We start from the raw sequence: 113,698 nt of genomic DNA on the forward strand, positions 1-113,698 counted from the left end.
TTCTTACTGACGTTGCTGATCATCGGCCAGGCTTGGCGGCTGCGCGCGCCGCCGGGGCTGCTTGCGCGCATGGCGGGCTATGCCGTGCTTGATCTTTTCGTCGGCTTGCTGCCCGTGGGCGGCGACATCGTGGACTTCGCGCTGCGCGCCAATAGTCGCAACTGTGCGCTGCTGGAGGGCTATCTGGACGAGTTGGAGGGGCAGCCGCCGCGTCCGGGGTGGCAGCGCTGGCTTGTGCTCGGTGCGCTGGTGGCGGGGCTGCTCGCTGCGTTGTGGTTGGCGTGGGTCGTTGGTAGCGCGTTGGTGGGGGCGCTTTTTGGTGCCTGAGGTGGGGCGACAAAACGGCCTCTTAAGGCGATATAAGCCATGACAGGAAACATCATTGGCCCCGTTCTGCTTGCGGGTTCCGCGCTCGAAACGGGTTCGCTACCGTAGGACGGGTGCGGGAGGCGCGGGTTACTTTGGTTCCGGCCAAAGTAACCAAAGCCATGGGCGAGTCCGACCGAATGCCCGGTGGGCATTCGCAGCGGACGAGCGCCCGGACATGGAGGTCCGGGCTGGGTCACTTAGCGAGGCAGGAGCCGAGCTTAGTGACAGCGGCGGTTCGGGCAGTAACGCTTGTGCCGGATAGCTCCTGTGCTTCGAAGCGCAAAGATCGCCGCAGTCACTAGGCTCGGTCATCCGGACCTCGCCAAGTGACCCGGCCGGAGCCATCCTTGACCCCGGCGTGATGCGCGCTGCGACTCGCCACTGGCAAGTCGGTCGCGCATCACCCCTCAAAGGGCACGTTCTAAACGGCTCGTCGCTTCGCGACATCGCCGAGTCTCGGTCAGAACCCTCTATGCAATCTTCGGTTCGAGTTCGTCGCGTGCTCAGCTACTCTTCCAACTCGATCTCGGGGTTGAACAGCCGCATGAAGCCGGCGAAGCCGAGGCGGCCGCCCTCGACGTAGTCGAAATCCGTGGCGATGGCCAGCGCCGGGTTGCGCAGGCCGGCAAGCATGCGCTTGAAGACGAGGCTGTCCACGCGTACGTGGATGTCGGCGTCGGCGCTCACGCCCTCGGCCAGTTCGGAGACACCGCGGCGTACCGTCAAGGTGCGCGCCGTGTCGAGATCGGGGAACTCGAAAGCTACCGACTGCTCGACCTCCCAGGCCGCCGGGCCGTCCAGTGCCACGGCCATGCCGTCGAAGAAGATCGACAGCGGCATGGCGCGCAGCATCTCGTCGCGCGGCGTCAGTACGCGTTCGGGCACGGTTACCGTGCCTTCCAGCTCGGCGGCCGTGGTCAGGTAGTAGTGGCGAGCGCCGGGGTTGTGCTCGCTGGCCGCCAGCGCGCGCAGCGCGTCGATGCGCAGCTTCCGGGCCCGCTCGTGGTCGGGTCGCAGGCGCAGAAAATGGTCGCTCAGCTCCAGCAACCACTGGTGCTCGCTGTCCGCGGCGGCTTGTTCCAGCGCCTCCAGCAGCGCTCCTTCGCCGCCGGCGAGCGCCGCCATGCGCTGCGCGCGTTCGCCGGGGGCGGTAGGTTGCAGCTGCGAGGGGTTGCCGTCGTACCAGCCGAGCTCGCCCTGGAAGACGGCGCGCGCCGACCAGCTTGGTTTGCCGTAGAAAGTCTGTAGATAGGGGGATTCGGCCAGATGCGGCGGTAGCGTGAGGCGTTCGGCGATCTCGTCGGGCGTGGCGCCGGCGTTCATCAGGCGGATGGTCTGGTCGTAGACGTAGCGGATGCCGTCGCGGTATTCGGTGAGCCGCTGGTCGACTTCCTCGGCGCCGGAGATGGGGCGACCGTGGCTGGGCACCAGATGCTCGGCGCCCAGCGCGCGCATGCGGTCGAGGCTGTCCGCCCACTGCTTGGGGTCGCGGTAGCTCGTGCCGCGGATGGTGTAGAGATTCGGGAAGGCCTTGTAGAAGTTGTCGGCGGGCAGCAGCACGCGCTTGTCGGGCAGCCAGACGAAGATCTGGTCCTCTGTCTCGCCCGGGGCATGCTCCATCACCAGCTTGACGCCGGCGACCTCGACCTCCAGGCGGTGGTCGAAGGTCTGCGTCGGGCGCAGCACCTGCAGCGTGCTGTCCTCGCCGACGGCGACGAAGGCACCGAGACCAACATTGGTGCGCTGCTCGTCGGGTAGCGGGTTGCCGTACATGCGCATCGAGCGGTGCGTGATGATCGGCTGCAGTACGCCGGAGATCTTGTCGGCGGCGGCGATCAGCGAGTCGTGCGCGAAGATCTCCAGATCCCGATCGTCCGGGTCGACGAAGGCCGCGCCGCCATGGATGTGGTCCGGGTGCGAGTGCGTGTAGACCAGGGCCTTGACCGGCTTGTCGGTGATGGCGCGGAAGCGCTCGGCGATGCGCTCGGCGGCTTCCAGGGATTCCATGACGTCGACGACGATGGCCGCGTCCTCGCCCTCGATGAGGATGGAGTTGGCGATGCCGAAGCCGATGGCCACATACACGCCCTCGGTGACCTCGACCACGTCCTCGCGGAATTCCTCGCCGTGCTCCGTCAGCGCCTCCGGTGTGGGCGTCGGCGGTGGTTCGGGCGGTTCGCCGCCGCAGGCGGCCGCCAGCAGGGCAGCTATCAGGACGGTCGTGAATTGGCGCATGTGTGGTCTCCCCCCAGGGTTTCTTATGGTCCTTTTCTGATCAGCATACGGCGAGTTCGTAGGAAGTGCCGGTGCCCCGGTTCCGCGCCTTGTTACCTCTGCGCTTTCGGGCGTGCCCATTGCGACGGCGCTGGGAGCGCCCGGACAGGAGGGTTCGTGCTGGGGCGTGGTTATAGCGAAGAGGTAGAGCCATGGATGGTGGGCAACCGCATCCCATGCGTCGCGCCAAGATCGCCGCCGTCACTAGGCTCGGTCATCCGGACCTCGTCGCAGATGTGCCGGTCGGGTTCCCGCTCGCGCGGGGCCCCTCCTCCTCGGCCCCTGCTCCAAGTGACCCGGGCTGGGCCTTCCTTTGGCCCAGCCGTAATTCGCGCTGCGACTTGCCACCGGCAAGTCGCAGCGCGAATTACCCCTCAAAGGGCACAGGTCGTTCTGACTCGTCGCTTCGCGACTTCGCTGAAGCCAACTGCGCCAATCTGCGCTTCCAGGCGTTCCCGTATCTGGGGCGCACCAAGGCGTAAGGTCTCGCCCGGCTGGACATGCTTGACAGCAGCCGCGCATCGGCGTCGAATACTGTTCATACATAAGGGGTATCCACTTAGCTCCACCTACGCTTGAGCTGTTTTCGACTGAGTCGAAACGACGCTTTCATAGGTCAATGGAGCGGTTTCCAGCGCTTGCTGCATCAAGCGATAGAAGAGCATTCCTCGTGAACCTGACTTTCGGCGATTGAACCGAAAGGCGAATTCGTCGAGGTAGGCGTCAAGGTGGCGAGGTTGCACAGCGCCATGATGAGTTCCCATCAACCAGCGCTGGAGCAGTGCCGCCACGCGGTGAACGCCGGCGAGCGAGACGTGCGCTGGCACATCAGCGCCGAGCATCACAGACCGACGATGGTCATAACCAAGACTGGCAAGTGACCGGTAGGCGGCAGACCCGTCGGTCTTGACGATCGAGCCAGGCGCTACGGCGCCTTTGATGAACGGCTCAACGTGCTCGGCAGAGTCTCTCTCCAGCCTTTGTAGCCGAATGCGACCAAAGCCTTTCGGCTCGATGATCTCCACCGCTACGGCAACGAATGCATGGCCGGTCCGGCTCTTTTTGCCTTTAATTGAACGACCTACCGTTCGGTCCGTGATTGCCACGTAGGTCTCATCGACCTCGACCGTTCCCTGAAGCTTGTCACGGCCACTACGCACCATGGCGCGTCGGAATCGATGCAGCATCGTCCATGCGGTCTGATAACTGCCTAGACCCAGCACGCGCTGCAGCCCCAAGGCGCTGACGCCTTGCTTCTGATTCGTGATGTACCACGCAGCTGCCAACCAGACCTGTAGTGGCGTGCGCGTTTTCTCGAAGATCGTGCCGGCCGTGACGGTGCATTGATAGCGGCAAGCCCTGCACACGAGCCGAGACCGGCTGACGCGATAGGGCTCGGCATGCTCCTGACAGCTCGGGCAGACGAAGCCCTCTGGCCAGCGGACCTTCTCCAGGTACTCGATACAGGCCTGCTCTGTCGCGAACCACGCATGGAATTCGCGCCAGTTGCCGGGATAGTCCTTGCTTGCTTCGGGCATTTGTGTACAGTACCACTACTGGGGTTATGTACAGTGCTCGAAATTGTGGAGCTAAGCGGATACCCCATTCATACATACAGCATCCTCCGTCATGCTCACCAAGCGTCAGTCCGAAATCCTGGATTACATTCGCCGCCGTCTGGCCGAGGAGGGCGCGCCGCCGACGCGCGCCGACATCCAGCAGGCTTTCGGCTTCGCCTCGCCGAATGCCGCGGAGAGCCATCTGCGCGCACTGGCGCGCAAGGGCGCCATCGAGCTGGTGCCGGGGGCTTCGCGCGGCATCCGCTTGCCGGCTGTCGAACCGTCGGTGACCGGCCTGCCGCTGATCGGCCGTGTCGCCGCCGGCGCGCCGCTGCTGGCCGTGGAGCACATCGAGCGGCACGTCGCGGTCGGGCCCGACCTCTTCTCGCCGGCGCCGGATTATCTGCTGCGCGTGGCTGGCGAATCCATGCGCGACGTCGGCATTCTCGATGGCGATCTGCTGGCCGTGCGCCGCAGCAATGAGGCGCGCAACGGTCAGATCGTGGTCGCGCGCATCGAGGACGAGGTTACCGTCAAGCGCTTCCGCCGCGATGGTCAGCATGTACAGCTCATTGCCGAGAATCCCGATTTCGCGCCCATCGTTATCGATCTTGCGCAACAGCCGCTGGCGATCGAGGGCCTGGCTGTGGGCGTGCTGCGGCAGCTGGACGCCGCATGAGCGCGGCACCGGAATCCCTGCGCGCGCTGCAGGCGCGCGGTCAGCTCTGGCGCGGTGGCGACAAGGCGCGCGTGCGCGCCCAGGCCACCGGACACGCGGGGCTGGACGCTCTGCTGCCCGGCGGCGGCTGGCCGGTGGGCGCGCTCAGCGAAATCCTGTTGTCCGGGCCTGGATGCGGCGAGCTGAAGCTGGTCACCCCCTGGCTGGCGCGCCTGACGCAGGCCGGTGGGCGCGCTGCACTGGTCTGTCCGCCGCTGCTGCCCTACGCCCCGGCGCTGGCGCAGGCGGGAATCGCGCTGTCGCGCCTGCTGGTCATCAGCCCCGAGGATTATGGCGCTGCGCAGTGGGCCGCCGAGCAGATGCTGCGCTCGGGTGGCTTCAGCGCCGTGCTCGCCTGGCCGGGACGGATGGCGCCGCAGGATCTGCGCCGTCTGCAACTGGCTGCTGAGGCGGGCGATGCCTGCGGCCTGCTTTATCGCGACCGGCGTGCGCTTGCCGAGGCCTCGCCGGCGGCGCTGCGGCTGGAGCTGCAGGGAAGCGCGGCGGATTTCTCGGTCACCATCCACAAATGCCGCGGTGGCGCCATCGGCGCGCAGTGGCGCTGCGCGGCCTGAATCCGTGCTCTGGCTCAGTCTTAGCCCCCGACGGCTCGCTCTCGACGCGCTGGCGCTTGAGAATCCGGAAGGCTTGGCAGTCTGCGCGCGCAAGGGCAGCCGGCGCTGGGTCGTGGCGAGCCGCGAGGCGGTGTTTCCCGGTGCCGAAGCTGCTTCCGTGCTCGCCGCCCGGCCCGAATTGCGGTTGATCGAGCCCGAGCCGCGTGCCGAGACGCAGGCCATGGAGGACCTGGCCGCTCTGGCGCATGGTCTGGGCGATCCGGTGTATCTGCATCAGGAGACGCCCACCCCCGAGCTGCCGGCGGGCCGTGCCTGGGTGTGCGTGGAGATTGGTAATAGCCTGCGTTTCTTCGGCGGCGTCGAGGCGCTTCTGGATGAAGCGCGCGGGCGGCTGGAAGGCCAAGCGCTGGACTGTGCGCTGGGTGTGGCGACGACGCCGGAGGCTGCCGCGCTGGTCGCGCGCTGCGAAGATGGCCGGGTATTGCGGCGTCGGGAGGAGTTGTCCGACTGGTTGCGTGACGTGCCGCTGCACGCTCTGCCATTGCCGCCGAAGGTGCGCGACGGCCTGCGCGCCTCGGGCATCAGCAATGCCGGGGCACTGCTGGCGCTGCCGCTGGATCAGCTGGCACGCCGCTTCGGGGCGCAGACCACGACCTGGATCGAGCGGCTTACTGGTCGCGCGCCGGATCCGAAGCGCGCGCACCGTCTGAGCCCGCGCTTTGTCCGCCATCTGCGTTTCGACGGCGATGTGCACCGCGTAGAGGGCCTCGGCTTCGCGCTGCAGCGGCTGTTCCGTGCGCTGGCGCTGGATCTGCGTGCGCGTGATACCGGCGCACGCTCGGTGTCCGTCCGGCTGCATCACGACGACCACCCCGACACCGAGCTGAGCATCGCACTCAGCGCGCCGGCCTGCGACGCTGGCTACTGGCTGTTGATGGCGCGCGAGCGCATGGCCGCGCTTCGGTTGGTGGCAGCGGTCAATGGTGTCACGCTGCATTGCGACGACTTCGCGGTGCCGGAAGCCCCGCAGCTCGATCTTTTCGACAGCAGCCGTGCCAGTGCCGACGCCTGGCGCGAAACGGTAGAACGGCTCATCGCCCGTCTCGGCGTCGAGGCCGTATGGCGCCTGGGCGTGGCCGCCGACCATCGCCCCGAGCGCGCCTGGAAGCGGCTGCCGGCGGGTGCCAACGATGAAGCCGGCGCACCAATGTCCGATGGCGAGCGGCCCATGTGGCTCTTCGACCCGCCGCGGCCGCTGCAGCAGCTGCCGGCCATCGAGGGTGCGCCAGAGCGCATCGAAAGCGGCTGGTGGGACGGCGCCGACGCGGCACGCGACTACTACGCCGCCCGTGGCCCGGACGGCAGCTGCCTGTGGATCTTCCGGGACCGTGCCGACCGCGGCTGGTATCTGCAGGGGTTATGGGCGTGATGCACGCCGTGGATCGTGCAGATGGCGTGGATTTTGCCTCCGGATGGCGTTGAAGCAGTCAGCGCGAACCCTAAGCAGAAAATTCGTGCCGGGCCGTGAAATCTGTGGCTCCGTTTTTGGCCGGGTGCGCTGAGATGGCTCCCACCTACGTCGAGCTGCACTGCCTGAGCGCCTTCTCCTTTCAGCGCGGTGCCTCGACGCCGCCTGAGCTGGTCGAGCGGGCGCAGGCACTGGGCTACACGGCGCTGGCGCTGACCGACGAATGCTCGCTGGCCGGCGTCGTGCGCGCCTGGGAGGCTGCGAAGCAGTGCGATCTGCGCTTGATCGTGGGTTCCGAGATCGTTCTCGAAGACGGCCTGTGCGTGGTGCTGCTGGTGCCGGATCAGGCTGCTTACAGCGATCTCTGCCGGCTGATTACGCGCGGGCGCCGCGCCAGCACCAAGGGCAGTTATCGGCTGAGCCGTGCGGATCTGGCTGAGCACGCCGGCCATCTGCTGACGCTGTGGCTGCCGCGCGGGGTCGAGGCCGACGAGGAAGATGCGCGTTGGCTGCAGGCGCATTTCGGGCAGCGGCTGTGGATCGCCGTGCATCAGTGGCGCGACGCCGGGGACGCGCCCCGGCGTGCCACAGCCGAGCGCTTGGCACGCGCGCACGGCCTGCGCATCACGGCCGCCGGTGGCGCGCTCATGCACCGCCGCAGTCGCCGCGCCATTGCCGACGTCATGAAGGCGCTGCGCCTGCGCAGGCCGCTGGCCGAGTGCGGCGCTGCGCTGGCCGTCAACGGCGAGGCACATCTGCGGCCACGCGAGGCGCTGGCGCAGCTCTACACCTTCGAGGAAATGGCCGAGAGCACGGCCATCGCCGCGCGCTGCGACTTCCGGCTCGGTGATCTGCGCTACAGCTACCCGGAAGAGCTGGTGCCGGAAGGCCTTACTGCCGCCGCGCATCTGCGCGCGCTCACCGAGGCCGGGCTGCGCCGGCGCTGGCCGGAAGGCGCGCCCGATGATGTCCGCGCCACGGCCGAGCGCGAGCTGGCGATCGTCATCGAGCTCGGCTACGAGCATTTCTTTCTCACCGTCGAGGATCTGGTGCGCTTCGCCGAGCGGCGCGGGATCCTCTGCCAGGGGCGCGGCTCGGCGGCGAATTCGGTGATCTGCTACGCGCTGGGCATCACCGCGGTCGACCCGCGCCGCGCGAGCATGCTCTTCGAGCGTTTCGTGTCCAAGGAGCGCGACGAGCCGCCGGACATCGACGTCGACTTCGAGCACCAGCGACGCGAGGAGGTCATCCAGTACGTCTACGCCAAGTATGGCCGGGAACGGGCGGCGCTGGCGGCCACCGTCATCCACTACCAGCCGAAGAGCGCGCTGCGCGATGCCGGTTTCGCCCTGGGCATCGCCCCGGAGCTGATCGAGCGCGCCAGCCGCGCCATGCGCTGGCACGACCGCAGCCAGTCCCTGGCCGACCGGCTGCGCGCGCTGGGCGTGGACCCCGACGACGCTGCGCTGCAGCGCTGGCTGGGTGTCGCCGAGCAGCTGATCGGCCTGCCGCGACATCTGTCGCAGCACGTCGGCGGCTTCGTCATCGCCGATCAGCCGCTGCATCAGCTGGTCCCGGTGGAGAACGCGGCCATGGTCGACCGCACGATCATCGAATGGGACAAGGACGACCTGGAGGCGCTGGGCCTGCTCAAGGTGGATGTGCTGGCGCTGGGCATGCTCAGCGCCATCCGCCGCGCGCTGGACCTGGTTGGCGCGCGCCACGGTCGGGCCTTCGCGCTGGCCGATATCCCGCCCGAGGATCCGGCGACCTACGCCATGATCCAGTGCGCCGAGACGGTCGGCGTCTTCCAGATCGAGTCGCGCGCGCAGATGAGCATGCTGCCGCGATTGCGGCCGGCGAACTACTACGACCTGGTCATCCAGATCTCCATCGTGCGGCCCGGACCGATCCAGGGCGGTATGGTGCATCCCTATCTCAAGCGCCGGAAGGGCGAAGAGAAGGTCGCGTATCCCAGCAAGGAGCTGGAAGAGGTGCTCGGACGCACGCTGGGTGTCCCGCTCTTCCAGGAGCAGGTCATGCAGATCGCTATCGTCGCGGCCGGCTTCACGGCGGGCGAAGCTGATCAGGTGCGCCGCTCGATGGCGGCCTGGAAGCGGCGTGGCGGGCTGCAGCATTTCCGCGAGCGCCTCATGGCCGGCATGCGCGCCAAGGGCTACGAGGAGAGCTTCGCCGAGGCCATCTATCAGCAGATTCTCGGTTTCGGGGACTACGGCTTCCCCGAGTCACACGCGGCCAGCTTCGCGCTGCTGGCTTACGCCTCGGCCTGGCTGAAATGCCACGAGCCGGCGGCCTTCTTCTGTGCGCTGCTCAACAGCCAGCCGATGGGCTTCTACGGCCCGGCCCAGCTCGTGACCGAGGCGCGTCGCAGCGGCGTCGAGGTGCGGCCGGCGGATGTCACGCTCAGCCTGCCTGCCTCCTCGCTGGAGGCAGGCGCGGCCGGGCCGGCGTTGCGGCTGGGGCTGGGCATGGTCAAGGGGCTGTCGGAAGGCGCCATGCAGCGCATTGCCGCCGCCCGCGACGCGCAGCCCTTCAGCGATGTCGCCGACCTCGTGCAGCGCGCTGCCCTGGAGGCGCGCGACCGTGAGGCGCTGGCGCGCGCCGACGCGCTGGCGGCGCTGGCCGGGGACCGGCATCGCGCGCATTGGCAGGCGGCCGGCGCGCAGCGGTTGCCCGGTCTTCTCGCCGGCTTTGCTGCCGCCGAGCCGTCGCTGCGGTTGTCCGAGCCGCAGGAAGGTGAAGAGATCCTCGCAGATTACAATAGCCTCGGCCTGACGTTGCGCCGGCATCCGGTAGCCTTGCTGCGGCCGCGTCTGAGCCGTCTCGGCGTTTGTCCTCCGGAGCGTTTCGCCCAGCTCGACGACGGCGCGGCGCTGCGCGTGGCCGGGCTGATCGTGAACCGCCAGCGGCCCGGCACGGCCAAGGGCACTGTCTTCATGACGCTGGAGGACGAAGCCCACAGCTACAACCTCATCGTCTGGGGCGACACCTTCCGCCGCTTCCAGGCCGAGGCCATGGGCAACTTCGTCATCGTGCGCGGCATGTTGCAGCGCGCTGAGGGCGTCACCCACGTGGTCGCCCACCACTTCGAGGACCGCAGCGACTGGCTGGGCGCGCTCGCTGTGGCCTCGCGCGATTTCCATTGACCGAAAGGCACGACATACGGCCTTCGATCGGCGAGAATCCTCCGACGCAAGTCCCGAGAAATAGATCATGAAGCTATCGGTCGTGATAACGACCTACAACTCGCCCCTGTGGCTCGAGAAGGTGCTCTGGGGCTACAGCGCTCAGCAGCACCGCGATTTCGAGATCGTCATTGGCGATGACGGCTCCACGGAGGAGACCGCCCAGCTGATCCAGCGCATGGCCGCTGAAACCGGGTTGTCCATCAAGCACGTCTGGCAGCGCGACGACGGCTTCCGCAAGTGCCGAATTCTCAACAAGGCCGTGCTCGCCGCAGACAGCGGCTATCTCGTCTTCACCGACGGCGACTGTATTCCGCGCGCCGATTTTCTGGCCGAGCACGTGCGCAATGCCGAGCCCGGTTATTTCCTCTCGGGCAGCTACTGCAAGCTGCCCATGAGCACGAGTGAAGCCATTACCAAGGACGACATCCTCAATGGCCGCTGCTTCGACATCGATTGGCTGCGCACCCACGGCCTGCCGCGCAACCGCAAGAACCTGAAGCTCGCCGCGCCGCCCAAGCGCGCCGGTCTGCTCAACCGGCTGACCACGGCGCGCTGCAACTTCAAGGGCTCCAACGGCTCGGCCTGGAAGGCTGACGTGCTGAAGGTCAACGGTTTCGACGAAGGCATGGCCTGGGGTGGGCTGGATCGCGAGTTCGGTGTGCGCTTGCGCAATGCCTCCATCAAGCCGCGCCATGTGCGCTATAACGCCATTTGCGTGCACCTTGACCACAGCCGTGGCTACCGAGACGAAGCCACGGTGCGTGCCAACAAGCAGTGGCGTATCGAAGTAGCGAGCAGCGGGCGGATCAAGACCGATCGGGGCATTCAACAGTTGCTCGACGGTGGCTACCGGGTTGCGACGTGATGCCCGCCACTTAGAAAACGAACAGGACCCCCTCACATGAGCAACGATTCCTCTGCCAAGCGCCTCCGCCGTTTTCGTACCGGTGGTGCAGCGCTGTTTCTCGGCAGCGTGCCGGTCATCTGGCTGGTGGGGCCGGCGGCCGCTTACACCCTCGGCGTGATCGGCGTGGCCGCCTATCTCTACGCGCGCGATCGCGTCACGCGAGAGCAGTACCGCACCTTGCGCTCCCAGAATGAGGCAGCACTCGATGCGCGCCGGATCATCGACCACGGCGCCTTTCCTTTGCCGCGCGCGGGCGGCTGGGCGGCATCTTCCGATCTGCTAGCGCTGCTCGGCGAGCTGACGCTGGCTAGGCGCCCTGCGCACATCGTCGAACTCGGCAGCGGCTTGTCTACAGTCTTCCTAGCCGAGCTGCTGCGCCGGCACGGGCACGGCCGCATCACCAGCATCGACCATGATGCACAGTACGCCGAGCAGACGCGCGAACGCTTGCGAGCCCGCGGGCTGGACGACCTCGTGACCGTGGTCTGCGCGCCCATACGCGAGCAGGAGATCGAGGGCGCTCGCTACCCGTGGTATGACTGCGAGCAACTCGAGGACGTGGACTGTATCGATCTACTGCTGGTTGACGGTCCGATCGGATCGTCGGCGCGTAGTTGCCGCTATCCGGCATTGCCGGTATTCAAAGGCCGATTGTCGGCTGATGCCGTTATCGTGGTCGACGACGCCGATCGCGACGATGAGCGCGCTATGGTTGCTGCCTGGTCCGCTGACTACGGAATGGATCTGGAATGGCATGCGCTCGATGGCGGTGCCGCGGTCCTCACTCTCCGCCGCTGAGTTGGTTTGCGCCACAGACTATGGCGCAAGCCAGAGTTCAAAGTTGTTCGGCTTGTCGCGCCAGCCCTGGCTGTTTAGCAGATGGCACCTATGGGCGAGCAACGAGCAAGCCTCAACGGTGTCGCCGGTGCCGGCACCAACCCACTTCCATGCCTTCGGTCACTCAGCTTCCGTTCGACCACATCGCGCGTGCGCTCGATTCTCTGTCGTGCAGAATCATGAATTAGCAAAGCTAGAAGGTCATGGGCAAGTACTTCGTCGTGGTTGCGTACGCCCTTGTAGAAGCTTCCCGCAGCAGATACTACAAGCGAAGCGCTAACCACACGTTTCGCTACAGACGGATGGAACACGGAGCACGCCGGCAAATGGATCTATTCAAGGAACGCCTTCAGAAGCATGATGCCAAGAACAATCGCACCATTGAAGCAATGCTGCGCGCGCAGCTATTGCAGCAGCAAGCGCTGGTGAGCAACGTACCCGGCATAGGCAATGACCAGGCACACACCATTGTTGTTTCCCTGACGTCTTTCGATCGGCGCATCGGTAATGTATATCTCACCATAGAAAGCTTGTTCCAGCAGTGGGTTCAGCCGGATGTGATTGCACTCTGGCTGTCCCGGGAGCAGTTTCCGAACGGGGAGCTGCCAGAGAGCTTGATTCGGCAGCAGCGGCGCGGATTGCAAGTCTTCTTCGTTGAGGATGTCGGGCCCTATACGAAATACTTCTACGCTTTCGAAAAGTTTCGCGATAGCCTCATCGTTACTGTAGATGACGACACCCTTTATCCTCCGGACATGATCGATCAACTTTACAGGGCTTATAAACGTAATCCTGATCGCATTTACTGTCACCGCGCGCACAGGATGACGCTCGATAAGAAAGGTGCGCTACTCCCATATAACGACTGGCAGCTTGATTGGAAATGGCAAGATCACAGCGGTGAGCCATCGCCGCTGGTGTTTCCGACAGGCGTTGGTGGTGTACTTTATTTTCCTGGCTCCCTGCATCCCGATGCCTTCGCGAAGGAGAAATTTCAGTCTCTATGCCCCAAGGCAGATGATGTTTGGCTAAAAGCCATGAGCCTGTTACAGGGGACACCATGCGCACGCCTGGCCGATGGGCGCGAGTGGGGGCAGCGGTTTTTCACGATCGGAGGCTCGCAGTCCGTGACGTTGGAAGCGGAGAATTGGCGCAAATGCGGCGGCAACGATTCCAAGATTCGCCGCGTGTTCGCGGAATACGAGCTTTACGAGCGGCTGAAATGAGCTGAAATGGCTCGCCGTCTGGAAAAAATTGGCCCTTTTTCCATCAATGTTCCGCGGAAGCGATTTCCGGCGCTTAGGCGGCTTGGCTTATCGACCCCTGAGTTTTAGTTCAAGCCGATTAGCGAGCTTTAATAGGCTTGACCCTTGCAGTGGATAAATCGTCCAGGGCTTTTCGACTGACCGTCCTGCGCTTAAGGTCAGATAATCCTCTGCGATGGGCAAGGCTCGTTCGGCGTCGCGGGAACGGAATGCGTTGTTGGCTTGCTCGGAAAGAATCTCAATGGGGTAGAGGCCGCACTTGCGTCGTCGCTCTGCGTGCTTCAACGCGATGGTTTTGATCTTGCCGCGATAGGCGGGGACATTAGGTAGCCACGCAACGAAAGGATCTCGCATGAATCCCATCTTCCCAAAGAGTTTGGCGGCTTGTTCGTCGTTGTCCCGTTCCCGCGATGCAAAACGCCATTGCGCATCGTGAAGCCGCTGCGTGTGGCAGATCGAAACAGCGGAGAAGTGGACGCCGACACTTTGCTTGCCCCTTGCGCGATAGTAGCAAGAACGATCGGCGTTGAATGTCGTTATGGATTCGTTCCTCTGCCGGTTGATGGCTAAAAGGAAAGCGCTCTGCAGGAACGCTGCCTTCGAGTCATTAGCGAAGAAACTGTGAATATTTCCGAGATCGGTGTCGTCGAGTGGCCGCACCAGCTGCGTGTCGTCCTGGACTAGGCAAAGCAAGTTGTCTGCTGCTGCGCTGTCCAGCGCCGCCTGCATATTGCCGTATAAGCCGCCGCATTTGTGAGTGGCTTTGCTGTCTGCCGCTGCCTGGCGAACTTCGTGCCGGCGGGCAATTTCGTCGAGAATCACGCGCGTTTCCGGGTCATCGCTGTCGTCGTCGAAGACCGTGATGGCGGGTTCATTCACGCAGCGCTCGATAGACGCGATGCAGTTTCGAAGGAAATGACCACGGTTGTAGGAGAAGACGCAAAAATGCATGGCGTTGACCCTTGTCTTCCGGATGGCTTTATCGAATTGTGCCGCGCTCTGGGCTGTCAACGGCTCTGCAACTGACGAATCCTCTTACGCAGCTTGCTGAAGCTGCCCTGCCGGTACCTGCCTTTCTCCATATGTCGGATGCGATAGATACCGGGTACCTCGATCGCTGTGCCCTGGGTGCCGAGCAGCCAGCGGAAGGCGCGGTCCTCGCGGGCCTTGCAGAAATGGTCGGCGGGTGTCTGGTAGAGGCGCAGCGTCGGGCAGTAGCCGCAGGCGCGGGCGACGTCGCCGTGGGTGATCTGCATCGGGCCGGTGGCGCGCGTGATGCGGCGTACCGTGAAGTCGCTGTCGTCGATATCGACGATGGCGGGCGCCGCCCTTCCGCGCTGCAGCACCTCGTCGTCCTCGGTGAGCAATGGTGTTGCACGCTCTTCGCGCGGGTGAAGCAGGGCATCGCGGCGCCCCTGCAGGACCTCGGCCAGGGTGTCCAGGCAGCCGGCGCGGAACATCACGTCGCAGTCGGTGAACCAGATCCAGTCGGCCGTCGTCGCGCGTGCCGCCAGATTGCGGCCGATGCCGCGGCGGAAGAGACGTTCCTTGGCCAGCGGCTGCCAGTTCCAGCTGACGCCGGGCACGACCTGGCCACCGAAGAAGTCGAGCAGCTTCTGCGTGGCCGTGTCCTCGGGCGCGTAGTAAACGGTCACCGTCACGCGCAGCCTGGCGGGCGGGAAGCGCACCAGCGAGCTGAGCTGATAGGCCAGAAAGCGGCTGTAGTTCCAGCAGTGGCTGACGATCTCCAGCGACAGTTCGCCGCTGCGCGCCGTGCGTTCGGACGCCGGCGGTGGCGGCGGTGCGAACAGGCGCGCCGGCAGCCAGCCCCCGGCGGCCAGGCGCAACAGGGTGTCGCCGGCATGCCGTGCGAGCCATCCGCCCTCAATATCACTGCGCGCTTTCTGGGTTTCTGTCATCGCTGTTGCGGCTGATTGCCGTTTATCCGACTGCTGGAATCCGGCGCAAACTCTACCGTGAAAGCGGGCTGCGCCATCGCCCGAGGCTCAGGCATGCGGGGCTGTCAGGGAGGCTTCGAGGACCTCGGCGATGCGTTCCGCAGCGCGCTCGGTGCCGGCCGGGTCGGCAAGCCCGTCGTTGAGGCGCGACCACTCCGGATGCGCCCGGGCGCGCAGTACGGCGCGCCGGAGCGCCTCGCTCGGCCAGCCCAGGGTCGCGTCCGCTGCGATGGCGCTCTGGCTGGCGTGGCCGCGCCGCAGCAGCGCGGCGAGCAGCCATGCCTGCCGGGCGGCGAGCACGCCCAGCGTGGCGGCATCCACGGCGAGGCGCTGGCGCCCGCGCAGCCGGTCGATCCAGTCGCGGCCGAGGTCGTCGCCGATTCCCGCCAGCGCGCCGACTCCGGCGCCGATGAGGGTGGCCGCCCCCAGGCTCAGTCCGCCGGTTATCGCGTCCACGCCGAAGCCGGCCGCGCCGCCGGCGGCGGCCGCCGAGCCACCGCGGATACCGAGCGTGCGCGCCGTTTCCGGATCGAAGAGGTCGAGTTGCCAGCGGCCCTCGCTCAGCGGCAGCGCCGGCGGCTGATAGGCCCCCAGCTCGAAGGCGAAGCTTTCCAGCAGGTTGTCGATGCAGGCCTGCTCGGCCCGGCGCAGTTGCTCGTGCATCTCCGCGCGCTGCGCCTCGGGCGCTGCATCGCGCGGGCAGCTGCGGCGCATGCCGGCGGCGTCCACCAGCAGCCGACCGATGGCGCGGCAGGCATTGCGCCGCTGCTGCTGCCTCGCCTCCCGCCGTTGCGCGATCAGCTCGCGGATGCGCGGTCGGTGCCGTTCCAGGAGGGTCGCCAGCGTCTCGAAGACGCGCGTCTCCGCGGCCAGGTCGAAGACCACCGTGTCGAAGTCCACGACCAGATGCAGGCCGCTGCGCGCGAGTTGCTCGCGCCAGGCGGCGGGCTCGGCGTCGGCGGCCGCGACGAAATTGAGCACCGGCAGGATCGGCTTGCCGCAATCGGCGAGCAGGCGCAGCTCGGCGCGATGCTTGGCGAGCACCGGCTCACGCGCGTCGATGACGTAGAGCGCGGCGTCGACCTTGCGCATCTGGCGCAGGACCTTGGCCTCCTGCTCGAAGCGCCCGTGGTCGTGGTCGCCGGCCACGAAGGCGTCGATGCGCGCCACCGGATCGTCCGCCGCGCTGGCGGTCGGTGCGAGATGCGCGCTCAGGTCGATGGCGTCCTCCAGCCCGGGCGTGTCGTAGCAGCGCAGCACCGGCCGGTCGTCGGCGAGCAGATCGATGGCCTCGACCGCGCGCGTCGTCGCCGGCCGGTCCGATACCGCGCCGAAGCGGCTGTCGCGCGCCAGCGTGCGCAGCAGCGAGGTCTTGCCGGTGTTGGTGTGACCCACCACGGCGAGATGCAGGGGCTCGACGCGGCCCGGCATCATCATCCCTTCTCCGCCGCGGTGTATCCGATTCCGGTGGCCTCGCGCACGGCCATGCCGAGCCCGGCCGCGAGCGTCTGCCAGTCGCGCGCGCGCTGCGCGCTCGCCGGGCCGGCGAGCAGCAGCAATCCCGGGGCATCCGCCGCCTGCAGCAAGGACTCGATGGCGTGCCGGTTGCCGCGATCGGGCGTAGCCGCGGCGCGCACCACAACCGCCAGACCGCGAACCGTGTCGGCGCGCAGCCGCGCCTGCGCCTGTTCGCGGCTGTCGCCGTCATCGACGCCGCCCAGCCAGATCCATTCCGCCGGGAGATCGTCAGCGGTGCAATCCGTTTCCAGCGCCAGCGCGTGCAGCGGTCCTTCCGGAACCGCGGCGGCGGGCTCGGGCGCGACGGCAGTCGTGTCGGCCTGCGGCGCGGCATCGACGATACGCGCGGCGCCGTGGACCGGCATCAGGCGGGCGCGCAGCCGCGCGTAGCCGGGCTGGGCGAGGTCCTCGCTGCTGCGCCGGAGCGTGTGGCGCGCCAGCGCCAGACAAGCCGCGAGCGCCAGCGCGCGCGGCACCACGCCGTAGGCGATCACCGCAACCAGCAGCCACGCGGCCCAGGCTTCGTGCGCGGCCGTCGGCATGGGCGCGCGCAGCGGCAGCGAGTCGGCGCCGGGAACCCCCAGCAGCGCCGGCGCCAGCGACAGGGCCTGTGCCCACTGGCGCAGCGCCTCGCCGCTCAGCAGCGTTGTCTCCCAGCTCAGCGCGTAGCTCCGCACGCTCAGCAGCACCAGCAGCACGACGGTCGCGGCTAGGGCATAGCCCAGCCAGGCGGCGTGCGCCAGGCTGCCGGTCACCCAGCGACCGCTGGCGCCGAAGAGCAGCAGGCGCAGGCTGGCGGCCGTCGGCGCGGTTGCGTTGTCGCCGGCGATGCGCGCGCCGAGACCGCGCAACAGCAGTGCCAGGCCGCTTCGGCGCGCGAGCGGAAGCAGTAGCAGCCACAGCAGCAGGGTCAGCAGATTCGGGCCGACCACCAGCGCCAGCGCCAGCGGCAGGCTTACCGGCTCGGCGTTGCCGAGCGCGGCGCCCGCGGCCAGAGCGCCGGCCAGGCCGAGCAGCAGCGTCGCTGCCAGACCCACGAGTGCCAGAATGCCCAGGCCGCGCCGAATGCCCTCGCGCAACGCGGGGCTGTCGGGCAGGCGGCGGGCGCGCAGCGCGATGCGTGCCTGCAGGTCGCCGCCGCCGGCGCGCGCGGCCGCGTCGGCTTCCGGTGTCTCAGCCGGAGACCCGGCCGCTTCCTCGCGCGATCGGACCATCTCCATGAGCAGGCGGTGGAAGGGGCGGATGCGGCGGCGCCGGGCGAACATGTGGCGACTATACAAAAGGGGATCGCGCCGGCCGCGTGGTGTCGGGCGTAACGCGGCGGTCATCTTCTTCCGCGCGGCAGCGGTTAGGCTTAAGTAGGGGTCGACGCGCACCCCACAACACGCGATGATTTCCGCTTCCTACCCGCCCCGCCAAGGAGCGCGCATGCCTGCTCTCAAGATCAACGGTCAATCGCACGAGGTGGCGGTCGACGCGGATACGCCGCTGCTCTGGGTTCTGCGCGACGAGCTCGATCTCACCGGTACCAAGTACGGCTGCGGCATCGCCCAGTGCGGCGCCTGCACGGTGCACGTCGGCGGCGAGCCGATGCGTTCCTGTTCGGTGCCCTTCAGCGTCGCGGAGAGCCAGGAGGTCACCACCATCGAGGGCCTCGCCTCCGACGCCGCGACCGCGGTGCAGGAAGCCTGGATCGCGCTCGACGTTGTGCAGTGCGGTTACTGCCAGTCCGGTCAGATCATGGCTGCCGCGGCGCTGCTGGCAAGCAACCCCGAGCCCAGCGACGAGGACATCGATAGCGCCATGGCCGGCAATATCTGCCGCTGCGCCACCTATCAACGCATCCGTGCCGCGATCCACCGCGCGGCCGAGCAGCTTTCCGCCTGAGGCGCGCCATGCACTTCCCGCATCCCGAGCTTGTTCGCACGACCGAAGACGCGACGCCGGCGGGCCTCGACCGCCGCGGTTTTCTCCAGGGTGCCGGCGCCGCCGGCCTCGTGCTCGGCCTGCATCTCGCGGCCGGCGGCCGGGCGCGCGCAGCCGGCGAATCCGCCACCGCCGAACGCTTCGCGCCCAATGCCTTCGTGCGCATCGCTCCCGACGACAGCGTCACCCTGATCGTCAAGCATCACGAGATGGGGCAGGGCGTGACCACGGGCCTGAGCACCATCCTCGCCGAGGAGCTCGACGCCGATCTGACACGTGTCAATGCCGAGTACGCGCCCTCCGACGCCGAGCGCTACGGTAATCTCGTCATGGGCGGCATGCAGGGCACGGGTGGCTCCACGGCCATCGCCAACTCCTGGATGCAGATGCGCGAGGCCGGTGCCACCGCCCGCGCCATGCTGGTCGCGGCCGCCGCCGAGCGCTGGGGCGTGCCGGCGGACGGGATCACGGTCAGCAAGGGCGTGCTTAGCGCCGGCGAGCGCTCGGCCACCTTCGGCGAGCTGGCCGAGGCGGCGGCGAAGCAGGAAGTGCCGGAGGACGTGGCGCTCAAGGATCCGTCGCGCTTCGTCTATATCGGCAAGCAGGACGTTCACCGCCTCGACTCCAAGGGCAAGACCGACGGCACCGCGACCTACGGCATCGACGTCAGGCTGCCGGGGCTGCTGACCGCGGTCATCGCGCGGCCGCCGGCCTTCGGCGCCACGCTCAAGGGTTTCGATGCCGAGAAGGCCAGGCAGGTGAAAGGCGTCGAGGCCGTGCTGGAGATTCCCGAGGGCGTCGCCGTCGTCGCCACCGGCATGTGGCCGGCGATCAAGGGGCGCAAGGCGTTGGAGGTCGAGTGGGATCTCTCCGCGGCCGGCCCGGCGTCGAGCGAGGCGCTCTACGAGGAATACGAGAAGCTTGCTGACGGAGCCGGCACCGAGGTCGTCGCATCGCAGGACACAGAGCCCGGCCTGGTCGGCGCCACCAAGGCCATCGAGGCGAGCTACCGTTTTCCCTATCTGGCCCATGCCTCGATGGAGCCGATGAACTGCGTGGCCTGGCTCCACGACGGCAGGCTCGAGACCTGGGGTGGTCACCAGTTCCCGTCGATCGACCACCCCCTGGCGGCCAAGGCAGCCGGGCTCGACGCTTCGAAAGTCGAGCTGCACTCGTTGATCTCCGGTGGCAGCTTCGGCCGGCGCGCGAACGGCTGGGCGGACTTCACGGTCGAGGCCGTGCACATTGTCCGCGCTCTCAAGGAGGAGCATGACCGCGAGGATCCGGTGCGCGTGCAGTGGACGCGCGAGGACGATACCCGCGCCGGCCTCTACCGGCCCCTCTACGTCCACCGCGCCCGCATTGGCCTCGACGCGGATGGCGGCGTTGTCGGCTGGCGGCACCGTATCGTCGGGCAGTCGATCATGGCCGCGACCGAGGCCATGAGCGGCATGATCCACAACGGTGTCGACGACACCTCGGTGGAGGGGGTCTCGCCGACGCCCTACGCCATTCCGGCGTTCTCGGTGGGGCTGCACTCGCCCGAGCAGCCGGTGCGGCCGCTGTGGTGGCGCTCGGTGGGCCACACGCACACGGCCTATGTCATGGAAACGCTGATGGACGAGCTCGCCGAGGCGGCCGGCAAGGACCCGGTCGCCTTCCGGCTCGGGATGCTGGAGGCCTCGCCGCGCATGGCGGGCGTGCTGCGACTGGCAGCCGACAAGGGCGGCTGGGGCGAGACGCCACCGGAAGGCCGCGCGCGCGGCATCGCCGTGCACAAGAGCTTCAGCAGCTACGTCGCGCAGGTCGCCGAAGTCAGCCTGGTCGATGGCATGCCCAAGGTGCACCGGGTCACGGTCGCCGTGGACTGCGGCGTCGCCGTCAATCCCGACCAGATCGCTGCGCAGATGGAGGGCGGCGTCGGCTTCGCGCTGGCCGCGGCGCTCCACGGCGAGATCACCATCAAGGACGGCAAGGCGCAGGAAGGCAACTTCGATCGCTACCAGGTTCTGCGCATGCCCGAGATGCCGCAGGTGGACGTGCACATCCTGCCTTCGCAGGAGGCGCCCACCGGTGTCGGCGAGCCCGGCGTGCCGCCGCTGGCGCCGGCGGTGGCCAATGCCATCTATCGATTGACCGGCACACGCGTGCGCCAGCTGCCCTTCGCGCGCCACGAGCTGCAAGCGGCCTGATGCCGGATTCGCTGCAGTTCGCCGAGGCGCAGCTCCCGGCGACCTGGCCGGACTGGCCCGACTACGGCCTGGTCGACGACCTGCTGCCGACGCTGGAGCGCTGGCTTGCGCAGGGCCGGCGCTTCGCCCTCGCCACGCTGGTGCATGTCGAGGGCGGCTCACCGCGCCCGTTGGGCTCGGAGATGGCGGTGGATGAGGCCGGCGAGTGCGCCGGCTACGTCTCCGGCGGCTGCGTCGAGCCCGAGGTCGCGCGCCAGGCGCTGGGCACGCTCGCCGATGGCCAGCCCCGCTATCTCGATTTCGGCGCCGGCAGCCCGATGCTGGACATCCAGCTTGCCTGCGGCGGCCGCATCGGCATTGCCGTGCGCGCCCTCGACGACGCGCCGGCGCATGTAGCCCGCCTGCGCGCGGCGCGCGACGCCCGCGAGGCGCACACCACGCGTATCGAATGGGATGCCGGCGGCTATCGCGGCGCGCTGGACAAGCAGTATCTGCCGCCGACGCGCCTGATCGTCGCGGGCGGCGACCCGGTCAGCCTGGCGCTGGCGCGGCTGGCCGACGCCCTCGGCTTCGAGGTGGTGCTGTTGCGTCCGCGCGGCCCCGAGCACCCGCCGGCCGGCATCGCGCTGCACGACTACGACCGCCGGCCGATCGAGGAGGCGCTGGCAGGGCTGGCGCTGGACGCCTGGTGCGCGGTGTACACGCTCAGCCACGACGCGGATATCGATCACGCCGTGCTCGAGCGCGCGCTGCGCTCGCCCGCCTTCTGCGTCGGCGCCCTCGGCAGCCGGCGCAAGGCCGGCATGCGGCAGGAGCGCCTGCGCGCTGCCGGCATCGAGGAGGCGCGGTTGGCGCGGCTGCACACGCCGGCCGGGCTGCCCATCGGCGGTTCGACCCCGCAGCAGATCGCGCTGTCCATCATCGCGCAGGTCGTCGCCGAGCGTGAGCGGGCGTGAACGCTGCGCGGTGGTGGTGCTTGCCGCCGGCCGCTCACGCCGTTTTCGCGGCGGCAACAAGCTGCTCGCCGGCTTCGGAGGGCGGCCGCTGATCCTGTCGGCGGTGGACGCCGCGCTGCGCTCGCGCGGTGCGCCGGTCATCGTTGTCACCGGGCACGCGTGCGCGTCGCTGCATCGCGTGCTGCGGAGCCGTCAGCGCGGCCGCCTGCGTCTGGTGCACAACCGTCGGCACCGCAGCGGTATGGCGAGCTCGCTGCGTCGCGGTCTCGCGGCCGTGCCCGAAAGCTGTTCCGGCGCCGTGATCCTGCCGGGCGACATGCCGGCAGTGCGCGCACGCGATATCGACAGCCTCATCGCTGCCTTGCAGCCGGGCGACGAGGCCGTCGTGCCCGTCGCCGGCGGACGCCGCGCCAATCCGGTGTTGATCGCCCGCGCGCTCTTCCCTGCCATGCAGCGCCTGGCCGGCGACCGCGGCGGGCGCGGCCTGCTGGCCGATCGCCCCGCGGTGCGCGAGACCCCCGGCCGGAGCGCGACGCTGGTCGACGTCGACACGCGCGCGCAGTATCGGCGGCTGGCGGCCCGAGGCGGCTGTCATGATGGCGCCCATTCTTCCTGAGCGGTGAGGCGGCGCGGCATGCAGCACTGGATCTATCTGTCCCTGGCCATCGTCAGCGAGGTCATCGCCACCTCGGCGTTGCGCGGCACGGAGGGCTTCACGCGTCTGTGGCCGTCGCTGGTGGTGATTGTCGGCTACGGCGCCTCCTTCTACTTCCTGTCGCTGACCTTGCGCGTGATCCCGGTGGGCGTGGCCTATGCCATCTGGTGCGGCGCCGGCATGGCGCTGATCGCGCTCATTGGCTGGCTGGTGCTGCAGCAGCCGCTGGACGGGCCCGCCATCACCGGCATTCTCTTCATCGCGGTCGGCGTGACCGTCATCATTCGCTACTCGGGAACGCTGCCCACCTGAGTACCCGCCGGCAGCCGTGGCAGTGTCTATGCGGCACCCGGCACATTCGCGCGCTTGCGCCACTGCACGAGCACGATGCCGACGGCGGTCACCGCGAGCGCGATCACATCGGTGATGCGCAGGATATCGCCGAAGGCCAGCCAAGCCATCAGCATCGTTACAGGCGGGCCGAAATAGAACAGGCTGGCCACACGTGTTGCGTCCGTGCGTGCGATCAGCATCCACATCAGCGCGTAGGCACCAAGCGATACGGGCACCGTCACCCACGCCAGCGCGGCGATGTAGACGGGCGTCCACTCGGTGGAAAAGCCTTCCAGCAGCAGCGCCAGGGGCAGAAGCACCAGGGCCGATGCGACACTCTGGTACAGCAGCAGCGTATCCATAGGCAATGCCGCACCAGCTGTTGTGCTCAGGCGCTGGGCAAGGCTGGCGACCGTGATGGCGGCTACCGACCCTAGCGGCAGTAGATAGCCCCAGAGCGGCGCGGCATCGTCCGCCTGCAGCCGGGCCATGACCGCGATCGACACGCCGGCGAATCCGATGAGCAGACCGCACCACTGGCGGAGGCTGGTGCCTTCTCCCGTGACCGGGCCCGACAGCGCGCCGGTCAGCAGCGGCTGCGTGGCCACGATCAGCGCGACGATGCCGGCGGGTACCTCGGCGGCGATGGCGCCCAGCGCGAAGCCCAGCCAGCCCGCGTGCGCGAGTGCGCCGGTCCACCCTGCCTGCCACGCTGCTGCCGCACCCGGCCATAGCGGTCGCGAGCGCCAGACCATCCAGCCCAGGAGCAAGGCACCGAGCGCCAGATAGCGCCAGGAAAGCAGGGTAAGCGGGCCGGAGAAATCCAGGCCGTATTCGGCACCGATGAAACCCGAATTCCACAACAGGACGAAGGCTATTGACAGCGCAAGGGTAGGGGCTGCGCTCTGGGGCATCAGGGGCTCCTGTGACCGGCTGGCCGGTATCGCCGGTTTGGTCGGAAGACGGGAGCGTTACACATTCTCGCGCGCTCCCGGTGGCTCCAAGAGGATGCTAGAAGCAAGCCTATCCCTGTCCGGCTTCGCCAGTATTGGATGTCTAGGCACTAGGAATCCCACTGTTGGCACCGATCGGTGTTATCCGTCTCGAGGCCTCTGTCCGGCCGGCAGGCAGCCGGCGTCATAGCCAAATGCCTCGAAATCGGTGCGGTAAATTTGGGCTATGCGCTTCACCAACGACGGTGTGTAGTAGCGCAAGAGCTTGGCATCGGCGCCCGTGGCATTGGCAAAGAAGCCCGACGTCAGTGCTACATCCGAACTTAGGCCCTGAAGGCTGCGGAGCACCTCCGCCCAATCCTCGGCATATCGCTCCACCTTCCCGACGAAGTCGAAGCGCTCAACGGGGATCAGCAGCAGAGCGGTCTGCGGTGCCCAGTGCGCATTGCGATAGAGCCCTCCCTGTTCCAGATAGTTAACGAAGCCCTCGAAACTGCTCTCGTGATTGCGGGCTTTTGCTCTGCGCTCGACCTTGTCGAGATAGGCCGACAGTGTTCGCGAAAAGGGATTGCGGACTATCGCAAACTTGAAGAGCTGGTCGAAGCGGTAGATCTCTTCGCGCGACAGGCTGGCCGGTGACTGGAACAGCGTCTTCGCCGCCTTCGATGGCACCGGATGCCCGCATTTGAGCTGCGCCAGCGCCGTCATCACCGACGAGTTGGCCGCCTTGGGAACGCGGTTGTAGAAGAAGCCCATTTCGAGTTCGACGCAACCGCGATCGTTGGCGCTGCGGATTGACACCGGGCTGGTGAAGGGGTAGCGCTTATAGAATGGATTTAGTCGCTGCGTCGCGCGATTGATGACGATGCGCTTGAAACGGCTCGGCATAGGCACCCTCTTGCTAGTGTCGCGGGCATAACCATGTGGTCGGCCCGTGATTCCCTGACGCGGCTGCGCTAGCGCGCGGCGCTTCCTGGAGTATGACGCAGCCTGCGCTCGCTGAGCGAGCCACCCCTTCTTGAGACGGGGGTATCCACGGCTCGCCAAGGAAGCGGAACGGCAGCCAGTAGAATACGGGCATGTCCGAATTCGACCCGCGCCTGCTTACCCGCGATCTCAACGAGGCCCAGCGCGAGGCCGTGACGGCACCGCCTGCACATCGGCTCGTGCTGGCCGGGGCCGGATCGGGCAAGACGCGCGTGCTCACCCACCGCATCGCCTGGCTGGTAGCGGCCGAGGGCGTGTCGCCGCACTCGGTGCTGGCGGTGACCTTCACCAACAAGGCCGCCGCCGAGATGCGCGGGCGCATCGAGGAACTGCTCGACATCCCGGTGCGCACGCTCTGGGTGGGCACCTTCCACGGCATCGCCCACCGCATGCTGCGCCTGCACTGGAAGGACGCCGGGCTAGCGCAGAATTTCCAGATCCTCGACGCCGACGACCAGCAGCGCCAGGTCAAGCGCGTGCTGCGCAGCCTCGACATGCCCGAGGATCGCTGGCCGCCGAAGACGGTCACCGGCTGGATCAACAAGCAGAAGGAAGACGCGCTGCGTCCCGAGGACCTCGGCGACAGCGGCGACATGGCCGATCGCATGCTGGTGCGCGCCTACAGCGCCTACCAGCGCGTCTGCGAGGACAATGGCCTGGTCGACTTCGCCGAGCTGCTGCTGCGCGCCTTCGAGCTGCTGCGCGACAACGCCGAATTGCGCGCCCATTACCACCAGCGCTTCCGCCATATCCTGGTCGACGAGTTCCAGGACACCAACACCCTGCAGTACCGCTGGCTGAAGCTGGTGGCCGGCGAGCGCGGCATCGTCTTCTGCGTCGGCGACGATGATCAGTCGGTCTACTCCTGGCGCGGCGCCAAGGTCGAGAACATGACCAAGCTGCAGCGCGACTTCTCCGATCTGGAGGTGCTGCGCCTGGAGCAGAACTACCGCTCCACCGGCGTCATCCTCAACGCCGCCAACGCGCTGATTGCCCACAACGCCGAGCGCATGGGCAAGAACCTCTGGACCGATGCCGGCGAGGGCGAGCCCATCCAGATCTACACCGCCTTCAACGACCTCGACGAGGGCGACTTCGTCGTCGGCCGCATCGCCTCGGAATCTGCCAAGGGCCGGGCCTACACCGAGATGGCGATCCTCTACCGCACCTCCGCGCAGTCGCGCGTGCTGGAGGAACGCCTCGTCCAACAGCGCATTCCCTACCGCATCTACGGCGGTCTGCGCTTTTTCGAGCGCATGGAAATCCGCGACACCCTGGCCTGGATGCGGCTGCTGTCCAATCGCGACGACGATCCCGCCTTCGAGCGCGCCATCGCCACGCCGCCGCGCGGCGTCGGCGCGACCTCCATGGAGAAGCTGCGCGCCGCCGCGCGCGACTCTGGCACCAGCCTGTGGAAGGCTTCCGAGCAGGCCGAGAGCGCGCTCGGTCGCACCGCTTCCAAGCTGCGCGCCTTCACGCAGCTGATCGAACAGCTCGCCGGCGAGGCGGCCACCACGCCGCTGTCGAAGATGATCGAGCGCGTCATCGATATGGCCGGCTTGCGCGAGCATTACCGCAAGGAAAAGGGTGAGGCCGGCGCTGCGAGGCTGGAGAACCTCGACGAATTGATCTCGGCGGCCAAGGGCTTCGAGGGCGAAGACGTCATGCTCGAGGACATGGATCCGCTGACGGCCTTCCTGACCCACGCGGCGCTGGAGTCCGGCGAGCAGCAGGCTGGCGAGGGCACGGACTGTGTGCACCTGATGACGCTGCACGCGGCCAAGGGGCTGGAGTTCCCGGTGGTTTATCTGGTCGGTGTCGAGGAAGGGCTCTTCCCGCACCAGCGCGCCGTCAACGAAGGCGGTCTCGAGGAAGAGCGCCGGCTGTGCTACGTCGGGGTCACCCGTGCGCGCGAGCAGCTGACGATTACGCATGCTGAGGCGCGTCGCATCCACGGTGTGCCGCAACTCTGCGCGCCCAGTCGTTTCCTGCGCGAGCTGCCGGCCGAGTGCACGCAGGAGCTGCGCCCGCGTGCCGGCATTCGTCAGCCGCGCCTGGCCGGACGTTTCGCCGACAGCCAGCCCGCGTCCTGGGAGCCGTCGCGGCCGGTCGTTTCCGACGCACCGCCGTCCTCCAGCGGGCTCTATCTGGGCGCGCGCGTGCGCCATGCCCGCTTCGGCGAGGGCACCGTCACCGCCTTCGATGGCGAAGGCGATCGCGCCCGCGTCGAAGTGGCTTTTGCCGACGGCGGCAGCAAATGGCTGATCGCCTCGATGGCGAAGCTGGAGCCGGTGTGAGCCGACGCGCCGCCGCGTGAGCGCGCTCTGGCTGCTACTGGTGGTCGCGCTGGTCGTCGCCGAGATCGGGTGGCTGGTCTGGCGCGGCCGCCGGCGCGGGCCGAGCGAAGTGCAGCGCCGACAATGGCTGGATGCCGATCTACCCTGGCGCGCCTGGCTGAGCGCGGAGCAAGGGCCGCGCCACCTGGCGCACACGGCACGGCTGGCGCGGCGCGTGCACTTCCACGGTTGCGCGGGACAGACGCTGGATTCGCGCATGATCAACACCGTTTGTGGCCTCGCCGCGCTGCTGACGCTGCGCGCGCGCGAGCCGCTACCGACGCTGCGCGCGGTGCTGATCTATCCCGGCCCCTTCTGGGTGCCCATGGATCATCCCGACGAGGCCGGGCTGGTGACCGACGAGGAGGTGCTGCACAGCGGCTTGTCCGAGGAGAACGGACGCGTGCTGCTGTCCTGGGACGACGTTCAGCAGGCGCTGATCGGAGCAGAGCACAACGTCGCGGTACACGAATTTGCCCATCAGCTCGACGCCATGAGTGGCGGCGAAGGTGCCCCGGTGGGAGCGCCCGCCCAGGCCTGGGCCGACGTCATGCAGCGCGCCTGGGCGGCTTTCGAGCAGGCGCCCTCGCCGGTGATCGACGACTACGCCCTGGAAGGCCCGGCCGAGTTCTTTCCGGTGGCGGTAGAGGCCTTCTTCCAGCGGCCAAGCGCCATGCGCGCCGCGCACCCCGAGCTATTCGCTCTGCTGACCGACTACTTCGCGCTGCAGCCGCGGCCGCTGTTCTTCGAGCCTTCTGCTCACGGAGCGTAGCGGCCCGCGAACGTCCCTTCGCGAGCCGGAGAACCAGCCCGAGAAGGGGCACATGTCCGCTTGGTTAGCGCCTATAGATCGTTGCCATTAACACTGCCATCGAGCAGCTCGGTGGTGGTGGTATTCCCACCACTCCCATCGCTGGCCATCTGGCGGATGAGCACACCCGAGCCCACTCCGAACCAGGAGACGTTGCTCTCGTCGCTGTTGCCGTTGCCGGTGACGATCTCCTCGACGCGGCAGGTCACGAAGGTCCCCGCCGGCACGGTGATGGATTCGCGCCCGGTGTAGGTGCGCGTCCGTACCACCTCGGACTCGGTAGCGGGCGCCGGGAAGGGGCTGCCGGGTACTTCGGTCTCGGTGGTGACGGTGTACTCGGCGATGTTGCTCTCGCCGGGGTCGAGGTCGAATCGGACTTCCCAGAAGGGGTCGAAGTCGACGACGGTTGTCACGCTGCCCACCGGCGACTGGGCCTCTGAGGTCACCTGGTACGTGCGCTGCACGCCGCTCGTTGCATCGAGGGTATAGAGCTGAACGGTGCTGCTGTTGGTGGCGCCCTGCTCCTCGGTTACGGCTTCGAGAACGGGCGTGCCGTTGAAGCTGGTTTCCCGGTTGACAAGGATGTCGGTGGTGAATTCCAGCGAGCCGCTGCCGGAAGTGCTGCGATAGCGCAGCATCTGGCGGGTGCCGACGACGGCGAAGTCGGGGTTCAGGCAATCCAGAAGCGCGCCACCGCCGGTGTCGGTATCGCCGCCGCCCTCATCCTCGTCGCCACCGCTGCCCGTGTCGTCGTCACCTTCGCCTTCGTCGGGCGGTGGCGCATCGTCGTCGTCTTCTTCGCCCGCAGGTGGGGCGTTGTCCCCACCATCATCCTCGCCCTCGCCCTCGCCCTCGCCCTCGCCCTCGCCCTCGCCCTCGCCTGGCTCCTCATCCTCGTCCACGGGAGGGGTGTTGTCGCCAGGCGCGCTGTCCTGCGTGGCGCCGCCTGCCGCGGTTCCGCGCGTGGCGGTTCCGTCGCAGCCGTAGAGGCCAAGGGCCAGGAGGATGCAAAGTAGCGGAAGCTTGTTCATTGGGGGGCTCGAATCGACTGACGCGGGCGAAGAAGCGCCCATGGTGAATATTGGCAATCCGGCTTTCACCGCCGAAACGCCGCCAGCCCCAAAGTTATCCCGCCTGCAGCGTTCTGCCTCCCCCCTGAACGCGGGGGCGGCGTCGGTCGAGGGCGGCCGGTCGCAGGCTGATCCGCAGCCAGCACGCGTCGGCGCTGCCGTCCCATGCGATATCGGCGTCGAGATCGGCCGCACGCGCTTCCATCGAGCGCATCCCCCTGCCTCTATGCCATTGATCAGGTGGTGCGCCAACACCGTCGTTGCGTACAAGAATGTGCAGCCGCTCGCCGTCAAAACGCCAGGACAGAACCAGCAGGGTCAGTCGCGCGTGGCGCACGGCATTGGTCACGGCCTCACGCAGGATGCGCGCAAGATTCGTGGCCTCGCGCGCGGACAGCGCGACGTCTTCGACGATGCCGGCATCGTCGTGCTGCAGTGCGAAGCCGTGCGCCTCTGCCCGTGACTGCAGCTCCCACCGACACGCTTCGCAGAGCGCGTGCAGCGTGCTGGGGCCGGCTTCCAGTGCCTGCAGGATGTCGCGCACATCCTGCAAGGCGGCGCGCGCAACGCTGCGGCTGTCTTCGTTGCCGGAGTGCGCGATGATCAGCAGCTTGCTGCCCAGGTCGTCGTGCAGGTCGCGCATGATGCGCTGGCGCTCGTCCTCGATGCCCGTTTCGCGGGCGACAATGGCGTTGCCGCTGTGCACTGCCAGAGATAGCAGCGCTTCGGCGAGGCGGACGTCCTCGCGCGAGAACAGTCGGGTGCCGTGGCGCGGATAGGCCGCGCGCAGCGCCGGAAAGTGCTGCGACCCTGGCAGCTCGAGGGCTTGGCCGTGATCGCGGATCGTGACATGCGGCACAGGCGTCTCGGCCTCGGTAACCACTAGCGGCTCGAAACTCTCCGTGACGACGTGCTGCCACATCGCCGGCAACTCGTGGCGGCCGTGCGTGGCGGCGGCGTGGATCACGAAACGGCGCAGCAATGCGTCGGCGCTTGCACTGCCAACCGGTCGCACGCGTCGCCAGAGCCACTGGCGCGCTGGGAAGTAGAGCCAGCCCACCATGGCTACGGCCGCCAGTGTGGCCGTCACGCCTGCCATCGGCAGCGTAAGAAGCAGCAGCACATCAAGCGCGACGATTGCGGCGCCTCCGAGAAACCAGAGCAGCGCGTTGAGCCACCAGCGCTCGATGTCGAAGAGCCGGTAGCGCGTGATGGCAGCGGCAATGCCGACATAGACGAAGAGGAAGACCCCCAGCATCAGGCTCTGTGCCGCCAGCGGCGGATGGCCGAAGAGCGGTGGCGCCAGCACCAGGGTGGCGAAGAGCAGCGTTCCGCTGAACACCGACAGGAAGAACCAGAGCAGGGCGGCGCGCGCCACCGGCTCGCCTCGGTGGCCGCGCCACTGCAGCCAGGCCAGAGGAAAGCAGGGCACGAAGAGCATGAAGACGGTTGTCTGTGGCCCGACCAGTCCCTTGGGGCCGAGTTGCAGCAGGTGCGCCGCGAACATGGCCAGCGCGATACCCAGCGCGCCGCGGAAGATCGGTGCCCGGCCCAGTGGCCTCGGGTAGTGCCAGAGAAGCCCGAGCAAAGCGGCGGCGAATACGATGGTGCCGAAAGCGTTGAGCATATTGAGCGCGAAGAAGCGCTCGGAGGGCAAGGCAAGCTCGCGTGTGCTGTAGACCGCTGCGCTCAGGGCCGCAAGTGCGTAGCAGGCCCCCGTTAGTGCATACAGCCGGGTGGCCGTATCGGCCGGTCGAAATGCCCAGACCGCGCCACCCAGCAACCAGCCGGTGAGCCCGAAGGCAAGCTGCATCCAGAAGGCTACGGGCAGCTGCCATAAGCCTCGCGCTACCGTCGGAATCGTTAGCGTGCTGCCATCGCCAAGTAGCACCGTCAGCGCGTCGCCTGCGAGCATCGCGGCAAGGTGGTCCTGCTGCGCGAGAAAGTCGTTGTAGGCGGTGTAGCCGGCGAGGGTGTCGGGCTCTTCGATCAGCAGGCTGGCGTGTGCGGGCAGCGGCTCGCCGTCGTTCGTGAGGAAGGCGATGACCCGCTGACCGGTGTGGTCGGCCAGCAGGGTAGCTGAGGCGTCGCGCGGCGCGGCCAGCCGGAGCTCCACGCCGTCTGCGACGATCTGCAACGCTGGCACCTGCACGTCGCGCGCCAGCAGCGTAGCCGTGATCGTGGCCGCCAGCCCGATCAGCGCGACAAGGGTGAGCATGTACTGGGGTGGCCAGGCGCTGGCGCGCGCGGCCGGCGTGGCAGAGTCGTTGACGCTGGTCATGCCGGAAGCACGGGGGGGCAGAAGTCGCGAGCATACCCCCGAACGCGGGGTGGCCTGTCGCCACGGCGACCGTGAAGCTAGGGACACACTGCGGCGTGGACAGCCCAAGGCGCCTGCCGCATGCTTTCAGACCCGTCGCCAGAAGGCTGCCATGACGTCAATTCGCCGAGTCCTGATCCTCGATGATGTCGCGCAGACGCGGGAATGGTTGGCCGCAATCATCGCGGAGGCTTTCTCGGGCGCGGAGGTCGCCTTCGCGGACAGCGTGGCGCAGGCGTACCAGCGACTGGACGCATCCGCCTTTGATCTGGCGCTAATTGATCTCGGTCTCGCCGACGGTTCCGGGACCGAGGTGCTGTCGCGCGCTCAGACGCTGCCGGAGCCGCCGCTGTGCGTGGTGACCACCATCTTCGACGATGACCGGCATCTGTTCTCGGCGCTCCGAGCTGGCGCGCAGGGTTATCTGCTGAAGGACCGCCCGCCGCAGGAGCTGGCTGGTGCGCTGTCGGGTATCGTCACCGGGCAGCCGCCGCTTTCGCCTGCCATCGCCCGCCGCTTGCTGGCGCACTTCGCGCCCGCTTCGCAGGAGGTCGTATCGCTGACGCCGCGTGAGCGCGACGTGCTGTTGTTGGTGGCCAAGGGCTATACGGTGGCCGAGACCGCGCGCAGCCTAGAACTCCGACCCAGCACCGTGGCGGGCTACGTCAAACAGGTCTACCGCAAGCTCCAGGTCAGCAACCGTGCCGAGGCCGCTTTGGCGGCTCAACGGCAGGGCCTGGTCTAGGGTCAGGCGACGCGCGGTAGCGAAGTGGTGCCGGGCGCTTCCGGTGCCGGGCTGCGCCAATCCTCGGGCGAAAGGGGGGCCAGGTCCCAGGCCGCGCGTGCGGCATCGCAGCGTGGATTGTGCGCGCCGGTGCCGTCCTCGTAGGAGGCCGGGAAGTCGCGGCAGACGCTGGAACGGCGCGGATGGATGGTGCAGCGTACGCTCTGACCGATATCGCCCATCAGCGCCACACAGCGTGGCGTGCTGCCCTCCGCGCCGAGCATCACGCGCAGATGCGGCGTCAGCTTGCGCGTCATGCTCACGGGTACGCCGTTCGGCGTGGCGTCGTCGGCTTCGGACCAGTAGAAGGAAGCGCGGAAATGCGCGCAGCAGGCGCCGCAGCGCAGGCAGGGGTGTTCGTTGGCCATCGGCAATGCGAAGAAACCGGCCCATCGCCGGCGGCATCCTTATAGGGTCAGCGCGACCGGAAAGCAAGGCTTTCGTACCCGCCCGGGCGCCTTAAGCCAGCGTGGTGAGGAACTCCCCGGCGGTGGTCGGCTTGGAGAACATCGGGAAGTCGTAACGGATGGCGTTGTCGTGCTCTTCCAGCGAGGTCGCTGCCGCGCAGTCGGTCAGCGTGATGACCTCGAAGCCATGCTCATAGGCCGTGCGCATGGTCGACTCCACGCAGCAATTGGTCAGGAAGCCGCCGAGAACGACGGTGCCGATGCCCTTGCTGCGCAGCATGAAGTCGATATTCGTGCTGGCGAAGGTATCCAGCCCACGCTTGCCTTCCACGACGATGTCGCCGGCCTGCGGTGCGAGCTGGTCGACGATCTCGGCGCCCCAGCCACCCTTGACGAAAGCCTTGCCTTCGACGACGCCCTGCAGCACCCCGTAGGGATGCGCGGTGATCTCGTTGTAGCCCGGCGCGAAGCTGATCGGCGCGTGCATCACCGTGATGCCGGCCTTCCGCGCGCGTTCGGCGACCTCCCTGCTCTTGTCGAGCATGCCGGTACTGTCCATGACGCCCTTGACGGCATCGTGCAGTACGCCGCCTGCGCTGGTGAAGTCGTTCTGATACTCGATCAGCACAAGGGCGGTTGTTTTCGGGTCAATGGCCATGGCGGTCTCCTCGCAGCACAGGTGGAAGCTGCACCCTACTACTTGTCAGACAAGCAGACAAGCCGTAGGCTGAGGCCCATGAGCAAGCCTTCCGAATCGCTGCTGGGTCCGGTCGGGCGCGAGCCGCTGAGCGTGCTCGTTGCCGGTCGAATCCGCGATGCCATCGTTGCGGGCGAACTGGCCGACGGCGCACCGCTACCCGGAGAGAAGACGCTGGGCGAGCGCTTCGGCGTCGGGCGTTCGACCGTGCGCGAGGCATTGCGCATCCTGCAGGCGCAGGGACTGGTCAGCGGCGGCGACCGCGTCTCCACGCGCACGCCCATCGTCAACGGTGCCGGGGCCGTCTCCAGCGCGGCTTTTGCGCTGGAGAACGTGCTGCGCCTCGGTCAGGTGCCGTTGCCGGATCTTGTGGGCATGCGGCTGCTGATCGAGACGGCGGCCATTGCCGAGGCGGCGCCGAAGCTGGATGCGGCAACCCAAGGCCGCGCCGAGGACGCCATCGCCGAGATGGAGGCTGCCGGGGACGATGTCGAGCGTTTCATCGACGCCGATGTCGCCTTCCACGCCGCCCTCATCGATGCCGCCGGCAATGCCGCCTATGTGCTGGTCAACAATGTGCTGCGCGGCACGATGGCCGGGCATCTGCGTGCGGCGCTGGAGCGTGAGCCGGAGCGCGCCGCGGTCATGCAGCGGCTGAATGGCGAGCACCGCGCCATCCTGGAGGCGGCAGCCGCAGGTGATGGGGCGCTCGCCGCGCGGCGCATGGGCGCGCATATCCGCGATTTCTACGAAGCCCGGGTCGAGCCGTGAGCCCGCTGCAGGCCCGGCTCGCCGAGGCCGTTCCGGCCGCCGAGCTGAGCACCGACGCCGACATCATCCGCGCTCACGCCCGAGACCAGGCGGGGCTTTGCGATGCTGGTGCCGCTGTGGCGCTGGTGCGGGCGCGCTCGGTGGACACGGTCATCGCCACGCTGCGCGTCGCTACGGCAACGCGCACGCCGGTCGTCACTCGCGGCGCCGGCACCGGCCTGTCCGGCGGTGCCAACGCCAGCGAAGGCTGCATCCTGCTGGCACTGCATCGCCTCGACCGCATTCTCGAGCTGGATCCGGCGCAGGGCATCGCCCGCGTCGAGCCGGGTGTGCTCAATGGTGCGCTCGATGCAAGGGCGCGTGAGCACGGTCTCGTCTATGCGCCCGACCCAGCCAGCCGCGACATCTCCAGCATCGGCGGCAATGTCGCCACCAATGCCGGCGGCGCCTGCTGTCTCAAGTACGGCGTTACCGGCGATCACGTCGTGGCGCTGGAGGCCGTGCTGGCCGACGGCACGCGCATCCACGCCGGTGCCGGCACGCGCAAGAATGTTGCTGGCCTGGACCTCAAGCGCCTGCTCATCGGCTCGGAAGGCACGCTGGCGGTGATCGTCGGCGTTACCGTTCGCCTGCTGCCGCAGCCGCAGCCGGCCGGGACCCTTATTGCCTTCTTCGGGGATCTCGAGCGTGCCGGTCAGGCCATCGTCGCGCTGCAGGCGCGGCAGAACCTGTCGCGGCTGGAAGTCATGGACCAGGCTACGGTGGCGGCCGTGGAGGCGATGACGCACATGGAGCTGGATACCAGCACCGCCGCCATGATCATCGCCCAGGCCGACAGCCCCGACAGCGAAGCCATCCTTGCCGAGGCCGAGCGCCTCTGCGAAGCGCACGACGCGGCGATGGTGGCCACGACGCTCGATGAGCACGAGGGGCGCATGTTCATGCAGGCGCGCAGCGCCGCGTTGCCGGCGCTGGAAAAGCAGGGGCACTGCCTGCTCGACGACGTCGCAGTGCCGATCCCGAAGATCCCAGAACTACTGGCGTTGTGCGCGGCCGCTGCGCAGCGTCACGGCATCACGGTTGCCACCTTCGGTCACGGCGGTGACGGCAATCTGCACCCCACCATCGTCTACGACGGTCAGGACTCTGCGTCCGTGGGCCGGGCGCGGCAGGCTTTCGACGACATCGTTGCGGGCGCGCTGGCCCTGGGTGGCAGCATCACCGGTGAGCACGGCGTCGGCACCCTCAAGCGTGCCTATCTAACGGCCATGGCGGGCGAGCGGGAGGTGACGCTCATGCGCGGCATCAAGGGGGTTTTCGATCCCATGGGTATCCTCAATCCCGGCAAGGGTTACTGAGCGCAGTCCTGATTCGTCGCGCCGAAAGTTGTTCGTCGGCGCGGCAGCCATCGAGACGGCACGGCTCGAGCAGGCGCATTAACTCTGGATTGCTTTGGTGGCGGATTCTCCGCGGCGTTTGTCTCTACTGCTGAACCGATTGCGCGGCCGCAATCGTTAAGGCCCTACTCTCGTGGTCCGTGTTGGGCGCGATATGCGCATGCTCACCTTCAAACGTTGGGATTGGCGCGCTCGCACAGCCATGGCCGGCTGCGCATCGATCTCCCCACGCGCTGTCGGCTCAGCCAGCCCGCTTCGGCGCGGTGAAACGGGGCGCCGGTTCGTTACCGGGCCAATCGGCGGCGGCGTCCTCCAGTACCTCGCAGGCATGGCGGTAGCCCGTCTCTATCGTTTCATCCAGTTTGCTCCAGTCGAACATGCCGACACCGGAGACGGGCATGCGCAGGAAGAGGTCGGCCTGGCTCGCATTCTCCTCCAGCCGCAGATCGCTGGTCATGCTGGTCATGCGCATGAGGATGTCCGACAGCGCCGGACCCTTGCCGCGGTGCTTGGCTTTCAGTAACGCCTCCGGCTCCGGGCCTTCGACGCCGGGCAGCGCGAGCTCGCCCGGGGCGCCGACGTCGCAGGCGATGACCGGCCCACGGTCCAGCGCCTGCATGGCGTCCACCGGCACGCTGTTGACCACCGCGCCATCGGCGAGCAGTTCGCCGCGATAGACCACCGGCGGTGCGATGCCCGGTACGGCCATGCTGGTGCCGATCCAGGTGGCCAGCTCGCCGTCGCGGTGCACCTGCGGCTGACCGCGGGTGAGATTGGTGGAGACGCAGTAGAAGGGCAGTGCCAGCTCCTCGATGCGCGTGTCGCCGAAGACCTGCTTGAGCTTCTTCAGGAACTTGCGGCCTCGGATCAATGAGACGCGCGGCCACACCCAGTCGTTGAGATGATTCTTCGCGACGAAGACTTCATGGCAGCAGTCGCGGATGGCCCGCGGATCCATGCCGCGGGCGTGCAGTGCGGCGATGAAGGCGCCCATGCTGGTGCCGCCGACCAGATCGACCGGTAGCCCGGCCTCGGCCAGTGCGCGCAGCAGGCCGATGTGCGCGAAGCCGCGCGCGCCGCCGCCACCCAGCACCAACCCCACGGCGCGCCCGGCCACCAGCCGCGCCAGCCGATCCATCGCCGTGGCGTCGCCGGGACGGCAGTGGTGCAGGAAGCTGGCCCGGCTCTGCGCCAGTAGACGCACGGCACGACCATCGGCGCTGCAGTCGATCAGCTCGCGCACGGCGGGGCTGGCGGCGGTTTCCAGCGCCTGCAGCGTGTCGGGCAGCAGCTTGCCTTCGCCGGCCACCAGCAGAATCCGGTCGGCCTGGCGCGCCGCGCGCAGCGTCCAGGGGTCCGGCACGCCGTCGGCGCAGTAGACGAGATGCGCGGAGTCGGTCTCGATCTCATGCAGCCAGCCGACCAGCCGGGCGTTGGCCTCGCGCGCGTCGAAGCGCGTCTGTGCCGCACCTGCCCCGAGGTCCTGGTCGACGGATCGTCGGTTGAGCAGGGGGACGCTGCCGTCGAGCACGCCGCCCAGCGCCCCGGCCAGATGGCCGGCGAGGCCTGTGGCGTCGGCGTCCTCGGTGAGCGGCATGACCGCCACTGCGCGCGTGCGGCTGGTGCGCCGGTTGCGGGTCGGTGCACGTAACCGCTGCACGATGTGTCGCAGCAGTGCGCGCTCGGCCTCGTCGTTGTCGGCCATGACGCGCCGGATGGCCGGCGCGCCGATGCGCAGCAGCAGGGTGTCGCGCATGGCGACGGCGGTGGCCATGCGCGGCTCGCCGGTGAGCGCGCCGATTTCGCCGACGACGTCACCGGCGGCCACCTCTTGCGGTACGTCGCCGGCGATCTCGATGCGCAGGCGGCCCAGCGTGACGAGGTAGAGCGCGTCGGCTGGCTCCTCGGCCTCGAAGAGCGTTTCACCGCCACGCAGGCCCAGCGATTCAGCCTGCGCGGCGAGCTGATCGATGGCAGCGTCCGGCAGTCGTCCCAGCAGTGGCGAGGCGGCGATATGCGGTCGCGGATCGAGCCCGGTAGCCACTATCGCCGCCTTATACCGTCACCGGAGCGAGTCGCCTAGGACTTGCCGAGCAGATGCTCGCCGTACTCGTCGCGCAGCTTGTTCTTCTGCACCTTGCCGGTAGCGCCCAGCGGTAGGCCGTCGACGAAGAGGATGTCGTCCGGCGTCCACCATTTGGCGATCTTGCCCTCGTAGTGCTTGAGCAGATCCTCCTTGGTGGCGCTCTGGCCTTCCTTGAGCTGCACCAGCAGCAGCGGGCGCTCGTCCCACTTCTCGTGCTTGGCGGCGATGCAGGCGGCCGTTGCCACTGCCGGGTGGCTCATGGCGATGTTCTCGAGATCGATGGAGCCGATCCATTCACCGCCGGATTTGATGACGTCCTTGGTGCGGTCGGTGATGGTCAGATAACCGTCCGGGTCGATGTGGCCGACGTCGCCGGTGGGGAACCAGCCGTCGATAAGCGGCGACTCGTCCTTCTTGAAGTACTGCTTGATGATCCAGGGGCCGCGCACGTGCAGGTCGCCGGTCGACTTGCCATCCTGGGGCTGGCGCTTGCCGTTCTCGTCGACGATTTTCATCTCGACACCGAAGACGGCGCGTCCCTGCTTGATGCGCACCTGGAATTGCTCGTCCTCGGACAGCTTCTGGTGCTTGGCCTTGAGATGGTTGTAGGTGCCCAGCGGTGACATCTCGGTCATGCCCCAGGCGTGTTCCAGCCGGACGCCGAACTCCTTCTCGAAGGTTTCCATCAGCGCCGGCGGGCAGGCCGAGCCGCCGACGGTCATGCGCTTGAGCGTCGACAGCTGGAGCTTGTTCTTCTGCAGATGCTGCAGCACCAGCTGCCAGACCGTGGGCACACCGGCGCTGATGGTCACGCCTTCGGATTCGAAGAGCTCGTAGAGGCTCTCGCCGTCGAGCTTGGGGCCGGGGAATACCAGCTTGACCCCGCCCAGCGCGCCGACGTAGGGCAGGCTCCAGGCGTTGACGTGGAACATCGGTACCACGGGCAGCACGACGTCCATGGCGGTAACGCCGAAAGCATCGGGCAGGCAGGCGCCGTAGGTGTGCAGCACCAGCGAGCGATGCGAGTAGAGAATGCCCTTGGGATTGCCGGTGGTGCCCGAGGTGTAGCAGAGGCAGGCCGCGGTGTTCTCGTCCAGCACCGGCCACTCGTACTCGGTGGGCTGGCCGGCCATGAAGTCCTCATAGCTCGTCGCGCTGACGTTCTTCAGCTCCGGCATCTTGTCCGGATCGGACATCGCTACCCAGTGCTGCACGGTCGGGCACTTGTCGGCGATGGCGTCGACGATGGGCGCGAAGGTGGCGTCGAAGAAGAGGATGCGATCCTCGGCGTGATTGACGATCCAGGCCACCTGCTCCGGGTGCAGGCGCGGATTGATGGTGTGCATCACCGAGCCGATGCCGGAGATCGCGTAGTAGAGCTCGAAGTGCCGATAGCCGTTCCAGGCCAGCGTCGCGGCGCGTTCGCCCGGCTTGAGGCCGGCGGCCGTCAGGGCATTCGCCATCTGACGCGCCCGCGCCGCTGCTTCACCGTAGGTGTAGCGGTGGATATCGCCCTCCACGCGGCGCGAGACGATGTCGGTGTCGGCGTGGTTGTAGTCGGCGTGCGTCAGCAGGCTGGACACCAGCAGGGGGGTGTCCATCATCAGGCCTTGCAGCGTGCTCATTGCGGGTCTCCTGTCGTTATTGATTGCGTGTTGGGGGTGCGACGCGCGGAGAATAGCGCACAGGAACTCGCTGCACGACCGTGTGCAGGCAGCCGTCGCGCTAACCGGGCAATGCCTATGCTACTGAATGAGGAAGCGGAGCTGCTGCGCTTCCAGAAAGGCTCTGGCGTGATCCCCTTCGAGCATGGCCAGCGTGGCGAGCATGCCCGCCAGGGTGCAACTCGATGCGGCAACGGTCACGGCGCGCGGCGCCCCGGGCGTCGGCCAACCGGTCGTGGCATCGAGCACATGCCCGTATCGCTTGCCATCGCGCAAAAGATAGCGCTCGGCGTCGCCGCTGGTCGCCACCCCTCCTTGGCGCAGCGCGATCCGCTCGGTGGCGCCCTCGGGCTCGACCGGGCTGATCCCGATCTGCCAGGCGCTGCCATCGATGCGTGGCCCGTCGCTGGCGAGGTCGCCCCCGAAGTTCAGCAGTAGCGGCTGGTCGCACTGCGCGCGGGCCAGGCGCAGCGCACGATCCACCGCGTACTCCTTGCCTATGCCACCGAAGTCGATCTCCATGCCCGCCGGCATGCAGAGCCGAGGACGGTTCCAGTCCACGCGCTGCCAACCGATGGCGGGCATTAGCTCAGCGACGTCGCGCGTTTCCGGAAGGCGATCCGAGCCATCGAAACGCCAGGCGCGACGGAGCACGCCCGCGGTGATGTCGAAGCGCCCTGCCGACAGTCGCCAGAGCTCGGCGGCGTAATCCAGCATATCCGCGGTTTCGTCGTCTACGCGCACGTCCTTGCTCTGGGCGCGGTTGATGCGCTGAACGATGCTGTCCTCGCGATAGCGACTCCACTTGCGCTCCACGCGCCAGGCCTCGGCCGCAACGCGCTGCGTCGTCCGCAGGGCCCTGCGCTGCGAACCGCCCTCGATGAGCACCTCGCCGGGGCTGGCCATGGCTCGGAAGCTGCCGCGCCAGAGTCCCGGAGCGGCTTCGTCGACCGCGACGCCTGCCGCCTGCATCACTACCAGCCGAAATCGAAGTTGACGCGCACCATGAATGCGTCCATGTCCGGGAAGATCTCGCGGCCGCGCAGCTGTCCCGGCGCATTGTCCGGATCTTCGCCATCCTGGCTGTAGTGTTCCAGAGCGATGCGGATACTGCGGCCGCTGCTAGTCCGGTGGTCGTATTCGAGGCCAACGGTGATGCCTTCGAAGCTGGCCTGCCGATAGTCGGCGGTGAAATGCGTCGGTGGTGCCGCGTCATCGCGCAGGAAAGGCGCATAGAAGTCGACTGCCGACTGGCTGTACCAGCGCAGGTGGGGCGTGAAGGCGTGCCGCGTCCAAGGCGCCCATCGATAGCGGAGATCCACGGTGTGCGAGGTCAACCCCCAGTCGTCGGTCTGGAATCGGTAGCTGGCATCGGCGACGTCCCGGTCGAAGAGCATGTGCTTGACGCGGGCAAAGATGCCGCGCTTGCTGCGGCTCTGCGGTCGCGATTCGTGCAGGTGGCGTTCCGGTTCACCGATGCCGTTGCCCGCGCTGTCGTCGGTATCGATCACGCTGACCAGCTTGAAGGGGTCGTTGTGGTAGCCGTCCGAGCGGCTGAGCGAGAGATTCAACTGAGCGACTGTGCTCGGGCTCAGCACCTGGGTATAGCCGAGCAGCAGGTCGAGGGTGTCCTTGCTCTCGCTGCTCGTGCGTCGGGTCTCGTCGAAGCCGGATTCCGTACAGCCGTTGCTGGCGCTCGCACCGAAGAGGCAGCTGCCTTCCAGCGGCACGCCGCCTTCGGGCTCGATGCTGTCCGTGGCGTAGGCCATTCCGATCGACAGCGTGGCGTTGTTGCGGGCGAGGTCGTAGCTCAGGCCGCCGTCGATCGCCAGCGACTGGTAGTCGTATTCCTGCGAAGCGGCGAAGCCGAGATTGCCCGCCAGGCTGCTACCGAGCGGCTGCTGCCACTGGCTGCTCAGCGCCACGCGGGTATCGCGGAAGGTGTCGTCCAGCGGAATCTCGCCGCTGCCGACGGTGTAGCTGCCGTTGCCGGATGCACGGGTGTAGGTCTGCGGCAGGGAGGATGGCACCGCGCCGTTGGGGGAGGCGCCCGTCAGTGAATCAAAAACTAGTTTCCCGCTCAGGAAGCGGTCGGTGTCGAAGTAGCGCCGGACGGCGATCACCGGCTCAATGGCTTGCACGCGATCGGTTTCGCTGTAGAAGAGCACGGCGGAATCAATTTCCCAGTCGCCGGGCTGGGCAGCCTGCAACATCCCCGGTAGGCCGAGGACGAGGGCGCCGGCCGACAGGCGCGCATCCTTCCGCCTGCGGGGCGCCGGAGCGGCGCCGAGGAGTCGCTCCGTGGCCGCACTCAGAGGGGCGACGATGGCGGTCCGGGTCATGGCGCGATCTAGTTGCATCCGCAGCCCCCACCGCCGAAACCGCGGCCGCCGCTGGCGGATTCCTTGGAGAAGTAGATGTGCTCGTCCAGCGCCGTGGTCACGGCGTCGGCATCCAGCGCCATCTCCGGGCGTGCGAGCTGGTCGCGCTCCCAGGGCGCCACGTTCGCGCAGCCATGGAGCGCCATTGCGGCGAGCAAGACGGCAAGAGAAGCTAAGGGCGTCGCGAAACTATTCATTGGGGGCGGCCTCCGGCCGGGAACCTGGGCCCGCGCGCTGCGCGAGGGCCTCGGCGATGCGTGCCTCCAGGGCGTCGGCATCCGCTGCGCGGAAGCCTTCGTGGCGCAGAAGAATCTCGCCCCCGGGTGTCAGCAGGAAGCTGCTGGGCATCGCGGCGATGTCGTAGGTGGCGGCGAGCTGGCCTTCAGGATCACGCACGATGTCGAAATCGGGGCGGGCCTGATTGAGGAAGCGCTCCGCCGCGACCGGGTCCCGGTCGACGTTGATCGCGATCACGCGCAATCCCCGCGAGCCGTATCGCTCGCTCAGCTGTTTCATCCAGGGGAAGCTGACCCGGCAGGGCGGGCACCAGGACGCCCAGAAATCGAGATAGATCAGCTCCGCGTCGACAGTTTTCAGCCGAAAATCGTCCACGCCGATGACCTCGGCGCGCCCAGGGACCGCTGCGGCGATGGTAAGCAGTAGTCCGAGGGCGGCTAGCCGCAAGGTGGAGCGGTTGAGGAACGCGGTGGGCGCAGTGCGCGGCCGTCGGGGCGCGTCGAGAAGAGGCATCGGGCTGCATGGTCAAGGATGGCAAGGGATATCATCGGGGCGAAGGCCCCTCCCGGAATCCGGCATTCGACTGGTTCGGGACATATGCCGGATGCCCGTTTCCCATCTCCGCCTGCCACTCATGCTTCGAAACACACGCGACTATCTGCTGCTCGGGCTGGCCGGGCTGGTCGTTTCGCTGACCGCTCTTGATGTATGGAGTGACCTTCGCGAGGGAACGCCTGTCCATCACATCTTTCACGAGGCGCTGCTCGTGGGCACGGCTTTGGCTCTGCTGGGATGGGTGCTGAGCGATCTCGTCCGGCGGCGTCGCGAGGTCGCGAGGCTTCGCTATGAACTGGATGCCGTGCAAGAAGTCGCGCGGTTGCGTAATCCGGAGCTGCGCAAGGCGCGCGCGGAGCTCAGCGATGCCATCGACGCGCAGTTCTCGGACTGGCAACTCAGCCCCAGTGAGCGGGAGGTGGGGCGCCTATTGCTCAAGGGGCTCAGCATCAAGGAAATCGCCTCGCTGCGCGAGACGCACGAGAAGACGGTGCGCCAGCATGCGAGCGCGATCTATCGCAAGGCGGAGCTGCCCGGTCGCCATGCCTTTGCGGCTTGGTTTCTGGAGGATCTCTTGGGCTGAAGCCCCACTGCGCTATTTCTTGACCCGTACCAGCATGGCGTCGTCCATGCCGTGCTCGGAGAGCCGCATCATCACGCTGTGCACGCGCGGCGCCTCGGCGATGGGGCCTACGCGCACGCGGTACCAACTCTGATTGTCGTTGATGGTCACGCTCTCGACGCGTGCCTCGACGCCGATCAGCGCCAGCTCGGCGCGCTGGCGCTCGGCGTCGTCGCGACTGCGGTAGGAGCCGATCTGAATGATGTAGTCGCCTTCCTCGGCCAGCGCCGGGGTCTCCTTGTCACTGCTCTCGCGCCGGTCGGGCGGTGCCTGCTTCGCGACCCGGCGATCACCCTCGATCTCCTCCTTGGGGATGACCACTTCGTAGCTGGGCAGCATCTCGTAGAAGGAGAAGCGCGCCTCCTCCTCGGGGGGCAGCTGTACGCCCTGCTTGTCGGGGGGGGGCTGCGCTGCCGGAGGCTCGGCTTTGATGACGCGCGGGTCGCGTTCGGCCGGCTGCATGATCCAGTAGCCGACCGCGCCGACCACACCGATGGCGATGCCCAGCAGCAGCCAGACCCAGCCCGGTGTGGGCGGTGGCGCCGCGTGTCGTCGTGTTGTGGGTCGGCGCTTGCTGCCGCTACTGCGCTTGGTGGCGTAGTCGCGCGCCATGGCTACATCGACTCCGGCGCCGATACGCCCAGCAGACCGAGGCCGGAGGCCAGCACGCTGCGCGTGGCCGCCAGAAGCGCCAGCCGCGCGTCACGCACGGCCGTATCGTCGATCAGCACCTTGTGCGCGTTGTAGTAGCCGTGCAGCGCGTCGGCCAGATCGCGCAGATAGAAGGCCAGCATGTGCGGCGCGCGCTGCTCGGCCGCCACGGCGAGCATCTCCGGGAAGCGCGCCAGTTGCCGCAGCAGGGCCAACTCGTGCTTCTCGGTCAGCGGCGCCAGCAGCTCGGCCGTTGCGGACGCCGGAACGACGACGCCCCTGTCGCGGGCCTGCGCGAAGACCGAGCAGATGCGCGCGTGCGCGTACTGCACGTAGTAGACCGGGTTGTCGTTGGAGCGGCTGGTGGCCAGCTCCATGTCGAACTCCAGGTGCTGGTCGTGCGAGCGGAACAGATACGAGAAGCGCGTGGCGTCGGCGCCCACTTCCTCGATCAGGTCGGCCAGCGTCACGAAATTGCCGCTGCGCTTGCCCATGCGCCCGGAGGACAGCGACACGAACTGGATGAGGGTGACCTCGAGCGCGTCCTGTCGCCCGGCGAGCGCCTGCATGGCCGCGCGCACGCGGTTGATGTAGCCGTGGTGGTCAGCGCCCCAGACGTCGATGAGCTTGTCGAAGCCGCGCTCCAGCTTGTCCTCGTGGTAGGCGAGGTCGTTGGCGAAGTAGGTGGCCGCGCCGTCGCTCTTGTAGAGCACGCGGTCCTTCTCGTCACCCAGCGCGCTGCTGGCCAGCCAGGTGGCGCCCTCCGATTCGTAGACGTGGCCGCCGTCGCGCAGCCGCTGCAGGGCCCGTGCCGGCGCGCCGGATTCGACGATGGCGCGCTCCGAGGCGAAGGCGTCGAAGGACACGGCGAAACGGCCCAGCGTCTCGCGGATGTCGGCGATCTGCGCGGCCAGCGCGAAGTCGCGCAGCTGCGCGTAGCCCTCTGCGCCGAGCAGCGCGCGGGCGCGGCCGATCAGCGCGTCGAGATACTCCTCCTGCCCCTGCTTGAGGGCTTCCTTGTCGCCCTCGGTCGGTTCCGCCGGCAGGCCCTCGTAGACCGCCGATGCTGGCTGGCGGAAGGCCTCGCCGTGGACGTCGCAGAGCGCGCGCCCGGTGGTCACGAGGTAGTCACCGGGATAGCCGCGCGCCGGCATGGTCACGGCCTCGCCGCAGGCCTCCAGATAGCGCAGCCAGGCGCTCACCGTCAGCACATCGACCTGCCGGCCGGCGTCGTTGACGTAATACTCGCGCGTCACCGACCAGCCGGCCGCGCCCAGGATGCGCGCCAGCGCGTCGCCGTAGGCGGCGTTGCGCCCGTGACCGACGTGCATCGGGCCCGTGGGGTTGGCCGATACGAATTCAATGAGAACGCGACCTCGCGCCCCTGACAGGTCGAAGCCCCATTCCGGCCCGGCTTCCAGGATGGCGCGTGCGGTGTCCTGCCAGGCGGCCGGGCTGAAGTGGAAGTTGATGAAGCCCGGTCCGGCGATCTCTACGCGGGCGACGCGCGGGTCCTCGGGCAGCCGTGCCACCAGCGCTTCCGCGATGTCGCGGGGCTTGCGCTTGAGCGGTTTGGCCAGCGTCATCGCCAGATTGGTGGCGAGGTCGCCGTGCGCGGCATCGCGCGTGTTCTCGACGTGCGGCGCTTCGCTGGCGGCATCGGCGGCGCCCTCCTCGCGGAGAAGCGTCTCGCGGGCCGTGTGCAACAGGGATTGGATATCGGCTTTCATGCGGCTCTGGTGACGCCTGCGTCGGATACGGACAGGGCGGCGGCGGGCGCGCAAGTGTAATACGCGTACCCCTTTCGGCGCGGTCTCAGAGGGTGTCGGCCGGGTCGACGTCGATGCCCCAGCGCACGCGCCGGCCCAGACGGTGGCCTTCCAGCTCGGGGGCGGCGCGCGACAGCGCCCGTTGCAGTGCCGCACGCGAGGGCGCCTGCAGCCAGAGCTGCGCGCGCCAGCGGCCGGCGCGACGCAGCATGGGCGCCGGGATCGGGCCGAGCGCTTCGGCGCCGGCAGCGCGGATGATCTCGGCGGCCACCTCCAGGAACTGCGTGGCCGCGGCTTCGGCTGCGCTTTCGGCGCGCAGCAGCGCCAGCGGATGGCTGGGCGGCAGCTGGCTGGCCGCTCGCTCTTCAAGCAGGTCCTTGGCGAAGGCCTCGTAGCCGTCGTCGAGCAGGCGCTTGAGTAGTGGGTGCTCGGGCACGTGCGTCTGCAGCAGCACCTCGCCGGCGCGGTTGCCGCGGCCGGCGCGGCCGGCCACCTGCGTGACGAGCTGCGCCATGCGCTCGGTGGCGCGCAGATCCGAGGAGAACAGCGCCTGATCGACCGAGGCGATGCCCACCAGCGTGATGCCGGGAAAGTCGTGGCCCTTGGCCAGCATCTGGGTGCCGACCAGCACCTGGACTTCGCCGGCGAGCACCTCCGCGCGCAGCCGGTCCCAGGCGCCGGTGCGCTGCATGACGTCGGAGTCCGCGCGCGCGATGCGCGACTCGGGCAGCAGCTTCTGCAGCTGCTCCTCGACGCGTTCGGTGCCGAAACCGGCCGCGCGCAGTTCGGCGCTGCCGCAGCTCGGGCAGCTCGATGGCACCGGATGCACGGCACCGCAGTGGTGGCAGAGCAGCCGGTCCCGTGTCTTGTGCCAGGTCATGCGCGCGTCGCAGGCGCGGCAGCTCGCGCCCCAGCCGCAGTCGTGGCAGAGCAGCGCCGGCGCGTAGCCACGGCGGTTGACGAAGAGCAGAACCTGGCCGCCCTCGCCGACATGGCGCTGCACCGCCCGCGCCAGATCCGGCGTCATGCCGCCGCGCAGGCGCTGGCCGCGCGCGTCCAGCAGATGCAGCTTCGCGCCCGGCGCGGCCAGGGCGCGCTCGTCGAGCAGCACGCGCTGATAGCGGCCGGTGTCCGCGTTGTGCAGCGTCTCCAGCGAGGGCGTGGCGCTGCCCAGCACCACGGGGGCCTCGACGGCGCGCGCGCGCAGCACGGCGACATCGCGCGCCGAGTAGCGGAAGCCATCCTGCTGCTTGAAGGAGACGTCGTGCTCCTCGTCGACCGCCACACGCGCCAGTTTCCGGAAGGGCAGCCAGACGGCCGAGCGCGTGCCCACGACCAGCAGCGGCTCGCCGGCGTCGACGCGCCGCCATGCCGCCAGCCGCGCGGCGTCCGTCATGCCCGAGTGGTAGCCGATCACCGCGCCGCCCAGGCGCTCGCGCGCCCGCGCCATCAGCTGCGGCGTCAGCCCGATCTCGGGCACCAGCAGCAGCGCCTGACGGCCGGCGGCGAGGTCTGCGCGCATCTGCCGCAGATAGAGCTCGGTCTTGCCGCTGCCCGTCACGCCCTGCAGCACACTGACGGCGAAGCCCTTATCGGGCAGTGCGTCGAGCGCGGTCTGCTGGGCGGCGGTCAGCGTTACCGCGGCCGGCGGCGCTGCTGGTTCGGGGGGCGCTTCCGTGGGCTCGGGCGGCGGCGCGATCTCGGCCAGACCGCGCTCGCGCAGACTGCGCGCCACCGAGGCCGGGGCATCTTCCAGCGGCATCGGCTGCTCGGCCAGAGCGTCCAGCAGTTCGGCCTGGCGTGGCGCGCGACGCCGGCGTTCGGGCAGTGCTTCGCGGCCGGCGTCAGTGATATAGAGCCAGCGCGCTTCGGCGGCGCTGCGCGCCGCGCCGCGACGCAGCGCGGCCGGCAGCGCTGCGGCGACGACTTCGCCGATGGGGTGCTGGTAGTAGTCGGCGGCCCAGCGCAGGCTGGTCATCAGCTCGGCGTCGAGCAGCGGACTGTCGTCCAGCAGCTCGATCAGCGGGCGGTAGCGCGAGGCCTCCGCATCGCCCTCGATGGTGATGTCCGCCGGCGCTTCCAGGGTCAGGCCGATGGCCTCGCGGCGCCCGAAGGGTACGCGCACGCGCATGCCGGGCTGCAACGTCTCGACCAGAGCTGGCGGCACCTCGTAGTCGAAATGCCGTCGCAAGGGGCACTTGACAGCCACGGGGACGAGTTTCACGTCTTCATAGCCTGTGGATAAGTCTGTGCGGAACGTGGCACTGCACCGTCATGAGGCGCTCCGCCGCGAAGGAGGGGAAATCCAAATTTTCTGACTTACCACAAATAATTCATTTCGAATCATTTATTTGCGTATTACCTACGGGGATACGCCTGCGGCGCTGCTTGCCGTTGCATGGTGGGCTGTGCTTGTGCAAAAGCCCGATAGCGTCGATCGGCGGATTGCCGGAGCCCGGCGCGGTGGCAGCGGGCTGTCCATCTTGTGTCCATCCCATTTGTGCACGTTGTGACGCCCGTTCGTCGCAGGCACCCCGTCCGGTCAGGAGGCCGCGAACCAGTCGCGGGTTGCGCCGCCCGCCTCCAGGCCGGCGAAGTCGAAGAGCTCGCGGTCGGCGAGCTGCGAGGGCGCGACATGGCACATGGCGCGGAAGATCTGCTCGACGCGGCCGGGATCATCGCGCTCCCATTCGGCCATCATGCGCTGCACCTGCTGGCGCTGCAGATTGTCCTGTGAGCCGCAGAGATTGCAAGGGATGATCGGGAAGCCCTTCTCCTCCGCGTAGGCGGCGATGTCCTTCTCGCGGCAATAGGCCAGCGGCCGAATGACGATGTTGCGCTCGTCGTCGGACTTCAGCTTGGGCGGCATGCCGGCCAGCCGGCCGCCGAAGAACATGTTGAGGAAGAAGGTGGCGACGATGTCGTCCTTGTGGTGCCCCAGCGCGATCTTGTTGTAGCCGTTGTCGTGCGCGAAGGTGTACAGCGCGCCGCGCCGCAGCCGCGAGCAGAGCGAGCACATCGTCTTGCCCTCGGGGATGTTGCGCTTGACCACCGAGTAGGTGTCCTGCTCGAGGATGGTGTAGGGAATGCCGCGGCCGCTCAGGTACTCGGGCAGCACGTGCGCTGGGAAGTCCGGCTGCTTCTGGTCGAGATTAAGGGCGTGCAGCTCGAAGTCGACCGGCGCGGCCTCGCGCAGCGCCAGCAGCATGTCGAGCAGGGTGTAGCTGTCCTTGCCGCCGGACAGGCAGACCAGCACGCGGTCGCCATGCTGGATCATGCCGTAGTCGCCGATGGCCTGGCCGGTCTGCCGGCGCAGCCGCTTGGCGCGCTTGTCGGCCTCGCGCTTGTCGCGGCGCGTGTCCCGGCCGGCCTCGGTGGCGGACGGGTGGAAGCGCAGGGGAATGTCGTCGGCCATGGCGGAATCCGGTGAAAAGCCCTTCATTCTAGGACACCGTGGCCTGCGACAGGGCGGCCGCCAGTCGCGTGCGCAGCGTGTCGTCGTCGATGCCTTCGACGGCGACGCGCTTGCGGGGCGCGGTGGCGCCCCGCTGCACCGACACGGCCTGCGCCGGCACATCCAGCGCCTCGGCCAGCAGTGCACACGCCGCGCGGTTGGCGCGGCCCTTTTCGGGGGCGGCGGTCACCGACAGTTTGAGAACCGGCCCCATCCAGCCGAGCAGGCGATTCTTCGACGCCCCTGCGGCAACCTTGATTTCCAAATGTGCGGAGCGCCTCATCTCGTCAATGCTGAACGCGCTCCCGGATCAATTCAACGCCCTGGTCGTCGGTGCCAACCGCGGTATCGGGTTGGGGGTGGCTCGTGCCCTGGTCGCCGATACACGGGTCGGACAGATCTTCTGCGGCTGTCGCGCGCCCGAGGAGGCGGCGGAGCTGCACGCCCTCGCTGAGCGCGATTGTCGCGTGCGCGCGCTGCGCATGGATGTGCGCGACGAGTTCACGCTGAGTCTCGCGGTTGCTGAAATGGAGCGCTTCGGCGGGCCGCTGCACCTGGTCATCGTCGCCGCCGGCGTGCTGCACGACCCCAACGGCATGAAGCCCGAGCGACGCATCGCCGATATCACCCCCGAAACGGCCATGCACAGCCTGCAGGTCAATGGTCTCGGCCCCGTGCTGGTGCTCAAGCATGTCGAGCATCTGCTGCGCGGTGCGGCGGGGCCCGGCTACTTCGCGAGCATCTCGGCGCGCGTCGGCTCCATCGGCGACAACCGCATTGGCGGCTGGTACGCCTACCGCGCCGCCAAGGCCGCGCAGAACCAGTTCATCCACACCGCCGCCATTGAGCTGGCGCGCAGCCAGCCCGAGCTGTGCTGCGTCACTCTGCACCCGGGCACGGTGGATACCGAGCTTTCGAAGCCCTTCCAGCAGCGCGTGCCGGCGGCCAAGCTCTTTGACGTCGAGCGCGCCAGCCGGCAGCTGCTCGATGTACTGGGCGGTCTGACCCCGGCCGACAGCGGCGGCTTCTTCGCCTGGGACGGCAAGCCCGTGCCCTGGTAGCTTGCCTCGGCATGAGTCTGCTCGACGTCGTCCACCACGACGGCTACACCATCGATCTGCCGCAGGCGCACCCCTTCCCGATGCGCAAGTTCGCCGAGCTGCGCGCACAGCTCGACGGTGGCTCCTTCCGCTTTCACGAGGCACCGGTGGCGACGCGGGCGCAGCTGGAGACGGTGCACGACCCGGCTTATCTCGATGCGCTGGCCGCCGGCACGCTGGATGTACGCGCCCAGCGCCGCAGCGGTTTTCAGTGGCAGCCGGATCTGTTCTCGCGTTGCGCGCTGGAGACGGGCGGCACCTGCCGCACGGTGGAACTCGCCCTGGACAACGGTCTTGCCTGCAACGCCGCCGGCGGCACGCATCACGCCCATCGCGACTTCGCGGCCGGCTATTGTCTGCTCAACGATCTGGCCGTGGCCGTGCATCACGCCTGGCGGCTGGGTGCGGCGCGCGTGCTGCTGCTGGACTGCGATGTACACCAGGGCGACGGCAGCGCGCGTTTGCTTACCGGCCAGTCCGGCGCCTGCACGGTGTCCTTCCACTGCGGTGAGAACTTCCCGGCACGCAAGGCGGAATCCGACTGCGACATCGTGCTGCCGCGCGGATGCGACGACGCGGCCTATCTCGCCGCGTTGCGCGAGCACCTGCCAGCGCTGCTCGACTACTACGCGCCGGAACTCGTGATCTACGACGCCGGCGTCGATGTCCACGCCGGCGATCGCCTCGGTCACATGGCGCTGTCGGATGACGGTCTGCTCGCGCGCGATCGCTACGTCGTGGCAACGGTGCGCGGCCGCAGCATTCCACTGGCCGGGGTCATCGGCGGTGGTTACGATCAGGACATCGCGCGGCTGGCCGCGCGCCACGCCACGCTATTTACCGCCTGCTCGGAAACCCTGTGCGCCACACGCTGCGCCTGACCTTGCTGCTACTGCTTGGCGCGGGCCTGCTTTCGGCCTGCAGCACGACACGGCTGGCCTATAACCAGTCGCACTGGCTGGTGAGCTGGCAGCTCGGTGGTTATCTCGAGCTCGATTGGAGTCAGCGCTCGCAGCTGCGTGACGAATTCCGCGAGCTGCGCGCCTGGCATCGGGTCAACCAGCTCGATGCCTACGCCGAGGATCTGTACTGGCTGGCGGATCGCATCGAGAGCCGCGACTTCGATCGCGAAGACCTGGACACAGTCATCGCTCGCGCCAACCGCCACGTGGCGACGCTGGTGGAGCGAGCCCTGCCGCACGCGGCCACGGTGCTGCGCGATATGGGCGACGCCCAGCTCTCCGACCTGCAGACGCGACTGTCGGCCGACATCGAGGAAGAGCTGGCCGAGCGCGAGAATATGGATATTGCACAGTGGCGCGAGCGGATCAGCGAAGACATGGTCGAGGCCCTGCGCGACTGGGCCGGCCCGCTGGAAGCCGATCAGCACGCCCGCATCGCGCGCTGGGCCCGCGAGCGGCAAGCTCCGCCCGGCATTTGGCGCGCTCAGCGCAAGGCCGCGCTGGAGCAAGCCTTTCGCTTGTTCGAGCAACGCCATGCCGAGGACTTCGTTGCCCGCGTCGAGGCCTTCGTCGCCGAGCGCACCGAACGGCGCCCAGCCGCGCTGCGCCGGGCCGCCGCTGCCGACCGCGAGGCCTGGAAGGCACTGATGCTGGATCTGGAGGCGGGAATGCGACCCCGCCAGCGCGCGCATCTTGTCGATGTGCTGCGCGCTTATGCGCGCGATGCCGAGCGGCTCGCGGCCGCGACTAAATGAAGATGGCGCGAGCTTCTTTCAGACGGTGCTCGGCTGCCCTTTGTATGTCCCAGAAAATGGTGACGCGGTAGGGTCCACGATCGCACGGCATTTCGGGTAGCGTCCCTGGGCCGTCGGGTGCGGTCTGCGCGCCCTCGGCAATTCATGAATAACAAACCGGGAGTAAGCATGAACACAAGCAAGAAGCTGGGCGTTGCCGCCGTACTGGGTGCGGCCGTTGCCCTCGGGGGTTGCGCAGCCGGGCCGTCGATGACCACCGGCTACTGGTACACCGACCAGTCCGGCCCCGTCATCGCCACCGGCGAGCACGCACCTTCCAAGGTGGGCACCGCCACGGCCACCTCCATCCTCGGCCTCATCGGCACGGGCGATGCGAGCATCAACGAGGCGATGCAGAACGGTGGCATCAGCAAGGTGCATCACGTGGACTTCCACACCCGCTCCATTCTCGGCCTCTTCGCCGAGACGCAGGTGATGGTCTACGGCCAGTGACATCGGTTTCACAACCGATGTCCGAGCGGGCGGCGCCTAAGCGCCGCCCGTTTGCGTTGGGCCGCCGTCGAATCGCGGCAGCCGGTGCGGTGTTGCTTGTCGCCGCGCTGTCGGCGGGATGTGCGGCGAGCAAGCCGGTGCGCTTCGACATCTGGGACGCCACCGAGCTCGCCGATGCTCACGCGCCGGAGGACGGGCGCGTCTACGTCAAGTTCTTCCTGCCGGCGGGCGCCAGCCTGAGCGAGGGCATGGAAGGCTTCTGGCCCGTGCTCGCGCGGGCCGCCGAGCGCGGCCATCACGTCGCGCTGCTGGGCGCCGACAGCGGGCTGAACCGGCAGGTGCTGACCGGCACGCTGGAGGATGCCGCTGCCGAAATGTCACTCGAGGATGTGCGGCTGGTCTATCTCGGGCCGGATCGCGATCGTGCCGAGGTCGTGGCGGCGGCCGAGGCTGCCGGGCTGGAGCTGGGGTACGTCGTCTATCCCTGATCGGGTTAGGCCACAGATTTCACAGATCGAGCAGAGCGAGTTATTGCATTCGGGCGCTTGGTGCTTCGGCGATGCCGCGAAGCGGCGAGCCAGTGCGATGCGTGCCCTTTGAGGGGTGATGTGTGATCGACTTGCCGGTGGCAAGTCGCAGCGCGCATCACGGTTGGGCCATGGAAGGCCCAGCCAGGGTCACTTGATGAGGTCCGGATGACCGAATCTAGTGACTGCGGCGATCTTTACGCGAACCTTGGGCTGTAATGCCTGCCCTCCTTGGCGCAACGGTATCGCCTAAACCACCCCCGGCCCGGACATCCATGTCCGGGCGCTCCCAGCACTGCGAAGTGCCACTGGCACTTCGGTCGCTGCTCGCCCCCGAGCACGTCGCTCGACTCGGGGACCTGTCGCGGCGAAGCCGCGGCAGGCCACCCGGCGGGCACCATGGCTTTGGGTACTTTGGCCGTAACCAAAGTACCCCGCGCCGTCGCAAGGCATCACTCGATAGCGCCTACGTCACGAAGCGCGGAATTCGCGAGCAGAACGGTGCCAACGGCGCTCCACGGGATGGCTCATCGCGCCCAGAGAGAGAATTGCGCTACTCGCATTGAGCCGGATCCCGCTAGGGCCGCTCTGCGAAAGCCGGCGCCAGGTAGCGCACCAGCTCCAGCCGCAGGCCGCTGCGATCCGGGCCGCGGCCGGTGGCGTAAAAGCCTTCCAGGCGCAGGCCGGTCTGGCCGGCCCAGTGCCACTGCGCGCCACCGCGCAGCTCGTGTCGCTCGAAGTCTCCGCCCAGCAGGGGCGACCGGCTGTCGATCTCCAGCAGCAGCGACAGCGCGCGTGCCGGCCCCCAGTGCAGGCCGGCGGTGCCGCCGCCGCCCAGGCCGTAGCCCTTGTCCATGTCCTTGGCGGCATCCAGCGCCAGCCGGCCGAAGACGAAAGTGCGCAGCTTGCCTTGCCGCCAGGTGAGGCCAGGGCCACCGTCGATGTAGCCGCCGAGGCGAGTATCGAGGCCGGCGCGCCGCCGCGCGCCGAAGCCGACACGCCAGGAGATCGGTCTGAAAAGGACATCGCGCGGCGACAGCGAGACGATGTCGACAATATCCAGACGCCCTACGCTCAGTCGATCATCCTGCGCGTCCCAGAGCAACTCGCTGTTGGCGAAAGCCACCTGGCCGCCGCTGTCGTAGCCGGCCTGTGCATCGAGCAGGTCGTGATAAGCCGGCCGGTAGCCGAGGACGGCGCCGTGGCCGCCGTCCTCGGCGAAGAAGCCGGCGCGCAGGCGCGCGGTGTCGTGGCCGCGGTCCGGTGTTGTCGCGGGCGGCTGCGGGTCGGCGAAGCCGCTCTTGGCGCCGGTAGCGGCGCGCGCACCTAGGATCTTGCGTGCGCGCGGCAGCGCGGTGTCGCGTTCAGCGGCGCCGCTCTGCGTGCGGTAGTAGAGCCAGTCGTGCGCCACGTCCAGCAGACGCGCGTTGCGCTGTGCCTCGTCTGACGGCAGCGCTTCGGGCGCGAGTTCGCCTTGCGCCACTGCCACCGCGCGTTGGGTGTCGGCATCGCCGATGCGGCGGGCGCGGTCGGCCAGTGAGGTCGACAGCGCGGGCCGGTACTGCGGCGCGCCAACCAGTTCCTGGCGGCGCAACGCGCGCACGGTATCGGTGGGGATCGCCCACCACTCCAGCCCGGCGCGCAGGTTGCGTTCCGGTAGCGCGGCCTCCAGCAGGGTTAGCAGCTGGAACGAACAGTTCTTGGTGAAAAAGTAGTAGTCGAAGTCGGCGCCGCGTAGCTCCCAGAGGTGTAGCAGCACGCGCTCCAGCGCGGCCTGATCGATCTGCAGCGGGTATTCCCAGAGGTCGCGGTTTTCGATGCGCGCGTACTCGCGCACCTTCTCGTAGTAGGGCATGACCGCGAAACGGCCGGTGTAGCCGCCGGTGAGCCCGCGTGCGGCGTAGACCAGGCCGTTGTCCTCTTCGGTCTCGGCCGCGAAGTTGACAGCGTAGGCCAGCAGCGGCGCCTCCTCGGAGCCCTCCGCGCCGTCGATGCGCAGCAGGGTGTGCCCGAACATCGAGGCCGGGCTGTTGAGGTAGGCGGAGGGGAAGACGAGCCAGGCACGCTGCGGGTTGAGCGCCGCCAGCCAGCGGCTGCGGCGCCCGCATTCCGGTGGGTCGAGGCCGTGGCCGCGCAGGTCGAGATGCTTGTCCAGCAGCCGCCAGCGCAGGCCGAAGACGCAGGCGGCGGCTTCCTCGCGCTTGGCGATCTCGGTGCCCTCGACGAAGGCGCGCAGCGTGGCGTGCAGCTCGGCGCGCGGGTTGCGATGACCGCCCGGCGCCAGGAAGAACCAGTCCGAGGCGATGGCGCTGCGTGCGCCGAGCAGGCCCGGCTCCATGTGCAGCAACCGTTGCCAGGCGGGGTCGGCGTGCAGTTGCTGACGGTCGGCTGCTGCCTGCAGCGCCGTCAGCTCGGCGTGAGCCGGTAGCGCGGTGCCGCCAAGCAGCAGCAGGAGAAGGAAATGGGGAATGCGCATAAAAAAGCGGCGCCGCATGAACGGCGCCGCCTCTCCAGAGTGGTCGCGGAGCTTAGACGTAGCGCGACAGCGACTGGTTCTCGGCCATGGCGGCCTCAAGGCCGGCCAGCACGTCGGCGACGGTGACTTCGTTGCCGTCGAAGATGCGGGCGTAGTTGGCCTGCGCCATCTGCGCGAAAGCCTCGCGGTCGGCCTGCTCGACGTCGTAGAGCGCGGCCAGCGCGTCGACGGTCTCGCCTTCGCCGGCTGCGACCTCGGCGGCGATCTGGTCCAGATTGGCCGAGGCGAACATATTGGTGCGCGCATCGGCGGTGACCACGCCGTCGGACGAGCAGCCCAGCGTGCCGGTGGAGATGCCGAAGGTCTGATTGCCGAAGGTGCCGTTGGTGGTGGCGCCCAGTACCTTGGGCACAAGGCCAGATTGCCCTTCCCAGATGATGGTGCCGGCGCCGCAGCCGATGTCGTCGTCGGCGAGGACGGTGGCGAACGGTGCCGAAGCCAGAGCAACGGCGGCGATGGTTTTCTTGAGCATGCGTATCCCCTATGAAACCGTGAAGTAATGCGCGTGTGGCGGAATGCCACGCTCGCAACATAGCCGAGGCTCGACCACGCTGTCATCACCCGACGCTCGGTGCGAGCCTGCACGCTAAAAAAAGGGCCCGCCAATCGGCGGGCCCGAGGCCCCTTTTCCCCCAGGGAGTTGGTGGCTACATCGGCAGAATCTGCGTAACCACTTTCTCGGTGCGATCAATGATTTCGGGTAGCGCTTCTTCTTCCTTCATGGCCATCTGATTGGCCCATGCCGACAGACGGACGCCGTGCGGGAAGTAGTTGCTCTTCTGGGTGACGGTGCCGCCGGAGGTGTTGCCGCTGGCCGTGCCGCCGCCTGCTGCCATGCGGGAGTTGCCGGCGCCGGCGGCGCTGGCCGATCCGCTGGCGGTTTCCCGATGCATCTCGAAGGTGACGGGCTTGGACTGGCGCTCCTCAAGCACGAAGTCGAGGATCATCGCCCACTCGCGCGGCTGCGATGCGTTCTGCAGGCCGGCGGCTACGAGTCCCCCGGCCGCTACGCCACCGACCGCGCCGGTGATGCCGCTGTTGGTAGCGCGACCGATGGCCACACCGGTGCCTACGCCGGCTGCGGCGCCCATGATGTTGCCGAGGTTGCGCGCGATCTTGGAGCCGCCGGATTCCGGCTCGACTTCGCCGAAATAGCGCAGCTGCGCGCGCAGGCGATATTGCGCGCTGTCAGGTGAATTCACGACATTCCAACCCTGCTCGCGGGCGGCATTCTTCATCAGGTCGAGCAGCTGGATTTGCTGCGCGTCGCTGATATTGCGGTAGGAGATGTAGACATTCTTCTCTCCCGAGCGCGGCGGCTCCAGCTGCGGCGGCGGCACGACCCAGACCGTGCCGCTACGGGCTTCGGCGTACTTGTTGGCAGTGATCTTCCCCATGCCGCGGCTGACTGAAGCGCAGCCGCTGACAACGGCCGCGGAGGCGATGGCGACGACCACCAGTTTGAGACTTGCGAGACGCATGATTTTCCCCTGAACGATGACTGAATACTTATAGCTTTTTTGCCGTAGCACTGGGAATCCCGGTGTGTAGCGCGAAAAGGGGACATCGCTCGAACTCGCCTGCGTTGCGGAGCGCAACGTAGACTGCGCCGTGTTTTCGGGCATTGCCCTCGACGACGGTGTAGCGGTCACTCGTCACGGCAAGCTATTTGCCCGCGCGTTTGATTACTATTTGTCCGCACGCGTAGACTCGCGCGCTCTTCGCTGCGCGTTTGCATTCAGCGCGTACCGATTCTGATGACAACGAGGGAGTCCCCAAAATGACGGTGAAGATCACCGCGCCCAAGGAAACGCGGGCCAACGAGCGGCGCGTCGCGGTGGTACCCGCGGTAGGCGCCAAGCTCGCGAAACTGGGCGCCGAAGTAAGTATCCAGACGGGCGCAGGAGACGCTGCCCGTGTGCCGGATCAGGCGTACAAGGATGCCGGCATATCGGTCGGCAAGCTCGAACTCGGCAAGGCCGAGATCGTGTTGAGTGTGCAGCCCCCGAGCCCCGCTGACATCAAGAAGATGAAGGAAGGCACCGTGCTGCTGTCCTTCGTCTACGCCAATCGAGAGCCGGAAACCGTCAAGGCGCTGGTCGAGAAGAAGATCACCTGCTTCGCCATGGAGCTGGTGCCGCGCATCACGCGCGCGCAGGCCATGGACGCGCTGTCGTCGCAGGCCGCGCTGGCCGGCTACTACGGCGCGCTGCTGGCCGCCACCAACCTCAACCGCATCCTGCCGATGATGACCACGGCGGTCGGTTCCATCCGCCCGGCCAAGGTGCTGGTCATGGGCGCCGGCGTGGCCGGCCTGCAGGCCATTGCCACCGCGCGCCGACTGGGCGCCATGGTCGAGGGCTACGATGTGCGCAGCGAAGTGGCCGAGCAGGTCGAGTCGCTGGGCGCCAAGTTCGTCGACACCGGCGTCTCCGCCGCCGGCGAAGGTGGCTACGCGCGCGAGTTGACCGACGAGGAGAAGGCCAAGGCCGCCGAGGTGCTGACCAAGCACATTCAGAACGCCGACGCCATCGTCACGACTGCCGCCATTCCCGGCAAGGACAGCCCCAAGATCATCTCCGAGGAGCAGATCAAGGGCATGAAGCCGGGCGCGGTCATCATCGATCTGGCCGCCGAGGGCGGCGGCAACACGCCGCTGACCCAGCCGGGCGAGACCGTCGAGGTGGGCAGCGTGAGCATCGTCGCGCCGTTGAACATCCCCAGCCTGCTGGCGGAGCACGCCTCCGAGCTCTACGCCAAGAACCTCCTCAACTTCCTGGAGCTGATCGTCGAAGAGGGCGAGCTCAAGCTCAACTGGGATGACGAGGTCGTCGCCCAGTCGTGCCTGACGCACGACGGCGAGATCAAGAACGAAGCGGCCAAGTCGGCCGTGGAACAGGGATAACCGGGAGCCGATCATGGATGCCACTACCGCTATCACCGGTTTCGTCGCGCTCTACATCTTCATGCTCGCGGCCTTCACCGGTTACGAGATCATCGGCCGCGTGCCGGCGATCCTCCACACCCCGCTGATGTCGGGCTCGAACTTCGTGCACGGCATCGTCGTCGTCGGTGCGATCTGGGCGCTGCTCAACGCCGGCACGCTGCTGGAGCAGGCCATCGGCTTCTTCGGCGTGCTGCTCGGCGCCGGCAATGCTGCCGGCGGCTACGTCGTGACCGACCGCATGCTGGACATGTTCAAGTCCAGCGACAAGCAGGAATAAGGGGAGCCCCATGTCCGTCAATTTCCTCATCGCGGCGTCCTTCTTTGTTGCGACGCTGCTCTTCATCTACGGCCTGAAGCGCATGGCCAGTCCGGTCACCGCGCCTTCGGGCATCAAGGTGGCCGGCTGGGGCATGGTGCTCGCCGTGGCCGCCGCCTTCCTCTACGCCTTCGACGTTCGGCCGGCCGCCGAGGACAATCTCGGCATCAACCTCTTCCTCGCGCTCATCGCGCTGGGCATCGGCGTCGGCTGGGCCTGGAAGAGCGGCAAGACGGTCGCCATGACCGCCATGCCGCAGATGGTCGCGCTCTACAACGGCATGGGTGGCGGCGCGGCCGCGGCCATCGCCGCCATGGAGCTCTACTCCGGCAACGCCCAGCACTACGGCGCGGCCGTCACCGTGCTGGCGCTGCTCGGTGGCCTCATCGGCTCGGTGGCGCTGTCCGGCTCCATCGTGGCCTGGGCCAAGCTCGACGGGCGCCTGAACAAGACCATCCGCTTCGGTGCGCAGCAGCTCATCAACGGCAGCCTGCTGCTGATCGCGGTGCTGCTGTCTCTCTACGTGCTCTCGGTGGGCGAGACCGGTACGCCGGGGCTGTCCATCACGCTCTTCTTCATCGTTTCGCTGACGCTGGGCGTACTGCTGACGACCCCCATCGGCGGCGCCGACATGCCGGTGGTCATCTCGCTGTACAACGCCTTCACCGGCCTGGCCGTCGCCTTCGAGGGCTTCGTGCTGCAGAACCCGGCGATGATCATTGCCGGTACCGTCGTCGGCTCTGCCGGCACGCTGCTCACGCTGCTCATGGCCAAGGCCATGAACCGCTCCGTCAAGAACGTCATCTTCTCCAACTTCGGGGTGGAAGAGGACAGCGGCGAGGGCATCGAGGGCACGATGAAGTCCATGGAGGCCGGCGACGCCGCCATCTCGATGTACTACGGCTCCAAGGTCATCATCGTTCCCGGCTACGGCCTGGCCGTCGCGCAGGCACAGCACAAGCTCTACGAATTCGTGAAGCTGCTGCAGAAGAACGGCGTGGAAGTCAGCTTCGCGATTCACCCGGTGGCGGGCCGTATGCCGGGGCACATGAACGTTCTGCTGGCCGAGGCCGGTGTCCCCTACGACATCATCTACGACCTCGAAGACATCAACGAGGAGTTCGCGCTGGCCGACGCTGCCATCGTCATCGGCGCCAACGACGTCGTGAATCCGGCGGCCCGGACCAACAAGTCCAGCCCCATCTACGGCATGCCCATCCTCAACGTCGACAAGGCACAGCAGGCCTACGTCGTCAAGCGTGGCCAGGGCAAGGGCTACAGTGGTGTCGAGAACGAACTCTTCTTCGCGGACAACACCCACATGGTCTACGGCGACGCGCAGAAGGTCATGGTCTCCATGATCGAAGCGGTGAAGTCGCTGGGCTGAGGCCAGCCACAAGCGGTCACCGAAAGGGCGGGCCGGAGACGGCCCGCCCTTTCTTTTCGCGGCTCGATAAATCGCATGAGATCAATCCCGCTGCGGTGGGCTATCCCCGGCCATAGCCCGTAGATTTGCGCTCTACCACCGCGCGGGGCAGTCTCTGCTTTTGGACCGCTCTCGACAGTCGTGGTCTTCTCCTGGCTAGCCGCTGTTATGCGTGAAAGAGGGCACGGTGGTCGTTGCAGAAACAGAAAGATTGGTGATCCGAGCGCTGTCGGCACAGGACGTGCCGGTACTGGCCGTGGCGCTCGCCGACCCGTCCGTCATGCGCTACTCGCTTCGTGGTGTTCTCAGCGAGGCGCAAACAGCGGAGTTCATTGAATGGTGCATCGGTCTGTACCGCGAGCGCGGCTACGGCCCTTGGGCCCTGGTTGAGAAGGACTCGGAAGCGCTCGCCGGCTTTTGCGGCCTGAGCCCCGAGCTGATCGAAGGCACCGAAGAGGTTCAAGTCGGCTATCGACTCGCTCCGCAGTTCTGGGGACGCGGGCTGGCCGCCGAGGCGGTGGCGGAAGTGCTGGTCCTCGGCTTCCAGCAGTTTGCTCTGCCGGTTATTGCGGCCATCGTCGAGCCGGAACACACGGCCTCTGTGCGGGTGCTGGAGAAGAGCGGCTTCAAGTCCTTCGAGCGGAAGCGGTTTCACGGCCGCAATGTTCGGATTTATCGCCAGTGGCCGGCCTGCGCCGCCCCGGCTTCTCACAACGGTAGCTGCGACCCGACGGGCTTCCCTGCTGGCGCTCTCGAGTCAGCAGATCAAGTGGGACGTTCGGTCGACATGGAATTGAGGTCCGCTCCGTTCGGAGGAGCGCTATGAGCCATCAGAGTTCGGAGGTTGATGCGTTTGTGAGCCGGACGAAGAGCTGGCAAGGAGAAATCCAGGCGCTGAGGTCAATCCTTCTCGATTGCCGACTCGGAGAGGCGCTGAAGTGGGGGAAGCCGTGCTTCATGTTCGAGGGCAAGAACGTCGCCATCATCCAGCCTTTCAAAGAACATTGCTCGTTAATGTTCTTCAAGGGCGCATTGATCCAAGACGTATACGGCCTGCTTCGCACCCAGGGCGAAAACACGCAGTCCGCGATGCGGTTGGAGTTCACTGGTAAGGACCAGATCAAGACGGCCGTCGTGAAGGCCTATGTTGAGCAGGCCATTGCGGTGGAACAGGCCGGGCTAGAGGTCGACTTCAAGGCGAAGAACGAGTTGGAGCTTCCGGAAGAGCTCGTCCGGATCCTGAACGAGGACAGCAAGCTGGCGAAGGCCTTCCAGGCGCTGACTCCCGGGCGACGGCGAGGCTACGTTCTGCATTTCACAGGCGCGAAGCAGTCGAAGACGCGTATCGCCCGGATCGAAAGGTCTATCCCCAAGATCCTCGCGGGTGTGGGCATCAATGATCGCTAGCAGTGCGCTGCTGTCGGAGAGGGCGCCGCGTTTCAATCTTTCCGCAACATGCAGCGCCGGCTTGCGGCATGACACCGATGCACGAGTGAAGTATTTGGTCCGCTCGGCTTGTAGTTCAGACTACAAGTACTGCTACAGGCTCACTAGGCGGAACATGTTCGCGCTGTTCTGCCGTCATTGGGGCGGATGGGTGCCGGCCGAATTCCGCAAGAGTTTCAATCCGGACAATGTCTCCATGGTGATCATGAATGGGCGACGGGTCGGCTATATGAGCGTGAGGCGCGATGACCAGGGCATATATGTTGAAAATATCCAGTTGTCGCCTTCATTGCATGGCAAGGGGGTTGGAACCGAGCTCCTCGGCCGGCTTTTGAGTCTTCACGAAGAAGAGCTTGTTCGGCTTACGACCTTTAGGGATAACCCCGCAAGACGCTTGTACGAGCGGCTGGGCTTTGTCGTAACAGAGCGCGATGGCGAAACGCTCCGGATGGCTAGGTTCTCCGACAAAGCGAGCGCGTAGTGGCGAAAGCTATGGGCTACGGGAGAAGCATGCGGAATAATTCCGCCCCCGTGCCGCCCCTGGGTTCCGACACGCCTGACACGACGCGTCTCCCACCCATCCTTTTCGCCGCGATCAGGAGCGTCGAGCGAGTCTGGCCGTCAGACGATCAACGCTGCGCGTGTCGATCTGGCAGCCCGTCCTTCGACTAGAGGAGCAAGCACGGTGAGCAGAGCCAGTCGCAAGTTGGCGCTCGCTGCGCCCTGCCGGAAACGTCTGCGAATGACACGGATGAAAGGAAGCGCTGAATGCCCGAACTGATCCTCACCACCTTCGATTGGGTTCCCGAGATGCCGCGCGGCTATGTGCGTGACCTGCGTGTGCGCTGGGCCTTGGAGGAAGCCGGGTTGCCCTACCGCGTCATGAGCGTGCCGTTTCGCGATCGACACGCAGAGCATTTCTCGCATCAGCCTTTCGGGCAGGTGCCGTGGCTGACCGACGGCGATATCTCGATCTTCGAGAGCGGGGCGATCCTGCTCCATTTGGGCGAGCGCAGCGATGCACTGATGCCCGCCGATTCGCACCGTCGCAGCGAGGTGATCGAATGGCTCTTCGCCGCGCTCAACTCAGTCGAGGCCGCGAGTCTGCCGTGGTCTCTGTTCAAGTTCTCCGGCGACGTCGCGGAAACGCCGGGGCGCAAGCATCTGGACGAGTTTCTCGAGGCGCGGCTTCAGCACATGGAGACGGTGTTGGAGGGGCGCGAGTGGCTAGCCGGAGCCTTTTCGGTAGCCGACATACTCATGGCCGATGTGCTGCGCCTTGTCGATCGCTTCGATGGGCTGGCGGGATATCCGGTATGTGGCGGCTACGTTGCGCGTGCCACCGCTCGCCCCGCTTTCCTGAAGGCGTACGCGGACCAGATGGCCCATTTCGCTGCGGCGGACTGAGAATGGCGGTGCATTGTCGGGGGGTGGCTCGCGGAAAGCCGCCTTGTACCCGGACTGGTCCGTGCGTCGTAGACCGAGGTTGAGCTCGGCGTTACGCGATGCCCAACCTGCCCAATGGAGGGATTGCCGGAAGCATATGCATAACATCTCCCCTTCGGTGTTGTATGGACCTCTCCTCGCTGGTTGTGCGGCACCTTCCATGCGCTCCGGCATGACTGCTGACGAGGTCCCCATGGGTCAAGTTCGGCTCCGCCAGATCCAGGATCGGTATCTCGAAACCAGCGTAGTTGTTCCCGGCCACGGCGCACCCGGAGGGCCAGAGCTGTTTGATCACGCCATCGCCATTGTCGAAGCGCACCGGGAATTGCGGTAGGCGATTGGTCTCGAATAATCAGCGTCTAGAGCCGCGGCGGGTCGCTCCGGACCGGTACCTTTGCGCTCAAATGAAATGGGGGGCGCCCCCGTATACGCTGATCGACTGAACGACAAGGAGCGGCTTCGTGGAGATCGGGATAGGGGTTGCCGAGTCCGATGTACAGCTTGAAAGCGCCGCGGCCGTGCTTCTCGAGCTGCGGCCCGCTTACGGCAAGGCGGAGTTGCTGGAGCGAGTGCGGGAGCAGATGCGGCACGGCTATCAAATCGCCTGCGGCGAATCCGAGGGCGAGATCCTCTGTGTCGCGGGATTCGTTATCGCCCGCAAGCTGGCCTGGGGAAGGCATATGTATGTCGATGACCTGATCACCGCAGAGGCGCATCGCGGCAAGGGGGCGGGTACCGCGATGATGCGCTGGCTGAAGGCGCACGCACGGCAGACGGGCTGCGAGCAGCTGCATCTCGACTCCGGCGTCAGCCGCTTCGGCGCTCACCGCTTCTATCTGCGCGAGGGCTTCGCTATCAGCAGCCATCACTTCGCGATGACACTCTGATCGGCCCGCGGTGTGCTCATGAAGCTTCCGCGTGGCCGCGCGTGTCGATTGCTGGGCACTGCAAGCGACCAGTTCTGCATCCCCATGCATCGCTGCATCCGAGCGCGTAACACTTTCCTGCCGGTAGCCCCCTGCGTCCCGGAATGATGCTCATTTTGTACAGAGGGCTCATGCGAGACATCCCAACTTGGACGTTGTATGCGGTGATATGTGTCGCCATTCTCCTTGCCGGTTGTGCGACGCCTTCCGCGCGCCCCGACATCGCGGCCGATCATCCCGGGATCTCCGATGTCCCGGTCGGCGAAGTCCGTCTTCACCAGCTCCATCCCGACGTCTGGGTGCATGTCTCGACCTGGCGATTCGATGACGGGACGGTGTATCCCTCGAACGGTCTTATCGTGCGTGACGGCGAGGGGCTTCTGCTGATCGATCCGGCTTGGGGCGAGGCGGCGACGGCCGCGTTGCTGAGTGCGATCGACGCGGAGATCGGCCGCCCGGTCCGCCGTGCCATCGTCACGCACTTTCACGATGACCGGGTTGCTGGAACGAATGTGCTGGAGCGTCGCGGCATCACCGTGCAGGGAACACCGCATACAAGGCAGCTGGCGGAGAAGGCGGGCAACGCCGTTCCGGCCGATACGTTCGCGGGGCTTGCCGAGGTCGGTAGCGTAGTTCCGGTCGGACCGGTCGAAGTCTTCTACCCCGGAGCGGGGCATACCGAAGACAACCTCGTCGTATACGTCCCCGAGGCGGCGTTGTTGTACGGCGGATGCGCCGTCCATGAGGCCGCACGTGAGAATGCCGGGAACATTGAGGACGCCGACCTCCGCTCGTGGTCGGACGCGATCCGGCGTATCCAGGTGCGCTACCCCGACACCGTGATCGTCGTACCCGGGCACGGCGCGCCCGGCGGAGCGGAGCTGCTCAACCGCACCATCGCCATCGTCGATGCGCATCGGCGAGGGGCAAAGGGCGGCTGATCGCGGAGCGGCAAATAGGGAGGCGGCTGGCGAAATAGCGCGCTGCGTGCTCCGATTGCCTTTAGGCTGGAGTTCAGCCGGCGCGGGCCAACATGGACCCTGGCTCATGGCGCACAGGGAACGGGGATTGTATGGCGCAGAGTTGCATTATCAAGCATTTCCGGGACTTTGCTGAGCTCACGCGACGGGAAATCGAGCTGTTGCGGACGCTGGAGCGGGATCAGCGGTCCTACGCGGCCGGAGAGACGTTGCGTGCCAGCGGGGACCCGGCGGCGGTGTTCTTCACGCTGACCGATGGCTGGGCCTGCGCGAGCCGCTGTCTGGCTGATGGGGAGCGGCAGGTGATGGATGTGTTTCTGCCGGGGCAGGTGATGGGACTGCGCGAAATCGGCTACGACCACGCGCTATCGGATTTCGTGGCGATCACGGATATCCAGGCCTGCCCGTTCCCGAAGGCGCGATTGACGGAGGTCTTCGACAGCGCGCCGCGACTGGCGGATCTCTTCATGCTGACGCTGGCGCGCGATCAGTCGATCCTGCTGGAGCGGGTCGTGAACCTTGGCCGGCGCTCGGCGGAGGAGCGGGTCGCGCACTTCCTGGTGGAGATGAAGACCCGCGTGGCACCCGATGCGCCGAGCTTCCAGCTGCGCATGAAGCAGGGTGTCATCGGCGATGCGCTCGGGCTTTCCGCTGTGCATGTGAGCCGCACACTGCGGGCGCTCAGCGATCGGGGGTTGATATCGAAGACCGGAAAGACGGTCCGTATCGACGACCTGCAGGCGCTGATCGAATTCTCGGACTTCAACCCGACTTATCTGCAGCGCAACGTCCGCTGGGCCCGCCAGAGCGCGGCCGAGGGCGCGGAAGCGCTGGCCGTGAACCGATGAAGCGCGGCGATGCCGCGGGCGCGGCCATGGGTGTCGAAACTGCGCCCGGGGTCTGTCGAAAATCTTCTAGACAGGCGGTCGTCGGCCGGTAACGGCGAATACGATGGCGAGCACGATGCCGACGACGAAGAGGATCCAGGCAATGTTGGTGGCGGTGCCGGCGATGCCGGTAAAGCCGAGCACACCGGCGATGAGACCGACAATCAGAAAGATGAGTGCCCAGGAAAGCATGGCGGTTCCCTTCTTCTTGGAGTGTTGGCCGACAGTAGCGGCTGGCGGATTGACCGGGCATTAACCCAGGTTAATGCTGGTGACTTGAAGAATTCGCAGGATAGCCCGCTCAATACATGTCGAAGGAGGGTCCATGAATCGGGATCAACTCGAAGGCAAGTGGGACGAGGTCACCGCCAAGATCAAGCAGGAATGGGCGGATCTAACCGACGATGAAGTACGCCGCGCCGAAGGCAACATCGAAGAGCTGAAGGCGCGGATCCAGCAGAAGTACGGCGAGACACGCGAAGTCGTCGCCGAGAAGATCAATCGCATCATGGAGGGTGTGAAAAATGACAGTGCTCAATAAGCTCCGTAGCGTGAGCGATCTCCGCATGTTGGCTCTGGCGCTGATGCTTGGCGCCGGTTCTGTCGTTCTGCTCACCGGCTGCGAGTCGGACGGCCCGGCCGAGGAGATGGGCGAATCCATCGACGAAACCGCCGAAGAGGCCGGTGACGAGATGGAAGAGGCGACGGACTGAGGGCCGCTTCTTGCGTCCGGTCGCTGCGGATAGCGGCCGGGCGGCCGGGGGCTCCTTTCCGCGGCGGTTGCCCGTGCGTCGGTGCAGCGCCGCTTTACTGTCTGCATTTCGGCTGCAGCCGAATGCTCGGAAATCCCCCTTGACGGCGCTGCCTGACAGGAAATGGCTCGGCCTTGCCGCGCTGACGGTGCTGTTGCTTGGTCTGACCGGCCTGTGGCAATGGACGCCTCTGGGCGAATGGGCGAATTCGGAGAAGCTGTCCGGCGAGCTGGAAGCGCTGGCGCGCAGCCCCTGGGCGCCGGTGACGCTCGGCCTCGTGTATCTGGCCGCCGCGCCGGTGATGTTTCCGGTCATGGCGCTCAATCTGGCGCTGATCCTGGCCATGGGGCCATTCTGGGGTATTGGCTACGCACTCTATGGAAGCCTGCTCGCCGGGCTGGCGGCCTTCTGGGCTGGGCACAGCCTCGGGCAGCGCGCGTTGGCTCGGCTGCGCAGCGATACGGTGGACAAGGCGCTGCGCGTGGTGCGCGTAGGCGGCCTGCCGGGCCTGATCCTGCTACGCATCGTGCCGCTGGCGCCCTACCCTGTGGTGAATGTCGTCCTCGGTGCCGGCGGCATTGGCACCGGGGTTTTCGTCACGGGTACGCTGATCGGCGTGCTGCCGAGCCTGATCCTGATGGGCGTTGTCGGCTTCCAGCTGCGCCAGGTGCTGCAGGATCCGAACGCGGGCGGCATAACCGTGCTCGTCGGTCTGGCGCTGGGCTGCGTGGCGCTGGCGGCGTGGTTGCACCGGCGCCTGTCCGCTCGGCTCGCCGACAGTTGATGCGGGTGTTAAGGCGGGCGCTGGCATGGTCGCCGGCTCATGCTCCGGCAGGGAGGCGTGTATCCGTTTGCTGACACTGAACATGCACAAGGGCTTCTCGGCATGGCGCCGTCGCTTCGTGCTGCACGAGCTGCGCGAGGCCATTCGCCTTTCCGGAGCGGATGTTGTGCTGCTGCAAGAGGTGCTGGGCGCGCACCGCGAACTCTCCACGCGCTGGGAGCGCTGGCCGGACCAGGGCCAGTACGAGTTTCTTGCCGACACCGTGTGGTCCGCCTATGCCTATGGCAAGAATGCGGTCTACCCGGAGGGGCATCACGGTAACGCCGTGCTGAGCAAGTTTCCCATCACGCATTTCCGCAACCACGACGTCTCTGTGGCGGACGAGGAAAAGCGCGGCCTGCTGCACTGTGTGCTGGATGTGCCGGGCTGGGCGCGACCGCTGCATGTCATCTGCGTGCATCTGGGCCTTTCCGAGGCGCAGCGGCGCGAACAGCTGCAGCGGCTGTGCGCGATGGTCGGTGACGAGATTCCTGCGAAGGACCCGCTGGCGGTGGCCGGCGACTTCAATGACTGGCGCCAGCGCGCGCACGCCGTACTGGCGGATGGCGCCGGCCTGCGCGAGGTCTTCGTGGCGGCCCTCGGCCGGGCGCCGCGCACCTTTCCGGTGTGGCTGCCGCTGCTGCGGCTCGACCGCATCTACGCACGCAATCTGAAGGTCGCGCGGCCACAGGTTCTCCACGGGCGGCCGTGGAGCCGGCTGTCCGATCACGCGCCGCTGACGCTGGAACTGGCGGCCGTTTCATGAACCATCCCCACGACTGGAGCGAGGGCAACACTCTCACCCTGCTGGAGAACGGGGAGATGTTCTTTCCTGCCGTCTTCGCCGATATCCGGGCCGCGCGCGAGGAGGTCATCCTGGAGACCTTCATCTGGCTCGACGACGCCATCGGCCGGGCGCTGCGCGAGGCGCTGCTGGAGGCGGCGTCGCACGGGGCGTCAGTGGATGTCACGGTGGACGGGCACGGTTCGGCGACGCTGGGTAAGGATTTCATCAAGCCGCTTACCGATGCCGGCGTTCGGCTGCACGTCTTCGGGCCGATGCCGCCCAAGCTCGGCATGCAGCCGAATCTGCTGCATCGCCTGCACCGCAAGATCGTGGTGGTCGACCAGCGCATCGCACATGTTGGCGGTATCAATTTCTCCGACGCGCACATGTACTACTACGGCGCGGAGTCGAAGCAGGATTACTCCGTCAGGGTCGAGGGGCCGGCGGTCGACGGCATCCGCGCCTTCTGTGCCGAGGCCATCGGGGCATCGATGAACAAGCGGCGCAGCAGCCTGCGGCGGCTGATGTGGCGCGTACCGACGGACTGGATGCGACCGCGGGCCAGTGCTCAGGCGCTCTTCGTCACTCGCGACAATGACCGCCACCGGCATGACATCGAGGCCGTGTACCTGATGGGACTGCGCAGCGCGCGGCGCGACATCATCATCATGAACAGCTACTTCTTTCCCAGCCAGCGCTTCCTGCGCGCGATGCGGCAGGCGGTACAGCGCGGCGCGCGGCTTCGGCTGGTGCTGCAGGGGAACCCGGACAAGGGCTACGTCAAGTTCGCCGGCCAGACGCTCTACGACTATCTGCTCGACATGGGCGTGGAGATCTGGGAGTACACCGAGCGCCCATCGCACGCCAAGGTGGCGGTCGTGGATGACGCCTGGGCCACTGTCGGCTCCAGCAATCTCGACCCCTTCAGCCTGTCATTGAATCTGGAAGCGAATCTCGTCATCCGCGACAGCGCCTTCAACCGTGCGCTGCGCGCCAGCCTGGAGCACCTGCTGCGCCGGCACGCGCGCCGGGTGGAGCGTGTCGAGGTGGCGCGGCGCCACCCGCTGTGGCGCGTGTGGCGCTGGCTGGCCTTTCACCTGCTGCGCTACTTTCCGAGACTGGCGCGGCTGTTTCCGGTCAAGACCTCGCGGGTGGCCACCATCGAGCAGCCGCACAGCGATCTCGGCTCTGGAGAGCGCAGGATCGGGCACGTCGAAGAGTCGCGCGACTGACCTCTGGCGGTTCCCGCGGCTGCGACGGTGCGCGACAGGCGCGATGATGCGCGGACGGCGGCGGATGCCGGCACCAGCGGGAGGCAGCGTGGCACGCAATATCGAGATCAAGGCGCGCGCGCGGGATTTCCCGGCACAGACCGCCATCGCCACGCGTCTCGCGGATGGGCCGCCCGTGCGCATCGAGCAGGAGGACACCTTCTTCCACGTGCCGCACGGCCGGCTCAAGCTCCGGCAATGCGGCGATGGCAGCGGCGAGCTGATCCAGTACGAGCGCGAGGACGCGGCGGGTCCGAAGACCGCCACCTACCGGCGCGTGCCGGTACCCGACCCCGGTGCACTCAAGGACACGCTGGCGGCCGCGCTCGGCGTCCGCACGGTCGTACGGAAGACGCGAACGCTCCTGCTCGTTGGCCGGACGCGCGTTCATCTGGATGAGGTGGCCGGGCTCGGATGCTTCCTCGAGATCGAGGTGGTGCTCGGCCCGGAGCAGAGTGCTGAAGACGGCGCCGTCACCGCGAAGGCGCTGATGGCGGCGCTCGGTATTGCCGCCAGCGATCGGGTCGCGGGTGCCTATGCGGATCTTGCGCTGCGGGAAGCGTCTGGCTAACCACGCTCGCCGCGCTTGCCGAGCTGCTTCTCCAACACCTTCTTCAACCGGTCCGCGCTCAGGCTGATGCCTTCGTAGGCGTCCTCCGTGGTCGACTCGGCCACAGCCGGCTGCAGGCCGCGCGGGCGCGCCTCAAGCTTGCAGTGTTTGTCCGGACCGCCCTTGGGGCCGTTGATGTCCTTGAGATGCACCTCGATCCGTGTCAGCCGGTCGCCGAAGCGCTTCTCCAGCGCTTCCAGCTTGTCGTGGATGTGTTGCTCCAGCGCCTCCGAGAGTGTGATGCCATCCGCTGGATTGATTTGTACCTGCACGCGGTGCCTCCTTTATCTGTGAATGCGGCGGGGCCGACATGCCGTCGGCCCTCTCAAGTCGACTGCCCAAGGCCGGGGCGAGTTCGCGCGGATACTGTCGCGCACCAGTGGCACGCGGTTAAGCTGCCCCGAAGCCGGTCCTTCATGAAAGTCGGAGGGCATGTGTCGATTCAGGACAACACGCGACGCTATGGGCGGATCAGCCGTGTCCTACACTCGGGGCATGCCGCTGTTCAGCGGCTGGGAAGACGAGAGGGAGATCGCCTGGACGATCGCGCCCGCCAACCTTCTGCACGGACGGCTCGGCTGGGCGCTGCTGGCGGTCATCGCCGGCCACATCACCATGGCCGTCTGGCATCGGCGCGCGGCCGATCAGCCCGACGTGTTGCCGCGCATCTGGCGGAAGCCCTGGACGCAGCTCGGGTATAGAAGGACGTGCTCGGATCGCTGCTCCCGATGCTTTCGCTGCTGCTCTGCCTCGGTGCGGCGACGGTGGGCGGCGTCTTTTTCGCTTTCTCCTCCTTCGTGATGCGCGCCCTCGGCCAGCTGCCACCGGAGGCCGGCGTCGCGGCCATGCAGCGCATCAACGTCGTCGTGCTCAATGCCTGGTTCCTCGGTGCCTTCCTCGGCACCGCGTTGCTGGCATCGCTCGCCGCGGTGACCGCGCTGCAGGTGTTGCCGGCGCCCGAGGCCGCGCAGCTGCTGGTCGCGGCGCTGCTGTATCTGGTCGGCCCGCTCGCGGTCACGATGCGCTGCAATGTCCCGCGCAACGAGCGGCTGGCGCGTATGGAGGCGGCCTCCGCCGAGGCCGCGCAATACTGGCCGCTCTATAAGCGCGAATGGACGCGCTGGAACCACGTCCGCACGGTCGCATCGCTGGCTTCTGCCACCTGCGCTGCCGGTGCGTTGATTGCCTAGAATTGCGCACTCGATCGGGAGTGCCGCGCAACTTGAGGACGGATGGCTGACGGCAAGCACAACGCGAGCGCGCTGAAGGCGATGAAGGGGCGGATGTCCGTTCCCATGCTGACCGCCTACACGACACCGATCGCCCGCTGCCTTGAGAAGGCGGCCTACCGGTTCTTCTCGTCGGTGACACCGTGGGGATGGTCGAGATGGGCTTGGCCAGCACGCGCGAAGTCACAGTGGCACACATGCAGTACCACATCGGCGCGGTGCGCCGGGGTGCGCCAAGTACGCACATCGTCGGGGATCTTCCCTATGACAGCGATCGCGATCCGGAAACGGCATTGCACAATGCGCGGCTGCTGATCAATGCCGGTGCCGACAGCATCAAGCTGGAAGGCCCGAAGCTGGAGGTGATCCGCCATCTCGTCGCTGGTGGCATCGACGTGGTCGGTCATACTGGACTGACCCCGCAGACCGCGGCGGACTTCAAGCAGGTCGGCCGACAAGCGGATGACGCCGAGCGCATTGGGCGCGAGGCTGCGGCCATCGTCGAGGCGGGCGTTTTCATGCTGGTGCTCGAGCACATCCCGGAGCAACTGGCCGCGCGGATCACCGGGTCAGTGCCGGTGCCGACGATCGGTATCGGCGCAGGGGCTTCCTGCGATGGTCAGGTGCTCGTCATCAACGATGCCATCGGCCTTGGCGAGAAGTGGCCGCCCTTTTCTCGCCAGTACGCTCATGTCAGTCAGACCATCACCGAGGCGGCAGAGCGTTTCGTGCAGCAGGTGGTGGATCGCCGCTTCTGAGCGCGGTTGAGCCGAGACGGTTGCCTCAGGCTTCGCCGTCGAATTTCTGCAGCGCCATTCGACCAGCACCAGTGGCCTCGAAAGGTGGTTGGATGAGAACCGATTCCGCATCACGCGTGATTGCGGCGCCCGCGGAGGTGATCTACGCGGCGCTGCTCGACCCCGGCGCCATGGCGCGCTGGCGACCGCCGGCGGGCATGCGCTGCGAGGTGCACACCTTCGATGCGCGCGAAGGCGGTGGCTTTTGCATGACCTTCGCCTACAGCGATGCCGGACACGCTGTAGCGGGCAAGACCAGCAAGCACGCCGATGTCTTCGAGGGGCGCTTTGTCGAGCTGGTGCCGGATGCACGCGTCGTCGAGCGGATCGATTTCGTCTCGGAGGATCCGGCATTCTTCGGGCCGATGACGGTTGTCACGTCACTGACGCCGGTTGCCGGCGGCACGGAGGTGACGATCACCTGCAAGGATGTGCCGAGCGGCATCCGCCGCGAGGATCACCAGGTCGGCCTGCGCTCGACGCTGGCCAATCTCGCCGCTTATACCGAGCACGGAGCACAGGGATGAATCTCACGGAAAGTTTCGCTGTCCTGAAGCCGAATCACGGCGTCGAGCCCATCGACGTCTCGCCCGCGATCTACCAGCAGCTCGACGAGCGCTACGACGGCTTCCGCGGGCACGTCCTGGTCTCGCTGCACGCCTTCGACACGCCCTGGGGCAGCTGGGAGCGGCATCCGCACGGCGACGAGATCGTCGTGTTGCTCGCCGGCGCGGCGGAAATCACCCTGCGCCGGGACGCGGGCGACGACGTAGTCGCGCTGTCGGCGCCGGAGGACTACGTCGTCGTGCCGCGCAACACCTGGCATACGGCCAGCCGCGTGCAGCCCGGTACGCGCATGCTCTTCATCACGCCGGGCGAGGGCACCGAGCACGCCGATATACCCTGAGCGGAGGCGGCGCCGTCACAGCGTCAGTGTGTGGGTGACGCCGATGCGCGCGACGAAGTCCTCGTCGTGCGAGACGACGACGAGGGTGCCGCTGTAGTTCTGCAGCGCCGCCTCGAGCAGCTCGCGGGAATCCAGATCCAGGTGGTTGTCGGGCTCGTCGAGCAGGAGCGTCGCCGGTGGTTCGGCACCGCCGGTGACGGCGAGCAGGGCCACCTTGAGCCGCTCGCCCCCGCTGAGCGCGGCCAGCGGCAGCAGCGCCTCGTCGCCGGGCAGGCGCAGGCCGGCCAGGCGCGTGCGCCAGTCGGCATCGGCCGCTTCCGGATGTAGGCGCCGCAGGTTGTCGACCGCCGAGGACGTCGGGTCGAGCAGGCGGAAGTCCTGGTCGAGGTAGACGCAGGATCCGTGTCGCCGGCAGTTGCCCGACTCCGGTGCCAGCCGGCCCGCCATGATCCTCAGCAGCGTCGTTTTGCCGCAGCCGTTGGGTCCGTGCACTCGCCAGCGCTCGCCGGCGCGCAGCGTCAGCGACAGCGGTGCATGCGCGCTCCCGGGCAGCGTCACCGCTTCCAGATGCAGGCGCACGGCAGCGCCATGCCCATCGCCGGCCAGCGGGAGCCGCTGTGTCGGCAGCGCCTCGCGCTGTGCGCGATCCCGTTGCAGCTGTGCCGCGACGCGGGCTTCGCGCTGCGCGTGCGCGATCCTGTTCCGGCCGCCACGATTCTCGGCGCGCTCGGCGCCCTTATCGAGCAGCATCTTGCTCTGCGAGCCTGAGCGGCGCTGCTTCTCTCCCTGCCGGCGGCGTCTGGCCGCGCGCTCGGCAGCGGCCTGGCGCTCCTCGCGCAGGCGGCGGCGCTGCTTCTCGGCGTCGTCGATGCGCTGCTCCAGCGCTGCCGCCTCGCGCTCCCGCCAGTTCTGCAGCGCCTCGTAGCTGCCGTGACGGCGCAGGCCGTCCGCGCGCAGCTCGAGGACGGCGTCGGCGCCGCGCAGCAGCGTTCGGTCGTGGCTGGCCACCAGCGCGCCGCCCGGGTGCGCCTTGAGCCGCTCGAGCAGCCACCGGCGGCCTGCGGCATCCATGTGATTGCTGGGCTCGTCGAGCAGCAGATAATGGTTGCGGCGCAGGAAGGCGGCGCACAGCGCCAGCCGGCTCTGCTCGCCGCCGCTGAGCGTGTCGACCGCCCTTTCCATGTCCGTGTTAAGGCCCGCATCGGCGAGCTGCTGCTGCCACTGCGCCGGCAGATGCCAGAGCGCGGCAACGCGGTCGAGGTCGGCCGGCTCGGCGTCGCCGCGCGCGATGCGCGCGAAGGTGTCGTGCAGGTGCGTCACGCCCAGCGCATCGGCGACGCGGCCGGCCGGCAGGCGCTGAAGCTGGTCGACGCGATAATGGGGCCGGTGCCACTGGATGTCGCCCGTGGTGGGCGCCAGCTCGCCGGCTAGCAGCTTCAGCAGCACCGATTTGCCGCGGCCGTTGGGGCCGACCAGCGCGGTGACGCCTTCCTCCAGGCTGGCCGCCAGATCGTGGAAGAGGCGATGATCGTTGAAATCGACGGTGAGATCGGAGAATCGACCGATGACCGACATGGGCTGCCTCCCGGCGGGCGGGCAGGCGGCGGTTGCCCTGCTGTCGGCAGGTTGCCGCCTGCACGCGAAAGCGAGCGCCCCGGTGCGGGGCGCGGAAGCTCGGTGCGGGGGCTTACTGCTTCATTGCCGGATCGACTCCGTCGCGATGGCGGACTGCGGCACAAGTCTAGCTGCGTCGTTTGCGGCGATCCAGCCAGCGCGGCGCGCATGAAGATTCGGGTCTATGCCGAGGGCGATCTGGAGGCCGTTGTCGCGCTGTTCACGGCGGCGATTCACACGCTGGCGGCGGATGCCTACGACGCCGCGCAGCGCGCGGTCTAGGCGCCCGAGTTGCCGGATCTGGTGGCGTGGCGCAGTCGTCTGGCTCGTTTGCAGGTGCTGGTCGCCGAAGCAGACAACGCGCTGGCGGGCTTCATCGGCTTCAGCACCGACGGTCATATCGATCTGCTCTACACGGCGCCGGAATATGCGCGGCGGGGCGTTGCCTCGGCGCTCTATGGCGAGACCGAGCGGCGCCTGTCCGCAAGCGGCGTACGGGTGCTGTGCACCGAGGCGAGTCTGGTTGCCGCGCCCTTCTTTTCCCTCCAGGGCTTTACGGTTGCGGCGCATCAGCGCATCAGCGCGTCAGCGCGTCAGCGCGTCAGCGCGTCATGCGTCGCGGCGTGGCCTTAGCGCGCTACGTGATGCGCAAGCTGCTCTGAGGTTTGCGGCGGGATGCCAGCGCATCGCTTGGCGCCTGGGCTAAGCTGTGTCGGTCAGTTGCGTTGCCGAAGGCGCGGGAGCGGAAGATGGCGACACATCGGGTAGGCATCGTCGTCTTCGAGAACGCCGAGGTTCTGGATTTCTGCGGCCCCTTCGAGGTCTTTTCGGTGACGCGGCTGGACGAGGACCAGCGGCGCACGACGGCCTCGCCCTTCGAGGTGGTGCTGGTGGCCGAGAGCACACGTCCGGTGCGCGCCAACGGCGGCATGACGGTAGTGCCCGATTACGCATTCGCCGATTGCCCCCGGCTGGATATCCTCCTGGTTCCGGGAGGCTGGGGCACGCGCGCCCAGATCGCCAATACCCACACGCGCGCCGCATCGTCGTCGATGCCTGAGGGGCGCGCGTGGCCGGCAGCGGCGGCACTGCTGCTTGCCGTTGCCGGGTGCAGCAGCGACAGCGATGTCGGCAGCGACAGCGAGCCGCCGCCGGCGCGCGAGAACTGGCAGCGTGCGCTGCTGCACACCGATCTGGAACTCGACCTCGCGACGATGACCGGCCGGGCCGTGATATCGGTGGCTGACGGCGAGGCGCCGGGCGCCTCATGGGCGGTCGGGGGGCTCGACATCCATGCGGTGCGCGGCGCAGACGGCCCGCTGACCTATCGGGTGCGCGACGGGCGCCTCGACGTCGGCGTGCCGGATACCGGGGCGCCGGTGGTCGTGACGATCGACTATCGCTTCGCGGCCCAGGAGGCCTTCGAGGGCTGGATGGCGGGTGCTGGTCTCAGCTTCCTCTGGCCAGCGTTCTGCAGCAATCTCTTCCCCTGCAGGCCGGCGCCGGCCGAAGGGCAGACCTACACGCTCGCCATCAATGGCGTCGCCGAAGGCGACACCGCCGTGTACCCGGCGACGATTCCGGCCCCGGCGCCGGCCTATATGCCCGCTGTCGCCGTCGGGCCATTCACCGAACTGGATCTGGGCACGACGCAGGCCGGCACGCGGCTGAAGGCCTGGTACCCGGCGGCAGCCGCGAGCGCAGCGGCGACCGGCACGGCGCATCTGGTGGCGGTGATGGATTTCTACGAGCAGACCTACGGCCCATACCGCTACGGCGATGTGGCGGGTTCGGTAAGCGCGGCCTGGGAAGCGGGTTTCGGTGGCATGGAGCACCATCCCTTCTGGCACGTCGCCGCCGATGCGATGGATGAGCCGGAGGTGCACGCGCACGAAGCCGCGCACGGCTGGTTCGGCAATGGCGTACGCATGGCCTGCTGGGAGGACTTTGTGCTCTCCGAAGGCACGGTCAGCTATATGGCCGCCCGCGCGCTCGGCCGGCAGGGCGTGGATATTTGGCCCGAGTACGATTGCCGCCTGCAGCGTATCTGCCACGATGAGCAGCGCAATACCGTGGCCCGCCCCGATGGCTGCAATGCCATCACCCTTGATGAGCATCCGCTCTGGTCGCAGGTGCCCTACATGAAGGGTGCGCGCTTCTTCCGGGAGGTCGCGGCGCTGGTGGGTGCCGGGCCGCTGGATGCGGCCCTGGCCGATTTCCATCAGCGCCATGTCGGCGACGCGGCGCGCATGGAAGAGCTGATCGCGGAGTTGCAGGCCGCCTTCCCCAGCGAAGCCATGGCCATCGCCGAGCTCGCCGACGGCTGGCTGCGCCAGCGCGCTTGTCCCGCGATTCCGGACAGGGACTGCCCCGCCGGTTGATCCGTCCCTGTGGCGGGTCGGCTGCGCTTCAGCGTGCCGCAGCCGGGAGCCCCATAACCGTGGCGCGGCGGATGAGCGCATCACCGATATGCGCGATGCAAAGCCGCAGCTTGGCTGGCGAGAAGCGCCGGTGCGGATAGACGGCGTGGACGGGAGAGGCCGGCAGCGGGTGCTCGGGTAGGACGACCTCGAGGCGCCCGGCGGCGACATCCTCGTGCACGTCCCAGATCGACTTGAGCACCAGTCCGGCACCCTGCAACGCCCACTGATGTGCGATATCGCCGTCGGAACTCGCCAGCGGCCCCGACACCGGAATGCTCGTGCCATCGGCGAAACGCCAGTGCGACTGCGGCGGGTCGCCCATGCGCACGCAATCGTGGGCGGACAGATCGGCCGGCGAGCGCGGCCATCCTCTGCGTGCCAGGTACTCGGGCGTTGCGCAGATCACGCGCCGGTTGGCGGCCAGCGGGCGCGCGATCAGCGAGGAGTCGGACAGCGCGCCGAATCGCACCGCGAGGTCGAAGCCACCCTCCACCAGCGGCATGACGGCATCGCTGGCGTGCAGCTGCACATGCAGGGCCGGGTGTTCGTTCTGGAACTCTTTCAGCAGCGGTGCCAGCCTACGCGCGAAGGCGACGGTGGAGGTCACACGCAGCGTGCCGGAGACGGTCCTGCTGCCGCTGGCGGCTTCGTCTTCGGCATCGGTCAACTCCGCCAGGATGCGAGCGCAGCGTACGTGGAAGGCGGCACCCGCATCGGTGGGCGTCAGGCTACGCGTGGTGCGCTGGATCAGGCGCGTGCCCAGGCGCCGTTCCAGCCGGGCGAGTCTGCGACTGACCACCGCGGCCGATACGCCGAGTCGGCGTGCGGCCCCGGCGATGCTGCCCGTATCGAGGATTGCCGCAAAGCTGCGCAACTCGCTGAGATGGTCGCTCACGGTCAGTTGTGGCCGATGGATGCGGGCCAATTATTGCGGAATTTGCAAGAGATCAACGTCTGCATCGGATATTCATGCCACTACGGTCGCCTTCTAGACTGCGCCCAGTTCAAACTGGAGACGCTTCATGCGCATCGATCTCAGCGGTTGCACGGCCCTCGTCACCGGATCCACCGGCGGTATCGGCTTCGCTGTCGCGACCGGCCTTGCGTGCGCAGGGGCGACTGTCGTCATCAACGGGCGGCAGCAGGCGCGCGTTGCGGCTGCGGTCGAGCGACTGCGGTCCGCGGTGCCGGATGCGAGCGTGCGCGGTGTCGCTGCAGACGTCGGCACCGCGCAGGGTTGTGACGCACTGCTCGCCGCCGAGCCTTCCGTGGACATCCTGATCAACAATGCCGGTGTCTTCGGCCCGCAGGACTTCTTCGAGACGCCGGACAGCGAGTGGCAGCGCTTCCTCGAAGTCAATGTGCTCTCCGGCGTGCGCCTGTCTCGCGCCTACGCGCCGGGCATGGTTGAGCGCGGTTGGGGCCGCGTGATCTTCATTTCCTCGGAGTCGGCGCTCAACATCCCGGCGGACATGATCCACTACGGCGTCACCAAGACCGCCAATCTCGCAGTGTCGCGCGGTCTGGCCAAGCGGTTGGCCGGCACGGGCGTGACCGTCAACGCCGTGCTGCCAGGCCCCACCCTTTCCGAGGGCGTGCAGGCGATGCTGGAGGGGCAGGTCGACGGGCGTTCGATCGAGGCCGTCGCCACCGACTTCGTCCGCAGCGAGCGCCCGAGCTCGATTATCGGGCGCGCCGCCAGTGTCGAGGAGGTTGCCAACATGGTGGTCTACGTTGCCTCGCCGCAGGCATCGGCCAGTACCGGAGCGGCACTGCGCGTGGACGGTGGTGTTGTCGATACGATCGCCTGAGTGGCGGGTGCGGCTACCGTCAGTCGCGGCGCTGTGCCAGCTCGCGGAAGCTGCCCACGACCTCCTGCGCCAGCACTTCGCCCACCCGGTTCAAGGTGGGGCGGCGGATCAGCCCGATGTGGTAATCGCCCAGCGGTGGCAGGCCGTGCTCCGGGCCGAGCGTCTGCAACGGGGCGTGCACCAGGCTGGCGGGAAAGGGGGCGACGGCGAGATCGGCCAGCAGCGCCGCTTCCTGCCCCGCGCAGTGCTCGCTGGTATAGGCGACGCGGTAGCTGATGTCGGCGGCATCCAGTGCTGTCAGCGCCATGGCGCGCCAGGCGCAGCCATGGCTGGCCAGCGACACCGGTAGCGGCGTGGACTGCGAAGCGACGCCGCCCTCGCGGCCGGCCCAGACCAGGGGCTCGGTGTGTACGATCTCACGCCGTGCGGATTCCATGTCGGTGTTGCCGAGGGTCACCAGCGCCAGATCCAGCTCGCCGGCATCGAGGCGCCGGATGAGGTCGCGACTGCGGCCGCCGATGACGTCCACCTCCACGGCTGGATAGGCGCGCGCGAAGTGCGTGAGCAGGCGCGGCAGGATGCGCGTGCCGACGTCATCCGGCGTACCGATGCGCACCGTGCCTTCCAGCGCCGGCGCCAGGAAATGCGAGACCGCTTCCTCGTTGAGCTTGAGCAGGCGGCGCCCGTAGCTCAGCAGCGTTTCTCCGGCGGGCGTCAGGCGCACGTGGCGCGCGTCGCGCACGAAGAGCGTGTTGTCCAGCACTTCTTCCAGACGCTTGATCTGCATGCTCAGCGCCGCGGGCGTGCGGTGCACCCGTTCCGCTGCCCGACTGAAGCTGCCGCTCTCGGCGATGGCGACGAAGCTGCGCAGCACGGCGGCGTCGAGCAGTGGAAGCGCACCGGATCGCGACAGTGGTGGGGGTGAATCGGCCATGGGAATGCTATAAGAAAAACTTAATCATTATTGTAGAACTATTAGCTGGACTGAATCCATCCCGAGCCACATCCTTGTCGACATCACGGCGCCGGCCGAATGCCGAGCGTTGTCCGTACCGACAAGGAGACCGTCATGTCCCAGCAGAAGCAATCCACGAAAAGCCTGTCCCGTACGCAGCAGTTGCCCGACTTCCGGATGCCGGCGATGCCCCCGCTGGAGCTATTCGCGGCCATCGACCGTGGTATCCGGGCACTCATCCGCCGTCGGCGCCTGAATCGGCAGTTGCGCTGCGACGCCCGCCTGCTGGACGACATCGGGCACAGCGACAGCTCACTGCGCGACGCCATGAAGCCTCGTGCCGGAGCCGGCAGCGATCCGGTCGGACGCGCGCGATCCTGAAGCGCCGTCGCCGCGCGCGACGGCAGTGCCATGGCGTGCTACAAAATGGCTGAAGCCACGCCAGGATGGAATCATGAAGGGAGCATGTCTTTGTGGTGCCGTGACGGTCACGGTTCCGGACAACACCCAGATCAGCGCCTGTCATTGCGGCATGTGCCGCCGCTGGGGTGGTGGCCCGCTGCTGGTGGTGCACTGTGGATCCAATGTGCAGGTCGCGGGCGCCGATGCGGTCACGACTTTCGCATCCTCTGATTGGGCCGAGCGCGCCTTCTGCTCTCGCTGCGGCACGCATCTCTACTACCGGTTCGTGCCGGCCGACGAATACGCGCTGTCCGCCGGCCTGTTCCAGGACGGGCCGGAGCTGATGCTCGAGGAGGAGATCTACATCGACAGCAAGCCTTCCGGGTACGCATTCGCTGGCGACGCCCAGAAGCTGACCGAAGCGCAGGTGATGGCGAAGTACGCGCCGGATTGAGGCGGTGCCGCCGACGAGCAGCCCGCTTTTCCCCGGATCGGCGGCGGCCGTATCGATGTTGCGCAGCAGGCTGCCCACCATGCGATAAACCGCGCTAATATTGAACCCTCGTTCATTCGAATAAGAAGGGAGACCGATGACCGCCTTGACCGCTGTTCTGCTGTTCGCCACCTGGACACTGCTGCTCGCACTGTTCTACGCCCTGCCGCGTGTGCCGCGTGTGCTGCTTGGCCAGCAGCGCGCCGACGCCTGGACCCGCGGCAATGCGCCGGTGGATCCGCCGATCCTGATCCGTGCGCAGCACGCGCACTACAACTGCCTGGAGACGCTGCCGGTCTTCGCCGCGGTGGTCCTCGCTGCGGCCGTGATGGGCCAGGAAGCAGCGCTGGCTGGTCTGGCCGCGTGGGTGCTCTATCTGCGCGTCGGCCAGAGTGTTGTGCACCTGATCGGCACTTCCTTCCTGCTGGTGCTGATCCGCGCGACGCTCTTCATCGTCCAGCTCCTGCTTATCCTCGCCATGGTCTGGAAGCTGCTGGCCTAGTAGTGTGCCGCCGTCTCGGTGGCGCGGCATACCCGAGACAAGCGCAACGCCCCACGCCGACCGAAGAGCCGGCGTGGGGCGTCGGCGTGTCCGGCCCCGAGGTTTTCTATGCGCGGTGGTTGTCGGTCCCGGGGGGCGCATCCTCCGGCACGATGCGAACCGGCATCGGCGCTGTCTGTGAGCCGGCGTAGAGCGAGCGATGCGGGAAGGGAATCTCAATACCGGCGGCGTCGAAGGCGTGCTTTATGTCCGCGAAGATGGCCGTGCGCATTTCCAGGAAGTTCTCGCGCAGCGCCCATACCGAGAACTGGAGGGTCATCGCCGAGTCGCCGAAGCCGGTGAAGATGAACAGCGGCTCCGGCTCGTCCAGGCACAGCGGGTTGGATTCGGCGGTGCGCTTGAGCACATCGTGAACGTGCGCGATGTCCTCGTGATAGGCCACGCCCAGCTGCATGTCGAAACGCCGGATGGGAAAGCGCGTCAGGGTGGTGACCTCGCTCTTGATCAGTGTCTCGTTCGGGATGCGCACGAAGAGGTTGTCGAAGGTGCGCAGCTTCACTGACAGCAAGTCCACTGACAGCACCTCGCCGGTGGTGTCGTTGACCTTGATGATGTCGCCGATCGAGAAGGAGCGCTCGCCGAGCAGGAAAAGACCACTAATGAGGTTCGATGCCGAGGTCTGCGAAGCGAAGCCGAGCGCGATGGAGAAGATGCCGAGCGCGCCGAAGAGCACCGCGAGCTTGAAGCCCAGTTGATGGAGCGCGGTGGCAAGGAAGATGCCGAGGATGCCGTAGAAGACCGTGCGGCGAAGCAGCATGAGCTGGTGTTGGTGCAGGCGGTGACCCAGCAGGCGGGATGGCAGCGCCCGCGCCAGGCGCGCCAGCAGAAGCCCGACCAGGACGAGCACCACGGCTTGCATGACTTGCACGGCGCGTTCATGGGCGGCGAAATCGAGTAGCTGCTGCAGCACGATGGTCTCCGGTCCTATTCGCGGAAGATGCGGCTGAAGGCGCGTATGGCGGCGCCCCGCGTCGATGGCGTGCGCGCTTCAGCGACGGCTTCGGCGTTCGGCGCCTCGGCTGGCGCGCCGCCGCCCACGCGCAGCGCTGCTACATCGTTGTCGTCATCCCGCTCCAGCGTCAGGCTTTGCGTCCAGAGTCCGTGCTGCTCGTCTGCGTAAAGGCCGAGTGCCGGCACGGGCAGGCTTAGCTTCTCCAGTGACAAGGGCGTAGGCGCGCGATTACGGATATGCACCGGGCTGATCGCACGGTTCGGCCGGCGTGGCAGCTCCGCGAGCACGGTGCGCGCGCTGGTACGCGCGGCATAGCAGACCTTGCCCTCGCGGGTATTCGGGCCGAACCAGCTGTCGGAGAGGCGTAGCGTCTGGATCTCGCAGAGTGGTTCCGCGTTGTCGCCGACGCAGAGGCTGAGGCTCAGCGGCGTGCTGATGTATAGCGTCGTCGACTCCCCGCTGGGCAGAAAGACCGGTTCCAGCGTGCGCACTACGATCGGGCGGTCCAGCAATCCCGGCTGCAGGCGCACAATGTCGGTCTCGGGGTCGAGAACATGGCGCTGGCGGTTGTCCTCGGGCGGTGGGGCGTCACTCTCGCTCAGCGCCAGGCGCATGCTGTGTACATCGTCGTCGCGCTGCCAGGCGACGATCCAGGCGTCGTGGCTGTGCTGCATCCAAACCCGGAGCGGACCGATGACGGCCTCCAGCGTGCGGCCCTTGCTCAGCGTTCTCGGTGCCCACCACGCCTGCTCGATGTCGTTCACGCCAGCGGTCCTTCTCATTCGAGCCGTCATTTCAGCGTGGCATCTTCGCATGCCGTCACGTTGCGTGGCCGGTAAGCTGCGCGAATGCAGGATACGAGAAACGGTGACGCGTGAGCGCGCCGGCACGCATCGCGATTGTCGGCAGCGGCATTGCCGGGCTCAGCGCTGCCTGGCTGCTCGGGCGCGAGCACGAGGTGACGCTGTTCGAGCGTCACGACGCGCCGGGGATGAGCGCCTTCAATGTCAGCGTGGAGACGGCGGCCGGCACGCAGCGCGTGGATGTGCCCTTGCGTGTCTTCAAGGCGGGCTACTACGCGAATCTTTGCGCCCTGTATCGCGCCGCCGGAGTTGCCATGCAGGCTTCGGATCATGCCGCAGTCTTCTACCGCGCCGGCGAGGACCTGCCCTATTTCCGCTACCGCAATCTGCATCTGGGGCGCTGGTCGCTGCCGCTGGTGGGGCTACGGAATGTTAGCGGGTTGGCGATCGCGCGCGAGGTGCTTCGCTTCCAGCGTCAGGGGCGCGCCGATCTCTCGGCGGGCAGGGCGGCAGGGCTCAGCCTTGACGGCTATCTGGAGGCGCATCCCTTCAGCGAAGCCTTCGTCGAAGGCGTGCTGCTGCCCACCTTCGCGGCCATCGCGACTTGCGGCTACGCCGATGTTCGCCGCTATCCAGCCGAAGCCATTATCGAATTCTTCACCCACGGTTCGCTGCTCAGCGGGATCTGGCGGGCGCGTTTCGGGGCGGATGACGCCATCGCGCGACTGCTGGCTCCCGCCCGGGCAGTGCGCTGCCACAGCGAAGTCGTGGCGATCCATTCGGAGCCGGACGGTATTCGCGTGCGGATGGCCGACGGCAGCGAGCAGCATTTCGACCACGTCGTGCTCGCCGTTCAGGCCCATCAAGCGCGAAAGCTGGTGGCCGACCACGACCCGAAGGCCGCGGCGCTGCTGGCACGCATTCTCCACGCCGCCAGCGAAGTCGTCGTGCATTCCGCGTCGGAGACGATTCCGGGCGGGGTCACGCCCGGCTCGCCGGTGAGCTATCTGGTGGCGGAGGCGCACGCGGCGCCCATGGCGAGCATCCATCTCAACGCCGTCGTTCCGGCACTGAAGACTGAGCCGCCGCTGTTCCAGACATGGAACCCATTGCGCGAGCCGCGCGCCGACGCGGTGCTGGGCCGTGCTCGCTTCGAGCGGCCGCTGGTCACCCTCGATAGCCAGGCCGCGGTCGCGGAGCTGGTCGCACTGCAGTCCGAAGGGCAGCGGCGGCTGCATTACTGCGGCTCCTACGCCATGCCCGGCATTCCCCTGCTGGAGAGCGCCGTGCGTTCGGCGATGGCGGTTGCCGAGTGTCTGGGTACGCCCGCGCCGTGGGCGGACTCCGGCCCGGACTGAGTCCGGAAGGGCCACGCCTGTCGGTGATCCAGCGAAGGTATGCTGGCGTGAATGCTGTGTCGAGAACCCGCGATGTTCCTGCGCCTTCGTTATCCGATCCTCGCCCTCCTGCTGCTCGGCCTGGCCGCCTGTGGCGGCGATGATGGTGGTCCGTCTGCTGCCGCGGAGCCGCCGCTGGAAACCAGCGTGGAGGCCCGCGACGCGGCGTTGAACTGTACCGAATTCAGCAATCCTGACAGGCCGCCGGTGCTGCTCGTCCACGGCACCTTCACCTCCGGCACCGAGCAGCACACCGCCTTCTACACACCGCAGCTGGTCGAACGCGGCTTCGACGTCTGCATCGTCACCTATCCTGACCGCGGTCTGGGCGATATGCAGGTCTCGGCCGAGTACATCGTTCACGCCCTGCGCGAGATCCACGCCGAGACCGGTCGCAAGGTGGCGATGATCGGGCACAGTCAGGGCGCGCTGATGCCGCGCTGGGCGATCAAGTACTGGGCGTCGGCGCGCGAGGCGTTGGCCGACTTCGTGCTGATCGCAGGCCCCAATCACGGCACGGACATCTCGTTTCCCGCGACCCTCGGGGAAACGCTCTTCGAAGCCTTGGGGCTGAATATGCTGCCGGTAGGTGGCGTACCGGCGGTCTTCTACCAGTTCCCGCCCGGCTCGGATTTCATCGCCGCACTCAATGCCGGCGACGAAACGCCGGGCGATGTCGATTACACCAATCTCTACACCACCTTCGACGAGTTGGTGCAGCCCGTCGCCCCCGAGCCGACCGCTGCGCTGGATCTGGGGAAGGACAACCCGCGTGTCGCCAACATCCTGCTGCAGGATGTCTGCCCCGGCCATCCGGCCGAGCACCTTACGATCGGCACGACCGATACGCTGGCCTTCGCGCTGGCGCTGGACGCGATCAGCAACCCCGGGCCGGCCGACATCGAGCGCGCGGGTGGGGCCTCCGAGCTGTGCGGGCTGGTACCGATGGATCTGGAAAGCCTGCTGATGCCCGAGCGCGCGGCCGACCTGCTCGAGATTGTCAGCGACACCCTGGGCAATCTGCCGCCGGAATTGCATCTGACCAGCGGCGAACCGCCGCTCAAGCCCTATGCGGAGGCCGACGCGCCCTGATTGCCGCGCAGTGCGCTCGGTGCCTTACCGGTCCATCGCCGGCAGGCGCGGGCGAAGCTGCTGGTGTCCGAGAAGCCGAGCAGATAGGTGATCTCGCTGATGCTGTGGCGTCCCTCGCGCAGATAGCGCAGCGCCAGTTCGCGGCGGGCGCTGTCGCGCACCTCGGTGTAGGAGCTGCCGGCTTCGGCCAGTCGCCGTTGCAGGCTGCGCGCCGACAGGTGCAGCGCCTCGGCCACGCTCTTCTGCGACGGCTCGCCGTGCGGCAGCTGATCGACCAGCGTGGCCTCTACCCGGGTCACGATATTGGTGGTGTCGAAGCGCGCCAGATAGTGCCGCGCGATGGCTTCGTGCTGCCGGGCGAGCTCGGGATTGGCGTCCTCCAGCGGCCGCTCCATGGTGGCGCGGTCGAAGACCAGCCGATTGCTGTCTGCGCCGAAGGCGATGGGCGCGCGCAGCACGGCCTCGAAGGGCGCCGGGTCGCGCGGCGCGGGGCGTTGCAGCGCGATGCGCAGCGGGCTCACCTGCCGCCCGGCGAAGGCGCGGCACATGCGTATGTAGACCGAGACGAAGGCGTCGATGGCTTCCGGCGCCGGCCTGGGTTCGGTGCCCGGCGTATCGATGAGCAGGTGATACTCGCTGCCCCGGCGTTCGAACTGCAGCTCGCCGGCGCTGGTGACGATGCGGAAGTAGCGCTCGATGCGTTCGAAGGCTTCCTTCAGCGAGGTGCTGGCGGGCAGCGAATGCCCCAGCGCGTGGAAGGTGCTCTGGCGCACGGCGCTGGCCACGCGCAGGCCGATGGCCTCGTCGCCGGTCGCCTCGCGCGCCAGCGCCCACAGCCGCGTCGTCTGCGCCAGCGGGTAGCGCGCGTCCGGGTCATCGAGCAGGCGCGGGTCCATGCCCGCCTGTTGCAGCAGGGTGGCGCTGTCGCAGCCGGCTTCCTCGACGGCGCGGCAGATGGCGCGGACCCATGAGCTGAGCGTGGTGGCGGTATGCGGCATCGACAATTATGAGCACGCTTGGCGCGCGATGTCCGAAGACTGGCGCATCAGGCCCTGTGGCGGCAGCGGTGGCGGACTAGATTGCAATCCCCACAACGCAGCTTCAACAGGAGGCATGCATGGCCTACGATTCCCGCGTCGGCGAATTGACCGACAGCCAGAAGACCGAACGCATCAAGACCGTGGTCAGCGAAGCCGGCCGGCAATTGCGCGAGCGTCATCCCGTGCTGAAGTATCAGAACGCCATCGGCGCGAGCATCCTCGCCCTGGCGCTGGCCGGCATGGTCGGCAGCGGCTGGCTCTACATCGCCGGCACGATCCCGGCGTGGCTCTGCATCCCGCTGGTGGCCTTCTTCGCCTCGCTGACGCACGAGCTGGAGCATGACCTCATCCACTGGATGTACTTCCGCGGCAAGCCCTGGGCGCATCACCTGATGATGGGGCTGGTCTGGCTGGCGCGCGCCAGCACCGTGAACCCGTGGATCCGTCGCGGCCTGCACTTCCACCATCACAAGTACTCCGGCACCGAAAGCGACGTCGAGGAGCGCGCCATCACCAACGGCGAGCGCTGGGGATTGCGCCGCCTGCTGATGACCGGCGACAACATGCTCTCCATCCTGCTGCGCCTCGGCCGCCTGCCGGACTGGAAGCAGCGCGGGCGCATGCTTCTGCGCGGCCTGATGGCCTATTTCCCGCTGGGCTGGGCCTTCTGGGGTGCGTGGTACGCCTTCCTCGGCTTCCACATCACCAACGGAGTGGCGCTGCTGGCGGGTGGCGCGATCGACTGGTCCGCTGGCACGCTGGCCGTCATGGAGGTGCTGAACGTGGCGGCGGTGGTCTACCTGATTCCGAACCTGCTGCGCACCTTTTGCCTGCACTTCGTGTCCAGCAACATGCACTACTTCGGTGACGTCGAGGCCGGTAACGTCATCCAGCAGACGCAGGTGCTGAATCCCTGGTGGCTGCTGCCCTTCCAGGCCTTCTGCTTCAACTTCGGCAGCACCCATGCCATCCATCACTTCGTCGTCAAGGAGCCCTTCTACATCCGCCAGATAACGGCACCCACGGCGCACCGCGTCATGCGCGAGATGGGTGTGCGTTTCAACGACACCGGCACCTTCCGCCGCGCCAACCGCTGGGGCGACGAACGCGCGACTGCCTGACAGCGCGGCCGGGCTGCGGCACCATGGCCGCAGCCTGGGCCGTCGTGCCCTGACGCAAGAACCGGCCACAGAGCCGGTCCGAGGAGGCATCCGTGGACGACGTCAATCTGCTCGTCGAGGTTCTGCTGCCGGCGACCCTGCTGCTGATCATGTTCGGCATGGGCATGACGCTAACGCCGCGCGACTTCATCCAGCTCAAGAACTATCCGCGCGCGGTGGTGGCCGGCCTCGGTGGCCAGCTGTTGCTGTTGCCGGCGGTGGGTTTCCTGTTGGCCTGGGTCTGGGGCTTGTCGCCTGCGCTGGCCGTTGGGCTGGTGGTGATGACGGCCTGCCCGGGCGGCACGACCTCGAATCTGGTGAGCTTCCTGGCGCGCGGCGATGTGCCGCTGTCGGTGACGCTGACCGCGGTCAACAGCTGCGTCGTTGTCTTCACGATCCCGCTCTACGCCGGCCTGGCGATGGATGCCTTCGCCGGCGAGGCCGTGGACGTGCCCATGCCGGTGGCTTTCGTCATGGCGCAGGTCTTCATGTACACCATTGCCCCGATCTCGCTGGGCATGCTCGTGCGCCGCTTCGCCCCCGGCTTCGCCACGCGCATCGGGCCGGCCTATGACCGCTTCGCAGCGCTCGCCTTTCTCTTCATTCTGATCGCCATCCTCTGGAATTCGCGCGACAGCATTCTGTCGATGGCCGCCACGGTCGGCGGTGTGACGAGCGCGCTGGCGCTGATCATGACCGGCATCGGGCTGGGCCTTGGCTGGCTGCTCGCAGTACCGACGCGGCAGATCATCACGCTGGGCATCGAGGTGGGCATCCAGAACACCGTGCTCGGCATGGTGGTGGCCGGCTCGGTGCTCGACGGCATGCGCGGGCTGGAGGGGGCGGTGATGTACATGCCCTCGGCGGTCTACGGCCTGCTGATGTTCCTGCCGGCGCTGGCCGTCATCGTCTACGGCCGTCGGCGCTTCGGCGCGGCATTGCCGGGCCGGGCCGCTCAGGCCTCGGCGTCGTAGCCGGTGATGATGTAACCGCCCGACTTCTCGTCGTGCTGCAGCTTGATCAGCTTCTTCTTCTGCGCGGCTTCCAGTAGCGCGCTGAAGCTGCCGAAGCCGTGGTAGCTCTCGTTGAAGCCGGGGTGCCGGCGCTTCAGCGCCTGCTTGACCATGGAGCCCCAGACCTTGTCCTCGCCGGCGCGTTCGCCGAAGAGATCCTCGACCGTTTCCAGCACCAGATCCAGCGCTTCCTGCTCGCGACTGTCCTTGGTCTTGGTGGTCGACTTCTTGGCGGCGGCCTTGGAGGCCGAGCGCCGCTTGCGCCGCGCCGGCTTCTCGGAATCGCGCACCAGATCGTCGTAGAAGATGAACTCGTCGCAGTTCGAGATCAGCAGATCCGAGGTCGAGCTCTTGACGCCGACGCCGATGACCAGCTTGTTGTTCTCTCGGAGCTTGCTGACCAGCGGCGAGAAGTCCGAATCGCCGGAAACGATCACGAAGGTGTCGACGTGGCCCTTGGTGTAGCAGAGGTCGAGCGCGTCGACCACCATGCGGATATCGGCCGAGTTCTTGCCGGCCTGGCGCGTGTGCGGGATCTCGATGAGCTCGAAGGAGGCCTCGTGCATGGGTGGCTTGAACTCCTTGTAGCGCGCCCAGTCGCAGTAGGCCTTCTTGACGACGACGTTGCCGCGCAGCAGGAGGCGCTCCAGCACGCGCCGCATGTCGAAGGCCGAGTACTTGGCGTCGACGACGCCGAGGGCGATGTTCTCGAAGTCGCAGAACACGGCCATGTTGTAGGTGCGGGCGGATTCGGCCATGACAGCTCTCCCGGAGACGATGCCGTCATGGTAGCCCTCCGGCGAAGGGGCGGCTGGCGGCGCGCTCAGTTCCCGCCGAAGCGCCGCGCGGCGGACAGTCCGAATTGCTGCACGCGCAGGCCGACATCGGCCTCGCCCCCGCCGAAGGCGTCGGGGATCGAGTCGTGGCCGTGAATGGTCTGCTTCGGAGAATAGCTGTAGAAGCCGCTCAGCTCCCAGTCGCCGAATTCGTAGCTGGCGCCGGCGGTGTAGTGGGTCGTCGCCATCACCACGCCGAAGAAGCCGAAGAGGGTTTCGCTGCGGCGCGCCAGCTGCTCGGCATGGATGTAGCCGGCTCGCAGCATCAGCGCCGGTGTTGTCTGCCACTCGATCGCGAACTTGTAGGCGTTCTGGTTGCGGAAGCCGAAGCCGGGGCCGTTCTCGCTGCCCAGGCGGTTGCCGGCGGCGAGCTGGGCGATCTGGTTGCCGAAGGCCTTCTGCGCGCTGTAGTGGTAGCGCTGGAAGTCGAAGGCCAGCGTCAGCTCGGGGGTTGCGGCGAAGCCCAGCCCGGCGCCGTAGATTGCGGGCAGCTGCAGTCGGCCACCCTCCGGCAGCAAGCCTCGGTAGGCGTCGTGCTTCTGCGTCCAGGTCTGTGACCGATAGGACGCCGCCGCCCATAGTCGCTCGGTGAGCGTGCCCTTCCAGCCGAGCGTGAAGCCGATGCCGAAGGCGTCGTCGGTGGCGCGATTGGTGACGGCCTCGGGGGCGACCGAGACGTTGTTGGGACTGCCTTCCGGGGCGGTGAAGCCCTGCAGACCCTGGACCTCGAAGCGCTGATAGCTGAGGTTCAGCGCCGCCCCGACGTGCTGGTCAGGCGTCAGGCGATGGGCGAGGGTGATGGCAACCCCGCTCTGGCCAAGCGCCAGCTCGGCGCGCGGCCCGCCGCCGAAGCGGCCGTAGGGATTGTTCTCGTACTCGGGGCCGATGCCGGCGCTCTGGATATTGAAGGCCAGCGCCCAGTCCTCGGCCAGCGCGAAGGCCGCGCCGCCCTGTGGGATGGGGACCAGCACCGAGCGGCTGTCGTAGCGCTCGTCGGCAGCCGCGGCGTTGTCGCGGATGGTGCCGGAGGCGCGCGGCACGCCGAAACTCACTCCCACATCGAAGCGCTCGCCCATGGCCGCGGCGTGCGCGGGATTGCCGCCCAGCGCCGTGGTGTCGCCGCCCAGGGCGTAGCTGACGCCACCGCGCCCCATGGCCTTGACGCCGTTGCCGTGCTCGAAGGGCCCGAGCGGCGCTGGCGCCGTCGTCGGCCACAGGCCGAGCAGCACCGCTGCCAGCGTTGCTATGACTCCCGCCCGTCCGTTTGCTTCGCCCATGATCGCCCCGATTATTTATTTAACGGCGTGAAAATAACACGCCGCGGGGGATACCGACCCGAGTGGATGCCGACTTAAACGCTGCGGCGGCGGAAGGCTTCGGGAATGCGCAGCTCGTAGGTCACGCCGGTGCCGTTGCGCAGCCCCGGAATCCGGCTGATCAGGTCGAGGTTCTGCAGTGGAATGTTCGGGCCCCGCTGGCTGTTGAAGTAGAGCCGTGAGCCGTCCGGCGTGAAGGCCGGGCCGGTGATCTCCGAGCCGGGCAGGTCGATCTGCAGCAGCGTTCGCGCCGGCATGCCGGGGTGCACGACGATCAGCCGCATACCGTCGCCGTCTTCGGCGACCACGACATCGCCCGCCGGGCTGACAACGACGTTGTCGACATCGTCGAAATCCGGGTCGACGAAGTCGTTGTCGAAGACGGACTGAATCAGCCCGTTATCGATATCGTAGGCGTAGACCCGGTTGTCGCCCTTGGTGGCGAAGAAGGCCACCGCGCGCATCGGCCGATCGCCGCCGGGCGGGACGCTCTGCAGCGCCGCCGGCACTTCGTAGAGCCACAAGCCCTCGCCGCCGCGGAAGCGGGTGCCGGGTATGGCCATGCCGGCTTCGGCCAGCGTGGCGCGCACCGTGCCCTGCGGCTGCGTCACGTCGGCGACGTCCGTCCAGCGCACGCGGCGCAACGCGCGCGCATCGCTGTCGGATTCGATGTAGCCATCCGCCTCGAAGCCTTCGACCTCCATGACCTGGAGCCGGCCGCTCTCCATGCGCAGCCGTGGGCTCTCACCCCGAGTGTCGAGATCCGCCTCCTCGCAGACAAAGCGATAGAAGCGGCCCTCGCCGTTGTCTTCGGTGTAGTACACCGTGCGCTCGGCGAGGTCCACGCAGGCTGCCTCGCGGTTGAAGCGGCCGGCGGCATCCAGACGCCGTGCCTCGGCGCTTGTTCCGAAGGGAAAGCATTCCCAGGCATAGCCGTCGCCGGTTTCCTCGCAGGAAATCCAGCTGCCCCAGGGGGTGGTGCCGCCGGCACAGTTGCGTCGCGTGCCGTCGAGGATGCGGTAGGCGTCCACGACATTGCCCTCGGCGTCGAAGCGCAGCGCGCCGACGCCGCCGTCGCGAGAGCTGCCGAAGGTGCTGCCACCGATGTTGACCTCGGAGTTGCAGACATAAACCCAGCCGCCGTCCTCGGCCGCATACACCGCGCCACCGTCCGGCGCCTGATGCCAGACATAGCCGCTGGCGCCAAAGGGGTCGAAGAGGCCGGTCACGGGGTTGCTCAGATGGGCCGCGACGCGGCGGACCTCAAAGCCCTCCGGTATGAAGACGCGGTCGACGCCCGAATCGCGCAGCGCGCCGATATCCATGAGCGGGCCCGGCTCCAGCGGAAGGCCGTTGCCTCCCGGGAGACCACCGCCTCCGCCACTACCGCTACCGCCGCTGTTGCTACCGCAGGCTTGTAGTAGCGGGCCGGCAGCGAGAGCGCCGCCGGAATAGAAGATGTGCCGCAGTAGATCGCGTCGGGAGTGCATGAATTGAGCGCGGTGGTTGGCTAGTAGCGCGCAAGTTTCTGGTGGCTCCGTGACGCCCGTATGACCGTCGCAGCACGTTCCATGAGGGGGCAAGGCCTTCGGCAATCGCGGGTTCTGGTTTCATGGGCGCGGCGGCCGTCGCGACGCAAACCGCAGCGTCGATGTGATCGCGAATGAGACGCATCCATTAGTAGTGCGCTAGCATGGGTCTTCCCTTCGCGCGCCAGAGTGTCGTTCGTGGACAATGAAGCCCTGTCCCGCCAGTTGCGGCAGCCGCACGGCCGGGAAGCTGTCGATCTCGGTGAGCAGATGAGCCGCAACAACGCCGCGACCAACCGGCGCTGTATCGCGGCTATGGCGCTGCAGGCAGGTAATCGCGTGCTCGAGATCGGCCCCGGCAATGCCGCCTTCGCCGGCGAGATGGTGTCGGCGGCAGCCCACGTGCGCTACCTGGGCGTCGACTGGTCGGAAGCGATGGTCGCCCAGGCGCGGGCCCGCTACCGCGACAGTGCCGAGAGCGACCGGATCGCGCTGCTGCGCGGCAGTTCCGAGACGCTGCCCTTCCCCGACGCGAGCTTCGAGCGCGTGCTCGCCGTGCACACCCTCTACTTCTGGCAGCCGGCAGAACGACATCTACAGGAGATCCGCCGCGTGCTCCGGCCCGGCGGGCTGCTCTGCCTGGCCTTCGGTGATAGCCATTTCATGGCGCAGCTGCCATTCACGGCCCACGGCTTCCATCTATATGACCGGCAAGCCGCGGAAGCCTTGCTCGCCAGCAGCGGCCTCGCGGTTCAGGCCTGCGATGAGCATCGCGAGACGGGCACCAGCAATGCCGGAGCGCTCGTCGATAAGCGAGTCCACATCCTGCTCGCCACGCCGGACTCGTCATCGATGTGATCGGGACGCCGAGCCGGCGGCGATATTCCGGTCAGCGCGCCGGCACACCAAGATTGCCCCGCCGGGGCACCGAGGGGCTCTCGAAAGGCCTCCGCCATGGCGCCTTCGGCTGAAGCGCGCGCCCGCCGGGCGAGAGTCGCCTGTCACCGATCCGTCATGCCATCCCCATCAAATTGTCACAAAGCGCCTGTAGGTTTCGCGGCGTCTAGGGAACATCGGGGTCACTAGGTCGGCGCTTCCACGCGATGCCCGGAGATGGCAGCCATCCATCGGGGCAACGCAGCGGGGCCGGGCTGGCTGGCAGGCAATCACGCGGGCCTTCTGTAAGGGGTGTGCTCGCAGGGCTGCTCCCGTGTCGCCATTTGCAGCTCAGAAGAGGTCGTAATGCACCGCTTAGGTCTGAAATACATCGCTGCAGCCGCTCTCGCCTGCTTTGCCGCCACGGCGGCCGCGGACGACGAGCTCGTCATCTATGCCTTCGACGATGGCCTGCCGGCAACCGGCGCCATCGTGGTGCTCGACGGTGACAAGCGGCAGCCTGTCGATGAAAGCGGCGAAGTGGTTTTCGACCTCTCCGCGGGGCAGCACAGCGTCGCGGTCACCAAGGGCGGGACGACCCTTCACAGCTTCAACTTCTCGTCGGCCCAGGGACAGTTGGTCGACATCAACGTTGCGCTTCGGGACGACGCCGATCCGCAGGTTTCCGTCGAGCGCTACTTCGAGACCGAGACGGCGCGCGACCGCGCACAGGCCCCGAAGGGCTCCGTGATCGGCACGTTGCGCCTGGGCGGATCCGTGTTGCCGCGCGCCGAGCTACGCATCAACGAGCGCGATACGACCGTCGAAGCCGACGGCAATGGCCGCTTCCGTGTCGAGTTGCCGAGAGGCATCTACGAACTGGAAATCACGCATCCCTCGCTGGAGTCTCCCGCTACCGAGTCGCTGCGTGTCGTCAGCGACATGGAAATCACGCAGAACATCAGGCTGGGTAGCCCGCAGCAGCGTGGCCCGGCCGCGACGGGAGCAATCGAGGAAGTGGTGGCCGTCGCAAAGTTCCGGCCTTCCGCCTTCGCCGAGAGCGAGCAGTTCTCCTCCAATGTGCTGGAGACCATCGGTCTCGAGCAGCTGTCCCGCTTCGGCGACTCCGACGTGGCGGCCTCGGTTGTGCGCGTGCCCAGCGTCACGGTGCAGGACAGCCGCTTCGTCTTCATCCGCGGCCTGGGCGGTCGCTACGTGACGACAACCCTCAACGGCGCCACGCTGCCCAGTACCGACCCCACCAAGCGCGAGGTTCCCCTCGATCTCTTCCCGTCCAACATCGTCAAGCAGCTGGACGTCAAGAAGACCTTCCTGGCGGGCATGCCGGGCGAGAGCACCGGTGGCAATCTCGTCATCAATACCCGCACCTTCCCCGATGAGAGCTCGGGCAAGCTCTCCGTCTCGCTCGGCTATACCTCCGGACTGACCGGCCAGCGGGTAGACGCAGACCCCTTTCGATCGTCCACGGATTACTTCGGCTTCGACCGTGCCGAACGCGATGAGCCGGGCGGCGCAGAGGCCATTGCCGCGCTCTTCGACTGCTGCAGCGATCAGCTCAGCGCCGGCGAGCAGCAGCAGCTCGGGCGCATCGCCGGTGAGCTGATCAAGGACGGCTTCGATCTCGACACCGCGACTGCAGGGCCGGAGATCTCGATCGGCGGCAACTTCGGTGATGTGTACGACCTGCAGGGCATGGAGCTTGGCTTCTTTGTCGCGGGCAACTACAAGAATGGCTGGACGCAGAAGGACAAGGGCGTCCGTCGCACCTACAGCGCGGCGGGCGACGTGCTCGATGACTTCGAGTTCCGGGAATCCAACTTCAACGTCGAGGCCAGCGGTCTGGCCGCCCTGGGCCTGAACGTTGGCGACAGCAGTTATCAGGCCAACACCCTGGTTTCCCGCTCCACCGACAATCGCGTTCGTGTCTCCGAAGGCATCGACGGCGACGAGTTCCAGCCCGCCTACAGCTACAGCATCGACTATGCCGAGCGCCAGTTCCTGTCGCAGCAGTTCGCGGGCGAGCACCTCATTGGTCCGGCCGGCGATCTGGTCGCCAATTGGCAGGTGACCGGAAGCCAGGCGACGCGCTACGCACCGGACCGACGCGAAGTCCGCTTCAGCCGCGTCGGCGATGAAGAGAATTTCCGCCTCGAGGTGCCCGAGCTGGTGCGCCGCTACGACGATCTGGTGGACAACAACGTCGACGCCTCCGCGGATCTCGAGTACATCTTCGACAGCGCGCTCGGCGAGTCCACCCTGCAGGGCGGCTTCCAGGTCATCAGCCGCGAGCGCGACTCGGAGTCCTCCAGCTACGGCTTCCAGGGCGGCCAGAATGTCGATGATCTCAACGTCGCCCCCAACCGGCGGGTTGATGACGTCATCAACTCCGACAACATCACCGGCGATACCGGCACCGGCTACACCTTCCAGGACAAGACGCTGGAGAGCGACAGCTACGAGGCCGAACTGGAGCTCAACAGCCTCTTCCTCTCCTACGGGCTGCGCTTCCTGAACGATTTCCAGGTGATTGCCGGCGCTCGCTACGAGGCCTACGAGCAGACGACGGATACCAACGAAGTGCTCAGCGGCGATCCGCTCACCTCGCGCATCGACGACGACGTGCTGTTGCCGAGCCTCAGCTTCAACTGGGACATCACCCAGGACCAGAAGCTGCGCCTGGCCGCGACCAAGACCGTATCGCGCCCCGACTTCAAGGAAACCTCGAACGCCACCTTCTACGACCCGCAGTTCGACTTCCGCGTACGCGGCAATCCCCTGCTTGAGGTCTCCGAGGTCATCAACCTGGACGGGCGCTGGGAGCTGTACTGGTCCGAGCAGGAGAGCGTCAGCGTCGCGCTGTTCTACAAGGACATCGACAGCCCCATCGAGCGGGTATTGCAGCGCGCCTCCGGCACGGCAGGCAATTCGCGCACCTTCCGCAATGGCGAATCCGCCGAGATCTACGGCGTCGAGGTCGATGGTCGTCGTGACTTCGCGCTCGGCGAGAGCGCCGCTCGCAACATCTTCGTCGCCCTCAACGCCAGCCTGATCGAGTCCGAGATTCAGTTGCAGTCCGGCGAGTCCCGGAAGCTCCAGGGTCAGCCCGACTACACCTTCAATTTTGTCCTGGGCTACGACGACTTCGCATCGAAGTATCGCCAGGAGATCACGGCGCTACTCAATCAATCCGGCGAAACCATCGTCGACGTCGGTCTTACCGACGCCCTCGACGACATCGTCGAAGAGCCGCGGCTGAGTCTGGATCTCAACTACAAGATCTTTCTCAGCGAAAACCTCGCCATCAAGGCAAAGGCGAGAAATCTTCTGAACGCCGAGGTGGAGTTCACCCAGGGCGGCAAGGTGTTCCAGAAGTACGAAGAAGGTGTGGAGCTGGAAGCGGGCATCGATTGGAGCTTTTAGCGCAAGCACGGTGCGTTACTTACGCAGACTGACTCAATGAAACCTACGGAGTTCTTATGAAGTTCAACAAGCTACTGCTGACCACAGTGATTATGGGAGGCGCGTTGGGTGGCCTGTACGGTTGCACCGAGGGCGACGAAACCTCCATTCTCATCGAGGGCGATGAAAACCCAAGCAACCCGGGTAATGGGAACGGGAACGGCCAGATCTCAAGCTGCCCCGGTTGGACCGACCCGCAGCCTCAGCGCAACGGTACGGATGTGTGCGAGCTGCCGAGCGAGATTCTTCAGGATCGCACGCTGACGGCCGATACGATCTGGCGCATGGACGGTCGCGTTACCGTCGGCAACGGCAACCAGCTGATGTCGGAGAATGAAGGCACGCTGGAGAGCGGCGATGCCGTCCTCAACGTGACGCTGACCGTGCAGCCGGGCACGCAGATCATCGGCGCGCAGGGTGAGTTCGCCAACATGATCATCACCCGCGGCTCGGAGATCATCGCCGACGGTACCGCCCAGGACCCGATCATCTTCTCGTCGGAAGACGAGGGTTTCGAGGGTTCGGGAGAGTTCGGCGGCCTGATCCTGCACGGCTACGGCATTCACAACCAGTGTCCGGATACCGGTGCCTGCAATATCGACTCCGAGGGTGAGTCCGGCTTCGCTGGCGGCAACACCGCCGACGACAGCAGCGGTGTGCTGCGCTACGTCATCGTCGCCGAGGGCGGCTTCGAGTTCGCCACCGGCAACGAGATCAACGGCATCTCGCTGGTCGGCGTCGGTTCGGGGACCGAGATGGAGTACATCCAGGTCCAGGGCAACTCCGACGACGGTATCGAGTTCTATGGCGGCGATGTCAACGTCAAGTACCTCGTACTCACCGACAATCTCGACGACTCGGTCGACTGGGACGAAGGCTTCCAGGGCAATCTGCAATACGTGATCGCCCGACAGTCGCAGAACAGCGAAGGCAACGCCGGCGAGTTCGACACCGAGGGCGCCCCGCTGCGCCTCTCCAAGCCGACGATCGCTAACGCTACCTTCATCGGTGCCGGTGCGCAGGATGTGCTGCATGTGCTGAAGGCGGCCTCCGGCGGCTTGTTCCACAACACGGTGATGACCTGGACCGATGGCCCCACCGGCAAGAGCTGCGTCAGTGTCCAGGGTTCCGGAGCAGAGCAGAACGTCAATGACGGTGCGATCGTCTACAACAACGTCATCGCCGATTGCGAAACCTTTGCCAATGTCTCCATCCCGATGGAGACCGTCGACATGGTCCCGGCCGATCTCAACGATCTCTACGCCTCCCAGGCTGCCGAGGCCCAGCTCGCCGAGGCCATCGACTGGACCGAGATCAACGGCACCTATCCGGAGAGCGTGGCGGACGCGGATTACCTCGACGAGACCGATTACGTCGGCGCCGTCGACCCGAACGCCTCCTCGGCCTGGTACGAGGGCTGGATTCTCGAGGGCACCCTGCCCTGATCTGAGGTATCGGTACTTCTGCGCCGGCCCTTCGGGGCCGCGCAACAAGCACCTCAGGGAGCGGCCGTTCGCGGCCGCTCCCTTTTTCTTTGGTTCTTCGCAAATTCCCGTGGAGCTTCCCAGCGTGAGGCAATCGCATTGGCCCTCAGCCCATCTCTCTGATGGAGTGGAGGTGGCGATGGACCGGAGACGCTGCAGAAGCTAGATGGCCGGCTGGGCTATCGGCTGGAGCCGGCGGACTGGATTATCGTTGGTCGCATGGGCGGTCCGAATTACCAGCAGCAATAGCTTTCAGGCGCGAAAGTGAGCGTCCAGATCCGGCCCCGCCTATTGGGGACGGAGCCCTTTGCGTCTTGAGGGCGGTGTGGTCGCTTGACAGCCGCTCCCACGGGGCGCTTTGTGGCAGGGGCTTCGGAACATCTCGCAGCCCTGCGGCATCAGCGCACTGGCTGCGCAGCACAAGATTCACGTCCTCAAAGTCAGTACCCTCCGCGAGAGTAGCTCGCTGGTCGATGTCGCCAGTCTGCAGAGTCTCTGCATTCGTCTCTGTAGGGCTTGGGTCTGACTCTTCTCATCGATACATAGTACCGGTGCGCACTATGCCAGATACACATATAGCTCCACACCATAGCGTATCGTCCCGACGAAGAACGGACCAGTTGGTAGTTTGAAGCTCTTGGTACGGTGCGGCCGCAGCCCGAACAGGGTCAGGTGGCGATGGACGGTGATGGGCAGAAGGTTCTGCCGCTTCGGCTAACGTTCAGCGGTAAGCGCACACGAGCTGAGTCCAGCTCACGTCATTTTGGCAGTGTGGTTCATTGCGGCGTCACACTCCCGAGCTAGCCTCAACCGACCACCTACAGTGGAGTACGGTAATGACGCAGCAGCCCTTTATCTTTCCGCGCTTAATCTGCTTTGCCTTCGCGCTCTTGACGGTGCTAGGCAGCCCCGCAGTCGCGGGCGAACTTCACGGCCTTTCCGCGCCTGACCGCATTGAAGGTAAGTTCATCGTAGTCCTTAATGAAGACGCCCCCAGTGCATTTGGGCGTATACGCGACATTGGCCAAGAGGAGGTTCGTGAACTTTCCAAAACAATGGCCGATGAATTTGAACTTCGTACCGAATGGGTGTACGGCGTTGCAGCTAAAGGCTTCTCAGCTTCAATGAGTGAGGAAAAAGCGCGGCGCCTCAGCAAAGATCCGCGGGTCAAGTACGTCGAGGTGGATAAGCTCGCACGCGGTAGCGGGGCGCAATCTAATCCTGGATTCGCGCTGGATCGTATCGATCAGCAAACTGGGACCAATAATTCTTATATCTATGACAATGATGGGCGTGGCGTGACCGCGTATGTGATTGACAGCGGAGTGCGCGTCAGTCATTCGGAGTTCGCGCCCGGCACCGGGCAACATACCCAACGGGTATGGCCCGCCTTCACAGCCATTGATGATGCGTATGGACTGAATGACTGTGCTGGGCACGGGACTGCAGTGGCATCTGTGATCGGGGGCGTCACTTCCGGTGTCGCAAAAGCGATTCCAATGCGCTCGTATCGGGTTTGGGGTTGTGATAATCAAGGCCCGGTGTCCGGAATTATTGCAGCCGTCAATGAGGTTGCTCTTCATTATGTAGACGAGACCGTTCCGCGCGCTGGTATTGTGAATATGAGCCTTGGTGTCGCTAGTGGCTCCATGGCGCTGGACGAGGCGGTTCAGGATGCCATTGATGACGAACTGACGAACGGGCAATATCCGTTGACTTTTGTCACGTCGCTGGGCAATGACAATTCGGGAGCGTGCTCTTCTTCACCGGGAGGAACGGTTTACGATGCGATCGGAGTCGGCGCAACGGATCAGGCGGACGCCCGTGCCAACTTTTCGAACTTTGGACTCTGTTTGGACGTTTTCGCGCCAGGGGTGAACGTCCGAGCAGCCAGCCACCTGTCAGATACAGGGTTTAGCTATTGGAGCGGAACATCGTTCTCTGCGCCACTGGTCGCGGGAGCGGCCGCGTTATACCTCCATGTGCATGGCCATTTGACATCGCCCGCCCAGGTGGAGCAGTTCATAGAGAACAATGCTACAACCAACGTGGTTACCAACCCGGGTAATTGGTTGACACCGAATCGATTCTTGTATAGCCGATTGAATTGATCGACGTTGTCCAATTCTCAATTGCCGATCTGTCTGTCCGGTTTTGCTCCGGTGGAATAGTATGTGCAACATCGTTGCTTTCCGCAGGAGATGGCGGTGATTTTGCGGCCGGCAGGTGGCAATGAGCGTCAACAGGCGATCAGCCTAATAGAAGCTCCAAACGCGGCGATTCTCTGCAATTCGTGGCCGGGTAGCATATGAGGTATCTGTCTGGCCCCGGATGACTACATTGCTCGTGATAGGCGCCTGATGAGCCATGAGGTGCTCGCAGATGTTTGAGCAAGACGGGAGAAAAATCCGGGATGCTGCTGAGCCTGCATAATGACGCGACGATCCCGGCGATACGTTCGGTGCAAGCAAGATGCTTGACAAGGGGAGCCCGGCGACAGCCGTGCTCCCCTTCTTTCTTGGTCCATCGTTACCGTCACAACGATCAGCGTGGCAGGGCGGTTCGTGCTTTTACGCGAGCGCCAGGGCCTGCGCCGGTGACGTAGGGGTTGCTCGACCGCGGTGGTGGCGGGAGCGTTGGTGCATCGCCAGAGGACGCGTCGCACGCGCAAGCAGCAAGTCCAGGTTGAGGACATATCCGCAAGAAGTGCTTGCGGGCGTTCATGACAGAATATGCCCGCTGCCAGTTTCGTGGCGAGTGGAGCGAGAGATCTTGGCGTAGCGCCCTCATGTTGGCCTTCGACCCATCTCTCCGACATCGTGAAAGAGAGGTTGCACTCCCTTATCCCCGGCGGGGAGAAGAGCCGGGGATAAGGGGCCGCGCGTAGCGCGGTGGCATTGGCGCGATCCGCTCGGCTGACGACGGTACCGCCCCACTCATTCTCTCTCCCGTGGAAGTGGGCGAGACGGCATCAAGGATCATGCCCAGTATGAGGTCGTCGCCTACCGGTAGCTGACCCATGGAGATGATCAGATAGCCTGATCTTCTTCGTCTGCTGGCCCGATCACGCCGCAGGCGACACCGTCGCAGGCGTCGCCGCTGGGTTGGCTCTTCAGGTCATCGGCCTCGGCATGAACGATCAGCGCCTTGCCCATGACCGAATGCCTGCCGTTCAGTTGAAGGTGGGCGATCTCGAGGTCAACCGTGGCGCTCCCCTGCGCGTCGGCGGTGATATTGCCGAGGTCGCCGACGTGATGGCGATCGTCGCCGGGGGGCATCGTCGGGATTGAAATGCCCGCCGGCCGAGCCGCCGTCGGGTGCCGAGCAGTCGCCCTTGGCATGAATATGGAAGCCGTGCTTGCCCGCCGCCAGCCCCGTGAGCGTGCCGGTGATGCGAGTGTGCCCGTCATTGCGGGTGCGCAAGCGAATGCTGCCGCGCGCTTCGTTGCCCTGTGTCGGCATCAAGCGCGCACGGGCGACCTCCCCATCTGTCGTGGACTGGATGTCGGCACCTTCGCGGTCATCGGCAGCGCCGCTCGAAGGCGCGCCCACGTTTGCGTTGCCGCAGGCGGCAAGCGTGAGCGCGCTCAAAACCGCCAGCATCCTGCAGGTGTTCGCCTTGTACATGATGGCCCTCCTGTTCGAAATGGGCATCGTTCCGCCAAGTGGCGGAGCACTCTGCATTGGAGCAGTACGGACTCAACGACGCCTGAGCTCGGTCGAGACGCGTACCCGTCGCGTCATGAAGTCGCAACAAGCTGAGGCGCGCGGCATTGCGTCTCGCATTCCTGCGCCGCGGGCGGAGCGATAGCTCGGCGCTTTGTCACGAAGTCGTCACAGAGCCTTCCTAAGATGCCCCGCGTCTGGCTCGCAGAGCGCCTTTGCTCGCGCGTGGCGCGGCGCCAATCCGCAACCGAATACGAGAGGCATGCAGGGATGATCCGAAAGGCAACTGTGGGGAGCTTACTGCTCGCCGCCGCGCTGACAAGCGGCGCGGCTTGGGCGCAGTCGCTCGACGGCGCGCTCGACCGTGGCGTGCAGCGCACCGCGCAGGCGCAGAATCAGCAGGACAAGATCGACGAGGTCTTCGAGGAGACCCAGAAGCGCCTGCGCGAATACCAGGACGCGCAGAAGCAGATCGACAACCTGGAGGTCTATGTCGCCCAGCTCGAGCGGCAGGTGGCCAACCAGAACCGTGAACTCGACTCGATCAACGGCTCGCTGGAGAAGGTCACGCTCATCGAGCGCCAGGTGACGCCGCTGATGCTGAAGATGGTGGATGGCCTGGAGCAGTTCGTCGAGCTCGACGTGCCCTTCCTGCTTGAAGAACGCCGCGACCGCGTCGAGCGCATCACGCAGCTCATGGACAAGGCCAACGTCAGCGTCGCCGAGAAGTTCCGCGCCGTGACCGGTGCCTACCAGACCGAGATGGAGTACGGCCGCACGATCGAGGCCTACCGTGGCGTGCTGCCCGGCGAGGAGGGCCGCGAGGTCGACTTCCTGCGCTTCGGGCGCGTTGCGCTGGTCTACCAGACGCTGGATCAGACCGAGGTCGGCATGTGGAACCCGCAGACCGAGGAATGGGAGGAGCTGCCGCGCGAATATGTCGGCCAGATCACGCAGGGCATCCGCATCGCCCGCGAGCAGGCCGCGCCCGATCTCATCCGTCTTCCCATCACGACCGCTGAGGCTGCCGAATGATCCCCCTTCGAAGCATTGCCGCGGCCGCCCTGGCGCTCGCCGCCGTATTCCCCGCACAGGCCCAGGACGGCAAACCCGCCGACAGCGTCCGCGAGCTGCTGAATCTGGTGGAGCAGGGCGTGGCCCGCGACGCCAGCGACTTCCGCAGCCGCATGGAGACCTTCAAGGCCGAGAAGGACAAGCAGGAAGCGCGTCTGTCCGAGGCGCGCCGCCAGCTGCGCGATCTGGAGTCGCGCAGCGAGAAGCTCGAGTCCGAGTTCCAGGGCAACGAGGAGTCGCTGGCCGAAGCCGAGGCGCGCCTCGACGAGCGCCTGGGCACGCTGCGCGAGCTCTTCGGTGTTCTGCAGCAGGTGGCCGGCGACGCCCGCGGCACCTTCCAGGCTTCGATGATCACCTCGCAGTATCCGGAGCGCGACGACTTCCTCAAGCAGCTGATCGAAAAAGCCGGCTCTTCCAGCGAGCTGCCCGAGATGGCGGAGCTGGAGCGTCTGTGGTTCGAGATGCAGCGCGAGATGGCGGAGTCCGCCAAGGTCGTGCGCTACCCGGCCGAGGTCACGGGGCCCGACGGCAACAAGTCCGAAACCGAGGTCGTGCGCGTCGGCAGCTTCAATGTCATGAAGAACGCCGCCTATCTGGACTGGGAAGCCGATACCCAGCAGCTGGTCGAGCTGCCGCGTCAGCCCTCCGGGCGCTTCCTGGCCAGCGTCGACGACTTCGTCAACGCCGATTCGGGCCAGGTCGAGCCCCTGTTCGTGGACCCCTCACGTGGCTCCATCCTCGGTCTGCTCATTCAGACCCCGGATCTCGCCGAGCGCATCGATCAGGGCGGCATCGTCGGTTACGTGATCCTGGCGCTGGGTGGCCTGGCGCTGCTGCTGGCGCTGGAGCGGCTGGTGACGCTGAACCTCGTCAACATGAAGGTGCGCCGCCAGCTGAACTCGGACGAGCCAGATGAGGGCAATCCGCTGGGCCGCATCATGGCGACCTACCGCAAGTACGAGTCCACCGACAACGAGACGCTGGAGCTCAAGCTCGGCGAGGCCATCGCCAACGAAACCCCGAAGCTGCAGCGCTTCCTCGCCCTGCTCAAGATCATTGCCGTGGTTGCGCCGCTGCTCGGCCTGCTCGGCACCGTGACGGGCATGATCAATACCTTCCAGGTGATCACCCTCTTCGGCACCGGCGATCCCAAGCTGATGGCCGGCGGCATCTCGCAGGCCCTGGTCACGACCGTGCTGGGCCTCTGCGTGGCGGTGCCGACGGTGCTGATGCACACGCTGGTGCAGGGCCGCGCCAAGGCCGTCACCCAGATCCTTCAGAAGCGGTCGATCGGCATCATCGCCGAGCATTCCGAGCAGGGCCATGTATCTGCTGCTTGAATCGATCCAGGATGTCCGCCTCTTCCTGGAGCGCGGCGGGGATGTGCTCATCCCCATCATGCTGCTCATCCTGGGCATGTGGATCCTGATCATCGAGCGGGCGGTCTATTTCCGCTTCGGCTTTCCCCGGCTGGCCGCGCATCTGCGCGACCGCTGGGAAGCCAGGGGCGAACGTCAGTCCTGGCGGGCGCATCAGGTGCGCAAGGCGCTCGTCACCGAATCCTCGATGAGCCTCTTCCGCGGCCTGGATGTCATCAAGACGCTGATCGCCATCTGCCCGCTGCTCGGGCTGCTGGGTACGGTCACCGGAATGATGGAGGTTTTCGACGTCATGGCCTTCGTCGGCAACGGCAATGTCCGCGCCATGGCGGAGGGCATTTCCAAGGCCACGATCCCGACCATGTCCGGAATGGTGGGCGCGCTGACCGGCGTCTTCTTCATCGCCCTGCTCGAGCGCCGCGCGAAGTTGCAGCAGACCCATCTCGAAGACGCACTCACCTTCGACCACTAGCGCTCCAACAGGAACGAATCTCCCATGCGTGAGCTATTCAGCCAGGCCGTCGAACAGGAAGAGGAATCGGCGATCGACATCACGCCGATGCTCGACATCGTCTTCATCATGCTGATCTTCTTCATCGTCACGGCCACCTTCGTCAAGGAATCGGGCATCGACGTCAACCGGCCCGACGCCAATACCGCCACCCAGCAGGACCGCGCGAGCATTCTCATCGCCATCGACGACACGGGCGCCGTCTTCATTGACCGTCGGCGGGTCGAGCTCGACGCCGTGCGCGCCAACATCGAGCGACTGCACGCCGAGAATCCGCAGGGAACGGTCGTCATCCAGGCCGACGAGAACGCTTCCACCAAGCAGCTCGTCGCTGTCATGGACGCCTCGCGCGAAGCGGGCGTCTACGAAGTCTCGATCGCGACTGAGCGCCGATGACCGCGGCAGTGGCCAGCAGCGGTGGCGGAGGCGGGCGCGGCCCGCTGCGCCTGTTGGTGGCGATCCCGGTCGCCGTCGTAGTGACCTTCTCGGTCTTCTTCCTGATGCAGCTGCTCATCGAATCGGGCAAGAGCGCGCTCACCGACGAGTACGAGGGCCGCACGGTCGACTTCGTGCGCGTCGATCAGGAAGAACAGGTGCAGGAGAAGCGCCGCAAACCCGACAAGCCGCCCGAGCCCGAGGAACCGCCGCCACAGCCGGATACGCCCCAGCAGCAGGCCTCCGCCGAAGTCAATCAGTCCATGAGTATTGGCGCGGTCGGAATCGATCCGAACATCGACGTCCAGGCCGGCGACATGGGCGGCGGCTCCGGCGACGGCGAGTATCTGCCCATTGTCAAGGTCTCGCCACAGTACCCGCAGCGCGCGCTACAGCGCGGGTTGGAAGGCTGGGTGCTGGTCGAGTTCACGGTCACTTCGGCGGGAACCGTGAAGGACGTCAAGGTGGTCGACGCCGAGCCGGCCGACATCTTCAACCGCGCCGCGGTCGATGCGGCGAAGAAGTTCAAGTACAAGCCGCGCGTCATCGATGGCCAGGCTGTCGAGGTCTCTGGCGTGCAGAACCTGATCCGTTTCGAGATGGAGCGATGACGACCATGCGCAAGGCATCTAACCCGCTGTCCTCCCGCCTCATCGCCGGCATCGTCGCCGCCTGCCTTCTCGCGCCGGTCGCATGGCAGACAGCGTCTGCCCAGGACCAGCGCCAGGCTGACGTCAAGACCAAGCGCACGCCCTCGATGCGCGAGAATGTCTACAAGCAGATCAATCGCGCACGGGATGCCGCCGAGCAGGAAGACTTCACGGCCGCGATGAAGGATCTGGAAGGCTTGCTCGACTCGAACCTCAACAGCTACGAGGCGGCGATGGCCTACAACCTCGTGGCCTACATCGAGTACAGCCGCGAGAATTACCAGGCGGCCATGAAGGCGTACGAGCAGGTGCTGGCCCAGGAGGCGCTGCCGGCGTCATTGCAGAAGAACACGCTCTACAGCCTCGGCCAGATCCAGGTGGTCTCCGAGCGCTATGCCGATGCCGTCAAGACACTGCGCCGCTGGTTCGACTTGGAGGAATCGCCGCGCGCCAATGCCTACATTCTGCTCGGCCAGGCGCTGTTTCAGCTGGAGCGCTACGATGAGGCGCTGAAGCCCATCCAGACCGCCGTGCGCATGACGCGCGAAGAAGGCGGCCAGGTGCGCGAGAACTGGTTGCTGTTGCTGCGCGCCATCCACTACTCGCAGGGCAACTATGCGCGTCTGCGCGATGTCCTCAAGGACCTGATCGCGAACTATCCCAAGCGCGAGTACTGGAGCCAGCTGTCGGCGGTCTACGGCGAACTCGGCGAGCGCAAGAAGCAGCTCGCCACCATGGAGAGCGCCTACGACCAAGGCCTGCTCGACACGGCAGCCGACTACCGCAACCTTGCACAGTTGTTGCTGTCGGGTGACGTCCCCTACAAGGCCGCACACGTACTCAACGAGGCTTTCGACAGGGGCATCCTCGAAAAGGACATGCAGAACCTGCGCACCCTGGCTGACGCCTGGATGCTGGCGAAGGAGTATGACCGCGCCGAGTCCGCCCTCGGTCAGGCCGCGGGCATGGCCGACGACGGCGAGCTCTATCTGCGGCTCGCGCAGATCCACGCCGAACAGGCCGAGTGGTCGCAGGCTCTGGAGGCGGCCCGGAACGCTCTGAATCGCGGCGACATTGATCGTCCCGATCAGGCGCGCGTCATTGAGGGACTGGCGCTCTACAACACGGACCGGCTGGAAGAGGCGAAAGCCGCCTTCGGCCGCGCCGCGCGCTACGAGGAGTCGCAGGCCGTTGCACGCCAGTGGCGCAGCTACATTGAGCGCGAGCAGGAACGCCTCGCCGCGCTGGAGCGCGCACGCCGGGCGCAGGAAGAAGGCGCCGGCTGAGCTGTCGCGCTGACGCCCGGCACCACGCGCACCCGTGGGTCGGACTGCAGCCCGACATGTGGGACTCAGCAAAGCGGGCAAAAAAGCGGAAGACATCGCCACATAGCCCGTGGCTAGGGGATCAGTCCGGCCGGCCGGACCGGCTACGCCCCCTCATCGCCGATCCGTGGCCTCGCCGGGCAGCTCCCGGCCCGGTGCCACCGGCCGCTCCGCCATCGGTACGCCCGCTGGCCCCCAGACGGAGTCGCTGCGTTGCGGCTTGTCCGGGGCCTCAGTGACCGACAGCTCGATGTCGCGCACGAGGCCGCTGATCGGCAGACGCGTGATGGTCGTGCGCAGTGGCTGGGCGGGCCCGATCGTGCGCATGGGAATTCTCGCGATCACCGGTGCGCTGACACGTTCGTGTACGTCGAGCTGCGTATTGATGACGGTATCCACCTCGGTCGTGATGGTCTGGTCCAGATTCATCACCAGCGGGCCGTCGTAGCGCAGCTCGATGCGGTCATCCACCGGCGCCGTCAGGTGCACCGGCAGCCCGAACTGCATGGGCAGCTTGGCGCGGATGTCGAGATTGCGCAGCGTCTTGGCGCCCATGTAGTTGAAGTCGGTGCGAATCTGGATATCCGCCACCGTATCGACCGGGATGATGCCGTCGTAGACGACGTCGAACTGCACCGGCACGTCGGCGTTCATCAGCACCTCCGAGCGGTAGCGTCCCTGCAGCGGCAGCGTCAGCTCCTGCTGGAAGGGCACCTGCGCGGTGATGACGCCCGCCATCAGGATGTCGAGTTCCTCGGCGATCTGCGCGCTGATATCGAAGCGCTCGGGCAGCGTCACCGCCATCGGCTGATCGCTGACCGTCAGGCCGAAGCTCAATCGCATGAAGACCCAGAAACCGGCAAAGGCACCCATCGCCACCACGGCCAGCCCGCCGCCACCCAGCGCCAGCCAGCCCAGGATGCGCCGACCGCGTCGCGCATGCGGCGCGCTTCGCCGCGTGGTGGTGGGCTCAGGTGCCTGTCGCCGCTGGCTCACGGCGTCGACTCGCCTTCGTCGTCGCCGGTCGGCGGCTCGTCGTCATCGCGCAGGCCGAGGCGCAGCGTGCGCAGGGGCAGCGTCAGATCGGCGTAGTCGATCAGCACATCCAGCGGCTGGGCGCGCGGCAACGTGACCTCGGCCTGCAGATCCGAAAGCAGCGGCACGCTCATCTCGCTCTGGATCGGGATCGTGGTGTTAATCGTTGTCTGCAGCGGCACCTGCAGGTTGTCCTTCAGGCGTGCGGTCACCGGTGCGGTGAACTGCAGGCGCACCATTTCGTCGACCGGAATCAGCAGGTCGATGGGCACCGTGGCGTTGACCGGGATCTTTCCGCGGATGGGCAGCTTGTGCCAGTCGCCCAGCACCTTGGCCTCGATGACCGTATCGACGTCCAGCACCTGATCGATGGTGATCTCGTCCTGCACGCGCACATCGAGCTGGATCGGCACTTCGGAGTCGAACTCGGCCTCGATCTGGAGCGGCTCACGCACTGGAAGACTGAGCTGCTCGTCGACCGGCACGGAGGTGGTGATGCGCTCGTCGATGCGAATGCGCAGATCCTCGGTGACCGAGGCGCGCGCCTTGAAAGGTTCCTCGACAATCACCTTGGCGTGTTCGTTGCGCAGCAGGATGCGCGCGTCGACATTGCTGAAGACCCAGAAGCCCACCAGCGCGCCGCCCAGCACCGCGCCCACCAGTAGAGCCAGCAGGATGATCCAGAGCAAGGCACCGCCGCGCTGGGTGCGCATGGGGCCGCCTGCGTGTAGCTTCGTATCATTCATGAAGGCGTCCTCAGAACTGGTAGGAAAGGGTGACGGTGATGGTGTCGCGGTCTCCCAGTGGGTTGCGCCGCCCGGCGCCCGCAAAGAGGGCGTACTGCAGATCCAGGCCGACGTCGCGATAGCGGAAATGCAGCTCGCTGAGCGAGATGATGCGGCCCTCCAGGTGGTTCTCGGCCAGCCCCGGCGCCACGCCGTGCAGATCGTGCAACAGCACCAGCGTCGGCCGGATCATCAGCCCGGGCATGAAGGCGTCATTGAAGACCGCCAGAAAACCGGTGCGATAGCCTCCCGACCATTCCGTGACGAAGCCGTCCGTGGTGCGCCTGGGGTTGATGCGCAGACCGTTGCCGGTTTCGGCGACGCCCGGCGAGAAATGCGTGAAGGTGCCGGGTCCTTCCAGCTGCAGGCGGTTCAAAGAGGGCAGCTCCGGCAGCCAGATGGCGTTGGCCTCGAAGAGCCAGCCCAACTGGTCCGCGCCCGGTAGCGTGTCCGGCCCCCATAGCCGAAGAAAACCCAGACTGAACTGGAACATCTTCATTTCTTCGTAACCGCGGACATAAGATCCGGGCACGGTCTCGCCCGGCTCGCCGCCGCGGAAGGCCGTGACGAAGTCGGGCAGTGCGGTGCGCGAGTCCGTCAGCGTCGCGCCCCCCAGCGCGCCCAGCGACGGCAGTGGACCGATCCCCGGTGTGCTGTCGAGAATCGGGCCGAGCACGGGCGCATCGAGAAGATTGCCCACCCCGTCCGGAACAATGGTGATCTCCTGGCGCGGGAAGACTGGCTGCAGCGCCGAAAAGAAGACATCCTCCAGATCCACCTGCACCGGCTGGTTCGGTCGGTAGCTCAGCTCGCCGTGCAGGTTCGCCCCCAGCAGCGAACGATTAAAGCTCAGCGCGAACAGACGAATGTCCTCGGGGTAGTCGAGGAAATAGCGCGCGGTATCGATGGGCAGCGCCTCGAAGCCGTCCTCGCCAGGGGTGTCCACAAAGGGCACGCCGCAGTCGTTGAGGAACTCCAGCAGATTGCTCGTATCGTTGTTGTTGGGGTTGCCCTCGCGACGCGTGCAGCTCGCCTGAGAGGCCGTGAAGCTCGCCGAAGGGATGCGCGAGTGGTAGTTCGCGAAGTGGAAGCCGATCTCGGTGCCGCCGCCCAGCCAGTCGGCGTAGTGATAGAGCGAGAAGCCGAACTGTCCCGTATCGGGCGGCTCATGATTGGCGTCGCGCAGCGCCGAGAAGCTGGTGGCGGATACCGCCGCCGCCAGCGGGCTCGCCGGCGTTCCTACCTGCTGCGGGTCGTCCGGTACCTTCGAGAAAGGCAGCGGTATGGCCTCGCCGGGCTCGGGATCGTTGCCGGCGTCGAAGAAGGAGTAATAGGAGCCCTTGGCTGGAAAACCGTAGGGCCGCCATTCCAGCTGATACCAGGCATCGAATCCCCAGTCTTCGGTGATGCCGGCCTTCAGCGTGACCATGTTCTGCGGCGTGAAGAGCTCGAAGAGCTCGCCGCCGGGGCGCGCCAGCGCGTTGAGATCGGCAGGGTTGATGATGTTGATATTGGTGGCGATGCCGAAAGTGGCCACGCCCCAGGTCATGACCTGCCGCCCGACGCGCAGCTCTGCCTGCTGCTCGTTCCAGACCGGGAGACGCAGCCAGAGGTTGGCGTTGCGCATCACGAAGTCGCTGCCCACGCTCTCCTCGGCGTTGGCGCTGCGAGGGATGCTCGCGGCCACGCCGGGTTGCGGACAATCCTGCCCGGGTTCGCCGGCGCAATTCTCCGGCAGGATGATGTTGGGCTTGCTCTCGTCAAAGCCCTGGTTCACCGGGTCGAAGAAATAGATGCCGCTGAACTCGAAGCCGAAGCGGTCCCAGTCCAGGTTGAGGCGGCTATTCCACTTGGCGGTGGCGAAAACGAGATCGCCGCGGTCGTAGTTGAGATTGCCGTCGTCGGTGTAGGCCGCAGTCTGACCGGGGGCGGCAAGGAAGCGCGCGTTGGGCTCGGTATCGCTCTCGCTCAGGCCGATGCAGTCGTCGGGGGCGCAGAGCCCGCGGTTCTCCGGCAGGTTGGCCTTGCCTACGAGCCTGGGGTCGCGAGCTTCCACACGCCAGCCGGCGCCGGCCGAGACGGTGTTGCGCAGCTCCACGGCCAACGGCCCGGCGTCGGTTTCGAGCTCCCATTCCAGCGCGCCCGCCGGCAGGCTGCAGACAAACAGCAGCGCGCCCAGCGCACTTCGCGGTCCTGTTGTCACGTCTCCTCCTGCGCGACATCACGTCCATGCTGATCGCAGGCATTCGGCCTTCAGATCAGTGGATGCTCCGACTTATGTCATGTTGTCATCATTTAATGTAGCGAACGCAGATTACCCGAGTCCGAGTTTAGGACGCGAATTCTCCACTGTGTCGGATATCTATTCCCGGATGTAGAAGCGCTCTGGCGAGAAGCGCGCCTCGGGCAGTTGCTCCGGCAGGCGCAGACGCTGGATCTCCACTTCGCTGTGTCTGCCGCTGGCATGATCCTCGATGATCAGGCGTTGCGGGTACCAGAAGCCAGCCTCGCGGCGCGCCAGCGCGTCCTCGGGGACCCGGAAGCGCCGTGCCAGCTCACCGTCCCGAGAGGCAGCCTCGGCAGCGATCACGAAGCAGCGTTCGGTGTCGACGGTCATGTCGATACGCCCGAAGGGCGATCTGGCCGAAGGGGTGGGCAGTACCGTGAAGCGACGGTGATGTGATGGGTCGGCTGCGCGCTCACCGCGCAGCGCGATGCTGGCGCTACGCATGGTGCGTTCGATGTTGTCGAAGTCGGAAAGTGACAGCGCCGACCCGAAGATGCCGGCGCCCTCGCTGTCGCCGTGAATGGCGCGGACGCGATCCAGCTCCGGGTTGTAGTAGTGCAGCGCTGCTCCGTCGGCATCGCGAAGAAACAGGTAGGCGCTGCCTGCCAGCGCCGAGGGCGCTGTGACGATAGCGCTGATGCTCAGCTTGCCATTGCCATCCCGCACCGCGACCTCGAAGGCGATGCGCTCCGTTGCGGTGTCAGGCGCATCCAGCGGACGCGTCCGAACCACGGCCTCGATCACGCGCGGCGAGCCGGGCAGATTGTCGCGCACGCATTCGAGAATGCGCTGCGACTCAGGAACTTCCTCACCGAGCGCCTCACCGGTATCGAGAGCCAGCATCACCATCAGTGCCAGTCGTAGCATCCTCATGGGGCGCCGGCTCAGTTGGTGGCCGGCGCGCCCAGGGCTTCGGTGACCAGCTGCGATCCGCTGGCATCCGCGGCTGCTGCCAGGCGCTCGCGCTCCGTGGCTTCGCGCCGAGCCAGCACGCGCATTGCCTGCGAGCGATGGGCTTCCGGCGTGTGTGCCAGCACGACGAGCAGGTGCTCCAGAGTGTCGGGGCTGTCCATGCAATGGTCGAGCAGCAGATCGAGCAGGGTGCCGCCGTCGCTCAGCATGGCGCCGGCGGCGCTGCGCTGCGTGGCCTCCGGCGCGCGCGCGAGGATGGACAGCGCCGTCTCGGCAGTGACCGGGTCGCGTACTTCCGCGATCAGCGCCTCGGCAACATCCGGGCGCTGCAGCATCGCGAGCCCTGCGATCTGATCGCGTTCGGCGTCGCCGACGTACTGCACCAGATCGAGCAGCGTCGCCCACTCGCCGGCGACCTGAGCCGCCTCGAGCGCGGCCTCGGCAACTTCTTCGCCCTGGCGCAGTGCCGCGGTGGCGACGATGCGCTTGTGCTCGCGGCGCATCTGACGGGCCAGTGGCAGCGCCACGGCCATCAGCCCCTGCTCGAAGGCGACCTGTACCAGCTCGCCGAGCAGTGCTTCGTCGCGCAGCGACGGCAGGTTGACAATCTTGCGCATATGGCGCGGGTGCATATGCGCCAGTGCACGCAGGATCGGCCCCCACAGGTTCTGCCGGCGCGCGACCATAACCAGTGCATCGAGCACGGTTTCGTCCTGGCTCCCCATCAAATCGGCCAGCCGGGCCTTCAGCTCGTCGGTCACATGATCAACGACGAAGAGCGCCTCGGGTAGCAGCTCGGCCTGTGCGCCGCTGCGCATGATGCGGGCGATGCGCGCGTTGTCGATGTTGTGGACGATGCGCGCCAGCTGCTCCCGGTTCTCCAGATAGAAAGCCGTGCGCAGCAGCGTGGCATCGTCATCGATGGCCCCCACCACTGCGCGCAGCGCCTGCGGCGACAGCGCGTCCGCAAAGCGCCCCATGGTGACGAAATCCGCACGTTCGACCAGCAGCAGGGCGGCGTCGCGCACCAGCTCCGTGCGCAGATGCGGAACGATGACGCGGACGCTCTCCGGGTCGATGATCGGAGCGATGTCGGCGACGAAGCTTGGTGTGATATGGCGGGCGATGCCACGCACGCGGTAGGGGTCCATGCGTGCCACCACGCGCGCCGCCAGTAGGGGCCCGAGCCCCTCCATCGCGATGCGTGCCACCGTCCGCGCCGGCAGGAAACGCGCCAGCCGCGCCAGCCGCCGGAAGCGCTCGTGGCGGTTGTCGAAGACCTGTCGTTCGATGGTGCGACGCAGCCGCCGAAGCTCTTCGCTGCCGGTTGCGCCCAGGGCCGTTAGCTCGGCTTCCGGGCTGTCGAGAAGCCGGGCGAGCTTGCCAACCTCGGCACGGGTTTCCAGCGGAAGCGGTTCCGGGGCCGTCATGATTGATCCGTCAGCAGGGCGCGTACGCTGCCGCGCAGCCAGCCCGGCAGGCGCGGCAACGCCGCTTCCACAGCGGTATCCACGGCCTGACGTTCCGCCACCAGCCGCGACTCGGTGCGTCGGGCGATGGCTTCGACCGTCTCCACCGGGACCAGATCCAGGAAGCTGAAGGCTTCCGGTGAATCGAGTGTTGCTTCGAGCTCTTGTCTCGCCTTGCTCATCTGGGCTCTCCTCCCTGCCGTGCACTCGCTCAGCGCGCCGAGCGCGCGAATGGCTGGCACTTCGACGTCGTTTGATGTCAAGATAGCATGACAACGTATTCAGTTTCCCGCGTCCAAGGTACTCTGCGGGGAACGGAATGGCGATCAACGACAAGAC

Annotated in this window: 106 protein-coding genes and 3 pseudogenes (1 of these 109 running past the window's edge); 65 read left to right on the top strand and 44 right to left on the bottom strand. The window is 66.8% G+C overall.

What is annotated here, in order from left to right:
- A protein-coding gene (locus U743_RS16605) for a DUF4112 domain-containing protein (RefSeq protein WP_084191838.1) crosses the window boundary here: on the top strand, positions 1-327 show its 3' portion. 186 nt of this gene lie to the left of the window's left edge; the window shows 327 of its 513 coding nt (coding positions 187-513); the start codon falls outside the window, past its left edge; its stop codon occupies positions 325-327.
- A gap of 549 nt (positions 328-876) precedes the next feature.
- Here U743_RS16605 and U743_RS16610 read toward each other — a convergent pair.
- Both U743_RS16610 and U743_RS16615 read right to left on the bottom strand, forming a co-directional pair.
- The gene (locus U743_RS16610; RefSeq protein ID WP_052368317.1) at positions 877-2,604 is read right to left on the bottom strand and encodes an alkyl sulfatase dimerization domain-containing protein; all 1,728 of its coding nucleotides are present in this window, start codon (positions 2,602-2,604) and stop codon (positions 877-879) included.
- 608 nt (positions 2,605-3,212) lie between these two features.
- Positions 3,213-4,181, bottom strand: coding sequence for an IS1595 family transposase (locus U743_RS16615; RefSeq protein ID WP_043765129.1), 969 nt, complete (start codon positions 4,179-4,181; stop codon positions 3,213-3,215).
- Positions 4,182-4,272: 91 nt separating this feature from the next.
- Between U743_RS16615 and lexA the strand changes: the two genes are divergently transcribed.
- From lexA to U743_RS16650, 7 genes are all read left to right on the top strand, one after another.
- Positions 4,273-4,881 carry a transcriptional repressor LexA gene (gene lexA, locus U743_RS16620; RefSeq protein WP_043769953.1) on the top strand — a complete coding sequence of 203 codons (609 nt, stop codon included), beginning with the start codon at positions 4,273-4,275 and terminating at the stop codon, positions 4,879-4,881.
- Positions 4,878-5,495 carry a translesion DNA synthesis-associated protein ImuA gene (gene imuA, locus U743_RS16625; protein ID WP_043769956.1) on the top strand — a complete coding sequence of 206 codons (618 nt, stop codon included), beginning with the start codon at positions 4,878-4,880 and terminating at the stop codon, positions 5,493-5,495. Before lexA ends, imuA begins: the two co-directional genes overlap by 4 nt.
- Before the next feature lie 4 nt (positions 5,496-5,499).
- The gene (locus tag U743_RS16630) at positions 5,500-6,924 is read left to right on the top strand and encodes a Y-family DNA polymerase (RefSeq protein WP_156966487.1); all 1,425 of its coding nucleotides are present in this window, start codon (positions 5,500-5,502) and stop codon (positions 6,922-6,924) included.
- Between the two features lie 134 nt (positions 6,925-7,058).
- On the top strand, positions 7,059-10,130 hold the full coding sequence (locus tag U743_RS16635) for an error-prone DNA polymerase (RefSeq protein ID WP_043769962.1): 3,072 nt from the start codon (positions 7,059-7,061) through the stop codon (positions 10,128-10,130).
- A 67-nt stretch (positions 10,131-10,197) separates the two neighbouring features.
- A complete protein-coding gene (locus tag U743_RS16640) occupies positions 10,198-11,037 on the top strand; it encodes a glycosyltransferase family 2 protein (RefSeq protein ID WP_043769965.1) in 840 nt (279 codons plus the stop codon).
- A gap of 36 nt (positions 11,038-11,073) precedes the next feature.
- Complete coding sequence (locus U743_RS16645; RefSeq protein ID WP_052368318.1) at positions 11,074-11,877, top strand: class I SAM-dependent methyltransferase; 804 nt, start codon at positions 11,074-11,076, stop codon at positions 11,875-11,877.
- A 365-nt stretch (positions 11,878-12,242) separates the two neighbouring features.
- Complete coding sequence (locus U743_RS16650; RefSeq protein ID WP_043772593.1) at positions 12,243-13,142, top strand: glycosyltransferase family A protein; 900 nt, start codon at positions 12,243-12,245, stop codon at positions 13,140-13,142.
- Between the two features lie 87 nt (positions 13,143-13,229).
- Here the strand turns inward: U743_RS16650 and U743_RS16655 are convergent, their stop codons facing one another.
- The 4 genes from U743_RS16655 to U743_RS16670 form a co-directional block, all read right to left on the bottom strand.
- Complete coding sequence (locus tag U743_RS16655; RefSeq protein WP_156966488.1) at positions 13,230-14,192, bottom strand: glycosyltransferase family A protein; 963 nt, start codon at positions 14,190-14,192, stop codon at positions 13,230-13,232.
- Entirely contained in the window at positions 14,189-15,100 is a 912-nt protein-coding gene (locus U743_RS16660; protein WP_156966489.1) for a glycosyltransferase family A protein, read from the bottom strand. Before U743_RS16660 ends, U743_RS16655 begins: the two co-directional genes overlap by 4 nt.
- 87 nt (positions 15,101-15,187) lie before the next feature.
- Positions 15,188-16,576: a DUF3482 domain-containing protein gene (locus U743_RS16665; protein WP_198022090.1), complete on the bottom strand. Its 1,389-nt coding sequence runs from the start codon at positions 16,574-16,576 to the stop codon at positions 15,188-15,190.
- Entirely contained in the window at positions 16,573-17,922 is a 1,350-nt protein-coding gene (locus tag U743_RS16670; RefSeq protein WP_052368321.1) for a DUF2868 domain-containing protein, read from the bottom strand. The genes U743_RS16665 and U743_RS16670 overlap by 4 nt, the downstream gene beginning before the upstream one ends.
- A 163-nt stretch (positions 17,923-18,085) precedes the next feature.
- On the opposite strand from U743_RS16670, the gene U743_RS16675 reads away from it, so the two are divergent.
- The 5 genes from U743_RS16675 to U743_RS16695 are packed head-to-tail and all read left to right on the top strand — an operon-like array spanning position 18,086 to position 22,698.
- Positions 18,086-18,544: a (2Fe-2S)-binding protein gene (locus U743_RS16675; RefSeq protein WP_043769972.1), complete on the top strand. Its 459-nt coding sequence runs from the start codon at positions 18,086-18,088 to the stop codon at positions 18,542-18,544.
- 8 nt (positions 18,545-18,552) lie between these two features.
- On the top strand, positions 18,553-20,775 hold the full coding sequence (locus tag U743_RS16680; RefSeq protein WP_043769976.1) for a xanthine dehydrogenase family protein molybdopterin-binding subunit: 2,223 nt from the start codon (positions 18,553-18,555) through the stop codon (positions 20,773-20,775).
- A complete protein-coding gene (locus U743_RS16685; RefSeq protein ID WP_052368322.1) occupies positions 20,775-21,731 on the top strand; it encodes an XdhC family protein in 957 nt (318 codons plus the stop codon). The genes U743_RS16680 and U743_RS16685 overlap by 1 nt, the downstream gene beginning before the upstream one ends.
- Positions 21,718-22,347 (top strand): nucleotidyltransferase family protein, encoded by a 630-nt coding sequence (locus U743_RS16690; RefSeq protein ID WP_052368323.1) that lies wholly within the window; start codon positions 21,718-21,720, stop codon positions 22,345-22,347. The genes U743_RS16685 and U743_RS16690 overlap by 14 nt, the downstream gene beginning before the upstream one ends.
- Before the next feature lie 18 nt (positions 22,348-22,365).
- Entirely contained in the window at positions 22,366-22,698 is a 333-nt protein-coding gene (locus U743_RS16695) for a DMT family transporter (RefSeq protein WP_043769978.1), read from the top strand.
- 26 nt (positions 22,699-22,724) lie between these two features.
- On the opposite strand, the gene U743_RS16700 is transcribed toward U743_RS16695, so the two are convergent.
- Together U743_RS16700 and U743_RS18390 are read right to left on the bottom strand one after the other, a co-directional pair.
- Complete coding sequence (locus tag U743_RS16700) at positions 22,725-23,633, bottom strand: DMT family transporter (RefSeq protein ID WP_043769981.1); 909 nt, start codon at positions 23,631-23,633, stop codon at positions 22,725-22,727.
- A gap of 180 nt (positions 23,634-23,813) precedes the next feature.
- Positions 23,814-24,560 carry a sulfotransferase family protein gene (locus U743_RS18390; protein ID WP_052368324.1) on the bottom strand — a complete coding sequence of 249 codons (747 nt, stop codon included), beginning with the start codon at positions 24,558-24,560 and terminating at the stop codon, positions 23,814-23,816.
- A gap of 191 nt (positions 24,561-24,751) precedes the next feature.
- On the opposite strand from U743_RS18390, the gene uvrD reads away from it, so the two are divergent.
- Positions 24,752-26,956 carry a DNA helicase II gene (uvrD, locus tag U743_RS16710; RefSeq protein ID WP_052368325.1) on the top strand — a complete coding sequence of 735 codons (2,205 nt, stop codon included), beginning with the start codon at positions 24,752-24,754 and terminating at the stop codon, positions 26,954-26,956.
- 16 nt (positions 26,957-26,972) lie between these two features.
- A complete protein-coding gene (locus tag U743_RS18395) occupies positions 26,973-27,767 on the top strand; it encodes a M90 family metallopeptidase (RefSeq protein ID WP_052368326.1) in 795 nt (264 codons plus the stop codon).
- A gap of 71 nt (positions 27,768-27,838) precedes the next feature.
- On the opposite strand, the gene U743_RS19180 is transcribed toward U743_RS18395, so the two are convergent.
- On the bottom strand, positions 27,839-28,837 hold the full coding sequence (locus U743_RS19180) for a hypothetical protein (RefSeq protein ID WP_043769984.1): 999 nt from the start codon (positions 28,835-28,837) through the stop codon (positions 27,839-27,841).
- A 94-nt stretch (positions 28,838-28,931) separates the two neighbouring features.
- Positions 28,932-31,157 (bottom strand): sensor histidine kinase, encoded by a 2,226-nt coding sequence (locus tag U743_RS16725; RefSeq protein WP_043769987.1) that lies wholly within the window; start codon positions 31,155-31,157, stop codon positions 28,932-28,934.
- A 151-nt stretch (positions 31,158-31,308) separates the two neighbouring features.
- Between U743_RS16725 and U743_RS16730 the strand changes: the two genes are divergently transcribed.
- Entirely contained in the window at positions 31,309-31,941 is a 633-nt protein-coding gene (locus U743_RS16730; protein WP_043769989.1) for a response regulator, read from the top strand.
- Positions 31,942-31,943: 2 nt separating this feature from the next.
- Here the strand turns inward: U743_RS16730 and U743_RS16735 are convergent, their stop codons facing one another.
- A complete protein-coding gene (locus U743_RS16735) occupies positions 31,944-32,348 on the bottom strand; it encodes a YkgJ family cysteine cluster protein (RefSeq protein WP_043769991.1) in 405 nt (134 codons plus the stop codon).
- Between the two features lie 91 nt (positions 32,349-32,439).
- Positions 32,440-33,045 carry a cysteine hydrolase gene (locus U743_RS16740; RefSeq protein ID WP_043769994.1) on the bottom strand — a complete coding sequence of 202 codons (606 nt, stop codon included), beginning with the start codon at positions 33,043-33,045 and terminating at the stop codon, positions 32,440-32,442.
- A gap of 78 nt (positions 33,046-33,123) precedes the next feature.
- On the opposite strand from U743_RS16740, the gene U743_RS16745 reads away from it, so the two are divergent.
- Both U743_RS16745 and U743_RS16750 read left to right on the top strand, forming a co-directional pair.
- Complete coding sequence (locus U743_RS16745; protein WP_043769998.1) at positions 33,124-33,855, top strand: FadR/GntR family transcriptional regulator; 732 nt, start codon at positions 33,124-33,126, stop codon at positions 33,853-33,855.
- Positions 33,852-35,213, top strand: a complete 1,362-nt coding sequence (locus tag U743_RS16750) for an FAD-binding oxidoreductase (protein WP_043770000.1) — start codon at positions 33,852-33,854, stop codon at positions 35,211-35,213. Before U743_RS16745 ends, U743_RS16750 begins: the two co-directional genes overlap by 4 nt.
- A gap of 280 nt (positions 35,214-35,493) precedes the next feature.
- Here the strand turns inward: U743_RS16750 and U743_RS16755 are convergent, their stop codons facing one another.
- The 6 genes from U743_RS16755 to U743_RS16780 all read right to left on the bottom strand — a co-directional run bounded on the left by U743_RS16755 (position 35,494) and on the right by U743_RS16780 (position 42,133).
- Positions 35,494-37,296 (bottom strand): patatin-like phospholipase family protein, encoded by a 1,803-nt coding sequence (locus tag U743_RS16755; protein ID WP_052368327.1) that lies wholly within the window; start codon positions 37,294-37,296, stop codon positions 35,494-35,496.
- Positions 37,297-37,331: 35 nt separating this feature from the next.
- A complete protein-coding gene (locus U743_RS16760; protein ID WP_043772607.1) occupies positions 37,332-38,954 on the bottom strand; it encodes a 3-(methylthio)propionyl-CoA ligase in 1,623 nt (540 codons plus the stop codon).
- 129 nt (positions 38,955-39,083) lie between these two features.
- A complete protein-coding gene (locus U743_RS16765) occupies positions 39,084-39,974 on the bottom strand; it encodes an FAD:protein FMN transferase (protein WP_043770004.1) in 891 nt (296 codons plus the stop codon).
- A gap of 2 nt (positions 39,975-39,976) precedes the next feature.
- Positions 39,977-41,344 (bottom strand): DUF3570 domain-containing protein, encoded by a 1,368-nt coding sequence (locus U743_RS16770; protein ID WP_198022091.1) that lies wholly within the window; start codon positions 41,342-41,344, stop codon positions 39,977-39,979.
- 8 nt (positions 41,345-41,352) lie between these two features.
- Positions 41,353-41,580, bottom strand: a complete 228-nt coding sequence (locus U743_RS16775; RefSeq protein WP_043770010.1) for a DUF4266 domain-containing protein — start codon at positions 41,578-41,580, stop codon at positions 41,353-41,355.
- Entirely contained in the window at positions 41,573-42,133 is a 561-nt protein-coding gene (locus U743_RS16780) for a TlpA family protein disulfide reductase (protein ID WP_052368329.1), read from the bottom strand. The genes U743_RS16775 and U743_RS16780 overlap by 8 nt, the downstream gene beginning before the upstream one ends.
- Before the next feature lie 121 nt (positions 42,134-42,254).
- Between U743_RS16780 and U743_RS16785 the strand changes: the two genes are divergently transcribed.
- A complete protein-coding gene (locus tag U743_RS16785) occupies positions 42,255-42,758 on the top strand; it encodes a helix-turn-helix transcriptional regulator (protein WP_043770013.1) in 504 nt (167 codons plus the stop codon).
- Between the two features lie 12 nt (positions 42,759-42,770).
- On the opposite strand, the gene U743_RS16790 is transcribed toward U743_RS16785, so the two are convergent.
- From U743_RS16790 to U743_RS16810, 5 genes are all read right to left on the bottom strand, one after another.
- Positions 42,771-43,409, bottom strand: coding sequence for an SPOR domain-containing protein (locus U743_RS16790; protein WP_043770016.1), 639 nt, complete (start codon positions 43,407-43,409; stop codon positions 42,771-42,773).
- A 2-nt stretch (positions 43,410-43,411) separates the two neighbouring features.
- Positions 43,412-45,178 carry an arginine--tRNA ligase gene (gene argS / locus U743_RS16795; RefSeq protein ID WP_043770017.1) on the bottom strand — a complete coding sequence of 589 codons (1,767 nt, stop codon included), beginning with the start codon at positions 45,176-45,178 and terminating at the stop codon, positions 43,412-43,414.
- Between the two features lie 85 nt (positions 45,179-45,263).
- Positions 45,264-47,441, bottom strand: coding sequence for a primosomal protein N' (locus U743_RS16800; protein ID WP_043770020.1), 2,178 nt, complete (start codon positions 47,439-47,441; stop codon positions 45,264-45,266).
- A 318-nt stretch (positions 47,442-47,759) separates the two neighbouring features.
- Positions 47,760-48,632, bottom strand: a complete 873-nt coding sequence (gene ttcA / locus U743_RS16805) for a tRNA 2-thiocytidine(32) synthetase TtcA (RefSeq protein ID WP_043772612.1) — start codon at positions 48,630-48,632, stop codon at positions 47,760-47,762.
- A 28-nt stretch (positions 48,633-48,660) separates the two neighbouring features.
- Positions 48,661-48,954, bottom strand: coding sequence for a DUF167 domain-containing protein (locus U743_RS16810; protein ID WP_084191628.1), 294 nt, complete (start codon positions 48,952-48,954; stop codon positions 48,661-48,663).
- Between the two features lie 7 nt (positions 48,955-48,961).
- Here U743_RS16810 and U743_RS16815 point away from each other — a divergent pair, with 7 nt between their 5' ends.
- The 5 genes from U743_RS16815 to U743_RS16835 all read left to right on the top strand — a co-directional run bounded on the left by U743_RS16815 (position 48,962) and on the right by U743_RS16835 (position 52,468).
- The gene (locus U743_RS16815) at positions 48,962-49,732 is read left to right on the top strand and encodes an SDR family oxidoreductase (protein WP_043770027.1); all 771 of its coding nucleotides are present in this window, start codon (positions 48,962-48,964) and stop codon (positions 49,730-49,732) included.
- 11 nt (positions 49,733-49,743) lie between these two features.
- A complete protein-coding gene (locus U743_RS16820) occupies positions 49,744-50,652 on the top strand; it encodes a histone deacetylase family protein (protein WP_043770029.1) in 909 nt (302 codons plus the stop codon).
- Entirely contained in the window at positions 50,631-51,488 is an 858-nt protein-coding gene (locus U743_RS16825; protein WP_043770032.1) for a DUF6279 family lipoprotein, read from the top strand. The genes U743_RS16820 and U743_RS16825 overlap by 22 nt, the downstream gene beginning before the upstream one ends.
- Before the next feature lie 168 nt (positions 51,489-51,656).
- Entirely contained in the window at positions 51,657-51,980 is a 324-nt protein-coding gene (locus U743_RS16830; RefSeq protein ID WP_043770035.1) for a TRL-like family protein, read from the top strand.
- 89 nt (positions 51,981-52,069) lie between these two features.
- Entirely contained in the window at positions 52,070-52,468 is a 399-nt protein-coding gene (locus U743_RS16835; RefSeq protein ID WP_043770039.1) for a hypothetical protein, read from the top strand.
- A 616-nt stretch (positions 52,469-53,084) separates the two neighbouring features.
- Here the strand turns inward: U743_RS16835 and U743_RS16840 are convergent.
- From U743_RS16840 to traT, 3 genes are all read right to left on the bottom strand, one after another.
- Complete coding sequence (locus U743_RS16840) at positions 53,085-55,001, bottom strand: Lnb N-terminal periplasmic domain-containing protein (RefSeq protein ID WP_052368330.1); 1,917 nt, start codon at positions 54,999-55,001, stop codon at positions 53,085-53,087.
- A gap of 34 nt (positions 55,002-55,035) precedes the next feature.
- Positions 55,036-55,515 (bottom strand): DUF3015 family protein, encoded by a 480-nt coding sequence (locus tag U743_RS16845; RefSeq protein WP_043770042.1) that lies wholly within the window; start codon positions 55,513-55,515, stop codon positions 55,036-55,038.
- Between the two features lie 175 nt (positions 55,516-55,690).
- Positions 55,691-56,524, bottom strand: coding sequence for a complement resistance protein TraT (traT, locus tag U743_RS16850; protein WP_043770044.1), 834 nt, complete (start codon positions 56,522-56,524; stop codon positions 55,691-55,693).
- Positions 56,525-56,823: 299 nt separating this feature from the next.
- On the opposite strand from traT, the gene U743_RS16855 reads away from it, so the two are divergent.
- The 10 genes from U743_RS16855 (at position 56,824) to U743_RS16910 (ending at position 65,378) form a co-directional block, all read left to right on the top strand.
- Positions 56,824-57,948 carry an NAD(P) transhydrogenase subunit alpha gene (locus tag U743_RS16855; protein ID WP_043770046.1) on the top strand — a complete coding sequence of 375 codons (1,125 nt, stop codon included), beginning with the start codon at positions 56,824-56,826 and terminating at the stop codon, positions 57,946-57,948.
- A gap of 13 nt (positions 57,949-57,961) precedes the next feature.
- Positions 57,962-58,267 (top strand): NAD(P) transhydrogenase subunit alpha, encoded by a 306-nt coding sequence (locus U743_RS16860; protein ID WP_043770049.1) that lies wholly within the window; start codon positions 57,962-57,964, stop codon positions 58,265-58,267.
- 10 nt (positions 58,268-58,277) lie between these two features.
- Positions 58,278-59,693 carry an NAD(P)(+) transhydrogenase (Re/Si-specific) subunit beta gene (locus tag U743_RS16865; protein ID WP_043770051.1) on the top strand — a complete coding sequence of 472 codons (1,416 nt, stop codon included), beginning with the start codon at positions 58,278-58,280 and terminating at the stop codon, positions 59,691-59,693.
- Positions 59,694-59,904: 211 nt separating this feature from the next.
- Positions 59,905-60,558 (top strand): GNAT family N-acetyltransferase, encoded by a 654-nt coding sequence (locus U743_RS16870; RefSeq protein WP_198022093.1) that lies wholly within the window; start codon positions 59,905-59,907, stop codon positions 60,556-60,558.
- The gene (locus U743_RS16875) at positions 60,555-61,139 is read left to right on the top strand and encodes a YdeI/OmpD-associated family protein (protein ID WP_043770054.1); all 585 of its coding nucleotides are present in this window, start codon (positions 60,555-60,557) and stop codon (positions 61,137-61,139) included. The genes U743_RS16870 and U743_RS16875 overlap by 4 nt, the downstream gene beginning before the upstream one ends.
- Positions 61,140-61,293: 154 nt before the next feature.
- Complete coding sequence (locus U743_RS16880) at positions 61,294-61,659, top strand: GNAT family N-acetyltransferase (protein WP_198022094.1); 366 nt, start codon at positions 61,294-61,296, stop codon at positions 61,657-61,659.
- 287 nt (positions 61,660-61,946) lie between these two features.
- Positions 61,947-62,585 (top strand): glutathione S-transferase family protein, encoded by a 639-nt coding sequence (locus U743_RS16885; protein WP_043770058.1) that lies wholly within the window; start codon positions 61,947-61,949, stop codon positions 62,583-62,585.
- A gap of 500 nt (positions 62,586-63,085) precedes the next feature.
- Positions 63,086-63,511 (top strand): GNAT family N-acetyltransferase, encoded by a 426-nt coding sequence (locus U743_RS16895; protein ID WP_198022095.1) that lies wholly within the window; start codon positions 63,086-63,088, stop codon positions 63,509-63,511.
- 170 nt (positions 63,512-63,681) lie between these two features.
- Positions 63,682-64,491 (top strand): subclass B1 metallo-beta-lactamase, encoded by an 810-nt coding sequence (bla, locus tag U743_RS18400; RefSeq protein WP_084191842.1) that lies wholly within the window; start codon positions 63,682-63,684, stop codon positions 64,489-64,491.
- 131 nt (positions 64,492-64,622) lie between these two features.
- Positions 64,623-65,378: a Crp/Fnr family transcriptional regulator gene (locus tag U743_RS16910; RefSeq protein ID WP_084191633.1), complete on the top strand. Its 756-nt coding sequence runs from the start codon at positions 64,623-64,625 to the stop codon at positions 65,376-65,378.
- A 66-nt stretch (positions 65,379-65,444) separates the two neighbouring features.
- On the opposite strand, the pseudogene U743_RS18920 reads toward U743_RS16910, so the two are convergent.
- Positions 65,445-65,624: pseudogene (locus U743_RS18920) on the bottom strand (DUF1328 domain-containing protein); the annotation flags it as partial.
- Between the two features lie 118 nt (positions 65,625-65,742).
- Between U743_RS18920 and U743_RS16920 the strand changes: the two are divergent.
- From U743_RS16920 to U743_RS16945, 6 genes are all read left to right on the top strand, one after another.
- Entirely contained in the window at positions 65,743-65,958 is a 216-nt protein-coding gene (locus U743_RS16920; protein WP_043770073.1) for a CsbD family protein, read from the top strand.
- Positions 65,959-65,968: 10 nt separating this feature from the next.
- Positions 65,969-66,130, top strand: coding sequence for a hypothetical protein (locus tag U743_RS16925; protein WP_198022096.1), 162 nt, complete (start codon positions 65,969-65,971; stop codon positions 66,128-66,130).
- 139 nt (positions 66,131-66,269) lie between these two features.
- Positions 66,270-66,953 carry a TVP38/TMEM64 family protein gene (locus U743_RS16930; protein ID WP_043770079.1) on the top strand — a complete coding sequence of 228 codons (684 nt, stop codon included), beginning with the start codon at positions 66,270-66,272 and terminating at the stop codon, positions 66,951-66,953.
- Between the two features lie 25 nt (positions 66,954-66,978).
- Positions 66,979-67,758: an endonuclease/exonuclease/phosphatase family protein gene (locus U743_RS16935; RefSeq protein WP_052368331.1), complete on the top strand. Its 780-nt coding sequence runs from the start codon at positions 66,979-66,981 to the stop codon at positions 67,756-67,758.
- Complete coding sequence (clsB, locus tag U743_RS16940) at positions 67,755-69,011, top strand: cardiolipin synthase ClsB (protein WP_084191634.1); 1,257 nt, start codon at positions 67,755-67,757, stop codon at positions 69,009-69,011. The genes U743_RS16935 and clsB overlap by 4 nt, the downstream gene beginning before the upstream one ends.
- 88 nt (positions 69,012-69,099) lie before the next feature.
- Positions 69,100-69,621 (top strand): class IV adenylate cyclase, encoded by a 522-nt coding sequence (locus U743_RS16945; protein WP_043770081.1) that lies wholly within the window; start codon positions 69,100-69,102, stop codon positions 69,619-69,621.
- Here U743_RS16945 and U743_RS16950 read toward each other — a convergent pair.
- The gene (locus U743_RS16950; protein WP_043770083.1) at positions 69,618-69,932 is read right to left on the bottom strand and encodes an HPF/RaiA family ribosome-associated protein; all 315 of its coding nucleotides are present in this window, start codon (positions 69,930-69,932) and stop codon (positions 69,618-69,620) included. The genes U743_RS16945 and U743_RS16950 overlap by 4 nt on opposite strands.
- Before the next feature lie 223 nt (positions 69,933-70,155).
- Here U743_RS16950 and U743_RS19815 point away from each other — a divergent pair, with 223 nt between their 5' ends.
- The 5 genes and pseudogenes from U743_RS19815 to U743_RS16970 all read left to right on the top strand — a co-directional run bounded on the left by U743_RS19815 (position 70,156) and on the right by U743_RS16970 (position 72,593).
- Entirely contained in the window at positions 70,156-70,461 is a 306-nt protein-coding gene (locus U743_RS19815) for a cytochrome b/b6 domain-containing protein (protein ID WP_198022097.1), read from the top strand.
- The gene (locus U743_RS16955; RefSeq protein WP_198022098.1) at positions 70,389-70,850 is read left to right on the top strand and encodes an anthrone oxygenase family protein; all 462 of its coding nucleotides are present in this window, start codon (positions 70,389-70,391) and stop codon (positions 70,848-70,850) included. Before U743_RS19815 ends, U743_RS16955 begins: the two co-directional genes overlap by 73 nt.
- 42 nt (positions 70,851-70,892) lie before the next feature.
- Positions 70,893-71,647 (top strand): annotated as a pseudogene (gene panB, locus U743_RS16960) (3-methyl-2-oxobutanoate hydroxymethyltransferase).
- A 92-nt stretch (positions 71,648-71,739) separates the two neighbouring features.
- Positions 71,740-72,213 carry an SRPBCC family protein gene (locus U743_RS16965; RefSeq protein WP_043770088.1) on the top strand — a complete coding sequence of 158 codons (474 nt, stop codon included), beginning with the start codon at positions 71,740-71,742 and terminating at the stop codon, positions 72,211-72,213.
- Positions 72,210-72,593, top strand: a complete 384-nt coding sequence (locus U743_RS16970; protein ID WP_052368332.1) for a cupin domain-containing protein — start codon at positions 72,210-72,212, stop codon at positions 72,591-72,593. The genes U743_RS16965 and U743_RS16970 overlap by 4 nt, the downstream gene beginning before the upstream one ends.
- A gap of 15 nt (positions 72,594-72,608) precedes the next feature.
- Here U743_RS16970 and U743_RS16975 read toward each other — a convergent pair whose 3' ends face one another.
- The gene (locus U743_RS16975; RefSeq protein ID WP_043770092.1) at positions 72,609-74,168 is read right to left on the bottom strand and encodes an ATP-binding cassette domain-containing protein; all 1,560 of its coding nucleotides are present in this window, start codon (positions 74,166-74,168) and stop codon (positions 72,609-72,611) included.
- A gap of 330 nt (positions 74,169-74,498) precedes the next feature.
- On the opposite strand from U743_RS16975, the gene U743_RS16985 reads away from it, so the two are divergent.
- Entirely contained in the window at positions 74,499-74,840 is a 342-nt protein-coding gene (locus U743_RS16985; RefSeq protein WP_198022100.1) for a GNAT family N-acetyltransferase, read from the top strand.
- Positions 74,841-74,956: 116 nt separating this feature from the next.
- The gene (locus U743_RS19355) at positions 74,957-76,588 is read left to right on the top strand and encodes a M1 family aminopeptidase (RefSeq protein WP_052368333.1); all 1,632 of its coding nucleotides are present in this window, start codon (positions 74,957-74,959) and stop codon (positions 76,586-76,588) included.
- Positions 76,589-76,616: 28 nt separating this feature from the next.
- Here U743_RS19355 and U743_RS16995 read toward each other — a convergent pair whose 3' ends face one another.
- Entirely contained in the window at positions 76,617-77,525 is a 909-nt protein-coding gene (locus tag U743_RS16995; RefSeq protein ID WP_052368466.1) for a LysR family transcriptional regulator, read from the bottom strand.
- Positions 77,526-77,652: 127 nt separating this feature from the next.
- Between U743_RS16995 and U743_RS17000 the strand changes: the two genes are divergently transcribed.
- The gene (locus tag U743_RS17000) at positions 77,653-78,441 is read left to right on the top strand and encodes an SDR family NAD(P)-dependent oxidoreductase (RefSeq protein WP_043770096.1); all 789 of its coding nucleotides are present in this window, start codon (positions 77,653-77,655) and stop codon (positions 78,439-78,441) included.
- A gap of 19 nt (positions 78,442-78,460) precedes the next feature.
- Here U743_RS17000 and U743_RS17005 read toward each other — a convergent pair whose 3' ends face one another.
- Positions 78,461-79,375 (bottom strand): LysR family transcriptional regulator, encoded by a 915-nt coding sequence (locus U743_RS17005; RefSeq protein WP_043770099.1) that lies wholly within the window; start codon positions 79,373-79,375, stop codon positions 78,461-78,463.
- A 135-nt stretch (positions 79,376-79,510) separates the two neighbouring features.
- Here U743_RS17005 and U743_RS17010 point away from each other — a divergent pair, with 135 nt between their 5' ends.
- The 3 genes from U743_RS17010 (at position 79,511) to U743_RS17020 (ending at position 80,793) form a co-directional block, all read left to right on the top strand.
- Positions 79,511-79,777 (top strand): hypothetical protein, encoded by a 267-nt coding sequence (locus tag U743_RS17010; protein ID WP_156966492.1) that lies wholly within the window; start codon positions 79,511-79,513, stop codon positions 79,775-79,777.
- Positions 79,778-79,850: 73 nt separating this feature from the next.
- Positions 79,851-80,252, top strand: coding sequence for a GFA family protein (locus U743_RS17015; RefSeq protein WP_043770105.1), 402 nt, complete (start codon positions 79,851-79,853; stop codon positions 80,250-80,252).
- A gap of 136 nt (positions 80,253-80,388) precedes the next feature.
- The gene (locus U743_RS17020; protein ID WP_043770108.1) at positions 80,389-80,793 is read left to right on the top strand and encodes an MAPEG family protein; all 405 of its coding nucleotides are present in this window, start codon (positions 80,389-80,391) and stop codon (positions 80,791-80,793) included.
- Positions 80,794-80,899: 106 nt separating this feature from the next.
- On the opposite strand, the gene U743_RS17025 is transcribed toward U743_RS17020, so the two are convergent.
- Both U743_RS17025 and U743_RS17030 read right to left on the bottom strand, forming a co-directional pair.
- Positions 80,900-81,763 carry a mechanosensitive ion channel family protein gene (locus U743_RS17025; RefSeq protein WP_043770109.1) on the bottom strand — a complete coding sequence of 288 codons (864 nt, stop codon included), beginning with the start codon at positions 81,761-81,763 and terminating at the stop codon, positions 80,900-80,902.
- A gap of 14 nt (positions 81,764-81,777) precedes the next feature.
- Positions 81,778-82,569 carry a hypothetical protein gene (locus U743_RS17030; protein WP_043770111.1) on the bottom strand — a complete coding sequence of 264 codons (792 nt, stop codon included), beginning with the start codon at positions 82,567-82,569 and terminating at the stop codon, positions 81,778-81,780.
- Positions 82,570-82,679: 110 nt separating this feature from the next.
- Here U743_RS17030 and U743_RS17035 point away from each other — a divergent pair, with 110 nt between their 5' ends.
- Positions 82,680-83,966, top strand: a complete 1,287-nt coding sequence (locus U743_RS17035) for an FAD-dependent oxidoreductase (protein ID WP_043770113.1) — start codon at positions 82,680-82,682, stop codon at positions 83,964-83,966.
- Between the two features lie 72 nt (positions 83,967-84,038).
- Entirely contained in the window at positions 84,039-85,097 is a 1,059-nt protein-coding gene (locus U743_RS17040; protein WP_052368334.1) for an esterase/lipase family protein, read from the top strand.
- Here the strand turns inward: U743_RS17040 and U743_RS17045 are convergent.
- Complete coding sequence (locus U743_RS17045; protein ID WP_043770116.1) at positions 85,073-86,095, bottom strand: AraC family transcriptional regulator; 1,023 nt, start codon at positions 86,093-86,095, stop codon at positions 85,073-85,075. The two genes, U743_RS17040 and U743_RS17045, sit on opposite strands and share 25 nt — an antisense overlap.
- A 119-nt stretch (positions 86,096-86,214) precedes the next feature.
- Between U743_RS17045 and U743_RS17050 the strand changes: the two genes are divergently transcribed.
- Both U743_RS17050 and U743_RS17055 read left to right on the top strand, forming a co-directional pair.
- A complete protein-coding gene (locus tag U743_RS17050) occupies positions 86,215-87,258 on the top strand; it encodes a fatty acid desaturase (protein ID WP_043770119.1) in 1,044 nt (347 codons plus the stop codon).
- A 92-nt stretch (positions 87,259-87,350) separates the two neighbouring features.
- Positions 87,351-88,271 (top strand): bile acid:sodium symporter family protein, encoded by a 921-nt coding sequence (locus U743_RS17055; protein ID WP_052368335.1) that lies wholly within the window; start codon positions 87,351-87,353, stop codon positions 88,269-88,271.
- On the opposite strand, the gene U743_RS17060 is transcribed toward U743_RS17055, so the two are convergent.
- The 3 genes from U743_RS17060 to U743_RS17070 form a co-directional block, all read right to left on the bottom strand.
- Positions 88,253-89,068 (bottom strand): NYN domain-containing protein, encoded by an 816-nt coding sequence (locus tag U743_RS17060; RefSeq protein WP_043770122.1) that lies wholly within the window; start codon positions 89,066-89,068, stop codon positions 88,253-88,255. The two genes, U743_RS17055 and U743_RS17060, sit on opposite strands and share 19 nt — an antisense overlap.
- 65 nt (positions 89,069-89,133) lie before the next feature.
- Positions 89,134-90,423 carry an OmpP1/FadL family transporter gene (locus U743_RS17065; protein WP_084191637.1) on the bottom strand — a complete coding sequence of 430 codons (1,290 nt, stop codon included), beginning with the start codon at positions 90,421-90,423 and terminating at the stop codon, positions 89,134-89,136.
- A gap of 74 nt (positions 90,424-90,497) precedes the next feature.
- Positions 90,498-91,952: an alkaline phosphatase PhoX gene (locus U743_RS17070; RefSeq protein ID WP_043770124.1), complete on the bottom strand. Its 1,455-nt coding sequence runs from the start codon at positions 91,950-91,952 to the stop codon at positions 90,498-90,500.
- Between the two features lie 237 nt (positions 91,953-92,189).
- On the opposite strand from U743_RS17070, the gene U743_RS17075 reads away from it, so the two are divergent.
- From U743_RS17075 to U743_RS18930, 4 genes are all read left to right on the top strand, one after another.
- The gene (locus U743_RS17075; protein WP_043770126.1) at positions 92,190-92,849 is read left to right on the top strand and encodes a class I SAM-dependent methyltransferase; all 660 of its coding nucleotides are present in this window, start codon (positions 92,190-92,192) and stop codon (positions 92,847-92,849) included.
- Between the two features lie 384 nt (positions 92,850-93,233).
- Positions 93,234-96,308, top strand: coding sequence for a TonB-dependent receptor (locus tag U743_RS17080; RefSeq protein ID WP_043770129.1), 3,075 nt, complete (start codon positions 93,234-93,236; stop codon positions 96,306-96,308).
- A 56-nt stretch (positions 96,309-96,364) separates the two neighbouring features.
- On the top strand, positions 96,365-97,792 hold the full coding sequence (locus tag U743_RS17085; RefSeq protein ID WP_052368337.1) for a hypothetical protein: 1,428 nt from the start codon (positions 96,365-96,367) through the stop codon (positions 97,790-97,792).
- A gap of 875 nt (positions 97,793-98,667) precedes the next feature.
- Positions 98,668-99,942, top strand: a complete 1,275-nt coding sequence (locus U743_RS18930; protein ID WP_084191638.1) for a S8 family peptidase — start codon at positions 98,668-98,670, stop codon at positions 99,940-99,942.
- 918 nt (positions 99,943-100,860) lie between these two features.
- On the opposite strand, the pseudogene U743_RS19585 reads toward U743_RS18930, so the two are convergent.
- A pseudogene (locus U743_RS19585) lies at positions 100,861-101,515 on the bottom strand (superoxide dismutase family protein).
- Between the two features lie 270 nt (positions 101,516-101,785).
- Between U743_RS19585 and U743_RS17100 the strand changes: the two are divergent.
- From U743_RS17100 to U743_RS17125, 6 genes are read left to right on the top strand one after another with little or no spacing between them, the layout of a single operon-like run.
- On the top strand, positions 101,786-102,532 hold the full coding sequence (locus U743_RS17100; RefSeq protein ID WP_198022102.1) for a DUF3450 domain-containing protein: 747 nt from the start codon (positions 101,786-101,788) through the stop codon (positions 102,530-102,532).
- Positions 102,529-103,911: a MotA/TolQ/ExbB proton channel family protein gene (locus U743_RS17105; protein ID WP_043770136.1), complete on the top strand. Its 1,383-nt coding sequence runs from the start codon at positions 102,529-102,531 to the stop codon at positions 103,909-103,911. Before U743_RS17100 ends, U743_RS17105 begins: the two co-directional genes overlap by 4 nt.
- Positions 103,895-104,422 carry a MotA/TolQ/ExbB proton channel family protein gene (locus U743_RS17110; protein WP_043770137.1) on the top strand — a complete coding sequence of 176 codons (528 nt, stop codon included), beginning with the start codon at positions 103,895-103,897 and terminating at the stop codon, positions 104,420-104,422. Before U743_RS17105 ends, U743_RS17110 begins: the two co-directional genes overlap by 17 nt.
- 24 nt (positions 104,423-104,446) lie before the next feature.
- Positions 104,447-104,857 carry an ExbD/TolR family protein gene (locus U743_RS17115; protein ID WP_043770141.1) on the top strand — a complete coding sequence of 137 codons (411 nt, stop codon included), beginning with the start codon at positions 104,447-104,449 and terminating at the stop codon, positions 104,855-104,857.
- Complete coding sequence (locus tag U743_RS17120; RefSeq protein WP_052368339.1) at positions 104,854-105,507, top strand: energy transducer TonB; 654 nt, start codon at positions 104,854-104,856, stop codon at positions 105,505-105,507. The genes U743_RS17115 and U743_RS17120 overlap by 4 nt, the downstream gene beginning before the upstream one ends.
- A 5-nt stretch (positions 105,508-105,512) precedes the next feature.
- Positions 105,513-106,832 carry a tetratricopeptide repeat protein gene (locus tag U743_RS17125; RefSeq protein ID WP_198022103.1) on the top strand — a complete coding sequence of 440 codons (1,320 nt, stop codon included), beginning with the start codon at positions 105,513-105,515 and terminating at the stop codon, positions 106,830-106,832.
- Positions 106,833-106,985: 153 nt separating this feature from the next.
- Here the strand turns inward: U743_RS17125 and U743_RS17130 are convergent, their stop codons facing one another.
- From U743_RS17130 to U743_RS17160, 6 genes are all read right to left on the bottom strand, one after another.
- Positions 106,986-107,867 (bottom strand): hypothetical protein, encoded by an 882-nt coding sequence (locus U743_RS17130; RefSeq protein ID WP_043770144.1) that lies wholly within the window; start codon positions 107,865-107,867, stop codon positions 106,986-106,988.
- Positions 107,864-108,652: a hypothetical protein gene (locus U743_RS17135; RefSeq protein WP_156966493.1), complete on the bottom strand. Its 789-nt coding sequence runs from the start codon at positions 108,650-108,652 to the stop codon at positions 107,864-107,866. Before U743_RS17135 ends, U743_RS17130 begins: the two co-directional genes overlap by 4 nt.
- Before the next feature lie 10 nt (positions 108,653-108,662).
- The gene (locus U743_RS17140; protein WP_043770148.1) at positions 108,663-110,894 is read right to left on the bottom strand and encodes a DUF1302 domain-containing protein; all 2,232 of its coding nucleotides are present in this window, start codon (positions 110,892-110,894) and stop codon (positions 108,663-108,665) included.
- 159 nt (positions 110,895-111,053) lie between these two features.
- Positions 111,054-111,851 carry an outer membrane lipoprotein-sorting protein gene (locus tag U743_RS18410; protein ID WP_084191640.1) on the bottom strand — a complete coding sequence of 266 codons (798 nt, stop codon included), beginning with the start codon at positions 111,849-111,851 and terminating at the stop codon, positions 111,054-111,056.
- Positions 111,852-111,862: 11 nt separating this feature from the next.
- Entirely contained in the window at positions 111,863-113,320 is a 1,458-nt protein-coding gene (locus tag U743_RS17155; RefSeq protein ID WP_043770156.1) for a hypothetical protein, read from the bottom strand.
- Positions 113,317-113,541: a hypothetical protein gene (locus U743_RS17160; protein WP_043770158.1), complete on the bottom strand. Its 225-nt coding sequence runs from the start codon at positions 113,539-113,541 to the stop codon at positions 113,317-113,319. Before U743_RS17160 ends, U743_RS17155 begins: the two co-directional genes overlap by 4 nt.
- Between the last annotated feature and the right edge of the window lie 157 nt (positions 113,542-113,698).

The organism is Algiphilus aromaticivorans DG1253 (assembly GCF_000733765.1).
GTDB lineage: Bacteria > Pseudomonadota > Gammaproteobacteria > Nevskiales > Nevskiaceae > Algiphilus > Algiphilus aromaticivorans.

Coding starts and splice junctions, on each gene's coding strand:
- U743_RS16610 (WP_052368317.1), bottom strand. CDS start 2,604: ATGCGCCAATTCACGACCGTCCTGATAGCTGCCCTGCTGGCGGCCGCC.
- U743_RS16615 (WP_043765129.1), bottom strand. CDS start 4,181: ATGCCCGAAGCAAGCAAGGACTATCCCGGCAACTGGCGCGAATTCCAT.
- lexA (WP_043769953.1), top strand. CDS start 4,273: ATGCTCACCAAGCGTCAGTCCGAAATCCTGGATTACATTCGCCGCCGT.
- imuA (WP_043769956.1), top strand. CDS start 4,878: ATGAGCGCGGCACCGGAATCCCTGCGCGCGCTGCAGGCGCGCGGTCAG.
- U743_RS16635 (WP_043769962.1), top strand. CDS start 7,059: ATGGCTCCCACCTACGTCGAGCTGCACTGCCTGAGCGCCTTCTCCTTT.
- U743_RS16640 (WP_043769965.1), top strand. CDS start 10,198: ATGAAGCTATCGGTCGTGATAACGACCTACAACTCGCCCCTGTGGCTC.
- U743_RS16645 (WP_052368318.1), top strand. CDS start 11,074: ATGAGCAACGATTCCTCTGCCAAGCGCCTCCGCCGTTTTCGTACCGGT.
- U743_RS16650 (WP_043772593.1), top strand. CDS start 12,243: ATGGATCTATTCAAGGAACGCCTTCAGAAGCATGATGCCAAGAACAAT.
- U743_RS16660 (WP_156966489.1), bottom strand. CDS start 15,100: ATGACAGAAACCCAGAAAGCGCGCAGTGATATTGAGGGCGGATGGCTC.
- U743_RS16665 (WP_198022090.1), bottom strand. CDS start 16,576: ATGATGATGCCGGGCCGCGTCGAGCCCCTGCATCTCGCCGTGGTGGGT.
- U743_RS16670 (WP_052368321.1), bottom strand. CDS start 17,922: ATGTTCGCCCGGCGCCGCCGCATCCGCCCCTTCCACCGCCTGCTCATG.
- U743_RS16675 (WP_043769972.1), top strand. CDS start 18,086: ATGCCTGCTCTCAAGATCAACGGTCAATCGCACGAGGTGGCGGTCGAC.
- U743_RS16680 (WP_043769976.1), top strand. CDS start 18,553: ATGCACTTCCCGCATCCCGAGCTTGTTCGCACGACCGAAGACGCGACG.
- U743_RS16685 (WP_052368322.1), top strand. CDS start 20,775: ATGCCGGATTCGCTGCAGTTCGCCGAGGCGCAGCTCCCGGCGACCTGG.
- U743_RS16695 (WP_043769978.1), top strand. CDS start 22,366: ATGCAGCACTGGATCTATCTGTCCCTGGCCATCGTCAGCGAGGTCATC.
- U743_RS16700 (WP_043769981.1), bottom strand. CDS start 23,633: ATGCCCCAGAGCGCAGCCCCTACCCTTGCGCTGTCAATAGCCTTCGTC.
- U743_RS18390 (WP_052368324.1), bottom strand. CDS start 24,560: ATGCCGAGCCGTTTCAAGCGCATCGTCATCAATCGCGCGACGCAGCGA.
- uvrD (WP_052368325.1), top strand. CDS start 24,752: ATGTCCGAATTCGACCCGCGCCTGCTTACCCGCGATCTCAACGAGGCC.
- U743_RS19180 (WP_043769984.1), bottom strand. CDS start 28,837: ATGAACAAGCTTCCGCTACTTTGCATCCTCCTGGCCCTTGGCCTCTAC.
- U743_RS16725 (WP_043769987.1), bottom strand. CDS start 31,157: ATGACCAGCGTCAACGACTCTGCCACGCCGGCCGCGCGCGCCAGCGCC.
- U743_RS16730 (WP_043769989.1), top strand. CDS start 31,309: ATGACGTCAATTCGCCGAGTCCTGATCCTCGATGATGTCGCGCAGACG.
- U743_RS16735 (WP_043769991.1), bottom strand. CDS start 32,348: ATGGCCAACGAACACCCCTGCCTGCGCTGCGGCGCCTGCTGCGCGCAT.
- U743_RS16740 (WP_043769994.1), bottom strand. CDS start 33,045: ATGGCCATTGACCCGAAAACAACCGCCCTTGTGCTGATCGAGTATCAG.
- U743_RS16745 (WP_043769998.1), top strand. CDS start 33,124: ATGAGCAAGCCTTCCGAATCGCTGCTGGGTCCGGTCGGGCGCGAGCCG.
- U743_RS16765 (WP_043770004.1), bottom strand. CDS start 39,974: ATGCAGGCGGCAGGCGTCGCGGTCGACGAAGCCGCTCCGGGACTCTGG.
- U743_RS16770 (WP_198022091.1), bottom strand. CDS start 41,344: ATGACCCGGACCGCCATCGTCGCCCCTCTGAGTGCGGCCACGGAGCGA.
- U743_RS16775 (WP_043770010.1), bottom strand. CDS start 41,580: ATGAATAGTTTCGCGACGCCCTTAGCTTCTCTTGCCGTCTTGCTCGCC.
- U743_RS16780 (WP_052368329.1), bottom strand. CDS start 42,133: ATGCCTCTTCTCGACGCGCCCCGACGGCCGCGCACTGCGCCCACCGCG.
- U743_RS16785 (WP_043770013.1), top strand. CDS start 42,255: ATGCTTCGAAACACACGCGACTATCTGCTGCTCGGGCTGGCCGGGCTG.
- U743_RS16790 (WP_043770016.1), bottom strand. CDS start 43,409: ATGGCGCGCGACTACGCCACCAAGCGCAGTAGCGGCAGCAAGCGCCGA.
- argS (WP_043770017.1), bottom strand. CDS start 45,178: ATGAAAGCCGATATCCAATCCCTGTTGCACACGGCCCGCGAGACGCTT.
- ttcA (WP_043772612.1), bottom strand. CDS start 48,632: ATGGCCGACGACATTCCCCTGCGCTTCCACCCGTCCGCCACCGAGGCC.
- U743_RS16810 (WP_084191628.1), bottom strand. CDS start 48,954: ATGAGGCGCTCCGCACATTTGGAAATCAAGGTTGCCGCAGGGGCGTCG.
- U743_RS16815 (WP_043770027.1), top strand. CDS start 48,962: ATGCTGAACGCGCTCCCGGATCAATTCAACGCCCTGGTCGTCGGTGCC.
- U743_RS16820 (WP_043770029.1), top strand. CDS start 49,744: ATGAGTCTGCTCGACGTCGTCCACCACGACGGCTACACCATCGATCTG.
- U743_RS16830 (WP_043770035.1), top strand. CDS start 51,657: ATGAACACAAGCAAGAAGCTGGGCGTTGCCGCCGTACTGGGTGCGGCC.
- U743_RS16840 (WP_052368330.1), bottom strand. CDS start 55,001: ATGCGGCGCCGCTTTTTTATGCGCATTCCCCATTTCCTTCTCCTGCTG.
- U743_RS16845 (WP_043770042.1), bottom strand. CDS start 55,515: ATGCTCAAGAAAACCATCGCCGCCGTTGCTCTGGCTTCGGCACCGTTC.
- traT (WP_043770044.1), bottom strand. CDS start 56,524: ATGCGTCTCGCAAGTCTCAAACTGGTGGTCGTCGCCATCGCCTCCGCG.
- U743_RS16855 (WP_043770046.1), top strand. CDS start 56,824: ATGACGGTGAAGATCACCGCGCCCAAGGAAACGCGGGCCAACGAGCGG.
- U743_RS16860 (WP_043770049.1), top strand. CDS start 57,962: ATGGATGCCACTACCGCTATCACCGGTTTCGTCGCGCTCTACATCTTC.
- U743_RS16865 (WP_043770051.1), top strand. CDS start 58,278: ATGTCCGTCAATTTCCTCATCGCGGCGTCCTTCTTTGTTGCGACGCTG.
- U743_RS16875 (WP_043770054.1), top strand. CDS start 60,555: ATGAGCCATCAGAGTTCGGAGGTTGATGCGTTTGTGAGCCGGACGAAG.
- U743_RS16880 (WP_198022094.1), top strand. CDS start 61,294: ATGTTCGCGCTGTTCTGCCGTCATTGGGGCGGATGGGTGCCGGCCGAA.
- U743_RS16885 (WP_043770058.1), top strand. CDS start 61,947: ATGCCCGAACTGATCCTCACCACCTTCGATTGGGTTCCCGAGATGCCG.
- bla (WP_084191842.1), top strand. CDS start 63,682: ATGCGAGACATCCCAACTTGGACGTTGTATGCGGTGATATGTGTCGCC.
- U743_RS16910 (WP_084191633.1), top strand. CDS start 64,623: ATGGCGCAGAGTTGCATTATCAAGCATTTCCGGGACTTTGCTGAGCTC.
- U743_RS16920 (WP_043770073.1), top strand. CDS start 65,743: ATGAATCGGGATCAACTCGAAGGCAAGTGGGACGAGGTCACCGCCAAG.
- U743_RS16935 (WP_052368331.1), top strand. CDS start 66,979: ATGGTCGCCGGCTCATGCTCCGGCAGGGAGGCGTGTATCCGTTTGCTG.
- clsB (WP_084191634.1), top strand. CDS start 67,755: ATGAACCATCCCCACGACTGGAGCGAGGGCAACACTCTCACCCTGCTG.
- U743_RS19815 (WP_198022097.1), top strand. CDS start 70,156: ATGCCGCTGTTCAGCGGCTGGGAAGACGAGAGGGAGATCGCCTGGACG.
- U743_RS16955 (WP_198022098.1), top strand. CDS start 70,389: ATGCTTTCGCTGCTGCTCTGCCTCGGTGCGGCGACGGTGGGCGGCGTC.
- U743_RS16965 (WP_043770088.1), top strand. CDS start 71,740: ATGAGAACCGATTCCGCATCACGCGTGATTGCGGCGCCCGCGGAGGTG.
- U743_RS16970 (WP_052368332.1), top strand. CDS start 72,210: ATGAATCTCACGGAAAGTTTCGCTGTCCTGAAGCCGAATCACGGCGTC.
- U743_RS16975 (WP_043770092.1), bottom strand. CDS start 74,168: ATGTCGGTCATCGGTCGATTCTCCGATCTCACCGTCGATTTCAACGAT.
- U743_RS19355 (WP_052368333.1), top strand. CDS start 74,957: ATGGCGACACATCGGGTAGGCATCGTCGTCTTCGAGAACGCCGAGGTT.
- U743_RS17000 (WP_043770096.1), top strand. CDS start 77,653: ATGCGCATCGATCTCAGCGGTTGCACGGCCCTCGTCACCGGATCCACC.
- U743_RS17005 (WP_043770099.1), bottom strand. CDS start 79,375: ATGGCCGATTCACCCCCACCACTGTCGCGATCCGGTGCGCTTCCACTG.
- U743_RS17010 (WP_156966492.1), top strand. CDS start 79,511: ATGTCCCAGCAGAAGCAATCCACGAAAAGCCTGTCCCGTACGCAGCAG.
- U743_RS17015 (WP_043770105.1), top strand. CDS start 79,851: ATGAAGGGAGCATGTCTTTGTGGTGCCGTGACGGTCACGGTTCCGGAC.
- U743_RS17020 (WP_043770108.1), top strand. CDS start 80,389: ATGACCGCCTTGACCGCTGTTCTGCTGTTCGCCACCTGGACACTGCTG.
- U743_RS17040 (WP_052368334.1), top strand. CDS start 84,039: ATGTTCCTGCGCCTTCGTTATCCGATCCTCGCCCTCCTGCTGCTCGGC.
- U743_RS17045 (WP_043770116.1), bottom strand. CDS start 86,095: ATGCCGCATACCGCCACCACGCTCAGCTCATGGGTCCGCGCCATCTGC.
- U743_RS17050 (WP_043770119.1), top strand. CDS start 86,215: ATGGCCTACGATTCCCGCGTCGGCGAATTGACCGACAGCCAGAAGACC.
- U743_RS17060 (WP_043770122.1), bottom strand. CDS start 89,068: ATGGCCGAATCCGCCCGCACCTACAACATGGCCGTGTTCTGCGACTTC.
- U743_RS17065 (WP_084191637.1), bottom strand. CDS start 90,423: ATGGGCGAAGCAAACGGACGGGCGGGAGTCATAGCAACGCTGGCAGCG.
- U743_RS17070 (WP_043770124.1), bottom strand. CDS start 91,952: ATGCACTCCCGACGCGATCTACTGCGGCACATCTTCTATTCCGGCGGC.
- U743_RS17080 (WP_043770129.1), top strand. CDS start 93,234: ATGCACCGCTTAGGTCTGAAATACATCGCTGCAGCCGCTCTCGCCTGC.
- U743_RS17085 (WP_052368337.1), top strand. CDS start 96,365: ATGAAGTTCAACAAGCTACTGCTGACCACAGTGATTATGGGAGGCGCG.
- U743_RS18930 (WP_084191638.1), top strand. CDS start 98,668: ATGACGCAGCAGCCCTTTATCTTTCCGCGCTTAATCTGCTTTGCCTTC.
- U743_RS17105 (WP_043770136.1), top strand. CDS start 102,529: ATGATCCCCCTTCGAAGCATTGCCGCGGCCGCCCTGGCGCTCGCCGCC.
- U743_RS17110 (WP_043770137.1), top strand. CDS start 103,895: ATGTATCTGCTGCTTGAATCGATCCAGGATGTCCGCCTCTTCCTGGAG.
- U743_RS17115 (WP_043770141.1), top strand. CDS start 104,447: ATGCGTGAGCTATTCAGCCAGGCCGTCGAACAGGAAGAGGAATCGGCG.
- U743_RS17120 (WP_052368339.1), top strand. CDS start 104,854: ATGACCGCGGCAGTGGCCAGCAGCGGTGGCGGAGGCGGGCGCGGCCCG.
- U743_RS17125 (WP_198022103.1), top strand. CDS start 105,513: ATGCGCAAGGCATCTAACCCGCTGTCCTCCCGCCTCATCGCCGGCATC.
- U743_RS17135 (WP_156966493.1), bottom strand. CDS start 108,652: ATGAATGATACGAAGCTACACGCAGGCGGCCCCATGCGCACCCAGCGC.
- U743_RS18410 (WP_084191640.1), bottom strand. CDS start 111,851: ATGAGGATGCTACGACTGGCACTGATGGTGATGCTGGCTCTCGATACC.
- U743_RS17155 (WP_043770156.1), bottom strand. CDS start 113,320: ATGACGGCCCCGGAACCGCTTCCGCTGGAAACCCGTGCCGAGGTTGGC.
- U743_RS17160 (WP_043770158.1), bottom strand. CDS start 113,541: ATGAGCAAGGCGAGACAAGAGCTCGAAGCAACACTCGATTCACCGGAA.